The 115343-nt window shown below is 37.6% G+C and carries 86 protein-coding genes and 1 pseudogene (1 of these 87 running past the window's edge); 55 read left to right on the top strand and 32 right to left on the bottom strand.

The genetic code is table 11. The features are described 5' to 3' along the window. Positions 1–869, bottom strand: the 5' portion of a protein-coding gene (locus ACUNWD_RS06680) for a sugar porter family MFS transporter (RefSeq protein WP_445587012.1). It extends 529 nt beyond the left edge of the window; 869 of the gene's 1398 nt are visible here — the first part of the coding sequence; it begins with the start codon at positions 867–869; its stop codon lies off the left edge, out of view. A gap of 203 nt (positions 870–1072) precedes the next feature. Between ACUNWD_RS06680 and ACUNWD_RS06675 the strand changes: the two genes are divergently transcribed. From ACUNWD_RS06675 to ACUNWD_RS06545, 27 genes are all read left to right on the top strand, one after another. Beyond that, positions 1073–1966 (top strand): helix-turn-helix domain-containing protein, encoded by an 894-nt coding sequence (locus ACUNWD_RS06675; RefSeq protein WP_445587011.1) that lies wholly within the window; start codon positions 1073–1075, stop codon positions 1964–1966. Positions 1967–2217: 251 nt separating this feature from the next. Next, positions 2218–3156 carry an ROK family protein gene (locus ACUNWD_RS06670; protein WP_445587010.1) on the top strand — a complete coding sequence of 313 codons (939 nt, stop codon included), beginning with the start codon at positions 2218–2220 and terminating at the stop codon, positions 3154–3156. 29 nt (positions 3157–3185) lie between these two features. After that, positions 3186–5552 carry a glycyl radical protein gene (locus ACUNWD_RS06665; RefSeq protein WP_445587009.1) on the top strand — a complete coding sequence of 789 codons (2367 nt, stop codon included), beginning with the start codon at positions 3186–3188 and terminating at the stop codon, positions 5550–5552. Further along, entirely contained in the window at positions 5539–6393 is an 855-nt protein-coding gene (locus ACUNWD_RS06660; protein WP_445587008.1) for a glycyl-radical enzyme activating protein, read from the top strand. Before ACUNWD_RS06665 ends, ACUNWD_RS06660 begins: the two co-directional genes overlap by 14 nt. A gap of 124 nt (positions 6394–6517) precedes the next feature. Then, complete coding sequence (locus ACUNWD_RS06655; protein WP_445587007.1) at positions 6518–9151, top strand: glycoside hydrolase family 3 C-terminal domain-containing protein; 2634 nt, start codon at positions 6518–6520, stop codon at positions 9149–9151. 135 nt (positions 9152–9286) lie between these two features. Continuing rightward, entirely contained in the window at positions 9287–9865 is a 579-nt protein-coding gene (locus tag ACUNWD_RS06650; RefSeq protein ID WP_445587006.1) for an RNA polymerase sigma factor, read from the top strand. A gap of 177 nt (positions 9866–10042) precedes the next feature. Then, entirely contained in the window at positions 10043–11065 is a 1023-nt protein-coding gene (locus tag ACUNWD_RS06645) for a FecR family protein (RefSeq protein ID WP_445587005.1), read from the top strand. A gap of 93 nt (positions 11066–11158) precedes the next feature. Then, positions 11159–14617 (top strand): TonB-dependent receptor, encoded by a 3459-nt coding sequence (locus ACUNWD_RS06640; RefSeq protein ID WP_445587004.1) that lies wholly within the window; start codon positions 11159–11161, stop codon positions 14615–14617. Positions 14618–14637: 20 nt separating this feature from the next. After that, complete coding sequence (locus tag ACUNWD_RS06635; RefSeq protein WP_445587003.1) at positions 14638–16674, top strand: RagB/SusD family nutrient uptake outer membrane protein; 2037 nt, start codon at positions 14638–14640, stop codon at positions 16672–16674. 25 nt (positions 16675–16699) lie between these two features. After that, entirely contained in the window at positions 16700–17407 is a 708-nt protein-coding gene (locus tag ACUNWD_RS06630; protein WP_445587002.1) for a DUF3823 domain-containing protein, read from the top strand. A gap of 102 nt (positions 17408–17509) precedes the next feature. Then, the gene (locus ACUNWD_RS06625) at positions 17510–19867 is read left to right on the top strand and encodes a heparinase II/III domain-containing protein (RefSeq protein ID WP_445587001.1); all 2358 of its coding nucleotides are present in this window, start codon (positions 17510–17512) and stop codon (positions 19865–19867) included. A 12-nt stretch (positions 19868–19879) separates the two neighbouring features. Further along, positions 19880–20713: a carboxylesterase family protein gene (locus tag ACUNWD_RS06620; RefSeq protein WP_445587000.1), complete on the top strand. Its 834-nt coding sequence runs from the start codon at positions 19880–19882 to the stop codon at positions 20711–20713. Positions 20714–20724: 11 nt separating this feature from the next. Next, the gene (locus ACUNWD_RS06615; RefSeq protein ID WP_445586999.1) at positions 20725–22200 is read left to right on the top strand and encodes a sialate O-acetylesterase; all 1476 of its coding nucleotides are present in this window, start codon (positions 20725–20727) and stop codon (positions 22198–22200) included. Between the two features lie 29 nt (positions 22201–22229). Beyond that, positions 22230–23690, top strand: coding sequence for a hypothetical protein (locus tag ACUNWD_RS06610; RefSeq protein WP_445586998.1), 1461 nt, complete (start codon positions 22230–22232; stop codon positions 23688–23690). A gap of 41 nt (positions 23691–23731) precedes the next feature. Then, a complete protein-coding gene (locus ACUNWD_RS06605; RefSeq protein WP_445586997.1) occupies positions 23732–26038 on the top strand; it encodes a TIM-barrel domain-containing protein in 2307 nt (768 codons plus the stop codon). A gap of 23 nt (positions 26039–26061) precedes the next feature. Beyond that, positions 26062–27837, top strand: coding sequence for a hypothetical protein (locus tag ACUNWD_RS06600; protein WP_445586996.1), 1776 nt, complete (start codon positions 26062–26064; stop codon positions 27835–27837). A 23-nt stretch (positions 27838–27860) separates the two neighbouring features. Beyond that, positions 27861–29768, top strand: coding sequence for an MGH1-like glycoside hydrolase domain-containing protein (locus ACUNWD_RS06595; RefSeq protein ID WP_445586995.1), 1908 nt, complete (start codon positions 27861–27863; stop codon positions 29766–29768). 24 nt (positions 29769–29792) lie between these two features. Further along, positions 29793–32210 carry a hypothetical protein gene (locus ACUNWD_RS06590; protein WP_445586994.1) on the top strand — a complete coding sequence of 806 codons (2418 nt, stop codon included), beginning with the start codon at positions 29793–29795 and terminating at the stop codon, positions 32208–32210. A gap of 128 nt (positions 32211–32338) precedes the next feature. Next, a complete protein-coding gene (locus ACUNWD_RS06585; RefSeq protein ID WP_445586993.1) occupies positions 32339–33775 on the top strand; it encodes a Gfo/Idh/MocA family oxidoreductase in 1437 nt (478 codons plus the stop codon). A 48-nt stretch (positions 33776–33823) separates the two neighbouring features. Continuing rightward, on the top strand, positions 33824–34657 hold the full coding sequence (locus ACUNWD_RS06580) for a sugar phosphate isomerase/epimerase family protein (protein WP_445586992.1): 834 nt from the start codon (positions 33824–33826) through the stop codon (positions 34655–34657). A gap of 214 nt (positions 34658–34871) precedes the next feature. Then, positions 34872–35447: an RNA polymerase sigma-70 factor gene (locus ACUNWD_RS06575; protein ID WP_445586991.1), complete on the top strand. Its 576-nt coding sequence runs from the start codon at positions 34872–34874 to the stop codon at positions 35445–35447. Positions 35448–35542: 95 nt separating this feature from the next. Continuing rightward, positions 35543–36562: a FecR family protein gene (locus ACUNWD_RS06570; RefSeq protein WP_445586990.1), complete on the top strand. Its 1020-nt coding sequence runs from the start codon at positions 35543–35545 to the stop codon at positions 36560–36562. Between the two features lie 233 nt (positions 36563–36795). Beyond that, a complete protein-coding gene (locus ACUNWD_RS06565) occupies positions 36796–40158 on the top strand; it encodes a SusC/RagA family TonB-linked outer membrane protein (protein WP_445586989.1) in 3363 nt (1120 codons plus the stop codon). Between the two features lie 18 nt (positions 40159–40176). Continuing rightward, a complete protein-coding gene (locus ACUNWD_RS06560; RefSeq protein WP_445586988.1) occupies positions 40177–41808 on the top strand; it encodes a RagB/SusD family nutrient uptake outer membrane protein in 1632 nt (543 codons plus the stop codon). Between the two features lie 243 nt (positions 41809–42051). Next, positions 42052–44616 (top strand): sugar-binding domain-containing protein, encoded by a 2565-nt coding sequence (locus ACUNWD_RS06555; protein ID WP_445586987.1) that lies wholly within the window; start codon positions 42052–42054, stop codon positions 44614–44616. Positions 44617–44643: 27 nt separating this feature from the next. After that, positions 44644–46308: a hypothetical protein gene (locus tag ACUNWD_RS06550; protein ID WP_445586986.1), complete on the top strand. Its 1665-nt coding sequence runs from the start codon at positions 44644–44646 to the stop codon at positions 46306–46308. A 539-nt stretch (positions 46309–46847) separates the two neighbouring features. Next, positions 46848–48410: a glycoside hydrolase family 43 protein gene (locus tag ACUNWD_RS06545; RefSeq protein WP_445586985.1), complete on the top strand. Its 1563-nt coding sequence runs from the start codon at positions 46848–46850 to the stop codon at positions 48408–48410. Between the two features lie 128 nt (positions 48411–48538). Here the strand turns inward: ACUNWD_RS06545 and ACUNWD_RS06540 are convergent, their stop codons facing one another. Beyond that, the gene (locus tag ACUNWD_RS06540; protein WP_445586984.1) at positions 48539–49639 is read right to left on the bottom strand and encodes a glycoside hydrolase family 88/105 protein; all 1101 of its coding nucleotides are present in this window, start codon (positions 49637–49639) and stop codon (positions 48539–48541) included. A gap of 315 nt (positions 49640–49954) precedes the next feature. On the opposite strand from ACUNWD_RS06540, the gene hisG reads away from it, so the two are divergent. From hisG to hisIE, 12 genes and pseudogenes are all read left to right on the top strand, one after another. Then, positions 49955–50812: an ATP phosphoribosyltransferase gene (hisG, locus tag ACUNWD_RS06535; protein ID WP_445586983.1), complete on the top strand. Its 858-nt coding sequence runs from the start codon at positions 49955–49957 to the stop codon at positions 50810–50812. Continuing rightward, entirely contained in the window at positions 50812–51711 is a 900-nt protein-coding gene (locus tag ACUNWD_RS06530; RefSeq protein ID WP_445586982.1) for a DMT family transporter, read from the top strand. Before hisG ends, ACUNWD_RS06530 begins: the two co-directional genes overlap by 1 nt. Before the next feature lie 71 nt (positions 51712–51782). Next, on the top strand, positions 51783–53063 hold the full coding sequence (gene hisD, locus ACUNWD_RS06525; RefSeq protein ID WP_445586981.1) for a histidinol dehydrogenase: 1281 nt from the start codon (positions 51783–51785) through the stop codon (positions 53061–53063). Positions 53064–53070: 7 nt separating this feature from the next. Next, positions 53071–54102, top strand: a complete 1032-nt coding sequence (hisC, locus tag ACUNWD_RS06520; RefSeq protein ID WP_445586980.1) for a histidinol-phosphate transaminase — start codon at positions 53071–53073, stop codon at positions 54100–54102. A gap of 87 nt (positions 54103–54189) precedes the next feature. Then, positions 54190–55341: a bifunctional histidinol-phosphatase/imidazoleglycerol-phosphate dehydratase HisB gene (gene hisB / locus ACUNWD_RS06515; protein WP_445586979.1), complete on the top strand. Its 1152-nt coding sequence runs from the start codon at positions 54190–54192 to the stop codon at positions 55339–55341. A gap of 37 nt (positions 55342–55378) precedes the next feature. Beyond that, complete coding sequence (gene purU, locus ACUNWD_RS06510; protein ID WP_445586978.1) at positions 55379–56263, top strand: formyltetrahydrofolate deformylase; 885 nt, start codon at positions 55379–55381, stop codon at positions 56261–56263. A 5-nt stretch (positions 56264–56268) separates the two neighbouring features. Then, on the top strand, positions 56269–56802 hold the full coding sequence (locus tag ACUNWD_RS06505) for a TlpA family protein disulfide reductase (RefSeq protein WP_445586977.1): 534 nt from the start codon (positions 56269–56271) through the stop codon (positions 56800–56802). A 53-nt stretch (positions 56803–56855) separates the two neighbouring features. Beyond that, positions 56856–57212, top strand: a complete 357-nt coding sequence (locus ACUNWD_RS06500; RefSeq protein WP_445586976.1) for a four helix bundle protein — start codon at positions 56856–56858, stop codon at positions 57210–57212. 39 nt (positions 57213–57251) lie between these two features. Beyond that, a complete protein-coding gene (hisH, locus tag ACUNWD_RS06495) occupies positions 57252–57851 on the top strand; it encodes an imidazole glycerol phosphate synthase subunit HisH (RefSeq protein ID WP_445586975.1) in 600 nt (199 codons plus the stop codon). Positions 57852–57931: 80 nt separating this feature from the next. Continuing rightward, the gene (hisA, locus tag ACUNWD_RS06490) at positions 57932–58666 is read left to right on the top strand and encodes a 1-(5-phosphoribosyl)-5-[(5-phosphoribosylamino)methylideneamino]imidazole-4-carboxamide isomerase (RefSeq protein WP_445586974.1); all 735 of its coding nucleotides are present in this window, start codon (positions 57932–57934) and stop codon (positions 58664–58666) included. Between the two features lie 36 nt (positions 58667–58702). Then, positions 58703–59455, top strand: a complete 753-nt coding sequence (gene hisF, locus ACUNWD_RS06485; protein WP_445586973.1) for an imidazole glycerol phosphate synthase subunit HisF — start codon at positions 58703–58705, stop codon at positions 59453–59455. A gap of 22 nt (positions 59456–59477) precedes the next feature. Continuing rightward, a pseudogene (gene hisIE, locus ACUNWD_RS06480) lies at positions 59478–60092 on the top strand (bifunctional phosphoribosyl-AMP cyclohydrolase/phosphoribosyl-ATP diphosphatase HisIE); the annotation flags it as partial. A 71-nt stretch (positions 60093–60163) separates the two neighbouring features. On the opposite strand, the gene ACUNWD_RS06475 reads toward hisIE, so the two are convergent. Both ACUNWD_RS06475 and ACUNWD_RS06470 read right to left on the bottom strand, forming a co-directional pair. After that, positions 60164–60643, bottom strand: coding sequence for an Lrp/AsnC family transcriptional regulator (locus ACUNWD_RS06475; protein WP_445586972.1), 480 nt, complete (start codon positions 60641–60643; stop codon positions 60164–60166). A 243-nt stretch (positions 60644–60886) separates the two neighbouring features. Beyond that, positions 60887–62140 (bottom strand): mechanosensitive ion channel family protein, encoded by a 1254-nt coding sequence (locus ACUNWD_RS06470; RefSeq protein ID WP_445586971.1) that lies wholly within the window; start codon positions 62138–62140, stop codon positions 60887–60889. A 64-nt stretch (positions 62141–62204) separates the two neighbouring features. Between ACUNWD_RS06470 and ACUNWD_RS06465 the strand changes: the two genes are divergently transcribed. Beyond that, the gene (locus tag ACUNWD_RS06465) at positions 62205–63488 is read left to right on the top strand and encodes a M64 family metallopeptidase (protein ID WP_445586970.1); all 1284 of its coding nucleotides are present in this window, start codon (positions 62205–62207) and stop codon (positions 63486–63488) included. 47 nt (positions 63489–63535) lie between these two features. On the opposite strand, the gene ACUNWD_RS06460 is transcribed toward ACUNWD_RS06465, so the two are convergent. Continuing rightward, the gene (locus ACUNWD_RS06460) at positions 63536–63874 is read right to left on the bottom strand and encodes a DUF6249 domain-containing protein (RefSeq protein ID WP_445586969.1); all 339 of its coding nucleotides are present in this window, start codon (positions 63872–63874) and stop codon (positions 63536–63538) included. 390 nt (positions 63875–64264) lie between these two features. Here ACUNWD_RS06460 and ACUNWD_RS06455 point away from each other — a divergent pair, with 390 nt between their 5' ends. The 3 genes from ACUNWD_RS06455 (at position 64265) to ACUNWD_RS06445 (ending at position 66461) form a co-directional block, all read left to right on the top strand. Beyond that, on the top strand, positions 64265–65272 hold the full coding sequence (locus ACUNWD_RS06455) for an AbiH family protein (protein WP_445586968.1): 1008 nt from the start codon (positions 64265–64267) through the stop codon (positions 65270–65272). A 177-nt stretch (positions 65273–65449) separates the two neighbouring features. Continuing rightward, positions 65450–66025, top strand: coding sequence for an RNA polymerase sigma factor (locus ACUNWD_RS06450; RefSeq protein WP_445586967.1), 576 nt, complete (start codon positions 65450–65452; stop codon positions 66023–66025). Between the two features lie 13 nt (positions 66026–66038). Then, positions 66039–66461: a hypothetical protein gene (locus ACUNWD_RS06445; protein WP_445586966.1), complete on the top strand. Its 423-nt coding sequence runs from the start codon at positions 66039–66041 to the stop codon at positions 66459–66461. Positions 66462–66500: 39 nt separating this feature from the next. Here the strand turns inward: ACUNWD_RS06445 and ACUNWD_RS06440 are convergent, their stop codons facing one another. From ACUNWD_RS06440 to mnmD, 4 genes are all read right to left on the bottom strand, one after another. Then, positions 66501–66863: a DUF3127 domain-containing protein gene (locus ACUNWD_RS06440; protein WP_445586965.1), complete on the bottom strand. Its 363-nt coding sequence runs from the start codon at positions 66861–66863 to the stop codon at positions 66501–66503. A 92-nt stretch (positions 66864–66955) separates the two neighbouring features. Beyond that, a complete protein-coding gene (locus ACUNWD_RS06435) occupies positions 66956–67666 on the bottom strand; it encodes an FKBP-type peptidyl-prolyl cis-trans isomerase (protein WP_445586964.1) in 711 nt (236 codons plus the stop codon). Positions 67667–67685: 19 nt separating this feature from the next. Then, positions 67686–68297 (bottom strand): FKBP-type peptidyl-prolyl cis-trans isomerase, encoded by a 612-nt coding sequence (locus ACUNWD_RS06430; RefSeq protein ID WP_445586963.1) that lies wholly within the window; start codon positions 68295–68297, stop codon positions 67686–67688. 59 nt (positions 68298–68356) lie between these two features. After that, positions 68357–69016: a tRNA (5-methylaminomethyl-2-thiouridine)(34)-methyltransferase MnmD gene (mnmD, locus tag ACUNWD_RS06425; RefSeq protein ID WP_445586962.1), complete on the bottom strand. Its 660-nt coding sequence runs from the start codon at positions 69014–69016 to the stop codon at positions 68357–68359. 92 nt (positions 69017–69108) lie between these two features. Here mnmD and ACUNWD_RS06420 point away from each other — a divergent pair, with 92 nt between their 5' ends. Next, entirely contained in the window at positions 69109–69720 is a 612-nt protein-coding gene (locus ACUNWD_RS06420; RefSeq protein ID WP_445586961.1) for an L-threonylcarbamoyladenylate synthase, read from the top strand. 2 nt (positions 69721–69722) lie between these two features. Here the strand turns inward: ACUNWD_RS06420 and ACUNWD_RS06415 are convergent, their stop codons facing one another. The 5 genes from ACUNWD_RS06415 to ruvX all read right to left on the bottom strand — a co-directional run bounded on the left by ACUNWD_RS06415 (position 69723) and on the right by ruvX (position 75655). Then, positions 69723–71108, bottom strand: coding sequence for a TrkH family potassium uptake protein (locus tag ACUNWD_RS06415; protein WP_445586960.1), 1386 nt, complete (start codon positions 71106–71108; stop codon positions 69723–69725). A gap of 80 nt (positions 71109–71188) precedes the next feature. Then, complete coding sequence (trkA, locus tag ACUNWD_RS06410; RefSeq protein ID WP_445586959.1) at positions 71189–72523, bottom strand: Trk system potassium transporter TrkA; 1335 nt, start codon at positions 72521–72523, stop codon at positions 71189–71191. Positions 72524–72648: 125 nt separating this feature from the next. Next, positions 72649–74415 (bottom strand): ComEC/Rec2 family competence protein, encoded by a 1767-nt coding sequence (locus tag ACUNWD_RS06405; protein ID WP_445586958.1) that lies wholly within the window; start codon positions 74413–74415, stop codon positions 72649–72651. Positions 74416–74675: 260 nt separating this feature from the next. After that, complete coding sequence (gene def / locus ACUNWD_RS06400; RefSeq protein WP_445586957.1) at positions 74676–75236, bottom strand: peptide deformylase; 561 nt, start codon at positions 75234–75236, stop codon at positions 74676–74678. After that, positions 75233–75655, bottom strand: a complete 423-nt coding sequence (gene ruvX, locus ACUNWD_RS06395; protein WP_445586956.1) for a Holliday junction resolvase RuvX — start codon at positions 75653–75655, stop codon at positions 75233–75235. The genes def and ruvX overlap by 4 nt, the downstream gene beginning before the upstream one ends. A gap of 201 nt (positions 75656–75856) precedes the next feature. On the opposite strand from ruvX, the gene ACUNWD_RS06390 reads away from it, so the two are divergent. Next, the gene (locus tag ACUNWD_RS06390; protein WP_445586955.1) at positions 75857–76462 is read left to right on the top strand and encodes a hypothetical protein; all 606 of its coding nucleotides are present in this window, start codon (positions 75857–75859) and stop codon (positions 76460–76462) included. A 59-nt stretch (positions 76463–76521) separates the two neighbouring features. Here ACUNWD_RS06390 and ACUNWD_RS06385 read toward each other — a convergent pair whose 3' ends face one another. The 5 genes from ACUNWD_RS06385 to ACUNWD_RS06365 form a co-directional block, all read right to left on the bottom strand. Continuing rightward, positions 76522–77694 (bottom strand): TolC family protein, encoded by a 1173-nt coding sequence (locus ACUNWD_RS06385; RefSeq protein WP_445586954.1) that lies wholly within the window; start codon positions 77692–77694, stop codon positions 76522–76524. A 1-nt stretch (position 77695) separates the two neighbouring features. After that, entirely contained in the window at positions 77696–80779 is a 3084-nt protein-coding gene (locus tag ACUNWD_RS06380) for an efflux RND transporter permease subunit (RefSeq protein WP_445586953.1), read from the bottom strand. Positions 80780–80797: 18 nt separating this feature from the next. Beyond that, on the bottom strand, positions 80798–82012 hold the full coding sequence (locus ACUNWD_RS06375; protein ID WP_445586952.1) for an efflux RND transporter periplasmic adaptor subunit: 1215 nt from the start codon (positions 82010–82012) through the stop codon (positions 80798–80800). Between the two features lie 77 nt (positions 82013–82089). Continuing rightward, positions 82090–82512 carry a hypothetical protein gene (locus ACUNWD_RS06370; RefSeq protein WP_445586951.1) on the bottom strand — a complete coding sequence of 141 codons (423 nt, stop codon included), beginning with the start codon at positions 82510–82512 and terminating at the stop codon, positions 82090–82092. A 97-nt stretch (positions 82513–82609) separates the two neighbouring features. After that, positions 82610–84631, bottom strand: coding sequence for a cache domain-containing protein (locus ACUNWD_RS06365; protein ID WP_445586950.1), 2022 nt, complete (start codon positions 84629–84631; stop codon positions 82610–82612). 270 nt (positions 84632–84901) lie between these two features. Here ACUNWD_RS06365 and ACUNWD_RS06360 point away from each other — a divergent pair, with 270 nt between their 5' ends. Continuing rightward, positions 84902–86347, top strand: a complete 1446-nt coding sequence (locus ACUNWD_RS06360; RefSeq protein ID WP_445586949.1) for a Do family serine endopeptidase — start codon at positions 84902–84904, stop codon at positions 86345–86347. Positions 86348–86458: 111 nt separating this feature from the next. Further along, on the top strand, positions 86459–87319 hold the full coding sequence (locus ACUNWD_RS06355) for a sigma-70 family RNA polymerase sigma factor (protein WP_445586948.1): 861 nt from the start codon (positions 86459–86461) through the stop codon (positions 87317–87319). Positions 87320–87460: 141 nt separating this feature from the next. Here ACUNWD_RS06355 and ACUNWD_RS06350 read toward each other — a convergent pair whose 3' ends face one another. The 5 genes from ACUNWD_RS06350 to htpG form a co-directional block, all read right to left on the bottom strand. Further along, complete coding sequence (locus ACUNWD_RS06350; RefSeq protein WP_445586947.1) at positions 87461–88078, bottom strand: hypothetical protein; 618 nt, start codon at positions 88076–88078, stop codon at positions 87461–87463. A gap of 81 nt (positions 88079–88159) precedes the next feature. Further along, positions 88160–89044 (bottom strand): transglutaminase-like domain-containing protein, encoded by an 885-nt coding sequence (locus ACUNWD_RS06345; RefSeq protein ID WP_445586946.1) that lies wholly within the window; start codon positions 89042–89044, stop codon positions 88160–88162. 111 nt (positions 89045–89155) lie between these two features. Beyond that, positions 89156–89611 carry a hypothetical protein gene (locus ACUNWD_RS06340; RefSeq protein WP_445586945.1) on the bottom strand — a complete coding sequence of 152 codons (456 nt, stop codon included), beginning with the start codon at positions 89609–89611 and terminating at the stop codon, positions 89156–89158. A 17-nt stretch (positions 89612–89628) separates the two neighbouring features. Next, a complete protein-coding gene (locus ACUNWD_RS06335; RefSeq protein WP_445586944.1) occupies positions 89629–90081 on the bottom strand; it encodes a hypothetical protein in 453 nt (150 codons plus the stop codon). Between the two features lie 398 nt (positions 90082–90479). Further along, entirely contained in the window at positions 90480–92531 is a 2052-nt protein-coding gene (gene htpG, locus ACUNWD_RS06330) for a molecular chaperone HtpG (protein WP_445586943.1), read from the bottom strand. 193 nt (positions 92532–92724) lie between these two features. Between htpG and ACUNWD_RS06325 the strand changes: the two genes are divergently transcribed. Continuing rightward, positions 92725–94200: an aminotransferase class V-fold PLP-dependent enzyme gene (locus tag ACUNWD_RS06325; protein WP_445586942.1), complete on the top strand. Its 1476-nt coding sequence runs from the start codon at positions 92725–92727 to the stop codon at positions 94198–94200. Here ACUNWD_RS06325 and ACUNWD_RS06320 read toward each other — a convergent pair. The 8 genes from ACUNWD_RS06320 to pta all read right to left on the bottom strand — a co-directional run bounded on the left by ACUNWD_RS06320 (position 94192) and on the right by pta (position 102104). Beyond that, entirely contained in the window at positions 94192–94872 is a 681-nt protein-coding gene (locus tag ACUNWD_RS06320; protein WP_445586941.1) for a LytR/AlgR family response regulator transcription factor, read from the bottom strand. The genes ACUNWD_RS06325 and ACUNWD_RS06320 overlap by 9 nt on opposite strands. Continuing rightward, entirely contained in the window at positions 94869–95903 is a 1035-nt protein-coding gene (locus ACUNWD_RS06315) for a sensor histidine kinase (RefSeq protein WP_445586940.1), read from the bottom strand. Before ACUNWD_RS06315 ends, ACUNWD_RS06320 begins: the two co-directional genes overlap by 4 nt. Beyond that, positions 95900–96508 (bottom strand): hypothetical protein, encoded by a 609-nt coding sequence (locus tag ACUNWD_RS06310; protein WP_445586939.1) that lies wholly within the window; start codon positions 96506–96508, stop codon positions 95900–95902. Before ACUNWD_RS06310 ends, ACUNWD_RS06315 begins: the two co-directional genes overlap by 4 nt. Positions 96509–96696: 188 nt before the next feature. Further along, a complete protein-coding gene (gene buk, locus ACUNWD_RS06305; RefSeq protein ID WP_445586938.1) occupies positions 96697–97782 on the bottom strand; it encodes a butyrate kinase in 1086 nt (361 codons plus the stop codon). Positions 97783–97786: 4 nt separating this feature from the next. Further along, positions 97787–98692, bottom strand: coding sequence for a phosphate acyltransferase (locus tag ACUNWD_RS06300; RefSeq protein WP_445586937.1), 906 nt, complete (start codon positions 98690–98692; stop codon positions 97787–97789). Positions 98693–98870: 178 nt separating this feature from the next. Then, complete coding sequence (locus ACUNWD_RS06295; protein WP_445586936.1) at positions 98871–100082, bottom strand: acetate/propionate family kinase; 1212 nt, start codon at positions 100080–100082, stop codon at positions 98871–98873. Between the two features lie 34 nt (positions 100083–100116). Next, positions 100117–101088, bottom strand: coding sequence for a 3-hydroxyacyl-CoA dehydrogenase family protein (locus ACUNWD_RS06290; protein WP_445586935.1), 972 nt, complete (start codon positions 101086–101088; stop codon positions 100117–100119). 11 nt (positions 101089–101099) lie between these two features. Further along, positions 101100–102104, bottom strand: coding sequence for a phosphate acetyltransferase (gene pta, locus ACUNWD_RS06285; protein WP_445586934.1), 1005 nt, complete (start codon positions 102102–102104; stop codon positions 101100–101102). Positions 102105–102534: 430 nt separating this feature from the next. On the opposite strand from pta, the gene ACUNWD_RS06280 reads away from it, so the two are divergent. The 7 genes from ACUNWD_RS06280 to ACUNWD_RS06250 all read left to right on the top strand — a co-directional run bounded on the left by ACUNWD_RS06280 (position 102535) and on the right by ACUNWD_RS06250 (position 115249). Continuing rightward, entirely contained in the window at positions 102535–105444 is a 2910-nt protein-coding gene (locus tag ACUNWD_RS06280) for an FAD-binding and (Fe-S)-binding domain-containing protein (RefSeq protein ID WP_445586933.1), read from the top strand. Positions 105445–105524: 80 nt separating this feature from the next. Further along, a complete protein-coding gene (locus ACUNWD_RS06275; RefSeq protein ID WP_445586932.1) occupies positions 105525–106115 on the top strand; it encodes an RNA polymerase sigma-70 factor in 591 nt (196 codons plus the stop codon). 119 nt (positions 106116–106234) lie between these two features. Then, entirely contained in the window at positions 106235–107248 is a 1014-nt protein-coding gene (locus tag ACUNWD_RS06270; protein ID WP_445586931.1) for a FecR family protein, read from the top strand. Between the two features lie 160 nt (positions 107249–107408). Next, on the top strand, positions 107409–110735 hold the full coding sequence (locus ACUNWD_RS06265; protein WP_445586930.1) for a TonB-dependent receptor: 3327 nt from the start codon (positions 107409–107411) through the stop codon (positions 110733–110735). Between the two features lie 26 nt (positions 110736–110761). After that, the gene (locus ACUNWD_RS06260) at positions 110762–112243 is read left to right on the top strand and encodes a RagB/SusD family nutrient uptake outer membrane protein (RefSeq protein ID WP_445586929.1); all 1482 of its coding nucleotides are present in this window, start codon (positions 110762–110764) and stop codon (positions 112241–112243) included. A 47-nt stretch (positions 112244–112290) separates the two neighbouring features. Continuing rightward, positions 112291–113769: a sulfatase gene (locus ACUNWD_RS06255; RefSeq protein ID WP_445586928.1), complete on the top strand. Its 1479-nt coding sequence runs from the start codon at positions 112291–112293 to the stop codon at positions 113767–113769. Between the two features lie 22 nt (positions 113770–113791). Further along, positions 113792–115249, top strand: coding sequence for a sulfatase family protein (locus ACUNWD_RS06250; protein WP_445586927.1), 1458 nt, complete (start codon positions 113792–113794; stop codon positions 115247–115249). Positions 115250–115343 lie beyond the last annotated feature (94 nt).

The following is a 115343-nucleotide window of genomic DNA, read 5'->3' as shown; positions in this document are numbered from 1 at the left end:
TCGGCATAGTTGAAGATGACGTTGATGCCGCACCATTGTTGAAAAGCTGCCAACACAATACCGATAATCAAAACCGGACGAAGTTCTTTTGAAAGAACCTCTTTGATATTTACTTTTTGGGACGAATTTTTTAATGTTCCATCAATGTTTTGTTTCTCATTCAGTGCATATTTATTACCACCAATTTTTCTAAGGATTTGTAAAGCTTTTGCTGATTGTTGCGCTTTAAGTAGATATCGAGGACTTTCAGGTATGAAAAATGCCAGCAAGAAGAACGAAAGTGCAGGCAGGGTTTCAGCCCAAAACATCCATCTCCAGCCAGTTTGACCATTCCACGATTGTAGAATCGTTTCATCTGTTGCATTTGCTGGTACCTTATCGGCAATTAAGTAATTCACAACTTGTGCGGCCAGTATGCCTATTACAATAGTGAGCTGGTTGATTGACACCAGCCTTCCTCTCATCTTTGCAGGGGCAATTTCTGCGATGTACATGGGGGAAATAGCAGATGCTAATCCAATTCCGAGTCCTCCAATTAATCGATAAATAATGAATGGCGTAAAAAGGTTTACCGAGCCGGTTCCGATTGCAGACAGTGTAAAGAGAACAGCTGCGGCAATCAGTGGTTTTTTGCGGCCAAAACGCTCCGAAAAGTAACCGGAAATAATAGCACCAACAAGGCACCCGATTAATGCGGAGCTCATTGCCCATCCTTGTAAGTGAGGGATTGTTTCAATGCTAAAAAATCGTTCGTAAAAAGGTTTGGCGCCACCAATTACCACCCAGTCATATCCGAAAAGCAAACCTCCCATGGCAGACACCAGGGTGATTCCTAATATAAATTTTTTGTTTAAAGTAATTTTCTCCACAGTTGTATCAATTTAGTTGGCTCAAAAATAGACTGTGAGTCACATAATGTACATGAATAATATTTTTATATTATGGATTATATTATCATTTAATTGTGCTCCATGTAAAAATGAAGGTAGAGTGTTTCTCTCTTTTGTCCGTTTAAAAATCAGTACATTTGTCCTTGGTTCTATTTTGAAATAGTATTATTCAATAAAAAGAAATGAACAATACCGAATATATTGGAGCAAAGAAACAAGAAGGATTTCCAGGGCAATTAAGCTATGTTATTCCTGATCGGATACTAAGTTTGGTGAGCAAAAACCCAATTTGTTCGGATCTGTTCATCACTGATATAGGTTATTACCCCAAGGCAAGCCATCATTTCCGTGAACGAAAGGATGGAGTGAAGCAGACTATTTTAATTTATAATGTACATGGAAAAGGAACGATTGAGGTAGGGAAGAATCGCTTTCAGATAATGCCTGATCATTTCTTTATTATACCTGAAGATATTCCGCATTCTTATTTTGCTGATCCCAAAAACCCATGGACAATATACTGGATTCATTTCTCAGGGAATAAGTCTAAAATGATTGCTACTCCGGTTTTGAAGCCCGTTGAAGTAGAGCGAACAAAAACATCCAGAGTGACTGAGCGACTTAATTTATTTCACGAGATTTTCCAAAACATGGAGCGAGGATTTAGCATGGAAACGACGGAATACGTTAACCTTTGTTTGCCACATTTATTGGCTTCATTTACTCATTTGCAACAATATCGGGCGATAAATGAGCAGGTTTCAAAGGATCCTGTTGCTGAGAGTATTAATTTCATGCTTGATAATATTAACCAAAAATTTCGGCTTTCTGAATTGGCGAATGCGGCTCAGTTGTCTACGTCACATTATTCTAGAATTTTTTTATCTCGCACTGGCCATTCTCCAATTGATTACTTCATTCAACTTAAAATACAACGATCCTGTAGATTCCTAGACAATACAAAATTGTCAATAGCGGAAATTTCACGTGAAGTTGGATTTGAAGATCAGTTTTATTTTTCACGTCAATTTCGGAAGATAATGAATATGTCTCCACGTGATTACAGAAACAGATGATTTAGAATGCTTTGGTATTGCTCTTCATTATAAAAGACTTCAAGCAAAATTTGAATTTGAAAGCTGCTCTGTTTTAGGAGATTTAATAATGTAATAAATACAATTATAAAGTCAAAATTACTAAATTTAAAGGTTTACTCTAATGAACTATGAAATTGGAACTGCTACCCGTTTTTTGTTGAATAGCAGAAGATACATGGTGATTTTATTGATCTGGAGTTTAATCTTACCAAAGAAATTGAGTTGAACTTATGAAAAAGAAATATGCAATTGGTGTTGATGTTGGAGGTAGTCATATCAGTGTGCTCTCCATGGACATGGAAAAGGAGACAATACTGAAAAATGGAAAATCCTGTTGTGTAGTCGACAATACGGCTTCAGCGATAGAAATTCTAAATTCTTGGAAAGATGCTCTTGGTAAATCTATTTCTGATATTGGACAAAATGATTTGGTAGGAATCGGCATAGCAATGCCCGGTCCTTTTGATTATACGAATGGTGTTGCCTTGTTTACTAAAGACGTTAATAAATTTGAGAATTTATATGGCGTTAATGTCGCTGTTGAGCTCAAAAAAGTTTTGGATTTGCCTGATAATGTTCCGATACGTTTTGTAAATGATGCAACCGCATTTGCTATTGGTGATGCGTGGAAAGGGAAAAGTTCAAATTCAAAAAGAACAATTGCTATTACATTGGGTACCGGGTTGGGTGTAGCCTTTATAGAATCCGGCATTCCGGTATTAGAAAGAAACGACGTTCCTCCTAAGGGATGTTTGTATCACTTACCTTATAAGGATAGTATTGCGAATGATTATTTCTGTACAGGGTGGTTTGTGAATGAATATGCTAAAAGAACCGGTAAAAGCGCACATGGAGTAAAAGAAATAGCCAGGCAAACAGATGCCAATCCGGAACTTATTGAAATTTTTAACGAATTTGGAGCCTCTTTGGCAGAGTTTCTTTCATTGTGGATTCAAAGATTTAATGCTGATTGTCTGGTGCTTGGTGGAAATATAGCCAGGGCATTTGAACTGTTTGGCCCCGCTTTTTCTTCGGTACTTGAACGTAGGAGTATTGATATAAAAATACAATTGTCGAATCAGATGGAAAGCTCAGCCATGATGGGAAGTGCGCGACTAATGAATGAGGATTTCTGGAAACAGATTCAGCCATTATTACCTTTGATGTAGGAGTTGGATAAGTAATTAATATTCGAAAAATGAGTGCCAATATTCAGGATATAAAACCAACAAAAAGAATTCTTTCTCTTCGGAAAAAGACGTTGGAAGCAACAAGACACCTTTCCACGGAACAGGCTAAATTGATAACGGCTGTTTATCAGGAAAATGAAAATCTTCCAGTTATATTGAAACGTGCAAAAGCTCTCGCAAGCTCATTGAAAGGAATGACTATTTCAGTTGATCCGGAAGAGTTGATTGTTGGAAATAGAACTCCTGATATCCGTGCAGGAATCGTATTTCCTGAGGCTGGAATTTCATGGCTCGAAAATGAAATTGAAACACTTCCTACCCGAACCCAAGATCCTTTTCAGCTTAGGCAAGAAGATATTACCTATTTCAGAGAAATTCTGGAGCCTTACTGGAGGGGAAAAACACTCGAAAATGATATTTATAATACCTATGGCAATGAACTGGAGGCTTTAGGGAAAGTCGTAAAAATCAACCAGAAAGATCATGCACAAGGACATATCTGCCCAAAAGTTGAAGATTGGCTTAAATATGGCCCAAAAGGATTATTGGAAAGTGTAAAAATATATTTGAAAGACTCATCGAGTGAATCCAAAGATTTTTATGAAAGTGTTGGTATAACACTGGAAGCTTCATGTGAATTTATTCGCCGCTATGGCGAATTGGCCATGAAAATAGAAAAAGAACAGTCCGATACTGATTTAAAAGAAAATCTAAAAGGGATAGCAGAAGTTTGTATTTCTCTCTCAGAAAACCCGCCTTCAACTTATCGGGAAGCACTTCAATCTGTTTGGTTTCTGTTTGTCATTCTGCAAATGGAATCAAATGCTTCTTCATTTTCTCCCGGGCGTATCGATCAATATTTATTCCCTTATTTTGATAAGGATTTGAAAGATGGCCGGATTGACATGAGTGAGGCATTAGAATTAATGGACGCCTTGTTTATTAAATTCAATCAAATTGTATATATGCGAAATGCACATAGTGCAGAGTTTTTTGCTGGCTTTCCAATTGGGTTTAATTGTACAATTGGGGGTCAAACAGTTGATGGAGAAGATGCCACCAATGAACTCACCTACTTGATAATTAAAGCGCAAGACCATATTCGGTTGCCGCAACCAAATTTAACCGCCCGAGCTCATAAAAACTCGCCCGAAAAATATTTGTTTGAATGTAGCAGAATAATTGGTTTGGGAACAGGAATGCCTCAGATCGCAAATGATGAAAGTATTATTCCTTCATTAAAGCAAGTCGGAATCAGTCGGGAAGATTGCAATGACTATGTTTTGGTTGGATGTGTTGAACTGAGCACCCAAGGAAATTATCTTGGTTGGAGTGATGCAGCGATGTTTAACCTGGTAAAAGTGCTGGAGCTAACCATTAATGATGGGAAATGCCTGATTTCAGGAAAACAGATGGGATTAAAGACTGGAGATTTAACTCAGTATTCCGCTTATGAAGATTTGGAGAACGCATTTCAGTCGCAAATAGATTATTTTATTGATAAAATGATCGGTGCCTGTGAAGTGGTTGAAAAGGCTCATCAGGATCATTTGCCATCGCCTTTTCTTTCGGCAGTTGTTGATGATTGTATTGAACGTGGAATTGATGTTACTGCAGGAGGAGCAAAATACAATTTGTCGGGAATACAGGCGATTCAGGTAGCAAATATTGCGGATAGTTTGGCAGTGTTGAAACAATTGATATTTGATGAGAAAAAGGTTGATAAAGCGACTCTTCTTAAAGCGTTGAAAGCGAATTTTAGAGACAATGAACCTCTTCGTCAGATGTGTATTAACCATGTTCCTAAATATGGAAATGATGTTGTTTGGGTTGATTTATTAGGAGCCAAATGGGCAGAATATTTCGCAAAAAAAATAAAAACCTATACCAATTACAGGGGAGGTAAATATCACATGGGGTTGTATACAGTTTCAGCACATGTTCCGATGGGAAATAATGTGGGAGCTTCGGCTGATGGTCGACTTGCCCAAACTCCATTGGCTGACGGCGGAATGTCTCCGATGTACGGACGGGATAAGAAAGGGCCAACTGCAGTCTTGAATTCTGTTCTTCGCATGCCTTCTCATCTTGCAAGTAACGGTACTCTATTGAATATGAAATTCCTGCCCTCATTATTTTCTACCAGTGAAGGTACTGGTAAATTCGCATCGATGCTTAAAGCGTTTACTGGCTTACCGGTTCATCATGTTCAATTTAATGTGGTAACCTCGGATGAACTGAAAAAAGCGAAGGAGGATCCTGAATCCTATCGTGGACTAACCATTCGAGTAGCTGGCTATACGGCATATTTTATTGAGTTAGCACCCGATTTGCAAGATGAAATAATTAATCGAACTACTCATGGTGAAGAATAATTCGATGGAGGGGAAAATATTTAAAATAAAACGCTTTTGTGTTCATGATGGACCAGGTATTCGAACATCGGTTTTTTTGAAGGGATGTCCGATGAAATGTGTTTGGTGTCATAGCCCAGAGGGGATAAGTTCCGGAAATTCACTTTGGTACAATAAGAATCTCTGTATCTCATGTGCATTGTGTGTAAATGCATGTCCTACAAATTCATTACTGTTAACAGGAGAGCCAGTTTCTCAAATAGAGATTAATAGAAAAACCTGTAATCTATCAGGGGAATGCATAACGATATGCCCCACGAATGCTTTACAATTCACTGGATATAAAGCTACCGTCAATGAAATTGTCGAAGAAATTGAGAAAGACCTCACGTTTTATCAAAAATCAGGGGGTGGTGTCACACTAACAGGAGGAGAAGCACTGCATCAACCAGAATTTACAACTGCCATACTAAAAGCTTGCAAGGATCTGAATATACACACGACCATCGAAACTTGTTTGTATTGTGATCGGGAAGCTATCGATCAGGTTTTACCTTACGTTGATTTGTTCTTTGTTGATATAAAGATTTTTGATACAAAACAGCACAAGCTTCATACAGGGAGAAACAATGAGAAAATAAAAGATAACTTTCGATATTTAGCAACTACGGGAAAGAAAATTATTGTCAGAATACCTCTGATAAGCGATATTACAGATACCGTTGCAAACAAGACAGCCATCAAGAATTTTGTCTCAGAAATCGATGAAAACATCCCAATTGAATTGATCAATTATAATCCGTTAACTGAAAACAATTACGCTCGACTGGGAATACCGTTTCTTCTACAAAAGAATAAATAATTGGATTATAAGATAAACACCAACTTCGATTGGTTGATTTTTGACAGAAAGTAAAATATTTTGGAACTTGTTCAAAGAATTTTTCATTTTTGCATACCAGAACAGAACAGATAATCTAACCATTATGAAAAACCTATTATTGCTTTTTGCTATTATTATCGGAATGAGCCAACATATTAAGGCTCAACCTACCTTTCCATTTCAGAATACTGATCTTACTATTGAAGAAAGAGTTGAGGATTTGGTATCCAGGCTAACAGTTCAGGAGAAAATTGATCAATTGCTTTACGAGGCACCTGCAATTGAGCGACTTGGTGTCCCTGAGTATAATTGGTGGAACGAATGTTTGCACGGTGTTGGACGCGCTGGCTATGCGACTGTTTTTCCACAGTCTATTTCCATTGCCGCCTCATGGGATAAAAAATTAATTTATGATGTTGCTTCTGTAATCTCCGATGAAGCTAGGGCTAAGCATCATGAATTTGTTCGAAACGGACAACGTGGTATCTATCAGGGACTGACATTTTGGTCTCCAAATATCAATATTTTTAGAGATCCGAGATGGGGTAGAGGACACGAAACATACGGAGAAGATCCTTATTTGACCGGACAAATGGGAAAAGAGTTTGTGCAGGGATTACAAGGAGATGATCCTAAATACTTAAAGCTGGTTGCAACCGCTAAACATTATGCAGTTCATTCAGGACCCGAGCCTGGGAGACACCAATTTGATGCTAATGTAAGTGAACGGGATCTTCGTGAGACTTATTTGCCAGCATTTAAAACATTGATTGTTGATGGCGGAGCATATTCTGTGATGGGAGCGTACAATAGATTCAGAGGAAAAGCTTGTTGTGCTAGCGATGATTTGTTTGGAATATTGCGAAATGAATGGGGATTTGATGGTTATGTCGTTTCCGACTGTGGTGCAATAACAGATATATGGAGGTATCATAGGATTGTGCCTGATGCTGCTTCTGCGTCTGCTCTTGCTGTTAAAAGTGGATGTGATTTAAATTGTGGATCTGCATATAAAGCTCTTGCGGATGCATACAAGCAAGGTTTGCTTACCGAGGAAGATCTGGATGTTGCAGTAAAAAGATTGTTTACCGCACGTTTTAAGCTTGGAATGTTTGATCCGGAAGAATTAGTCGAATATGCACAAATTCCCTATTCAGTAAATGACAATCCAGCACACGATTATTTAGCTTTGGAGGCTGCTCAGAAAAGTATCGTCTTGCTTAGAAATGAAAACAATGCATTGCCTCTTTCAAGGAATATAAAATCAATTGCAGTTATTGGCCCAAATGCAGATGAAGTTCAGTCACTTTGGGGAAACTATAATGGTATTCCTTCTCATCCGGTAACAATTGTTAATGGCTTAAAAAATAAGGTTGAACCTGAAATAAATGTAATCTATGAGCAGGGGTGTGAATTAGCTGAAGGTGTTCCTCTTTTCGAACCTATACCCTCTGTTTACTTTCAAACGGAAGATGGAAGACAAGGTGTTGTTGGAGAATACTACGCAAATAGTGAACTTGAGGGTGATCCTTTGTTTACAAGGGTTGATAATCAAATCAATTTTACTTGGGATAATGGAATTCCAGATCCTCGGATGGAAGATGACAATTATAGCGTTCGGTGGACCGGATATTTGATCCCTCGAAAATCGGGCGAATACATTATTAGTGGAATGGGTAAACCTTATATCAAGATTACTCACAATGGTGAAAGTGTTTCAAGTGTAAGAAATCGTGACAATGCTGCTTTGGCTCCATATAATGTAAAGCTGGAAGCTGGTGAGAAGTATCAATTGACTGCAGAGTACAAAAATTATTTTGGAGATGCTACAGCAAAGTTATTATGGTCGGTTCCTGATCCGAATATGAAAGAAAGAGCTGTTGAAGCTGCAAAAAAATCTGACGTTACAGTTCTTGTTTTAGGATTGAATGAAAGATTGGAAGGAGAAGAAATGAAATTGGAGGTTGATGGTTTTAAAGGTGGAGATAGGACACATTTGAAATTACCAGCCAAACAGGCGGAGCTAATGAAAGAAGTTGTTGCTACCGGAAAACCGGTTGTTTTGGTTCTTATTAATGGAAGTGCCCTTTCAATCAATTGGGCTGCTGAAAATATTCCTGCTATTATTTCGGCCGGATATCCTGGACAACAGGGAGGAACTGCTGTTGCCGATGTATTGTTCGGCGATTACAATCCATCGGGGCGTTTGCCTGTTACCTATTACAAATCGGTAGATCAATTGCCACCATTCGAGGATTATAATATGGAAGGACGTACTTATCGGTATTTCCACGGTGATCCCCTTTTCCCTTTTGGGTATGGATTAAGCTACACAACATTTGACTATTCGAACTTGCAGGTTCCAGAGAAAATAAATGTAAATGAACCCGTAATAATTTCTGTTGATGTTACGAATATGGGAAGTCGGGATGGAGATGAAGTGGTTCAATTGTATCTTACTGATGAAAAAGCATCAACTCCGAGGCCTATCAGACAATTGGAGGGTTTTGAACGAATTAGTCTTAAAATGGGCGAAACAAAAACTATAAGCTTTACCTTAAAACCAGAACAGTTATCACTGATTAATAAAGAAGACATTCGAGTAATTGAACCAGGCTGGTTTACAGTTAGCGTAGGAGGAAAGCAATCCGGATTTTCAGGTGTAGCGGATGCCGAAACAACATCAACCGTAGATGGAAGATTTAGAATCGTAGGAAAAGAGGTTTCTGTAAAATAAGGTCTGTAGAATAAGCAATAGTTCAAATTAAATTGAATGTTAATTTAGAAAGCTAATAAATGGATTCAAGAGTTATCGGATTCATTTATTAGCTTTGTCATTTGTAATTTATGTGAGATCAATTGTTAGCAATAGATGATTCCATTTGAAAAAGAGTTAATAAAGGAATTGAAGAAGGGAGATCATTCTGCTTTTGAACGAATTTTCCAACAGTATAGCAAACAGCTTTTTTTGTTTTCATTAAGTTATCTGAAATCCAGGGAAGCAGCAGAAGATATCGTTCAGGAAGTATTTGTTAAGATATGGAAAAACAGAGCAGACATTCGGACAGACAAATCATTTCAATCTTACCTTTTTACGATTACACTGAATGCAGTGCGGAAATATTTCAACAAGCTTTCACGCATTAATGAGGTAAAGCATGATATCATATTCAACTTATCTGAGCATAAAGAGGAATTTGACAACAGGTCTGATTACCAGTTGTTGCTTGATAAGCTGGAAGAGTTGATAGAGCAGATGCCTGAAAAGAGAAAAGTTGTTTTCACTAAAATGAAAATTGAAGGCAAATCGCAAAAGGAGATTGCAGAAGAACTAGATATTTCTGTTAAAACGGTTGAATACCACATCTCGGAATCGATGAGATATCTAAAAGATGAATTTGAACGATTAAGAATTAATGGAATTCTTTTCTTTCATCTGTTTGTTCAATAAAAGGACTACTCAAAGATTTTATCCTCTCATTAAAAATATTAATATTTTCTTATTTTAATTTGCCCTTTATCAGTGTGTTGTGTTTGTTTTTGGTGTGAGAATTGATTTTTTTTTGATTTTTGCCTAGGGATTTCAAATAAACCAGGATATAACTGGTGTTTTTGAAATAATTATAGAATGAAAGGTAAAATTGATTCCAAGATTCTGGCAAATTTCTCGAAAGGTAATTATTCGTATAACGATTATCTGAAAGTGAAAGATTGGTTTCAGAATGTTTACAATGATAAGGATACTGAAAACTTTCTTTTTGATGGTTGGCAACAATTGTCAGATGTAAAATCTCAAGAAGATCTTCAACCGGTTTTCGAAAAAATTCACTATCAAATATTGCTAGAAGAGAAGAAAGAGAAAAGAAAGTTGAAATTGTGGCAATATTATCGAAACGTTGCAGCAGTATTAATTCCTCTTTTTATAGTCACTTTCTTTAGCTATTTACTATTTAATAAAGATCCATTAGCGACAGACCAATGGGTTGAAATTAATGTCCCGGAAGGAGCCAAAAGTAAGTTTATGTTGCCAGATAGCACTTATGGTTGGCTAAACAGTGGAGCTAAACTTAAGTATTCTCCCAAATTTCTGGATAATCGTGTTGTTGAGTTGGAGGGTGAAGCCTTTTTTGACGTGAAACATTTTAATAACTCAAAGTTCATTGTAAGTACAAGAGATATGGATGTAAAAGTATTGGGAACTCAATTTAATGTTTCAGCCTATTTAAATGATCCATATACCTCTGTTACCTTGGAAAAAGGAAAGGTGGAAGTAATCGGAAAGTCGGCAAAATTCAAAAAGGATTTGGTTCCTGGTGACATAATTTCCTACAATCACAATCGAAAAAGTCTAAATTTTGACAAAGTAGATACGAAGATTTATACCTCATGGAAAGAAGGGTATTTAGTTATTAACAATGAACCCTTAGGACAAGCAGCTCTTAAGATAGAACGTTGGTATAATGCCGAATTGATAATTGAGGATGAAACTTTAAAAAACTTTGTTTTTAAAGCGACATTCAATGATGAGCCATTGGAAGAGGTAATGAGATTGATTGCAATGACGACACCGATTGATTACCAAATAGAAAAAAGAGATGTTGATGGACAGGGAATATTAAAGAAAAAGAAAGTAATAATAAAACTCAAATAATAGAATGCAAAACAGGAAAGTGTTTGCGGCACTTTCCTGTGAATATGCAGAGCAATGCACAATAATTATTTACTCTAACACAAATGTAAATTTATGGAAAAATTTCGAGAACCAAAGGCGCAAAGAACCTTTTCGCCCTATGATGGGTATGCCTTTAAAAAGATTATTAGGATGTTACGATTTACCGTATTTTGTTTTTTTCTGGGACTTATCCAATTGATGGCTGTAGAATCATATTCGCAGCAGACAAAGCTTTCTTTAGATGAGAGCAACCAACGTTTGGAAAATGTTTTGAAATTGATTGAGGATAGGTCGGAATTCTTTTTCATTTACAACAGGGACCTTATCGATGTTAATCAAACTGTTGATATAAAAGTAAATGATCAGACAATTAGCTCTATTCTTGATAAGTTGCTAAAAGGAACAAATATCAATTATTCTGTAGTAAACAGGCAAATTGTATTAGCAAGCTCCAATAGCGATTTTACTGCTAGTGCGCAGCAAAAGTCAATTTCAGGTAAGGTAGTTGATAATACAGGCATGGCGCTTCCGGGTGTTACAGTGGTTATTAAAGGAACAACTACCGGAACGATAACAGACGTTAATGGAGGATTCGTTTTAGGAAGTGTTCCTTCCAATGCCACCTTGGTATTTTCTTTTGTTGGAATGAAAACTTTCGAAGTTGCAGTTGCAGGAAATTCTGTGATCAATGTTACTATGGAAGAAGAATCTATTGGTCTGGAAGAAGTAGTTGCTGTTGGTTATGGAACGCAAACAAAGGCGACTCTTACTGGTTCTGTGGCTTCAATTAAAAGTGAAGATATTGTAGTAACAAAGAACCAAAACCTACAGAACACACTGACTGGTAAAATGCCAGGAGTTCGGGTTGTTCAGAGGACATCTGAACCGGGAACTTTTGATAATCAATTTGATATTCGGGGTTTTGGGTCACCTCTTGTTGTTGTGGACGGAGTTCCAAGAGATAACTTTACAAGATTGGATCCAAATGACATTGAAAGTGTATCCGTACTAAAAGATGCAGCAGCTGCAGTTTATGGGGTTCGTGCCGGTAATGGAGTTGTTCTTATTACAACTAAAAAAGGCGAAAAAGGGAAGGCGAAAATTGAGTATTCATACATGACCGGATTTCAAAATCCTACAGGATTACCTTCCCCTTTAGATGCAATTGATCGGTTTACGATTTTTAACGAGAAATCAATGCATAATATTAACTCTCCAACTTTAACTTATGATGATGATGTTATGCAACCTTTCTTGGATGGTACCAGGGAAAGTACTGATTGGTATGGTGAAGTTATGAGAAGCAATGCTCCCCAGTCTCAGCAAAATTTAAGTGCTAGCGGTGGATCAGAAAAGATTGATTATTACATTAATATGGGATATAGCTATCAGGGAGGATTTTGGAAAAGTAACGACCTGAACTATAAAAAATACAATGTACGGGCAAATCTGAATGCTCAAATTACTGAACAGCTAAAAGCATCACTAAAAGTGAGTGGCATTTTAGATGAGCAGAATCGTCCATATCGGGATTCGTGGGAAATATTTAAAAATCTATGGAGGTCCCATCCTGACGATCCATATTATGCAAATAATAATCCAGACTATATATACAAAAATCAGGCTGACTATAATCCGGGAGCTATTGCTGATGCTGATATTTCCGGGAATCGTGTTAATATCAACAGGATATTCCAAAGTTCTTTTTCATTGGATTATGAAGTGCCATTCATAAAGGGACTTACAGCTAGTGGTCTTTTTAGTTATGATTTTTCAATGAATGACAGGACTGACTATCAGAAAATATTCTATGAATATGAGTATAATGCTACGACAGATGAGTACATGTCAACCAGTTATCAATCTCCAAACAGGGTTACAAGGAATTATAGTAGCAGACCAAGTAAGTTGTTACAACTCTCCTTAAAGTACAAGGCTAATATTAATGAAAAACACTTTTTCGATGCATTAGCACTTTTTGAAGAAAGCAACAATTCCGGTGATGGTTTTTATGCCCAAAGAGAGTTGAGTATTGCAATTCCATATCTGTTTGCAGGTAATGCCGACAATCAGGTTGGTAACGCAAGTAGTGGAGGTGTTTACGAGAATACAAATAAAGGTTTGGTTGGAAGATTGGATTATAACTACTCAGGGAAATACCTTTTTACCTTTAGTTTTCGTTATGATGGTTCATCAAAATTCCCAACCAATAAGCAGTGGGGCTTTTTCCCTTCATATAGGGCAGCATGGCGTGTCTCTGAAGAGGGATTTTTTAAGAACTCATCGTCATTATCATTCATTAACAATCTTAAATTAAGAGCATCTTATGGTGTTATGGGTGATGACGGAGCTTCACGGTTCCAATTTATTACCGGATATGATTATCCGTTTAGCGGAGGTAATTCTCAAAAACTTGCTTCAGGCTATTTGTTTGATTCCTGGACTAGCTCTCTGGGATTCCGAAATGTTGCCAATCCCAATATTACTTGGTATACTTTAAAAACAACCAACTTAGGTTTGGATGCAAACTTATGGGATAATTTGTTAGGTATTAATCTTGACATTTTTAGACGAGACAGAAGTGGATTGCTTGCAAATCGTCTATTATCTCTTCCATTGTCTTTTGGAGCTAACTTGCCACAAGAGAATTTAAATTCTGACAGGACAGAAGGATTTGAACTTGCATTAACACATCGGAATAAGATAACTACAGATTTAAGTATTAATCTTAGTGCCAATATTGCTTATACCCGTACTAAAAATATTTATGTTGAAAGAGCAGAAGACGGAAGTTCATATGCAAAATGGAGGAATGATCCAACAAATCGATACAACGATATTTGGTTCGGATTAGGATATGAAGGTCAATATCAATCTTATGAAGAAATTAAATACTATCCAGTATATACCAGCCGGGGAGTTCTTCCAGGTGATTACATTTATGATGATTGGAATGAAGATGGCATTATTGATAATGCAGACCGTCATCCAATTGCAACAACAACAAATCCATCGAGCAACTTTAATGGTAAAAGAAATTATCCTTTGTTAAACTTTGGTTTTAATATCGGGGTCAACTACAAGAGATTCGATGTAAATGCACTATTCCAGGGAGCAGCAAAATCATATGCAGCTTACGGAGAGATGTACCAAAGTATTGTTTCAAACGCGTTAGATTTCTTTATGGATCGTTGGCATCCGGTTGATTCTCGAAAAGATCCTTATGATCCAACTAATGAATGGATTCAAGGCAGACTTGCTTATACTGGTACAACATATGATATAGATTCCGAAAGAGGAATACAGAATACTTCTTATTTGAGACTTAAAAGTATTGAGCTTGGATATACATTGCCTGAAAGGTTAACCCAGAAAATTGGCATGAGTAATCTTAGGATTTTTGCTAATGGTTATAACCTGTTAACGTTCACAAAAGCAATTGGAGTTGATCCTGAACATCCATCTGATTTATATGGATATCTGTATCCGATGAATAAAGTGGTAAATGTTGGTGCTAGCCTTAGATTTTAATCCTCTTTAAATTAAAAATTATGAAAATAAAATATATTCAAATAACATTATCAGCCTTGCTGATTTTAAGTTTTTTTTCGTGTGAAAAACTTGATATTGCTCCACCAAACGTACTTACCAATGAAGTGATATTGAGTAGTGCTGAAGGAGTGAAGGCCTATATGTCATCACTATATGGAAGGTTGCCAATTGAGGACTTTAAGTATAGTGCAACAAATAATTCAGGATACAGAGGATTTAATACATGGAATAGTATCAATAGTCTATCTGTTAATACTGGTGAAAATGCGAACCGTAACTCTGGTGGATTCCAAAATCCTGCTTTAGGCTGGTGGTCAGATGGATATCTTGAGATAAGATATGCTAATAACTTAATTGAAGAGCTGCCAAAACAATCAACATTGGATCAAGCTAATGTGAAACGATGGGTAGGAGAAGCCTATTTTATCCGTGCTTATACTTATTTTGCTTTGGTAAAGAGATATGGTGGTATCCCATTAGTTTCAGAAGTTCAGTCATATGATGGAACAAATGCTGATGAATTATTTGTGCAAAGAAGCAGCGAAGAAGAATGTTTTGATTTGATCAAAGCAGATTTGGATTCAGCAATCAATAAACTTGGGGAGACAAGTGAAAATCCTGGACGTGCAAATAAATACGTTGCAGCAGCTTTCAAATCAAGAGCTATGTTATATGCAGGCTCGATTGCACGCTATGCCGCACCTAATACTGTAGGTGGGGTAATGATAAATGGAATACCTGAGACAAAAGCAAATGAATACTTCAAAGAAGCATATATATCTGCAAAAATGCTTGAAGGTAAATACAGTCTCTATATGAAGAGTTGGTCTGCTTCTGATAAAAAAGCAACAGCCGATAACTTTGCAAACTTGTTTGTTGATTCTGATAGTCCTGAAAATATTCTTACTAAAGGATATTCATATCCTGATGCAGTGCATAGTTGGGATCATTTATACAATCCTACTCATATGACGAATGGTGGTGGGGATAGATACTGTCCTACACTGGATTTTGTTGAAATGTTTGATGGAATGGATAAAAACGAAAAAGGACAATTAGTAACAACAAATCCAGACGGAACCTACATCGTCTATAATTCTGCAACTGAATTTTTTGAGAATGCTGAGCCAAGACTTAGAGGTCAAGTCCTTTTTAGTGGAGATAAACATAAAGGATTGACGGTGGATATCCGTCGTGGTATTTTTAAAGAAGATGTTGATCCTGCTGCGCCAATTCAGAAATTCTTTCCTGACGAATCAAGGCTGGCTTACTCGAAAAATGATTTCTACAAGGCTAATGTTGTTGAATCTTCTCAAGCAAATGCAACAGGACAAATACCTTATGAGTTATCAAATGGGAAACTGATTTATCCATGTGGATTAGACGGTGTTAGTTCTTCAAGAGGGTATGCAAACATTATGGGATTTGCTGGTAGAAAATATTTATTGCCAGATCTGCCTAAAGCATCAACATTAATTCATCATTCAACCCAACCTTGGATTGAAATCAGGTATGCTGAAATATTACTCAATAGAGCAGAAGCAGCTTTGGAATTATACCAGAACGGAGCTACAGTACCTGGAGCTTCCGATCTTCAACAAGATGCTTTCGAATGTATAAATCTTATTAGAAATCGTGCAGGTGCAGATTTGCTGGTAAGTAAAACCGATCTTTCCACTGATCCTTCAGTTCCATTGGAAGATGGTGGATACATGATTGCTCCAAACCGTGGACTTCAACTAGTTCGCATTGAAAGGAAAAAAGAACTTGCAATGGAGAACAAAATTTACTGGGATATGAAACGATGGAGGACTTTTGATTCAGAAATTAATTCAAGAACCTGGAGAGTTTGTATGCCTTTTATGTTTGCACAAGGTGCAAATCCAATTTCGTCGGATGATGTTGAAGGAAAATGGATTTTAGACTGCAGGTATGATGAGCGTGGATCAAGGTTTACATTCTCTGTAAATAATTATTATGAACCGATTCCTTCCTCTGAGATTACGAAAGGCCTTCATCCAAATCCAAGTAATTAATTAATGTGATTTTAAAAATACTAAGATGAAAAAAATACTATATCTAATATTTATAATAGCGGGAATGTATTCTTGCGAAATAGATAATTTCACTTCGCCGAGTGAAACCTTGAGTGGACAGATAACTGATATGAATGGTGTCCCACTTCAGATGGAACAGGGAAGTGGTAGTGGGAGGATGAAAATAGAGGAGTTGAGATTTGAGAATCCTATTCCGGTCTATTTAAACTTTAAACAAGATGGTACTTATAACAATTCTAAGATATTTGCGGGTGAATATCGGGTATATCCTGTTGAAGGGCCATATTATCCGCTAGATAGTGCAGAGATGAAGATCGTGGACATTCAGGGGAAAGCTACTGCAAACTTTGAGGTAGTCCCATATTTAAATCTTGAGTGGATAGGAGAACCATCTGTTACAGCAGATAATAAAATCGTTGCAACTTTTAGGTTTACCAGAAATCCTGCTCCTGCAGGACAGACAGAACCAGCTTTGTCAGATTATCAGTTATTTATTTCAACGACTCAATATGTAGGGAACAACAATTACGATAATACGATAGTTGGCTCTACAGTTAACCTGACAGACGGCGACGAAAATCAGGAGATTACTATAACATCGACGCAGCCGATGAAATATTCAACTACTTTCTTTATTCGCATAGGAGCTCGAGTCAAGGACAATTATAAAAAGTATAATTATACAACCATAAAACCTGTTACGGTTCCCTAGCAGAGCTAGTAATTATATAGAGGGGACATTGTTCCCCTCTATTTTTTATATACTGTTGCCGGTTCAAATAATGCCTTTAAGTGTAATAAATGCAATCGCAAAATGAAATATCTTATATTAGTACTATTCTTCGCCTTTTTATCAATAAACACAATTGCTCAAACAAAAAAAGATTTTAGGAATGTAGGCGTTAATAAGTTTACTACGGTTGGTAATCATCCCTATTTATTTTATTCCCCTAAACATATTGAACAACTTCAAAATGCAATTTCAAGCAATTCTTCAATTGAAAATGAATGGCTTCAACTTATTGATTTAGTTAGTGATAGTCAGAAAAGTGGATTAGGTGCTGTTGATAATCTTGGGTTGGCATATTTAATGACAGGGGAGATTAATTATGCAAAAAAGCTAAAAGAGATTTTATTTAGCTATTGTAATCGTCAAGTTTGGGAAGAGGATAATTTGATAAACAGAAAACCTTCCTGGAATGCAGGGTTGTTACTGGCAAAGATAACTAGAACAATTGCAGTGGGCTACGATTGTATTTACGACTATTTAACACCTGAAGAACGAAAGTTTATAGTCGATAATCTTGTTAATAAAGGAATTCTCCCAACGCTAAATGATTGGTTAATTGGGTTTAAGAGAATTCATTCGTTTGATTCAATGGGACACAATTGGTGGAGTGTTTGTGTTTACAACGCAGGTATTGCAATACTGGCAATATTGGATGAAGATCCGCGTGCTGGTGATTGGTTAAATGAAATTGTAAAGTCGATTCCTCAATGGGTTGAATATCAGGGAACCGTGTTCGGACACAAACCTGCAAATTTTGATCGGGAGGGTGGTTTTTACGAAGGCGTAAATTATGCAGCCTTTGCAATCAGTGCTTTATTAAAATTTAGATTGGCCTACCTAAACACCTTTCCTGATACCGGGTTTATCGATTTACCAGTATTAGATAAAGTTGACAAATTTTTTATTGATGCCTGTTATCCAAATTCAGGAGGTTTAATGTCGGTAAATTTTGGCGACGGAGAGTTTGGTGCAAATGATGAAAATCCGGTAGCGCTATTACTCGCAAACGGACTTTACAAAGAGAGATATAATTGGTACTTAAATCAGTTTGAAAAGAAGGAAAGGTTCTCTGGGTCTGGATTTCGGAATGATGAATCACCTCTTGCTTTTGATTTAATCTATTCACCCGGTATTGATAAACATCAAATCCCGGACAGCCCCGATTTACCACATTCTGCATTGTATCCCGATATGGGATGGGCAATGTTAAGAAACTCATGGGATAAAAATGCGACACTTCTTGCTATTAAAAGTGGTTTTAATTTTAATCATGCCCATGCAGATGCTGGTTCATTCATTTTATATCATAATGGTAAAAATTTGATTTGTGATTCAGGCAGCGGCAATTATAGTGACCCTAACTACGTCAGGTATTTTTGCCAGAGCGAAGCGCATAATGTAGTCCTGTTTAATGGAGAGGGAGAAAACAAGGAAGATCGATATACCGGATCGAACAATCCCGGGCATCTCTATAGTTTACTTGATGCAGGTGATATGAAATACATTTATGCCAATGCATCGGGCCCCTATGCACAGCACTTAATGCGGAATTTCAGACACTTTCTATGGATCGGAAATACAATTTTGGTTATTGATGATTTAAAATCATACGAGCCAGGTCAGTTCGAGTGGTTACTTCATTATAACGGAGATACTTCGGTTAAAGATGGAGATATTACAATAGCTGATGAGGATGCTGAAGTAGTTGTAAGACCGCTGTTTCCTGAAACTCTCGAAATCCCGGGAAAAGATAACGATGAAAAATTGAAATTAAGAGTTAAGGAAGGACCTGCAACCAGAAGTTCAAGACCTCCGGTTCCCTACTATTCAATATTGAATCCTAAGAAAGAACGGGTTGCAAAATTTGTTACGGCAATTTTCTTAAAAAATAATCAGTCAGGTAGTTTCTTGCCTAAAGTAGAGACTTCTGAAGGAGATAAGTTTTTGAAAATAAAGATTACCGACAATGAAAAAGTAACATACGTTTACTATAACCTGGTGGCTGATGGAAGGATTATGCACGAACCCAGCATTAATACTTTTGACGGTTGGGAAACAGATGCCACCATGGTTGCAATTTCATATAATGCTAACGAAAAAAATATGGGTGTTGATGAGGCTTTAGACTACACCGTGATTGATGGAAGTTACTTGCGTAAAGAAGATAAAATAGTTATGAGTTCTTTATCAAAAGTGTTTATGATCGCGAAGAGAGAAGGAGCGACCGTTGATCTTTATTTAGATGGACAGCCAATAATCGATTTGCAATTAAGAGCCATAGGAAGTCCGACGAAGGTTCTCGTAAACAATAAGCCTGCAACAATAAGTTTCGATGCTTTCTCTAAATTGTTTAGACTTGAAAAAGCTAATAGCACCTATTAAATATATTAACAAATGAAACACCTCAATAGATTTTACTATTTGATAGCTCTGATGCTGGTTGTAAACCTTGCATTCAGCCAAAATCCGTTGGTTCCTAATTACGAGGAAACACCAAAACGTTCGTGGGAAGATAAGTTTGATTCTTTTTCTTTTAAGGTGTTTAAACAGGATGGACATACCTTACCTTATCGCTTGTATGTTCCCGAAAATTTGGAAAAAGGTAAAGATTATCCTCTCGTTATTTTCTTCCATGGTGCAGGGGAGAAAGGCTTTGATAACCGAAGTCAGTTCCAGCGTTTTAATCCGGTTGAATTCTGGAAAAAGTTTCCTTGTTATGTTCTGGCTCCGGAATGCCCTTCCCGAACACCTGAAACAACAAATGCTGAATCAGTATGGGTGGATACTCCTTATGGAAACAGGGAGCATCAGATGAAAGAAGATCCGACCTGGCCCATGCAACTTGCTATTTCACTAATTCAAACTACCATTAATGAGAAGCAGGTTGACACCAACCGTGTGTACGTGACTGGTTTGTCAATGGGCGGGTTTGCAACCTGGGAGATCTTGCAACGTCATGGCGAATGGTTTGCAGCGGCGATTCCGGTTTGTGGCGGAGGCGACCTTGATTATGCCGCAAAGCTAAAGGATATTCCCATGTGGGTTTTTCACGGCGCAGTTGATCAGACGGTGCCCGTGGAGTGCTCTCGCGATATGGTTGCAGCTATTCAAAAAGCAGGAGGTAAACCGGGATTTACAGAGTTCCCGGATGTTGATCATGGTGCCTGGACGCCCACTTACGGTGATCCGCAAGTGTGGGAATGGTTATTTAAACAAGTGAAAAAGTAAAGGAGGGAGAGATGAAAAAGTTGTTTGTTTTATTGGGGGGAATATTGCTGTTGTTATTTGCATCCAATGATGGAGTTGCAGCAGTAAAACTTCCGGCAATTATTAGTGATAATATGGTGCTTCAGGGCGGCATGAAGAGCCCGGTTTGGGGTTGGGCGTCAGCAGGCGAGACGGTGGAGATTGAATTCAACGGGAAACAATATAAGACTGTTGCAGATGCGAAAGGCAACTGGTCGCTTAAGCTGAAAAGTTTGAAAAGTGGTGGTCCTTACGAGATGAAGGTTAAAGGACAGGATAACACGATAATCATCAAAAATATATTAGTGGGAGAGGTTTGGCTGGCCTCGGGGCAATCAAATATGGAGTTTGGCATTCAAACAGAAGCCGAAGGTGAGCAAGCCATAAAAAACGCCACGGACTCTATGATTCGTTTTTTCTGGGTTCCTTTTGCAAAATCTCTTGAGGAACAAAAAGATATTCCTCCTGTTTCAGAAGGTTCTCTTAATGGAAAATGGGTTGTATGCAGCCCGGAAACAATGGCTGCAAACTGGGCTTGGCACGGATTTTCGGCAGTGGGGTATTACTTCGCCCTGGAAATTCGGAAAAGCAGTGGAAAAGCGGTTGGTATGATTGGCTCCTACAAAGGAGGAACTGAAGCCCAACCCTGGATCAGCCAGTCGGGTTTTGATCTTGAGCCGGCATTGCCAGCCTACAAAGAGAAACACAAAGAATTAGTTGAACAAGTAAAAAAGAGTGCAAAAGAGGCAGATTTTCGTGGGCCATCGAATGCTTATAATGCGATGATAGCCCCGATCTGCCCTTTTGGTATCCGTGGAGTAATCTGGTACCAGGGAGAAAGTAATGGTGACAATCTTGATGAGGCTGTTGAATATTTGGATATTTTTCCACGCTTAATCCGCAATTGGCGCAATCTGTGGGACGAAGGAGATTTCCCGTTTTTATATGTGCAACTGCCAAATTTCAAAAAAGTGGCAGAAACACCGAGCGAAGGAAACTGGGCCTGGGTGCGGGAAGCACAGTTAAAAACCCTGGCTTTGCCCAATACAGGAATGGCTGTAACTATTGATTGCGGCGATGCGGAAGACATTCATCCAAAAGCGAAAAAAGAAGTCGGAAGACGATTATCCTTAATTGCTAATCACATGATTTATGAAAAGTCTGTCGATTCTCAAGGGCCTATGCTGAAATCACAGAAAATTGAAGATAACAAGATAGCCCTCATATTTAAATCAACCGGTGGTTTAAAAGAAGGTAAACTTACCGGTTTTGGCATTGCTGGTGAGGATGGCAATTTTGTTTGGGCTGATGCTTTTTCTGACGGAAAACAAGTCATTGTAAGTTCACCACAAGTTGCCAATCCTGTTGCAGTTCGCTACAACTGGGGAGACAATCCACAGGGAAATCTTTACGGAAAGAATGGCCTGCCGCCTTCACCTTTCAGAACAGACACTTTTAATAGTAAATAAATCCGGCTATTTATCTGAAAAATAACAAAATGAATTACCGAAAACTACAAAACAGTCAAGTTCGGCTGGTGCTGATTTGGCTTATATCTCTTGTATCAATAAATGCTTTTGCAATAAAGTCGGGAAGTAAACAAGATACTGAAAAGAAGAAATATACACATTTGATTATGTACGGGCAAAGTTTGTCGGTTGGACATCAGGCTTATCCTGTTATTTCCATTGAAAATATTGCTGGGAATTATATGATTGGTAACCAGATTTGGATTAATTACGATAATGATAAATCCCCGGTATTCAATCCGCTAAAAGGTACCATTGCTGTTGCTTTCCAGAAGCAAAAGAATATTATGAACCGCTCTGCCGGAACAATTGCGGAATGCCCACTTTTGGGCACAGTAAATCATTTGCAATTGAAACAGCCGGGCCAGTTATTTTTAGCAACATCAAGCGGAAATAGTGGAAAGACGATCGAGCAACTTTCTCCTGAATCGCAAACCATGAATCTCTACGACGAATTCAGGGCAACCATAAAGATGGGTTCAGAAATAGCGCATGAGTCAAATTCTACGATCTACTGTCCCGCTGTTTTCTGGATGCAGGGAGAGTGGAATTACCTGGGCTTTCAAGATGGGTTTACTGCAGGAAGTAAACCAACAGCAGACAAAAACGAATATAAATCGCTTTTGATCAAACTGAAGAATAACATGCAAAACGATATTCAGAAGCACTACGACCAAACCGAAAAGCCACTTTTTATTACCTACCAGGTGGGAGCTCAGTATGTAAAAGGCAGGGAACAATCTATCGGTATGGCGCAGTTAGAAGCTGCGAACGAAAACGAGGATGTTGTTATGGCCGGACCAATCTATCCAATGCCGGATCGTGGCGGCCATCTCGATCCGAATGGTTATCGTTGGTATGGTGAAATGCTGGCAAAGGTTTATTACCAGTCGAAAGTTTTAGAAAAAAAATTTAAACCCTTGCAGCCCGAGAAGATTAGCCGCAAGATGTCTGCCAACGAGATTCAAATAAAATTTCATGTTCCGCATGGTCCTTTGGTTTTGGATACCTTGACCACTGAGTTTGTGAACGATTACGGCTTCGAAGTATTCGTTAACGACAAAGAAACTGAAATAGAAAAAGTAACTGTTTCCGGAGATAAGGTGATATTGAAAATGCATGATTCTCTGGAAGGTGAAGTTGAGGTTGCATATGCCGGTAAAAAAACAGCAGGGCATGGTAATTTAAGAGACAGTGATCCATACCAGTCATTCTTTCAATACATTGATTTGGATCAACAAAATCCGGATGGCTCATTTGTTTTCCCGCGGGATTCAACCGAAACGACTTTGCGCCCTAAGTATGAACCGCGTGATAGAACGGGCAAAGTTATTTATAATCAGCATTATCCTCTTTGTAATTTTGGCGTTTCGTTTTATTATAAACTCCAACATGACGAAAAAAGCCTGTTTGTTTCAGGCGCAAAATAGAATATAAAACACCATTAATAATACTCATGAACAAAGCAAGAATGAAAATCCTACTATATATCGCCCTGCTATTGGCGACAATAAACGTAAAAGGAAATGTTTGCTCAAGTGGAGAAGATAAAGTTAGTAAATATAAAACCGAGGGTAGCTCAGTTTGGATAACAACCACAGATGGAGTTCTCAGGGTTGAACCTTTTTTACCTCAGGTATTGCATATCCAATTTGGAACCCGAAGTGCAATTGACAGTGCACATAGCTTTGGAGTTTTACGATCGCCTGAAGATATTAAGTTTAAAGTTAAGGAAACTAAGACAATGATTCGGCTGGAAAGTCAAAACTTCTCAGTATACGTTGACAAGAAAGATGGATGCCTGTCTTTTCATGGAAGCAAAGGAAAAAAGCTGCTTGAAGAGAATTCCAGAGCCACAAAGTTTTCCGGGTCGAAACCAGCCAGTCAGTTTATTCTAACTCCATCGGAAGCAATTTATGGGTTGGGACAGTTTCGCGATCATGAACTGAATTTAAGAGGAAAGCAAAGGGAACTGGTGCAATTTAATACACAGGCTGCAGTCCCGGTACTTTTGTCAACCAATGGATGGGGAATTTTTTGGGATAATCCGTCGCGTACCCTGTTTAATGATGGCAAAGAAGGTATGTCTTTCACCTCTGACGAAGGGAAAATAGTTGATTATTATGTGTTCACCGGAAACAATTTAGATGAGCTTATTCATGCCTATCGCGAACTGACAGGGGAGGCCCCAATGCTTCCTTATTGGTCTTTGGGACTTCACCAAAGTAGAAATAAGTATGCTTCGCAAAAAGAGGTTTTGAGTGTGGCAAAGAAGATGAGGGATTCAAAAATCCCGATGAGTTCAATATTTATCGACTACCACTATTGGGGGAAATACGGTACAGGCTCACATAAATTCGATGAATCTATTTTTCCCGATGTAAAGGGAATGCTTGATACCTTGCACAACCAGTATCATACCAAAGCGGTTATGACAGTTTGGCCAACTTTTAAACCCGGCAGTGAAAATTATGAAGCCATGGAAAAAGGGGGGTATTTGCTTGAAGGCGCAAAGGCATTGGATGGTACTATATACGACGCTTTCAATCCTGACGCCGCTAAGCTATATTGGAGTCAGGTTGAGAAAGGCTTGATGGGGCTTGGTATTGACGGTTGGTTTCTCGACGGACCTGAACCTGATCAGGTTAATTCATTTCTGAAGACAACTACATTTGCAGGACCCGCCTTAGCTGTTCGGAACCTTTATCCATTGGTGCATTCCACAACATTTTATAATGGGCTGTTGAAAGTCCACCCGAACCAACGACCCTATATGCTCACTCGTTGTGCATGGGCAGGACAGCAACGTAACGGAACGGCAATCTGGTCGGGAGACATTGGTACTGATTTTAAGGAACTGAAACAGCAGGTAACTGCCGGATTGAGCTTTGTTACAGCCGGAATTCCTTACTGGACAACCGATATTGGTGGTTACTCGGGCGGTGATGCAACGGATCCTGACTATCGCGAGGTTTACACCCGCTGGTTTCAATACGGAACGTTTTGCCCGGTTTTTCGCACGCACGGAAGACGTCTGCCCGATAACGGCAAAAGCAATGGACCGAATGAACTGTGGGCATTCGGAGACACTGTACAGAAAATATGTACTGAGTATGATGAGCTTCGTTACCGACTGCTCCCATATATTTACTCTTTAACCGCAAAAGTTACTTTTCAGGATTACACGCCGATGCGATTGCTGGCTTTCGATTTTCCGGAAGACGAGAAGGTACTTAACCTGAAAGATGAGTTTATGTACGGACCTGCTTTTCTGGTTTGTGCTGTGGTTGAAAAAGGAGTAACTCATAAAAATGTTTATCTGCCGGAAGGAGCAATCTGGATCGATTTCTGGACCGGAGCATCTTTCAAAGGAGGTCAAGCAATCCTGGCCGAAGCTCCAATCAGCCGAATACCGATGTATGTTCGTGCCGGTTCAATTCTTCCAATGGGGCCGGTTGAACAGTATGCTGGTGAAAAATCAGGTGATCCGATACAGATAAGAATATATCCCGGAGCAAACGGTGAATTTGAACTATATGAGGATGATGGCGAAACGTTCAACTATAAAAAAGGGGAGTATTCGAAAATTCTTTTTCAGTGGGACGATAGCAGCAAAACACTGAACATTAGCCCACAAAAAGGGAAATATGATGGCATGCAAACTGATCGGATTTTCAATATTGTTTTGGTGAATGAAAATCAAGGCACAGGCATTTATGAAGCAGCAAAAAGCATCAGCGTTTACTATTCTGGAGACAAAGTAAAGCTTAAACTTTAATTGTCGTCTTAGACCGAATAAATATGATAAAGCAAATAAGTCTACTTTTTCTAATCTGCGTCGTTGCGGCTTGTCAATCAGTAAAAAATGACAAGATCGAAGTAGATGAGGAATCAATCCCGGCTATTAGAGGCTGGAATATCCTTTCTGATGACACGGTCAAAGGGATGCTAGTCATTTCGAATGCGGAAAATTATCAAATCAATCATTTGCAATTGTCGCACAATCTTATGAAGGATTTGAAGGATGTGAGAAATCCGCAAAAACTTCATCCAACCAGGAAATTGCTGGACGCTGCTCATCATGCAGGAATTGAAGAGGTTTTGGTGTGGGATCATTCTTTGTACAGTTTGAGTTATTATCCTGAGCGGTTTAAAAATAAGGATGGGCGGATTAATCTGGATAACCCACTTTTCTGGAAATGGATAAAAGATGACTACCGATCAATGCTGGATTCTTTGCCGGGATTGGATGGCATTGTTATGACTTTTATCGAAACCGGGGCGCATGTTGAAGACCAGTATTCTGAAAAATGGAAAACAGAATCCGAAAAACTCGCCAACCTTGTTGATTCGCTGGCAAGTGTTATTATTGATGAAAGGGGTTTGGAGCTGTACATCCGGACCTTTATTTACACCCGAAACGAGTTGGAATCGTTGCTCGGCTGTGTGAATTTGGTTCAAAATCCAAAAGTTAAAATCATGTCCAAGGAAGTGCCGCACGACTTCTTCTTAACACATCCGGTATCTTCTTTTATCAACAGGTTCAATAAAGATGTGATTATTGAATTTGACCTAGGGCACGAATATAACGGACAGGGAATCATCGCCAGTATTTTCCCAAAAACGATGGTCGAAAGGTGGAGATACTTTGCGACTCAGAAGAATGTAATCGGATATGTCGCACGAACCGACAGATATGGCGATACCCAAAACGTTAGTCGTGCAACGGAGGTTAACCTTTATGCCCTGAAAAGAATATCGGAAAATCCGGAATTAAGTGCTGATTCGATAGTAGCAGAATTTATTGCTCAAAAGTACGGGAATGCAGCTGTGAAAATACTGAAGCCGGTATTTCTGGAGACAGAGGAAATCTTCAAATCGGTATTATACACACTGGGTTTGCACATGAATTCTCATAGTGCGCTCGAATTAGAAGATCCCAATACCTATGGACGCCATTGCAGTGGCATTTGGCTCGAAAATCCGGTTGTCAATATCGGGCATGGGGTAAACAAAGAATTTCATTACTGGAAAGATATTGTCGAGAATCTTTCGCCGGCACGCTATAAATCAAAAAATCAGGCCAATGGCAAATCCACTGTATTTTACCAGGAATCGCCCTGGATTATTGACAGTGGATGGTTATCTGAAGTGGATAAGATGAATGAAACTTATCTCGGCTACGTCATCACTGAAAAGGAATACGGCGTGCAAAAAGCGAAGTGGGCAATTGACGAGATAAAAAAGGCTAACCCATTAATCTCTTCCAATGAAGATTATGAAGAGCTTTTGCATCTGTATGAACGTACCTGGCTAACCTCGAGGCTTTATCTGGCATCGGCAAAAGCATACTTTGGATACAGAACCTGGTTGAATTATCCGGGTGACGAAAAGGCTAAAAGGATTGCAACCGAAGGTTTAAATGAAATTGACACTGTTTCTTCTGAAATGGAGAAGTACCCTTTTAAAGGACCTGTTGGACAATACAGCTGGATTAGAGATGTTCACCGGGCTAAAAATCTGCACAATAAAATTACGAACGGGTGGGATGTTTACCGCAACAGGAAACTGAACTGATACAACCTTAAAAACTTACTGAAATGAAATACAATATTATTACAGTTATTCTGCTTACATTTTTCAGCTGGAATGCGCGTGCACAAATAACTCCGCAGGAACAATACGATCAATTGCAACGCGGGCTGGCAGCTGGATGGAATACCTGGGATACCCGAAGTGTATTAACGCAGGTGTTAATGCCTTATGGCGCAGCTATAGATTTAAACTTATCAGATGCGGAAGGGGATCGTATTAATACCTTCCGAATTGGCGGAAGCCCGCTGATGCACCCCGGGCATCATTCATACGATGGAAGTTACACTGATGTTTCTTTGGAATGGAAAGGGCAGAGACTTCGGGTACAAAGTGCATCCGACGGCTTGAAAAATTTCATTCTGGTTACACCTCTTGAAGGAAATAAGGATGGTGGGCAACTTCATATTGTGCCAAAATCGCTTTGGATGAGGGCAAATAAAATTGTTTTGGATAATGACCAGTTTTCAATAGCTCCGTACGGATTCGATATTAAACTTCAGGTTACTACGCGAGGGGAATTTCGGAAAGCAGATGATCAGGAAATCGTTATGTCAGTAAATCAGCCGGTGGCAATCTGCTGTGGCGAAGAAAAAACGATAGAAGAAGTTCAGGATTTTATTGAAAAAAAAGCTGAAGCTTTTGTTGTGGGAACCCGCGATAAGTATGGCGAATGCTATGAGGAGTACAATGCGATGCAGAGTGTGCTGGCCTGGGATAACATTTTTGATCCTTCAATTCGAAAAGTTATTACACCGGTAAGCCGTAACTGGAATGTAAGATGGAGTCATCATCCTGAATTTGGCGGTTTTGTATTGTTTTGCTGGGATACCTATTTTGCCGGAATGATGCTGGCTGCCGACAACAAAGAGCTTGCTTATGCCAATGTGGTTGAGATAACCAATTCTGTCACAGAAAAAGGGTTTGTTCCGAATTTTTATACCGGGAATGACCTCAAATCGCGCGACCGGTCTCAGCCGCCAGTTGGTTCTTTGGCAGTGTGGAGTATTTACAAAAAATACCAGGAAAAATGGTTTCTGGAGCTGCTTTACGACAAATTACTTCAATGGAACAGATGGTGGGATAAAAACCGGAACATTGACGGGCTCTTGTGCTGGGGTAGCTCTCCATTTGAGAAAGTAACCTATCATGCACGGGAGAGTGGCGGTATCAACGAACTTTACGCAGCAGGGCTTGAATCGGGATTGGACAATTCGCCGATGTACGACAATATTAAGTTCGACAAGGAAAAGCACATGATGCTTTTAAATGATGTTGGATTGTCGTCGTTATATGTAATGGATTGCGATTATTTGGCGGCCATTGCAGATGAGTTGGGCTATGAAAAAGATGCCAAAGAATTAAGGAGTCGGGGAGAAGTGTACCGTCAAAAAATGAGCATGATGTGGGATGATGAAAAAGGCTTGTACTATAACAGGCACACCGACACCGGATTACTTGATCCCAGAACTTCTCCAACAAATTTTTATCCATTACTGGCGAGAGCTCCTTCGAAAGAACAGGCCTCAAAGATGATTCAGGAACACTTATTAAACCCGGATGAATTTTGGGGCAAATGGGTAATTCCGGCAACACCTCGTAATGATCCGGCATTTAAAGACAATAATTACTGGAGGGGGCGAATTTGGGCACCTTTGAATTTTCTTGTTTATCTCGGGCTAAAGAACTATGATTTTGAGGATGTACGAATCTCGTTGGCCGAAAAATCGAAGAATCTTTTGCTGAAAGGCTGGATGTCTGACGGATTCGTATTCGAGAATTATAATTCAACAAACGGACAGGGTGATGATACGCCAAGAAGCGACAAATTCTACTATTGGGGAGCTTTATTAAGCTACATCGGACTGATGGAACAAGGATATGTTTTGCCTCCGGAATTGCCTCATTCCAAATAAGCTGACTTTCAAAAAAAGGGATTAATGATGACAGAACTAAAACTCTTACTTTTCGGATGCTTAACTTTAGCATTTTGCAACATCGCTAATGCTCAGCAAAAGACTTTTCCGGGAGCTGATGAAAAAACAGCTTCCCGGTCGGAGTATTTTTCGTGGATTAATAATACGAATGAAGGTACTACAGAAGAACAGACATTTATCAATCTTGAATTTTTTAAATGGCTGAATACCCGGTTTGGGATGACGCTGGACATTTATGCTTTTGATGCCGGAGCAATTGACGGGAAAAATTTCTACGGAAGCACTCAATCCGATCGTTTTAAACGACAGTTTCCAAATGGTTTTGCGCCGATCGTTTCCAAAGCGAAAGAAATGAACACGCGTTTGGGAATCTGGGGTGGCCCCGACGGGTTTGGCAATTCGCCGGAAGAAGAAAAGCAGCGGATGGATATGATGGTCAGTCTTTGTAGAGACTACCATTTCGAACTTTTCAAGATGGATGCCGTGTGTGGGCAACTTCGTCCTGAAAAATATGATGCATTTGACAGAATGATGACCGAATGCCGGCAATTTTCGCCCGATTTGATTTTGCTGAATCATCGTCTGAATTTAGGGAAGGGCATGCCTCATTCAACCACATTTTTGCTGGGTGGTGCCGAAACGTATATCGATGTGCACATGCCCAACCAAACAACTGCCCCCCATCATCGGGCAGGAGCGCTTTCGAGGGAGTTGCCTCCAAATCTGACGCGCCTGACCGAAGATCATGGTGTTTGCCTTTCGTCGTGTTTGGATTATTGGGAAGACGATCTCATTTTACAGGCCTTCAACCGCAATCTGATTCTGGCTCCCGAGATATACGGAAATCCTTGGTTTTTGAGAGATGATGAATATCCTTTGCTGGCGCGCATTTTTAATCTGCATCGGCAATACCGTGATATTTTGGTTTCAGGCATGGTGTTGCCCGAAAAGGAATGCGGAGTGAACGCAGTTTCGCGCGGCGATGAATATACTCGTTTTATTACGCTCCGAAATTTGAGTTGGGAGCCTGTTCAATACTCCGTCAAACTTGATTCAACGGTTGGGTTGAAAGACGCAGGAAAAGTGATGGTGCGCACCTATCATCCGACAGAAAGGATTATCGGTGAATACAAATACGGTTCTTCCGTTGAGGTTGAGGTTTTGCCTTTTCGTTCTTGTCTTGTAAAATTGTCTGATTCCTCGGAAGAGAGCGAATTTGGCATAGTGGGTATTGACTATCAAATTATCCCGAATGCAGGAAATGATAGCTTGATAGTTCAGTTATTGGCTTTGCCGGGAATGGAAAAAGAAATTAAACTTACCGGAGACTTGTCCGCTTATAAATCAGTGACAATTGATGGAGAAAATGCATCGTCTTTGCTAAAGGGGAAATCGGTTAAAGTTCAGTTCGATGGTGAAAAATATAAATCTCCCTATCACCGGAAATTAGGCGATATGCAGGAATGCCCGGTTCCGGCTGGAGCGGAATCAATTTACGAAGCAACCTGTTTTGCGGCGGACAATAATTCCTTGGAAGTACGTGAATTAAAAAGATCGGGAAGTAGCAATATTCTGCAGGTGAATGCTGCACGGCAAGCATTCTTGAATCAACCTACTTTTAAGGGATGCGAAACCTGGGATCAATACCTGTTTGGCGGAGATCCCTCTACCGCCTTTTCTGTGATGACAAATTTGAATAGCGTCAATCTTCAATCCACAACGTTTCGCTTGGACTTTGGCATGCCGCTGGATTTGGATTCTTTGGTGATTCAGACAAAAGATGATTTTTCACTTTACCCTTTGAAAGCGGAAGAAGGCCACAATGCACTTGTGTCGAAAGACCTGGTTTCGTGGCAAGAAGCTTTTTTTATCTCGGGCAAATCAATGAAAATCGACTTTTCGTCGTTTGGGGAAATTCGATATGTAAAGTTACATCCTGCACCGATGAGGATTTCTGAAATCGTTGGTTATAAGAATGGAGTTGTAGTTGATCGTTCGAACTGGAGAGCGTCAAATCTTTTCAACTCGTACTCTAAAAATCAAAATAATTCGGGCTTTTCTACTGAAAAAGCGTGGTCGCTTCCGGTAACTCTCGGGGAAATACCTGAAGGTAGTTACCTGTGTGTTGCTTTGGAAGGAGTACACGGAAAGGAAGGGGCTTTTGCCGGACTCAAAATTGATGGAGAATATTATGGCTGCCCCGATCGTGCTCCATCGTTTAGAAGTAATGTTTGGGAAGGAAAAGTGAGGGAAACAGACCGGAATTATACTTACTATTTCCCATTAAGCAAAGAGATGCTTGGTAAAAAGCTTGAAGTTTTTGTTCTCGGGTTTGATAGCGACAATCTCGATTTTAAGCCATCGGTTTATATTACCTCCTATCCAATCCCTTTTCAGAAGAAAACAATGAAAATATACTAGTGATAGTGAACTTTTGTTGCGAGTCGATTCGATGAGAATTTGAGTGGCTAAAGGCTTCTAAACTTAATTAGGTTGAAGCTAGTATTAGATGTTTTAAACCAACTATATAACTTAAAAAAATAATAACAATGAAACAAGATGAATCAAGGCGCAAGTTTTTAAAGAAAACCTTGGCAATTAGCGCTGCTGCTGCATTTCCATCAATGATGGTAAAATCTGTATCTGGATCAGTATTGCCAATTTCAAAACTTGCAAGCGCGAATGAACGGGTAAATGTAGCCTGTTGCGGAATCGGTAATAGAGGTGGCCAAATCATAATGGATATCTACAATACAGGATTAGCAAATATTGTTGCTTTGTGTGATGTGGATATGGGGGCTAAGCATACCCAGAATGTACTTGGTAAATTTCCTAAAGTTCCAAGATTTCAGGATTTCAGAAAAATGTTTGATAAGATGGGAAGTCAAATTGATGCCGTCTTAGTTGGTGTTCCCGATCATTCTCATTTTCCTATCACAATGTTGGCTATGAGTTTAGGGAAGAATGTTTATGTGGAGAAGCCAATGGCCCGTACTTTTAACGAGGTTGAATTAATGATGAAAGGAGCTGAAAAGTACAAAGTGGCAACGCAGATGGGGAACCAGGGGCACTCAGATGCAAATTATTTTCAGTTTAAAGCATGGACAGAAGCTGGAATTATTAAAGATGTGACCGCCATAACTGCCCACATGAATGGTGCACGTCGTTGGCACGGATGGGATACCGGAATTACTAATTTCCCTTCAGGAATGCCAATACCGGAAACTTTAGCTTGGGATACCTGGTTGTCTGCTGCCAAATATCATGATTACGACAAAGATTATATCAATGGACAATGGCGCTGCTGGTACGACTTTGGCATGGGGGCATTAGGAGACTGGGGAGCCCATATCATGGACACTGCTCATCAGTTTTTAGATCTGGGATTACCTTACGAAGTTGACCCTGTGAAAATTGAAGGACATAATAAATTCTTTTTTCCACAGGCATCAACATTGGCATTTAAATTTCCAAAGCGGGGAAAAATGCCAAAGTGTGTAATTACCTGGTATGATGGTGTAAATAATGTTCCTTCGGTACCTGAAGGATATGGAGTTTCCGAACTTGATCCAAATATTCCGGCGGCCAGTAATGGTAAAATTCAACCTGCTAAATTGAATCCCGGAAAAATAATCTACGGTAAGGATCTCACCTTTAAAGGCGGATCACATGGAAGTACTTTATCTATTATTCCAGCTGAAAAGGCTAAAGAGATGGAATCTAAATTGCCAGCTGTTCCAGCTAGTCCATCAAATCACTTTAAAAACTTTTTGTTAGCTTGTAAAGGACAAGAAAAGTGTCGTTCATCATTTGATATTGCCGGGCCATTAAGTCAGGTATTTAATTTAGGGGTACTGGCGCAACAGCTAAATATGAAGATTAAATTTGACCGCAAAACAAAAACAATTACCAATAGTAAACTTGCAAATGATATGCTGGTAGGAACGGCACCACGTAAGGAATGGGAAGAGTTTTACAAACTTTAATTTGTTGAACAACTAACAAATAATCAAAATCTGATAATGATAACTAAGATGAGAAAGATAATAACTTTTATACTAGTCACCATTTTTATTGGTGCTACTACAATTGCTCAAAACAGGCCTGATCCACAACTTGCTCCTGACACCAAGGAAGTTTTCAAAATTGGTATGGCAGGTTTTACTTTTGTGCGTTTTGATCTGGATAAGACACTTGAGACAATGAAGCGTGCGGATGTTCATTACTTGTGTATAAAGGATTTTCATTTACCAATGAATAGTACTGATGAAGAAATCGCTGCCTTTCATTCCAAACTCAAAGAAAATGGAGTAACAGGATATGCTGTAGGTCCTTTGTATATGAAAACCGAAGCTGAAGTTGACAGGTGTTTTGAGTATGCCGATAGAGTTGGTGTTAAGACAATTGTTGGTGTGCCCGAATACGAATTATTGCCTTATGTTGATAAGAAGGTGAAGGAATATGGATTTAACCTAGCCATTCATTTACATGGGCCAGATATTGACAAATACCAGGATGCTGAAGATGTATGGGAGCATGTAAAAGATCTTGATCCAAGAATCGGTATGTGTTTGGATATTGGTCATGATACACGAAATGGAAAAGATCCGGTTAAAGATTTAAAGAAATACCAAAGCCGCGTATTTGATATTCACCTAAAAGATGTAACTGGCGACACCAAATTAGGTTACTCAGTTGAAGTTGGCCGGGGGATTATTGATTTTCCTGCATTTGTCAAGATGTTGAGAAAAGTAAATTATACCGGGGTTGTAAGTTTGGAGCATGAAAGAAACATGGACAATCCTTTTATGGGGATTGCTGAATCAATTGGATATTTTCGTGGAGTAATTGCAGTAACACAGAAATAGCAGATCGAAAGTTAGATATGAAAGGCAGAATTCATTGTGAGTTCTGCCTTTATTGAAAAATTTTAACCACTTATGAAAGAAGATTATTTTAATATTGTGATATGCTGGGCTAACTAATTTTACTAAATTGGCTTCCAATTTTGGGTATATACTATATAAGAGTAATTGTTATTTACCCAAATACATATTAGAATTGGGTACGAAAAGGATTTCAATGAATGATCTTTATGAAAATACGGAATTGAGGTTTGTCGATGGGAGTCGTATTGATTTGAAGGAATTCTTTTTTTCTTATTTTTCTGAGTTATCTTTATTTGCCAACAAATATATTTCTGATTTATCAGTTTGCGAAGATATTGTTCAGGATGTTTTCATTGCTTTATGGCAAAAACAAAAAAAAATTCAAAACCTGCTTGCAGCAAAAAGCTTTATATATAAATCTGTTCGAAATTCATGCCTTGATTATCTAAAACATATTAAGGTTGAAGAAAGATATCTTGAATATAAAAGAAATGATGATGAGGTTTCCGATTCATTTATTGAAGAAATTATAAAAGCTGAGGCATATAGTCAAGTGCATCGTGAGATTGACAAACTTCCAAATATGGGAAAGAAAGTTTTGTTATTGGCGATGAAAGATATTCCAAATGAAGAAATTGCTCGTATGCTGGATATCAGTATTAATACCATTAGAACTCATAAGGCCCGCGCCTATAGGGTGTTGAGGAATAATCTTAAAGATATATTCTTATATTATATTATATCTAAAATCACTCCTTCCTTAAAATAAACTCAAAAATATCTTTTTCTGTGTAGTCCTATTAATGAGCGTTGTCGTTTTAATACCAAACGCGAGTTTAATTTTTTAATATTAGAATTGGCTACATGAAAATATCTGATGCGATTAAGTATGGTTCTTTGATTGGCAAATATCTACTTGGTAAAGAAAAATCAAGGGAGTTAGAAGAACTAAAAAAGATTGTAGAGAGAGAGGAGAGCAATCGGTTAATTTTTAGTCAATTAAAGAATGAAAAGCATATCTCAGAGAAAATTGACGAGTACGAAAAAATCGACAGGCAAAAAGCTTGGCAAAAATATTCTGGTAAATTGGCATTCGTCAAACTTGAACAAACTATTAGGAAATGGAAAATTGCGGCAGTAATTTTTATGATTATTGGTATAGGAAGTTTATCTGGAATTTTGAGATATGAATTCTCTTCCACAGATTCAGGAAAATTACTTTACACAACTTTTACTACCCCTCTTGGTCAAAACTCCAAGATAGTGCTACCTGATCAATCTGTTGTTTGGTTAAATTCAGGTACGACCATCACTTATAACAATCATTTTTCTATTGATAACAGAGACGTTGAAATTGAAGGGCAAGCCTTTTTTCAAGTAGAACATAATGAAGAGCTTCCATTGATAGTAAATTGTAGAGACCTGAATGTGACAGTTCTTGGAACAAAATTCGACGTTAATGCATATCCTGATCATACTAATATAGAGATCGTATTGCAGGAAGGAAAGGTTGAACTTACTCATGATAATTATAAGTCATTCAGACAAATATTAAATCCAGGTGAAAAGCTTGAGTTTGACACTGAAAATGTTGGGTTGAATGTTAGTCAAGTTGATATTTATAAGTATACCTCTTGGAAAGATGGAATCCTGATCTTTAAAAATGATCCAATGAATGAAGTCCTTGAAAAATTGGAAAGGTGGTATAACATTAAAATTGATGTGAGAAACAAAGAAATTTATAATCTGGTGTTTAATGCTACTATTGTAAATCAAAGTGTTGAGGAAATATTTGAGTTGATCAGATATACTTGCTCGGTTGAATATCAGATTATTCATAGTAAAGATCCGGAAATCCCTGAAAAAGTAATACTATCAAACTAAAATTAAGAATTTAAAAAAGCTTGCCTATGAGAATTATTTCCTGACTAAAGAAAATTGAAAAAAGGAGATGCGACAACACCTCCTTTAGATTTTAATGCCTTCGAATTTCACATTATCAGCTGGCATTTACAATTTGAATTGAGAATCCAAATTTTAACAAATTTATGAAAAAAAAATGTTTTTTATTGATTCCTGGCTTGTATAAGCTTTGGGGATCTAAATTATCAAGAGTGATGAGACTAATAGTACTAATGCTCATAACATTTATTGGGCAAATTTATGCAACTGAGAGCTATTCGCAAAGCAATAGATTTGATCTTAATATGGCTGATGTCACAGTGGAGAGGATATTGGATATTATTGAAAATCAGTCTGAGTATTATTTTATTTATGAGGCTCACAAGATAGATGTAACCCGAAAAGTTTCAATAAGCGCAGAAAAACAATCAGTTGAACAAATTTTAGATAAGATTTTTGAAAGTACTAATGTTACATATAGAATCGATAACAGGTTAATTGCGCTAACGTCAATCACTAACGATTTTCTGCAGCAGCAGGAAAAAACAATACAAGGAACAATCACAGATGAGAATGGTTTGCCACTTCCTGGAGTAACAATTGTAATTAAAGGTTCTACAACTGGCGTAATCACTGATATGGATGGTAACTATAGCTTGTCCAAAGTACAAAGCGGAGCAACAATAGTCGTCTCTTTTGTTGGAATGAAAACCCAGGAAATTTTTGTGGGTAATGATACAATTATTGATGTTACGCTGGAAGAAGAGTCAATAGGTATTGAAGAAGTTATCGCTGTAGGCTATGGTACCACATCTAAAAAAAACCTAACAACTTCAATTTCGAAGGTTAAAACTGATGAAATTACAAAGGCAGCAAGTAGCAACATGACTCAATTAATGATGGGGCGTGCTGGTGGCTTACAGGCAACTGTTGCCAGTGCGCAACCTGGTGGAAATGTTGATATATCAATTCGCGGAGCAGGCGAACCTATCTATATTGTTGATGGGGTTATGATGCCAAGTAGTTCGCTTGAAGGTGGATCGGGTGGTTCAATGACAGTGACTCCAGCAGCAGTTAATCGTTCCGGACTGGCTGGGTTAAATCCTGAGGATATTGAGTCCGTCGAGATTTTAAAAGATGCATCTGCTTCAATTTATGGTATTGGTGCTGCTAATGGGGTAATTCTCATTACAACTAAAAAGGGAAAAGAAGGTCCGCTTAAGGTTTCTTACGATGGCAGCCAGTCAGTTGTCATGAACTATAAATATCTTGATATTCTGAATGCACAGCAATACATGGGGCTAGTCAATGTTTTTAACAAGGAACAATACCTGTATAACAACAACATGGCACCATATGGGCCAAATGTTTACAATAGTGGATGGACCGCTCCATATAGTGACAGTGAGATTGCCAGCGCACAAACCACAGATTGGAAAAATGAAGTGTTGAGAAACGGAAGTATTGCCAACCATAACATTATAATCAATGGTGGATCTAAATTGGTGAACTACTATATTTCGGGTAACTATTTCAACCAGAGTGGTTCAGTGTCAAATTCAAACATGGAACGTTACGCGCTGAGAAGTAATGTTTCATACCAGTTGAACTCCTTTGTCAAGCTAAGTTCAGCTATCAATGTGAACCGGAATAGTTACAACAACTCAACTGTTGGAGGAACAACTAATGGGCGTGGAGAACAGGCTATGGGTGCATTAGCTGCAGCTCTGACCTATCCTTCGAATCTACCGCTAAAAGATGAAAATGGTAATTATACTCTTTTTATGAATGTACCAAATCCGGTTGCCATGGAAGACATTCTCGACAAAACAACAACAAACGGTACATACCTGAATTTTTCGGCTGATATTGATTTAATCAAAAATATGCTGGCAGCCAAATTCCTTTACGGTAACAATCTCGAAAATTCACGTCGAACAACTTTTATTCCCTCATATGTTTATTTCGACAATATGTACAAATCGCGTGGTAATCTGGGAACAGACAACCGCTTGAATCAAACAATGGAAGCGACTTTATCATTCAGGAAACGTTTTAATGATTTTTTGAATATGGATGCCGTAGTGGGAATGGGAAAATATAAGAACAATTACGATGGGATGAATGTGGCCTATGATGGACAGCACGATGCCATTCAGAATGATAACCTTAGTTCGGTAACCGGAGTTGTTTCCCCCGGATCGTATCGTAGTGCCAACGAAAAACGTTCTCAGTTCATTCGTGCTAATTTTGATTTTATTGATCGCTATGTTATTGCATTTACGCTTCGTCGCGATGGTACAGATAAATTTTTTCCAGATAAAAAATATGCATTTTTTCCTTCATTTTCAGCTGCTTGGAAAGTTTCAAACGAATCGTTCATGAACGGTGTTTCCTGGATAAACCTTTTAAAAGTCAGAGCTAGTTATGGTGAGACCGGCAGCGATAATCTGGGAACATCGTTATACGGTACTTTTGGACCCTTTGGAAATCAAGTCATGTTTGAGAACAATACTATTAAATATATTCCCATTGTTACAAACGGTATTGATTACCCAAATGTGAGCTGGCAAAAAACTACCATGAAAAATATTGGGATCGACTTCTCCATTTTAAGAGATAAAGTTTGGGGTAGTTTAGATGTTTTCCAAAATGATATCACCGATATGCTAGGATATGCCAATACCGCAGGTTTGTCTATGTTTGGAACTTATCCGATTAACGGGGCCCATTTGCAGCGAAAAGGTTGGGATGCTACCGTGAACTCTAAGAATTTGCAGACTGAGGATTTTCTGTGGACCACTGTCTTGACGCTTTCCAGGTACAACTCATTATGGATTGAACGAATGCCAAATTATGACTATAACGCTTACGAAATTCAGGGTGAAGTAGCTTCAAACGCCCGTTATTATTACGAAACAAGTGGAATAATCAATGCCGATATGAGTAATATGCCTGATTCTCAGCCAGAAGCTGCACAAAGTCCTGGTTATCCGATCATTGTTGATCAAAATAACGATGGTGAAATAACTACTGATGATATCAAGATGTCAAACGAGGTTCCCAAACTTTATTTTGGTTTTGGTAATACATTTAATTATAAAAAGTTCGATCTGGATATCTTTTTATATTCGCAACTTGGTGTGAATAAATACAATTATGCACGTGATTGGGCTTCTGCAATTAAACTGGCCAACTCAATAAGTAATTCAAATTCTTTCGCTTTTGATATGTGGAATTCGCAAACCAATCCGAATGGAACGCAACCTGGAATTGCATGGGATCTGGCTTCCGTGACACTTCCCGGTAGTGCCGGAACTGATGTCGGATATCAAAATGCTTCGTTCGTTCGGGTAAGAAATATTACCCTTGGATATAATATCTCCGGGAAAGTATTAGGTGAAATTGGCCAGTATGTAAGTAACGTCCGGATTTATATTGATGCACAGAACCCGTTAACCTTTACCAATTTCGAAGGATTCGATCCGGAAGTATACACAGGTGGAAACTACAAAGGAGGGAAAGCCGAATATCCACAGACCAGGACCTTCTCTGCAGGGGTTAAAATCACATTATAATTAAAAGACAGTATAATTATGAAAAATAATATCATATTTTCAATTTTAGTTTCAATTACATTGCTTTTAAGTAGTTGCGAAGAGAACTTTGAACCTCAAATGTATGGTAAGCTTTTTACGTCGAATTTCCCGAAAACGGAATCAGATTATGAAGCTTACCTGATGACTTGTTATATACCTTTTTCAGTGAACTGGAGTTATAACTTAACCGGAGGATCATGGCAGCATGGTTTCTATGTTGCGGGAGATGGTCACATATGTCAATTTGATGCTACCTCAGATTACTGTGCTCCATGGGAGGTGAATAACGGAGGTAGTTCGAGGCGGAAATATTCAGAAGTCAATTTTGCCGATTTTGTTTACTTCAAACGTTCAGATAACGGCAATCCTCCGTATTTCGAGAAGCTGAGGGATATTACTCGTTTTACTGAAATAATTGGTGTTCTGGAGGATGCAACAGTGCTATCGGATACAAAAAAGAAAAATTTCATTGGAGAAGCACGATTTCTGCGCGGCATGATGATGTATTATTTGATGCATATTTACGGCCCCGTTCCAGTTATTCTTGATCCCTCAATGGTTGGTAATTTGGAAGACGAACAAAATCTTGAACGCCCAACGCTGACTCAGATGACAGAATGGATCACTGCAGATATGGAATACGGTCTAGCCAATATGGCTGCTACTGCTCCAAAGGGAAGGTACACTGCTGATTATGCCCGATTTTGTTTAATGCGCCATTATTTAAATGAAGGTTCGTATATGAATGGCTATTACGACAAAGCAATACAAATGTACAATGAGTTGAAAGATTCAGGATATGGCCTGTATACCAATGGTGACGATGCAGCTTATGCTGACCAGTTTAAACAGGCAAATAAATTCAATAATGAAGTTATTATGGCCGTTTCTACAAGTGAATCAGGGGATGGATCGGGTACTAATGGAAATTTTAATCCATTATCGTGGTATGTTGTACCTAATAATGCATCGAAATATGCCGATGCAGAAAATACAATACCTACTCCGTTTGTATATCAGGGAGGAGGCTGGAGCCAATCTTATAATGTTGCTCCTGCTTATTACGATACTTATGAACCGGGAGATTTGCGTAAAAATGTGATTCTGACATCGTATGTTCAAAATGATGCTGCCAGAACAAATATAACTGTTGATGATATTGGTGTTAAGTGGTCAGGTTTTATTATCAATAAATATCCGATTGAAATACCTAACCAGTTCCAGCCAACTGATATTCCACTTGCACGTTGGGCAGATGTGTTGCTGATGTATGCAGAAGCTATAGCCCGAAAAACGAATGCGGTTCCGACTGGTGAAGCTATGCAAGGGGTGAATGATGTGAGGGCAAGGGCTGGCCTTGCACCATTGAGTGGAGATGCAATTGCGAGCTACGATGGTTTTATGGATGCCCTTTTGGCTGAACGAGGTCATGAATTACTTTATGAAGGTGGTAGGAAGATTGATTTGATTCGCTTTAATAAATATCGCCACAATTGTATGGCTATTAAAGGAGTTGCTCCAACCAGCCAATATATTCCGATTCCTGATTACGCGGTTCAACAGGCCGAATCATACGGAAAAACGCTTACACAGTTTTTTGAGCGATCTAATTACGAGCAGGATAATTAATTTGTAATTTGATAATGCTACTTCACCCGAAATGGTTAGGTAGCATTTTTTTATTAACTGTAATTTAAAATTTTAATTGCAAGTTGGATTTATTGTTAAAATTGAATCCAGTTTTCTATCTTTTATGTAAAATATGTTTATAGAGAATTGACTTTATAATTAGTCAAAATAGAAATTCAATTTCATAGCTAACTTGACTCTATATGCTTAATTATAACCTGATTAACTAATCACATGTTGTTTATGATGAAAAAGTTACTGTTTACTCTTATTTGTGGTTTTGCCGGATTTTCAATTTGGGCACAAGAGCGATTTATGAAAAATAAAAACAAAATCAACAAAACGATAATCTTTGGAATAAGTTGTTTTGTATTGGTTTCGTTAAATATTAATGCACATTCTTCCAATATCAAATTCGATAAAAATTCGCGGCAACGGATATTATTTGACGAAAGCTGGAAATTCAACCAGGGAGATATTTCCGGTGCAGAAAATATTGATTTTAATGATGAGTCATGGCGCTTATTAACACTTCCTCATGACTGGAGTATTGAAGGAGAATACGATGAACATGCCAGTACAGGCGGTAGCGGCGGATATTTACCGACTGGGATCGGTTGGTATCGCAAGCATTTTAATATTTCCAAAGGTTCACAAAATTGTTGGATTGAGTTTGATGGAGTTTACATGAACAGCGAGGTTTGGATCAACGGAAATTATCTAGGGAAGCATGCGAACGGTTATATTAGTTTTTACTATGATATAACCCCCTATTTGAAAGACGGGGAAAATGTGATAGCTGTAAAAGTTGATAACTCAATACAAACCAACAGCCGTTGGTACTCCGGTTCCGGAATATACCGCCATGTATGGCTAAATGTTGCCAATCCGTTACATATTTCACAATGGGGAACCTATGTTACGACGCCATTCGTGGATAGTTTATCGGCGACTGTCTGCATAAAAACAATAGTTGAGAATAATTATTCCGAAGTGAAAAATGCGGTCTTGAGTTCCCGGATCGTTGACAGCCAGGGAAAAGTTGTGGTAGAGACCAAAAATTCTATAATAGTCAACACAGGTGAAAAGAAAGAATTTACTCAGTTTGTAAATGTAAACAATCCGTCTTTGTGGTCCGTTGATTTTCCTTCGATGTATACCTTGAATTCATCAATTACTGTAAACGGAAAGATCGTTGACAATTTTGAAACCCCTTTCGGAATTCGTTCAATTGAATTTGATGCGATGAAAGGATTTTTGCTAAATGGAGAGCAAGTTAAAATGAACGGGGTTTGCCTACATCATGATGCTGGTTGTTTTGGGGCTGCTGTTCCGGTGCAGGTTTGGGAAAGACGATTTAAAATATTGAAGGAGATGGGATGCAACGCCATACGCACCTCGCACAATGCAATGGCTCCCGAATTTATGGATTTATGTGACAGGATGGGCTTCCTGGTGATGGACGAACCTTTTGATGAATGGGAAGAGGCAAAAGGCAATACGACTTCAGCATATCATTTATACTTTAAAGAGAATTGGGAAAATGACTTAATATCCTTTATTCATCGTGATAGAAACCACCCTTCAGTTGTGATCTGGAGCGCTGGTAATGAGATTCCAGAACAGTCAACAACGCGTGGACAGGAAGTTCTGAAGCAATTGCTCGATGTATTTCATCGCGAAGGACCAACCAGGCCAGTGACTACTGCAAATGATCGGATTGAGGATGATGGCCGTGCTGCCTTGCTTCCTTTTCTTGAAATGGAAGATGTTGTTGGATACAATTATGTGGATCGCTGGCACGAAAGACGAGAGCAGTACTACAGCATCGATAAAATCAATCATCCGGATTGGATTATGATTGGAACAGAAAATGTGAGTGTGCGTGGTGATCGGGGAGCTTATTCGCTGGATGGGAAAAATAATAATAAACATGGGCTTGCATATAACAATGGCATGATACGAGCTGAGCAATTATGGAAATTTACGGCAACACGTGACTATGTCTGTGGTGACTTTATGTGGACAGGTATTGATTATTTAGGAGAGTCGCGTTGGCCACGTAAAGGTTCTGATGCAGGAGTGATTGATATGGCTGGTTTTCCAAAAGACGGGTATTATTTTTATCAAAGCCAATGGACCGATAATCCAATGATCCACATCTTACCTCATTGGAATTGGGCAGGTATAGAAGGAGAAATAATACCTGTAATTGCCTATTCAAATTGCGATGCTGTAGAGTTGTTTGTAAATGGAAAATCATATGGCGAACAAAAGCTGGAATTCCCCAGACCGGGCAATTCTGGCGGTTGGAATACTTATGATAAACCTCCGATAAATGGTAACACAGCAGATTTGCATCTTACATGGAATATCCCATACGAACCCGGAACATTAAAAGCTGTAGGGAAAAGGGACGGCGAAATAGTTTATACTTCAACTGTAACTACTGCAGGGGCTCCGGCCGCACTTCGTCTATCAGTTGATAAAAACAGTATTACCGCAAATGGTTATGATATCGTTCATTCCAAAGTAGAAATAGTTGATGCATATGGAGTAGTTGTTCCTGAAGCCGACAATGAAATACAATTTGAAGTTAGGGGGGAAGGGAAACTAATTGGAATAGAAAATGGTAACCAAAGTGACCTTACTTCTCCAACCTCAAAAATAAAGAAAGCTTTTAACGGACTAATTCTCGGCTATATCCAATCAAATGAAAAGCCTGGAAACATCAACATTAAAGCTTCTTCCACTGGATTAAAAGATTCTGAAATAACTATCACCGTTGTTGAATCTAACAAAAAATAATATTGTAAAATCTAATATTTATATATCATGAAAAAATTCATTTGTTTATTTTCAATGCTGTTTCTTTTGCTCTTTTTCAGAAGCGCTTCTGTTTGTTATGCACAATTAAGTGATCCATTGCCTTTTATGACACCGTTTGTGCCAAAATCGACCCAAATTGTGGAATACAAAGATATTGATAGTAAAAATGTTCCGAGTGCATTGGTGAGATTACCGAACAGGAAACTTGCATATATGGTCCGCGAGAACAATGAATTAAAGCCTTATTACATTAATGCATTAGAAACCGGATGGTGGGATGGTCTATACAACGAGGATACGGACTTGGACGCAGTTTTCAAAGATATGAAAAGTATGGGGGCTAATACGGCTCTTGTAATGATTCATTGGGAAAATATTGAACCAAGCGATAATCATTTTGATTTTTCTTTTACAGATTCACTTGTTGCAGCAGCTGCCCGTCAAAACATGAAAATCTGGTGGGTATTATTCCTGCATACTCAGAAAGATATTCCTAATTATCCTGCGGAAGGTGGATGGACTTTTCATTTGGACGACAGAGATGGTTCTAACTATACGATGCAATGGCCAAAACGTGATGGTGTAACTTATACAACTATAGAAGGAGTAATGAAAAATGCAATAAAACCTCTACATGCTTTTGGCCATCCTGAAATATTCTACCGTATCAGACGAATGCTTTATAATCTTGCTGTTCAATACAAAAAGAGCGAAACAGTAATCGGGGTGCAAGTGGGTAATGAAGAATGTTTTAGTTATTGGGATGAAAGTGATTTAAATCCGGAAACCGCAAAACTTTTTGAAGAATGGAAATTGAAAACGAATAAGCAAGATTATGCGCAGTTCAAAAAAGATGCTTTTAATTGGTGGTGGAGTCAGTTTACCAGTGCATTTCATGAAGGTGATCCATATAAATTATTGTCTACAAACTTACATGCAGGTCAAGCAGAGGAGGGTGTTTTAGGAGATTTAAAAGTCATGTCAGAATCCGGGACAAGTGCCAGTACTTATGGAGATGGTAATTTAGATGCTATTGGTACCATGTTTTATCAGCCTTGGGGATACAATGCCCTTCTAGGATTGGACAGGAGATACGGAAATAATGCATATAATTATGAATTGCCTATTTTGATCCCTTCAGAAATAGGGCTTGGAGCACGTAATGGTGGTGTCGTTTATAAACACTTTGTTGTAAATACATTAGAACGGGGAGCACAAGGCTTGGGGGTTTATAGTTATGGTAAAGTAAGAAAAGAAAAATCGGATAAAGAATTTAGGGATGTGTATGTAAATCTGAACAAAATGATAAACTCCAGTCAAAAGATTATTTATGGAGGATTACCAGGACCAGGAATGGTGACCATTTCGACCGATAATGATGAAGCTAAAGTAAGCCATCTGAATACAAATAAGAAGGAAACATTGGCAATGATTTATTTCCCGGATGCCACATCAAATCCTGAAAGTAGTATCAATAAGGAGGATTTTCCATTAAAAATCGATGTCGAGGGTGCTTCAAATAACTATCAGGTTCTTATTCAACAGGATGGTAAGGAACTTTTCAATAAACTTTTTACATTAAAAAAAGATGTTAAAGCGGAAATACTTCTTGTGAAGGAAGTCAGTAGGGAAGACGTACTTTTTGTAAGTGTTATTCCATTGTACTATTAATTAGGAAGAATAAATCAGATTGGGATTAATCGTCGTAAGTTTTCTTTTCTTTTCTTTTCTTTTCTTTTCCTGTATGTCAGGAAAAGGGAGATTGGGACTGGGATTTTAGAAACTACAGGAAACAGTGAAGTAGTAAATTCTTTTTTATGATTCATTGGAGCGCCATTAAACCTGAGACTGGTGAGTGTGATTTCAGTCTTGCTGACATGATTCTCGAAGAAGCAGAAAAGCAAGGGATTAATATCTAGGGCTTCAGAGGCAATCAGATATTTTAGTGGGATTGTAGCCACAACACAGAAATAGCAGATTGAAAGTTAGGTATGAAAGGCAGAATTCATTGTGAGTTCTGCCTTTTTTATTATGGGTAAATACTGTAGCTAAATTGTATTATAATGAAAGAGGGGAATCAGTGGTTGATAACAGAGGATTCGTTTTAATCATAAATTTGAAAGCCATCGAAAAGAATTATTATTTTAGTGACTTTGTTTTAATTTCAAACCTTTAAATAGCATTAAACAACTACCTAAATTATACACCTTATGAAAGTTATTTTCACTGCACTATTTTTATCATTCCTATTTATGGGATGTGATCAAGCTCCTAAGAAGGAATTGACAACCTATTATCAAAATCCAGTTATTCCCGGCGATTATCCTGACCCGACAATAATTAGAGTTGGCGATATGTATTATTCTGCAGGGACTGGTTCTAATTTTGCACCATTTTATCCATTATTTGAATCAAAAGATTTAGTGAATTGGAAACAAATTGGACACATATTTGAGGAAAAGCCATCGTGGACTTCTCAAAATTTCTGGGCACCGGAACTGTATTACAAAGATGGAACTTACTTTGCGTATTATACTGCCAAGCGCAAGGGAGACAACGTTTCCTGTATTGGAGTTGCAACTACAGACGATATTCATAAAGGTTTTACTGATCATGGTATTATCATTGAATGGGGTGAAGAGGCAATTGATGCTTACATTTTTCAGGATGATGATGGGAAATTATACATTTCGTGGAAGGCTTATGGTTTAACTAAAGGACGGCCAATTGAATTGCTGTGTAGTGAATTAAGTGATGACGGAATGAGTCTGGTTGGTGAACACTTTACATTAACTGATTTTGAAAAAGGATGGAATGGTGCAGGTGACGAAGGTCAGTGCATGGTTAAGCACGGAGATTATTATTATTTACTTTACTCAGCAGGTGGTTGCTGTGGAAACAGATGTACCTACCAGGTAATGGTTTCAAGATCGAAAGATATTCGTAGCGGTTGGGAACAAAATCCTGATCCTATTATTAAAGGTGGTGATGAATGGCAATGTACCGGGCATGGAACCTTGGTCGATACGCCGGACGGAAGATTTTTCTACATGTATCATTCTTATAATGCAACAGATTTTGAATATGTGGGGCGCCAAGGTATGTTGAATGAATTGGTTTGGGATGAAGAAACTTTATGGCCGCGACTTAAAGAGGGGAATACTCCTTCAAGAAAAGCTGAAACTCCCTTTAAAAATACTGTTCAGGTAAGAGATACTGTCTTTATTGATGATTTTATAAATAATGATAAAGCATATATGTGGCAATGGGATGTGACATTGGGAAAACCTGATTTTACAATTGCAGATGGCGAATTGAATTTGGTGTCATCTGAAGCAGGTTTTGCATGTATTGGTTTACGCCCTCTTTTTGGAACGTATTCTTTATCAACTGAAATATTGAATGAAGGTGAAGCAAATGAAGGAATTGCCATTTATGGAAATCAACAAAAAAGGCTGGCATTAATAAGTTCTTCTAACGGGTTGAGTTTATATCAATTGAAAGATGGGGCAAAAACTGAGTTAGCTAATGTGGCAATTAACGGAAAGAAACCCCTTCAGCTAAAGGTGGATGTTAAAAACGGACGTTATTTCCAATTCTTCTGGGCTGAAGAAGAAGATAATTGGCAGCCAATAGAAATTGATGGTGAATATACCGTAGATGGGAATTTCTTACCTGCATGGGACACCGCTATGCGTGTCGGATTTATTGTTGAGGGAGCGTTAGGCATTACTGGTAAATTTTCAAATGTTTGTATGAAATATGATTACTAATCTAATTGCTTAATTTGAATGTCGATGATCTAAAAAGTCAGACGCTGCGATATTAAAAATTTGAAAAAAGATAATGAGGGTTTAGCTAATTAAGGCAGAACCCTTTTCTATTTTATTTGAGAACGGATTTATCGATCTAGTTTGATAACCTCGCTGCCAGCCAAAAGAAATGCGCCCGTACCATAAACTTCCCAACTTGCTGAAGTGAAGTTTGAGCGAGGATCTGCGCCAATTGGTTGCACCCATCCAACTTTCCCGTTTTTATATACTAAACCATTTAAGGCAATCCATGCTTTTTCTACTACTGGCAGATAGGTTTCTTTGTCCAGCAAGCCATTATTTATTCCCCAGGCTAGCGCATACGTATAGAATCCAGATCCGCTGGTTTCACCACCTGGGTATGAATTAGGATCTAAAAGGCTCGCTCTCCAAAGACCATCTTCCTGTTGGATTTTTGAAATTTTGGATGCCATTTCTTTAAAAATAATTTCATAGAAACTTCGGTTGGAATAATCTGCTGGAAGTTCTTTTAGCAAACGAACCAATCCTCCCATAACCCAGCCATTTCCTCTTGACCAAAATATTTTTTCACCATTAGATTCTTTTAAAATTTCATCCTGATTCCATTTGTAGCGAATATCGCGTGCAAATAAGTGTTCGGTTTTATCGTACAATAAATCATAGGTTTCTTTAAAAAGCTTATCACTAAGTTGAAGGTACTTGTCATCACCAAGAGTAACGCCAAGCTTTACAAAAGCGGGAGGTCCCATGAACAGCGCATCGCACCACCACCAGGTAATCGGTTCGAGCGGCTCCTTGACAGGAAATGGAGTAGCCATAAACTCATCCATTGTTTCAATAAATGGCTGAATCATTCTTTGATCTATTTTTATTCGATACAAGTCAATATAGGTTTGACAGATGGCATGGTCGTCAGCATGATGAAGTCTTGGACCGGCTTTCCATTGGTTTGCATCTCCCATTTTTATCATTGCTTTCATCATTTTATTGGAACCGGTTGTTTCATAGGCCGCAAAAACTCCTGCAAAAAAGGCACCATTGGTCCAATCCCATAACTCGTGTTTGGGATTTTTAAATTGCCAGAATGTCGCCTTTTTCATGATTTTTTTTATGTATTTCTCAGAAAATTGTTTTTCCTGTTTTGTCGACTTGGCAAGTACCGAGAATGTCATTAGTACGAGTAAAAACAGAAGCTTAAACTTATTCATGATTGCCCTCTTTTTAATTGTTTCCTTAAATATATGAAATATTGCAATCGATTGTGGTGTTTATTGTTTGTTTACAAATGAATAAATATTCATGAGTAAATTATAAATTAACACCTATTAATTTTGTATACTTTCAATTTATCGCTATAATTGCAGCATAAATAACAAGACATGATTAACAGAACTCTACATTGCGGCCATCATTGGAAAAACCTATTTATCGGTAGGCCGTGATTCTTTTGTTTTGTTTTAAAAAATATTAACCCAAAGAAGGCTTACCATAAGGTAGGCCTTTTTTTATTTACTTGTTAAAAAATGACACAATTAAGAATCGCAGTTCAAACCAAAGGAAGATTAAATGAGGATTCAATGCAACTCATTGAAGAAGCGGGTATTAAGCTAAACATTGGCAAGCGGAAACTACTTGCTGCATCTAAGAATTTCCCATTAGAGGCGCTGTTTTTGCGTGACGATGACATCCCTCAGGCAGTAGCAGATCAGGTCGCTGATATTGGTATTGTTGGTGAAAATGAAATGTTGGAGAAAAAGGAAAATGTTCAGGTTATTAAGCGCCTGGGATTTAGTAAATGCCGTTTAAGTCTAGCAATTCCAAAATCCGAAGATTATCCTGGAGTTGAATGGTTTAATGGTAAAAAGATTGCCACTTCGTATCCCGTTATTCTAAAAGATTTTTTGGATAAGAATAATGTAACTGCTGATATTCATGTTATTTCAGGCTCTGTAGAGATTGCTCCTGGAATTGGCTTGGCTGATGCAATTTTTGACATTGTGAGTTCTGGCTCAACATTGGTTTCAAACCGGTTGAAAGAGGTAGAAGTTGCTCTTTATTCTGAAGCAGTTTTGATTGCTCCTGAAAATCTGGCAGCGGATAAAAAAGCAATCCTTGACGAATTGATTTTTAGAATGGAGTCGGTTGAGAGAGCTAAAGGGAAAAAATACATTTTGCTGAATGCTCCAAATGACAAGATCGATGAAATTGCCCAAATTCTTCCAGGGATGAAAAGTCCTACAATCACTCCATTAGCAGAAGAAGGTTGGAGTTCAATGCATTCCGTAATTGCTGAAAATGATTTCTGGGAGATCATCGGGAAATTGAAAAATGCAGGTGCACAAGGTATTCTTGTTATACCAATTGAGAAGATGATATTTTAATGAATATACGAACATTCATATTGTTCATAATCCCAACCCTGATTTGGGGATCAACCTGGTTTGCTATTAAGTTTCAATTAGGGCAGGTTGATCCTTTATTATCAGTTAGCTGGCGATTTTTACTTGCAGGATTTGTCTTGCTTGCGTATTGCAAGATCAAGAAGTTAAACCTCAGGTTTAAAGCACGTGAGCATGGCTTGATGGCACTATTGGGTTTAACTCTTTTTGGAGTTAATTATTGGATGGTTTACGAGGCGGAGACAAGGCTGGCCAGTGGTTTAGTCGCGATCTTATTTTCACTAATCATATTTGCCAATATATTCTTTAATGCCTTGTTATTGAAAGGGCAAATCCGAAAAGAAGTTGTATTTGGCGCCATTTTGGGAATCTTGGGAACAGTATTAATGTTTTTCGATGAATTGCTATCGTTCTATCCAGGAAATCAAAACTTCATCGCATTATTATTATGCATTTTTGGTGTTGTTTTGGCTTCGCTCGGAAATATAACTTCAGCATATAATCAAAAAAAGAAGTTGCCCGTATTGCAGACCAATGCGTTTGCAATGATTTATGGGGGAAGCGCAATGTTTATAACAGTTTTAGCGATTGGGAAGCCGATTAGTTTCGATTTTTCAGCTCCTTATATTATTTCGTTAAGCTATCTCTCTGTTTTCGGTTCAATTGTTGCATTTTCGGTATATTTGAAGCTGCTTGGCGAGATTGGACCAGATCGTTCTGCTTATATTGCGCTAATAACACCAGTAATAGCATTGTTTATTTCTACATTTTTTGAAGGATATCAGTGGAAAGTGGCTGGAGTCTTGGGAGTTATTCTCTTGTTAGCTGGGAATGTATTTGCTCTCAAAAGCAAACTTGTTAAAAAACGAATAAAGGCTTGATATAGATTTAGTGATTGTCTTACTGTTAATCATGGATAAATATTGAGTGCACCATCAAAAATAAATGACGAATGAAGAAGTATTTTAACCCTGAAAAAGAACAATGGCCCTCTATATTGAAAAGGCCGCTTTTTGATGCCAGTGAATTGGAAGATCAGGTAAAATTGATTTTGAAGGATATTCAATCCAGCGGAGGACATGCTCTTAGAAAATATACTGAAAAATTTGATGGTACATTTCTTCGTAAGTTTTCAGTAACCAAAGAAGAATTGGCAGAGGCAGAAAATTTAGTTTCTGAAGACTTGAAAGAAGCTATACAAATAGCTGCTGCAAATATTGAGAAGTTTCATTCGGCTCAGTTGCCTGAGATTAAGAAGATTGAAACAACCCCTGGTGTTGTTTGTTGGCAAAAACCGGTTGCAATTGAGAAAGTTGGATTATATATTCCGGGAGGATCAGCTCCTTTGTTTTCCAGTGTTTTGATGTTAGCACTTCCTGCAAAAATTGCCGGATGTAAAGAAATTATACTTTGTACTCCTCCAAATAAGGAAGGTAATATTAATCCTGCGATTTTATATGCAGCCAAACTCGTTGGTGTGACCAAGGTGTTTAAATTAGGTGGTGTGCAGGCTATTGGAGCAATGGCTTATGGTGCTGACTGTATTCCAAAAGTAAATAAGATATTTGGTCCTGGAAATCAATATGTCATGGCGGCGAAGCAATTGGTTAGTATTAGTGATGTGGCGATTGATATGCCAGCAGGCCCCTCGGAAGTTGCAATCATGGCTGATGAAACTGCTAATCCCGAATTTATTGCTGCAGACCTTTTATCACAGGCTGAGCACGGACCTGATAGCCAAGTGTTGCTGGTTTGTAAAAGTGCTGTCTTTATTGAGGAAGTTGAAAGAGCACTTATTGGTCAGTTGAAAAATCTGTCTAGAAGTGCCATTGCTGAAAAAGCATTGCTGAATAGTGAATCTGTAGTGTTAGAAAATGAAGAGGAAATGATTGAATTAGTCAATGATTATGCTCCGGAACATTTGATTATTGCAATGAAAAATTATGATGAAATTGCAGAAAAGATAATAAATGCTGGATCTGTTTTCCTTGGAAATTATACACCCGAGAGTGCTGGTGATTATGCTTCAGGAACAAATCATACCTTGCCCACAAACGGGTGGGCTAATTCTTATAGTGGTGTAAATATTGATAGTTTCATTAAAAAAATCACTTTTCAGGAAATCTCAAAAGAAGGAATTAGAAATCTGGGACCAAGCATTGAAATCATGGCTGCTGCCGAAGAATTGGATGCACACAAAAATGCAGTGACTTTGAGGCTGAAAAATTTATAGAATCCCCATGAATTTAGAGGAAATTTTACGTCGAAATATTCAATCGTTAAAACCTTATTCATCAGCTCGTGATGAATATACTGGAGAGGCGATGGTGTTTTTGGATGCCAACGAAAATCCATTTAACCAACCTTACAATCGTTATCCAGACCCACTTCAGCGTGAATTGAAAGAGAAAATTGCTGTTATGAAAGGCTGCAATTCTTCACAGATTTTTTTGGGAAATGGAAGCGATGAACCGATTGATTTACTTTTTCGAGCTTTTTGTGAGCCGGGAATAGACAATATCGTGACCATCGATCCAACTTATGGGATGTACCAGGTTGCTGCCGATATCAATAACGTTGAAGTAAAAAAGGTAAAATTAAAAGAGGATTATAGCTTTTCGGCCGATGAATTGTTGGCTGAGGTTAATGAGAAAACGAAGCTTATTTTTGTTTGTTCTCCAAATAACCCAACTGCAAATCTCCTTGATAAAAAGCAGATGATTCAACTTATCAAAGGATTCAGCGGTTTGGTTGTTGTCGATGAAGCGTATATCGACTTTGCTCCCGGAGCAAGTTTACTTCCTGAAATAGAAAAATACAATAACCTGGTTATTCTTCAAACATTTTCGAAAGCTTGGGGAATGGCAGGAATAAGATTGGGAATGGCATTTGCAACTCCCGAGATTATTCGCATTTTAAATAAGATCAAGTATCCATATAATATTAATATCCTAACTCAACAAAAAGCGTTAGAGTTAATTGGGCAGGAAAAGCAAAAAGATGAATGGGTTGAAATTCTGATTCAAGAGCGAGATAAGCTTGTTGGCAAGTTTCAAGATTTTCCATTTGTTGTTAAAGTTTTCCCATCGGATGCAAATTTTCTGCTTGTAAAGATGTATGATGCGAGAGGTATTTATGATTTTCTGGTTGAACAGGGAATTATAGTGCGCGATCGTTCTAAGGTTGTTCTGTGTGAACATAGTTTGCGAATAACTGTCGGATCACCTGAGGAGAACGAGATATTGATTGAGAAATTGAATGATTTAATTTAGGAAATAAAAGCGTTGACGATAGGTAGTCATTCCGAACTTGTTTCGGAATCTGAATTCGTCAAAAGGAGAGCCTGAAATTAATTAAGGATGAAGCAAAACTATTTAAAGTACAATATGAAAAAGGCTTTATTTATTGACAGAGATGGAACCTTGGTTGTTGAACCACCCGAGGATTATCAACTTGATTCGCTGGAGAAACTGGAATTTGTTCCTGGAGTTTTCCGCAATCTATATTTCATTGCTAAAAATCTCGATTACGAATTAGTGATGGTTACCAATCAGGATGGATTGGGAACCAGTTCATTCCCTGAAGATACGTTTTGGCCCGCTCATAATAAGATGCTGAGATCTTTTGAAAATGAGGGAGTGAAATTTGACAATATATTGATTGATCGAAGTTTTCCTGCAGATAATGCACCAACCCGAAAACCTAGAACAGGGATGATGGCTAAATATATGGATGGAAGTTACGATTTAGCAAACAGTTTTGTTATTGGAGACCGAATGACTGATATCGAATTGGCAAAAAACCTTGGAGCAAAAGGAATTCTATTAAACGATGGTTCTTTGGTTGACGAAATGAAGAAACAGTCAATGGACGAAACATGTGTTTTGGTAACAACAAGTTGGGATGATATTTATGCTCAGGTGGCCTCACCTGAACGAACAGCAAAAGTTCAAAGAGATACCAAAGAAACTCAGATTAATATTGAACTGAATCTGGATGGAACCGGGAAAGGCGATATTAAAACAGGGTTAGGATTTTTTGATCATATGTTGGATCAAATTGCACGCCATTCAGGCGTTGATTTAACAGTTAAGGTTTCAGGTGATTTGGAAGTGGATGAGCACCATACCATTGAAGATACTGGCTTGGCTTTGGGAGAAGCATTTAAAAAAGCATTGGGAGATAAGCGAGGTGTTGAACGCTATGGTTATTGCCTTCCAATGGATGATTGTTTAGCCCAGGTAGCCATCGATTTTGGAGGTCGTCCTTGGATTGTCTGGGATGCGGAATTCAAACGTGAAAAAGTTGGAGACATGCCAACCGAAATGTTCTTTCACTTTTTCAAATCGTTTTCTGATACATCTCTGTCGAATTTAAATATTAAGGCAGAAGGTGATAATGAACATCATAAAATCGAAGGTATTTTTAAAGCTCTAGCTCGAGCTATAAAAATGGCAATAAAGAAAGATGTGTTTAATTTTGAACTTCCTTCAACCAAGGGAGCTTTATAAATGGATTGCCAGCTAATCTGGAATTAATATTTTCAATATGAAAAGCATCAAACAACTCAGGGAAAAAAAGAATACAGCAATTTTATTGATTCATTGTCCTGACAAACAGGGTATATTGGCAACAGTTACTGAATTTCTGAATAAAAATAATGGGAATATCATCTACCTTGATCAGTATGTAGATCGATTGGAAAAAATATTTTACATGCGGGTTGAGTGGGAACTGGAAGGGTTTAATATTCCTGCCAATAAAATTGGTGAATATTTTGAAACGCTTATCGCATCAGAATTGAAAATGAATTACAAATTGTATTTCTCGGAAGATGTTCCCCGAATGGCGATTTTCGTTTCAAAAATGTCTCATTGTCTTTTTGATATTCTCTCGAGATATACTGCTGGTGAATGGGATGTTGAAATTCCTTTGATTATCAGTAACCATGAAGCATTGAAGCCGGTTGCTGATCGCTTTGATATAGATTTTCATTACATTCCAATTAATACAAAAAACAAGGATGAGCAGGAAGCAAAAGAAATTGCATTGTTGGAAGAATACAAGGTTGATTTCATTGTCCTTGCTCGTTATATGCAAATACTTTCTGGTGGGTTTGTTGATCATTTTCCTAATAAAGTAATCAATATACATCATTCGTTTTTGCCTGCTTTTGCGGGGGCTAAACCTTACCATGCAGCACACGAGCGTGGTGTGAAAATTATTGGTGCAACAAGTCATTATGTAACCAGCGAGTTAGATGGTGGGCCAATTATTGAGCAAGATGTAACTCGTTGTAGTCATGTTGATACCGTTAAAAGCCTGATAAGAAAAGGGCGAGACATGGAGAAGATTGTTTTGTCAAATGCTGTCTTTAAACACTTGCAGCGAAAAGTTTTAGTGTATAAAAATCGTACGGTCGTTTTTAATTAGTTGAGATGAGAAAGGTTGTTCTAGTAGTCGGATTGGCATTCGTAATGAATGTGGGAAGCAGTCAGGAAGTAAAGGAGATTCCTGCAGAATATGGGTTTAAAGTTGAAATTGGACAAACAGTACCAAATTTTGAAATTGTCTTACCGTCCGGAGAGAAAACATCCATGGCGGCACTTCGGGGCAAAGTTGTAATGCTGCAATTTACAGCGAGCTGGTGTGGAGTTTGTCGCCAGGAAATGCCCCATATTGAGAAGGAAATTTGGCAGAAACACAAAGAAAATCCAGATTTTGAGTTGTTTGGAATTGATTTAGATGAACCTGCAGATAAAGTAAAAGACTTTGCCAAACAAATACCTGTCAGTTATCCGATTGCACTGGATCCGGCAGGAGACATATTCTATAAATTTACTAAGAAAGGTTCGGGAGTCACCCGGAATGTGATTGTAGACAAAGATGGTAAAATTGCTTTTATGACTCGCTTGTTTAAGGAAGACGAGTTTCAAGAAATGAAAGAAGTAATTGAAGAATTGTTGGAGTAGTGCAAGTGTTTAGAGTACATGAGTTCATAAGTTAACTCGTAAATAGAACACAGATGAAAACCTTTAGAGAATATATTGCCTGGCAGAAAGCCATGACTTTTGTAACTGATGTTTACAAAGTCACGAAGAGTTTTCCATCTGAAGAACTTTATGAAATTACTTCTCAAATACGAAGAGCTGCTGTTTCTGTTCCCAGTAATATTGCTGAAGGATTTGGCAGAAAAGGAAATAATGAATTTATAAGATATATAAGGATTTCAATAGCGTCACTTTATGAATGTCAAACTCAATTAGAGATCTCAAAAAATATTGGTTATTTAAGTAGTGAGGAATTTAAAGCACTATTAGGGCAAAGTAAGGAAATTGAGGCCCTCATGAGAGGATTGGAAAAGAAATTAGAAATTAAATAGGAGTACTCATGAACGTAGTACTTATGAACATATGCATTTATGAACATTGTTATAATAAAATACAACGCTGGAAATATTGAGTCGGTTAATAATGCCCTTTTAAGATTGGGCGTTTCAGCTGAGATCACCGGAGATCATGAGAAGATAAAGGCAGCTGATAAAGTTATTTTCCCGGGAGTTGGAGAAGCCAGTACAACAATGGCTTATTTGAAGAAAGAAGGTTTAGATCAGCTGATACCATCTTTGACGCAACCGGTTTTAGGCATTTGCTTGGGTTTACAATTGATGTGCAGCCATTCCGAAGAAGGGGATACTCCTTGCTTGGGAATCTTTGAAGAAAAGGTAAAGCTTTTCGTTCCGGAACCGGGTATGGAATATGTGACCAAAGTTCCTCATATGGGCTGGAATAATATTACCAATTTGACAAGTGAATTGTTTGATGAATCGCTTGAAAATCAGTTTGTATATTTTGTGCATTCGTATTATGCAACCGTAGGGGAACATACTGCAGCAGTAGGTGATTACATAAATCCATTCAGCGCAGCTTTGCAAAAGGACAATTTTTATGCGACCCAATTTCACCCGGAAAAAAGTGGACCGGTTGGAGCAAAAATATTGGAGAATTTTTTAAAAATATAGTTCATAAGCACATGAGTCCATAAGTACAATATCTGTTTACTTATGAACCTTGAACTTATGTACACTTGAACTTTTAACACATGAACTCGAAAATAACAATTATACCAGCTATTGACCTTATTGACGCCAAATGTGTGCGTCTTTCACAAGGCGACTACAACCAAAAAACGGTTTATAATGAGAACCCGCTGGAGGTCGCTAAAATGTTTGAAGACGCTGGAATAACCCGCTTACACCTTGTTGATCTGGATGGTGCTAAGGCCAAACATATTGTGAACTACAAAGTATTGGAAACCATTGCTGGAAAAACAAATTTGGTTATTGATTTTGGAGGGGGATTGAAATCGGACGATGATTTGAAGATTGCCTTTGAAAGTGGAGCAGAGATGGTTACTGGTGGAAGTATTGCAGTAAAGGATCGAGAAACTTTCTTGAAATGGATTGAAACTTATGGTGCCGAAAAAATTATTCTCGGAGCAGATGCTAAAGACAAAAAAATTGCAGTGAGTGGTTGGCAGGAAGTTTCAGAATTGTCTATACTTGAGTTTATTGAAAGCTATACCAGTAAAGGAATTCAACAGGTAATTTCAACTGATATTGCGCGTGATGGCATGTTGACAGGACCAAGCATCGAATTATACAAAGAAATCATGGAAAAATTTGAAGGTCTTGGCTTAATTGCCAGCGGAGGAATCGCTACGATGAAAGATATTCATGAGCTCGATGAAATGGGGGTTCCTGGAGTGATTACAGGAAAAGCCATCTATGAGAACAAAATAAGCTTAGGAGAAATCAGCAAGTTTATCTTGTCATGATTTGAAATTTGGAATCTGAAACCTGAAATTTGAACGATGTTAGCAAAACGAATAATACCATGCCTGGATATTAAAGATGGTCAGACCGTTAAAGGCGTGAACTTTGTCAATATACAAACTGTAGGTGATCCTGTCGAGCTTGGTGCTTTGTATGCAGAGCAGGGAGCCGATGAGTTGGTTTTCCTTGATATTACCGCGACCCATGAGGGACGAAAAACTTTTGTGGAATTGGTAAAACGGATTGCTCGTGAATTAAATATTCCGTTTACTGTTGGCGGTGGAATTAGTGAATTGAAAGATGCGGAAGCTTTGCTAAGTGCAGGTGCTGACAAAATAAGTATTAATTCTTCCGCTGTTCGCAATCCAAAGTTGATTGATGATTTAGCTAAAAATTTTGGAACACAATTCGTGGTGGTCGCAATCGACGCTAAAAATTATGATGGGAACTGGACTGTGACCGTGAATGGAGGTCGAATTCCAACAGAAAAAGAATTGTTTAGCTGGGCAAAAGAAGCGGAAGATCGAGGAGCCGGTGAAATCCTTTTTACATCGATGGATCATGATGGAACCAAAGCTGGTTTCGCGAATGAAGAATTAGCGAGAATGGCCGACATGTTAAAAATCCCTATCATTGCATCGGGAGGAGCAGGAACCATGGATCATTTTGTTGACGTATTCATAAAAGGAAAAGCTGATGCAGGATTGGCTGCCAGTATTTTTCACTATAAAGAAATTGGGATTCCCGATTTGAAAAGTTATTTGCGAACCCAAGGTATAGCCGTCAGGTAAAAAATCAGAAAATAAAAAAAGAAAAATATATAAGATGGATATCAAACTAGATTTCGAAAAGTCAAATGGACTTATTCCTGCCATTATTCAAGATGATAAAACCAACAAAGTATTGATGTTGGGTTTTATGAACGAAGAAGCACTGGCAAAAACAGAAGAAACCAAGCAAGTAACTTTTTTTAGTCGCACAAAAAATCGTTTGTGGACGAAAGGCGAAGAAAGTGGTAATTTTTTAAATGTGGTCTCGATAGCTTCTGACTGCGATAACGATACTTTGTTAATTAAAGTGAATCCTATTGGACCTGTTTGCCATACTGGAAGTGATACATGTTGGAATGAAACCAATGAGCAGGATGATATGGCATTTATTAAGCACTTGCAGGATTTTATTGACAAGCGCAAAGAAGAAATGCCGGAAGGTTCTTACACTACTTCACTATTTGAGAAAGGAACTCGTAAAATCACACAAAAAGTGGGAGAGGAAGCTGTTGAAACTATTATTGGCGCCATGGCAAATGATGATGAAAACTTTTTGTACGAAGGAGCTGATTTGCTTTATCACTTGATTGTTCTATTGACACACAAGGGATATCGTATTGAAGACTTAGCAAAAGAATTGAAGAAGAGACACAAGTAACAAAAATATATCTCAATGAAAAAAGCATCTCGAATTCGAGATGCTTTTCTTTTATCTGGTAACTTATTTGATTAATTGACAGGTACTTGTCTTTTGAATTCCATTTCAAGTGATATGAACGTTTCTGTTCGCGCAATTCCCTCAATTTCCTGAAGCCCCTCGTCAATAATTTTTTTCAAATGCTTATTCGTTTTGGTTTGAATTTTAATGAAAATAGCATATTGACCGGTAGTGTAATGACACTCAACAATTTCAGGGATCTTTTTCAACTCTTCCACTACAGTCCTGTGAAATTTTGCCTTATCGAGAAAAACTCCCATGTAGGCGCAAGTATTATATCCTAATTTTGATGGATTTACAATAAATTCACTACCGGAAACCACTCCTAAATTTAAAAGACGCTGAACGCGTTGGTGAATTGCTGCACCTGAAACTCCACACTCTCTGGCAACTTCCAAAAATGGAATTCGTGCATTCCTCGTAATAAGTCTGAGTATCTTCTCATCTAACTCATCAATTTGAGGAAGTGTTTCAATATAATCTTGGTTCATTTCTAGTTGTATTAAATTTCTTACTTATAAATCATATACTAAAAGTAGATAAAAATGACAATTTATTATAAATTTTGCTAAAGAACATGCTGTTTGTGATAAATCGTAAGTAGAAGCTGTCAATCCCCCAATTGATACAGCTTTTCTGAAGCGCCCCAAAAGTAGAATATTTTTTTAATTTTTCTAATGATATATTGCACTCACTAGTAAATATTTATCGGAAGTCAATATTTGAATAGATAACTACCTGGATTGCAAGAAATCTGTCAGATCATTTCCACTTGGAGTCTGGAATATCCGCAAATCAAATTCAGGTAATATGGCCAATACATGATCCATGATGTCAGCTTGAATTGCTTCATAATTAGCCCATTCCTGATCCTTGCTAAACACATAAATTTCTACAGGAAGTCCTTTTTCTGACGGCTGTAAATGCCTGACAAGAAAAGTCATTTCATCATGTATTAATGGGTGCTGTTTTAGATAAGCTTCTAAATACTTCCGAAAAATTCCCAGGTTAGTCTGTCTTCTTCCATTAAAAACATCACCCTCTTCAATATTGAGTTTCTTGTTGTAGTTTAAGATTTCCTGTTCTTTTTTGCTGATATAGTCTTTAAGAAGATAGAAATGGCTTAGTTTTTCAATTAGCTTTTTATCGCAAAATCGTACACTTTTCATGTCAATATTGATATGCCTTTTAATACGGCGGCCTCCTGATTCTTCCATCCCAATCCAGTTATTGAACGACTCAGCTACTAACGCATAAGTTGGAATGGTTGTAATTGTTTTGTCCCAATTCTGAACTTTAACCGTGTTTAGAGTGATATCAATAACAGTTCCATCTGCATTGTGTTTCGGCATGCTAATCCAATCTCCGGGTTTTAGCATTTTGTTTGCTGATAACTGAATACTCGCAACAAAACCAAGGATTGTATCTTTGAAAACCAATAATAAAATAGCAGCAATAGCTCCTAATCCGGTAAGTAATACTTTGGGTGATTCACCAATAATAATCGAAATAATGAAGATGATTCCTAGGAAAATGATAAATATTTGAAGTAGCTGGATGTAGCCTTTTATCGGACGATTTTGTGCGAATGGTGTGGTTTGATACATGTCATTGACCGCATTGGCCATGCGAACACCAAAAAGAACCAGGATATAGACAAAATAAATTCTTAATACTCCATACAGAAGATCAGTCACCCAATCTATACCGGAAAAATCATAAACAGTGTAAATAATAATTGCTGAAGATAGATGCGCGATTGCTCCAAAAACTTTCCGTTTTACCAGGAAATCGTCCCAATCAGTTTTGGTCTTTTCAACAAATTGATGAACGATCTTTCTTAAAATAAGTCGGGTTATTAATTGGGCAATGAATGCAACCAATATCAGAGCAATTATGCAGACGATAACTGATAATGTTGTTGAATGTTTGACATTCAACTCCAATTGCTGAAAAATATCAATGAATAATTCCATTAAATATTTCATATTGCGGGATATATTGATTTGTGAATACTTCTTAACTTTAAAAGTTAAAATTAACTATTTTGCTATGATTAAAAAATCTGAATTCCTTTTATTGATGATGATTTTGAGTTACTCCTTTGCGAATGCACAGGTCAAATTCAATGATTATTTTTCAAATAAAAGCTTGAGGGTTGATTATTTGTTGATTGGGACAGATACTTCAGAAAATGTGATTGTTAAGCAGTTGAAAAAGGAACCGAATTTTGCCGGGCCACATAACAATTTGATTGAAGAATATGATTTTGGAACGTATCGATACAGGGCATTTGATTTGAAGTCAAGGATGCTCATTTATTCACGTGGATTCTGCCCATTGTTTCAGGAATGGCAAACAACAACGGAAGCAAAGGAAAAGATGGGAAGTTATTATCAGGTAGCCATTTTGCCTTTCCCAAAGAATGATATCCGATTTGTTATAGAAAAAAGGGACGATAATGGTTTATTTACAGAGATCTATTCACAGGAAATATCGCCCAATGATTACTTTATAATTGACGAAATATCGTCTGCTTATAAAGTTGAAATAATACAAAAAAAAGGAATTCCGGAAGAAAAGGTTGATTTAGTGCTGTTGCCAGAAGGATATACAAAAGAAGAAATGGGTAAGTTTCACGAAGATGCCCAAAGAATGATTAAAGCTCTGTTTAAAAGTTCGGCTTTTAAAAAGTTTGAAAATGCATTTAATGTTTACACAATAGATGTTCCATCAATACAATCAGGAACAGACGTCCCGGGAGAACATGTATTCAAGAATACTGCTTTCAATTCAAGCTTCTATACTTTTGATACACCTCGATATTTGACCACAAGCGATTTAAAGTCAATTCATGATGCAGCTGCAGTAGTACCTTATGATCACATTTATATTTTGGTAAATACAGATCGGTATGGTGGTGGCGGTTTTTACAATTTTATTAGTGTCACCTCAGTCGATCATGAAGAATCTGAGAAAGTTTTCATTCACGAGTTTGGGCATGGTTTTGCAGGACTGGCAGATGAGTATTATTCATCATCAGTTGCGTACGATGGGTATTATAATTTGGAAATTGAGCCATGGGAGCCAAACATAACAACCATGATTGATTTTGATAGCAAATGGGAAAATATGATTTCGAAGGATACTCCTGTACCAACTTTACGAGAGAATGCGAATAAGAAAACGTTGGGTGCATTTGAAGGAGGAGGTTATTCTTCAAATGGGATATATAGTCCAATGATGGATTGCCGGATGAAAAGCAATGAAGCGAAGAATTTTTGCCCGGTTTGTGAAAGGGCAATTGAAATGGTAATTCAGTGGCATTGTAAATAAAAAAAAAGCTCCTAAAGAAGGAGCTTTTCAGTTTTTTGCACTTTTTCTTATTCTTTCTTTTCAATATTTGATTGAAATAGATAACCAGCGACCAACCCAAGTCCACCAAAAAGGAAGATCATTGAAAGATAACTTGCGCCGTCATTAAGTCCGGTGTAGACTTCTAGAATGTTGCCCATCAATACACCAATAGCAATACCCATAAAGAACAGACCAAATTTGAGTGTAAGGAAATTGCTTACTTTTGGCCTACTTTTAAACAGTTCAGGATCAGCTCCTTTTTCAATCATTGCCATGCGTTCCTTGTTTCGTACGGTTAGGAATACATAAAGTGATGCAAATATAAATGCAAACACGATTAATGGGATCATAATTGCTTCGTTCATAGCTTCTGTATTTTGTGATTAATATTTTTCTTTCGCCCTTATGACGCAGATAAATTTCATCGGTTACAACATTTGATGTTTTTTTGAATTTCCTGATCAGGAAAAAAGAGCAGCGTTGGCCAGTCAAAGTAGTCCGGGCCGGGGATGGCGGGAATGATTTTTTGCGGGGATTCAGCGAAGTGCTTGGGAAAGGAAAAATCATGACGAGGGGAGAAGGATGACTTTGATAAGATTTTTCTTTGTTTCGGTTTCTTTTCATCAGAAAAGAAATGAAAAACTAATATAGATTTAGCTTACATGCGTAACAAATGATTTTATTGAGTTTATAAATTTACCTGTTTTTTGTTCGCTTAATTTTTGCATACTTTTAGTTAACCAAAAAGAATAGCAATGAATTACATTTATCTTGTTGGAAACGGCTTTGACCTAGCTCATGGATTAGAAACCTCTTACCACCACTTTCTTTTAGATCTTCATAAAAAAGCAGTTTTTACATATCATTCTCATTATCCTTATGATTACGGTCCATTTTCTATTGAAAAGGATCAGCCTTTGGAAAATATTCCAGAAATCGACACATTGCCAGAATTGTTTAACTATTGCGAAAGTCAAGGTGTTAGATTTAACTATTCAAATAAATTTCTAGAATATTTAATAGGAATGTTCAATTCGCAGAGATGGGTGGATATTGAATACTTATATTATAAGAAACTTACGGCAATATTGAAAAATCGAAGTCTCAACGGAAAAGAATCATTGGTTGAAAAATTAAATTCGGACTTATGTAAAATAAAAATACTCCTTGTTAAGTATCTAGGGGATATAAAAATTAAGGAAAGGGCACCAATGAGATATATAAGAAACCATATACATAAACCTATTAATATATTAGAGAAAAATCTTTTCTTAAATTTTAACTATACAACATTAATCAATAAATATATTGATGAAAAACGTGGAGATAAAGTACTAAATATGCATGGTATCTTAAGCGATGAAATCAACGATATAATATTTGGGTATGGTGATGAAATGGATGATGATTATCCTTTGATTGAGAATTATAACAAAAATAGCTATCTGGATAATTTTAAATCATTTGGCTATTTTAAAAATAGAAGTTATTCAGAATTGTTAGATTTTGTAAAATCAGATTTCAGGATAAGAATTTTAGGGCATTCATGCGGAATATCTGATAGAGTTCTTCTGAATTTTTTATTTGAACATAGACATTGTAAAAAAATTGAAATTTGTTACTATCAGAAGTCAAAAACTGTGAATGATTATTTTGAGAAAACTCAGGAGATATCACGGCATTTTAGAAGTTCAAATAAGGAAACTATGCGGGAACGAATAATGAATTTGAATGATTCTAAACCATTAGTGCCTATAGAGTGAAATAGGATATGACCATTCCGCTTTATATCAAACATTATATTTATTCATTTAATGCAAAAATAGGAGAGGTATGTTTTTACTTTTTCTTTAACAAAGTCGTAATATTTATATGAATGTTATCAGATATTTCATAAAATATTTGTAACCCATCCTGATCAATAGCGTCAAACGAATAGCATGAGTAATACAAATGACCATTATTATATTGAGCAAGTGTTAAAAGGCAACACTGACGCTTATGCTTACCTGGTGCAGAAGTATCAGGATATGGTCTATGGACTTGCTTTAAAAATGCTGCGAAACGAGCAGGATGCAGAGGAGTTGGCACAGGATACGTTTGTTAAAGCATATCGCTCCTTGAGTAACTACGAAGGCAAATCGAAATTTTCGACTTGGCTATATAGAATAACTTACAATTCTTGTGTAACTTTCCTTCGCAAAAGAAAACTGCAAATAAACTCTCTGGATGATTCTAAGTTGAGTGATCAGGATGAAGCAAAAATTCAGTCGCAACTTGAATCTGTAAATAAGGAAGAACTTACTAAATACCTGCAAAAAGCAATGGATAAACTGCCAGGGGATGATCAGGTTTTAATAACGTTCTACTATTATGAGGAACAAAGTATGGATGATATTGCAGGCATCACCAACTTGTCAGTTAGTAACGTGAAAGTGAAAATTCACCGGGCAAGAAAGAAAATGTATGTTGTTCTGAAAGAAATGCTTCAAGAGGAAGTGTATAGTTTTTTATAAAAGAAGAAGAAACATGAAAAATAATGACCAGCAATTTAAAGAACTGATGAAATCTTACCAGTCCGCAAAGGCTCCGGTTGATTTTACCAAATCAGTGATGGATCAGATACAGGTTGAGAAGACTGTTACTTCTGCTTATCAGCCAATATTTGGAAAGTGGTTTTTGAAAAGTATGATGGCAGCTCTCGCTGGTCTGTTTATATATGTCTTGTTTAGTGCTTCTGTCAATTCAGCAGCAGATTCAACATATATTAATGCTTTTTCTGAAAGATTGCCGAAAGTTGATTTTAGCGGTATGGCGTTGTTAAAACAACAGGTAGCTGATTTGTTTAGTAGTGTTCCTTCTGTCGTTTTATTTACACTAATTGCCGCAACTTTATTATTGATTCTTGATCTGTTGATTTTGAAACGAAGAAAACATACAATAGCTTCTTAATAAAAAGAGCGGGGTTTATTATAAATCCCGCTCTTTCTATTAAAATGGTAAATCATTGTTATCTGCCGATTCTGGCGGAATATCATCTGCTGAAAATTCAGGAGGGAAACCCGATGGAGCTTCAGCTGAGACAGTATCAATTCGCCAAGCATTAATATTGTGATACCAACGTCCATTGAATTCTCTGGACTCAACTGAAAAAGAAACATTTACTTCTGTTTCGGTTGCAAGTCCGTCAATCAAATTTACCTTGTCATTAAACAAAGTAAAACAAACCTGTTTTGGATATTGATCATCAGTTTCAATTACAAACTCTTGTTTTTGCCATTCTTTACCAGCTTTGCTTACGCCAGTACTAACTGGTAAAATGTGTGTGATTTTTCCTTTTACTTCCAAACTCATTATTCTGTAATTTTCTTTCAAACAAAAGTAGCTAAAAAAAGACCCCCGCCCATTATACATGAGAGGGGGTTATAAAAAGTTTTCAAGAATTTTTATTCTTTGTCAATAATCTCTAGAAGCTCAACTTCGAAGATTAGAGCCATTCCTGGTTTGATAGCACCACCTGGACGAGGATTGTCACCGTATGCCAAGTCAGCAGGAATATATAATTTCCATTTTGATCCAACAGGCATTAATTGAAGAGCTTCTGTCCAACCTGGAATTACTTGGCTTACACCAAAAGTAGATGGTTCACCACGCTCAACTGAACTATCGAAAACAGTTCCATCAATTAATGTACCGTGGTAATGACATTTTACAGATTGATCTGCAGTAGGTTTTAGACCTGTTCCTTCAGTAAGTACTTCATATTGAAGTCCACTTTCAAGCTCAATAACTCCTTCTTTTGTTTTGTTTTGTGCAAGGAATTCAGCACCGGCAGCTTTATTTGCTTCACCTTCTTTAGCAGCTACCTGCTGAAAATATGTCTGAATAAATGCTCTTGCATCTTCACTTGTCATCTGAGTTTCTTCACCTTTGATACTTTTTACAAAAGCTGAAATGATAATGTCAGTGTTGAAATCTTCTGCACCCGGGGAAGCATCCAGATTTTGTTTGTTTTGTTCACCAACTAAAACACCAATTGCGTAACTGGCAGAGTCAGCATCAGTTGCTAAATTTGCTTCTTTGATTGATCCTCCTGGTTGACAGGCTGCGAATACAACTGCTGAAATAAGCGCGATTAATAAAGGATTAAATTTCATTTTTGTTTTACGTATTTAATTAGACAATTTCTAAAAGTTCAACATCAAAAATCAAGGTGGTATTTGGGCCAATAGCACCACCTGCGCCACGGTCACCATATGCTAAGTCTGAAGGAACAAAAAGTCTCCATTTTGAACCAATTGACATCATTTGTAAAGCTTCTACCCATCCTTGAATTACTCCATTTACAGGAAAAACTGCTGGCTCGCCACGCTGAACAGAACTGTCAAACACAGTACCATCGATTAATGTTCCATGGTAGTGACATTTTACCTGATCAGTTGCAGATGGAGACTCTCCATCACCATCAAGAATAATTTTGTATTGAAGACCACTGGCCGTTTCAACAACTCCTTCTTTTTCTCTGTTCTCTGCAAGGAATGTCAGGCCTGCTTCCAAATTAGCATTACCATCTGTACTTTGCTGTTCTTCCATGAATTCTTGAAGTATTTTGTTAGCTTCTTCAGCTGTAAGTTTTGGCTCTTTTCCCGTGAATACATCACTAAGCGCGTTCATAAAATTCGCAGGATCAATACTTTTCACACCAGACTGGATTAGGTTGCTTGAGATGCTCAAGCCAAGTGCATAACTAAACTTTTCCAACTGGGATTTCATTTCGTTTTGTGACATAACTATTTTTTTTAAGAGCTACGAAGATATAGTAATTTTTGTGATATTCATTGTGATAATCAGGCTTTCTCGCCGAAAAGAATCTCTTTTTTACCTGGAGGTCCTGGGACACGTTTCATATTAAAACCATTACTAATTAAGGTACGTCTCACTTCCCCTTTGGCTGTATATGTAGCGAAAACTCCTCCTTTTTTTGTGTGATTGGAAACCTTATCTAAAATATCGTGTGTCCACATTTCGGGTTGCTTGCCAGGGGCAAAGGCATCAAAATAGATTAGGTCAAACTCAGGAAAATCTGTTAATTGTATATGTTGAAGATCTCCTTGAATTTTATGTAAGTGGAAATTGGGTGTTATTCCACAAAGCTGATTCCAGGGACATCGGTGCATTTTCAAAAAGACATCGACATCATTCTTTGAAATCATTTTCGGATAATTCAGCATTAAATATTCCTCTTCTGAGAGAGGATACTTTTCGATGCTGTAATAACGAACCTCCCTGTTTCCTTGTTGAATAAGTGTTAAGAAAGCATTTAATCCGGTTCCAAATCCAACTTCAAAAATAGTTAGTGGATTTTGCTCCGTTTTCATCAATCCATTATTAATGAAAACATGCATTGATTCTTGCACTGCCCCGTGTGTCGAGTGGAAATGTTCCTCCATTTGGGGCAGATAAAGTGTGTGTGAACCATCCTCTGTAAGTTGTATCTTTCTTTCCATTGCCAATGTTATAGGCTGCGAATTTCGCTATTTTATTTCAGGCATCCAGCATTTTATCCTATTTTTAGCACAACTAAAAAAATGGATTAACCATGTTGGTAAAGATTTACGAAGAAAATCCAAACTTCAGAGAAGTTGCTAAAGTTGTGGAGATTTTGAAGAATGGCGGTATAATTATTTACCCAACGGATACCGTTTATGGGATAGGCTGTGATATTACCAACAGTAAGGCCGTAGAGAAAATTGCTCGCTATAAAAACATACAGGTTGAAAAATCAAATATGTCATTTATTTGTAGTGATCTCAGTCATTTGGCTGATTTTACCAGACCAATTCCTAATAATATTTTCAAGCTTATCAAGAGTTATCTTCCGGGACCATTTACATTTATTCTGAATGCGAGCAGTAATGTGCCCAAGTATTTTAAAGGAAAGAAGAAAACTGTTGGGATTAGAATTCCAGATAATGAAATTATTCTTGAGATCGTTCGGCAATTAGGGAATCCGATCTTGTCAACTTCCGTTCACGATGAAGATGAAATTTTGGAATATACAACTGATCCTGAGTTAATCCATGAAAAGTTTGGTGACTGGGTTGATGTTGTAATTGACGGTGGATTTGGAGGAAATATCCCATCCACAGTTATTGACTGCACTGATAATGAGCCTGTACTTATTCGACAGGGAAAAGGAGAATTGAAATAATTTTACTGTTTCCAGAACGCTGGTGAGAATAGAACTAAAACGGTAAATAGTTCAAGGCGGCCCAGCAACATTAAAAAAGATAGAAACCACTTTCCAAATGGATGTACATGGGCAAAATTTTCTGCCGGACCTACATTCCCTAAGCCAGGACCAATATTCCCTAAACAGGTAGCTACTGCTCCCATCGACGATTCAAGACTTGGCTCAATCAATGTGAGTATGATCGTACTTAAAAAGAAAATTATAAAATAGAACATGAAGAAAGCCAGTACATTGGTGATCACCTGTTCATTTACAGCACGTTTATTGAATCTCACCGGAATGACTGCATTGGGGTGAAGTAGTCTGCGTAACTCGTAATAGCTATTTTTCATGAGCAGCACGATACGCATAATTTTTATACCTCCACCAGTAGAACCAGCGCTTCCTCCAAAAAAGAAAAGAGCAAATATCAGGATGGTTAAAAATGGAGTCCATGTTAAATAATCAGCAGTTGCATATCCGGTTGTAGTAATAATGGAAACTACTTGAAAAAGCGTGTCTCTGAATGCCTGTTCAAATCCCAAGCTGGTAGTTATCAATAGTCCACTGAAAATGATGGCGGTAAAACCAATAATAAACAGGATGTAATATTTAAATTCTTCGTTTTTATAAACTTTATCAAACTTACCGGTTAATGCACAATATGAAAGACTGAAATTTGTCCCTGCAATAAACATGAAAAATACGATAACATATTGGATATAAGGAGATGACCAGTAAGCGACAGATGCCTGTTTTGTGGAATATCCACCCGTTGCCATGGTGGTAAATGAATGGTTTATTGCATCAAAAAAACTCATTCCACCGATCCAAAGTAAAATGGTTTCAATGATGGTGAATAACAAATAAATAGCCCAAAGATTTTTGGCAGTCTGCTTAATTTTAGGATTGAGTTTGTCAGGTGTTGGCCCTGGTACCTCTGCTGCAAATAACTGCATTCCTCCAATTCCAAAAACTGGTAAAATTGCCAAAGACAAAACAATGATTCCCATTCCACCTAACCATTGTGTCATGCTTCGCCAGAACAAGATTCCATGTGGAAGTGATTCAATATCATTTAAAATTGAAGAACCAGTCGTAGTAAATCCAGACATAGTTTCAAAGAAAGCATCTGTCATAGACGGAATCGCTTCACTCATCAAATATGGAATGCTGCCAAAAAATGAGAATACAACCCAGACTAAACTTACAATGATAAATCCTTCGTGCTTACCGATATTTTTTTCGGCGTTGCGCATTAAAAAAACTGTTGAGGCGCCAACCCCCACGCTTATTAATGACGAATACAATAGCGCTAATAAATCACTTTCCTGGTAGATTGCAGATACTCCCGTTGCAAGAAGCATAAATACTCCTTCAACTATTAAAAGAAACCCAAGAATCTTAAATATTATGCGGAAGTTTATCATGGAATAGTGAAAACTATCTATTTAAAAAACTTATCTAATTTTTTTATAGCAGAAGGTAAGGCAAAAACCACAACTTTGTCACCAGGTTGAATTTCAGTATCACCTTTTGCAACAAATGCTTTTGATCCTCTAATTAAACCACCAATTTTTGCATCTTGAGGAAAATCAAGATCCTTAACAGCGTGCTGCGTAATTCTGGTTCCTTCTCTGGCTATCAATTCAAAAACTTCTGCTTCTGAAGCCGTTAAACATTTCGCTTGTGCAACTTCAGCACCGAGCGTATATTTATAAATATAACTTGCTGCAATTAATTTCTTATTTACCAAGCTGCCGATGTCCATGCTTTCGGCAATTCCCATGAAATCAATGTTTTCAACTTCAGCGACCGTTCGTTTAACTCCGAGGTTTTTAGCTAAATGGCAGGATAAAATATTCGTTTCAGCATTACCTGTTACTGCAATAAAAGCGTCCATTCGCTCAATACGTTCCTCTTTTAGCAAATCCAGGTTTCTTCCGTCACCTTGAATCACTAAAATATTTTCGAATCGGTCTGCAACTTTTTGGCTTCGCTCCTTGCTCGCTTCTATAACTTTAATATTGTATTGGTCACCTAGTCTTTCAACCGTTTTTTGAGCGATACGACTACCACCAAGAATCATAATGTTTCTTACCGGGAAAATTTCTTTGCCAGATAATTCAAATACTTTGTTTTGATGGGCTCTTGTTGTGGTGAAGAATACGATATCTCCATTTTTTATATAGTCTTTTCCGGAAGGTATGATCGTGGTGTTTTCACGATTAATTGCAACAGCAGTAATTTCCGGTTCAAGGAATGATAATTCTTCTAATGATTTATTGAGTAGAGGTGCATTTTCACGAATCTTTATCCCCATTAACTGAAGTTTTCCACTCGAAAACTCAATTAATTGCCGTGTTCCAACTTGTTTAACAGAAGAGGCAATTTCTTTTGCAGCCAGGCTTTCAGGATAAATTAACTCATCAACTCCCAGATTGCGCAGTTTCTCTTTGTTCTTTTCAAAAAGGTATTCTCCATTATTAATCCTGGCAACTGTTCTTTCAGCTCCCATGTCTTTGGCAAGAATACATGCAACAATGTTTCGTTCCTCATAAGGAGTTACTGCAATAAATAAGTCAGCTTTAGATATTCCGGTCTCTTTCAAATCCTTGAATGAATTTGCATATCCGGTAACAGTCAGCAAATCGACTTGGGCGGATAACTTGAGAAGTTTCTCATTATCATCGTCCATAAGTACGATGTCGTGGTCTTCCCTGCTGAGCATTTTTGCAAGGTGGGTTCCAACTTCTCCAGCACCAACAATAACAACCTTCATTTCTGTCCTTTTTCAGTAAAATTAGCCAAGCAAAGTAAAGTATAAAAATATGAACTTCCATAGCTTAAATGCTCTTTTTTTAGCATTATTCATGATAAGTTAAACGCAGTTAAAGTCATATTTTATTATAGATCAATTATAAATGCACCTTCCGCATCTATATTGTGCAAGGTTGGATTGGTAGAAATGTTTGTTTCTTCTTTAAGGAAAACAACTTGTGGTTGAGCTTGTTCAGCTGTCGAGAGTTTTAATTGATTGTCTGATATTATTTGAATAGTTGTATTTGAAAATTGGATAAAGTCATTTTTGATTAGTAAATGTGGGATTTTTAATTGGTTGAAGTGATTGTTTTCAATTGGTATTGGCTCATTTAATTCAAGTTTAGTAATCACGTTGTGATAAGTATAACTAGAAGGTTGATTTTTCGCATCATAAATTAAATAATTTTCTCTTCCATTGATAAGATGAATCGTCCACGAATCAGCTTTGTAAACGATGATCTTGTGCTGGTTAAAATGCTGTGATTTATTGATTATGCCATTCATTTGAAATATGAATAAAAGCAATAAAGCCGCGAATAAATAAGATTTCCGTTTCCACTTAATAAAGAACATCAGCAAAAATGAACAGGAGATTAAACAAATCAATTGTAATGTTGAAATAGAAATACCTTCGATAAGAGAATAGGGGAGTTGTTCAATTTGTTTTAGAATAGATATCGTTGAATTTGTGACTAACTCTAACAGAAACCCTATAATTGAGGCTAGAGTTGGAAGCCAGATGAATAGCAATAAAATAATAGTTAACCCAAGGATTAAGTAGGCCGCAGGGATAACGATAAAATTACTGAGCCAAAAATAAACGGGAAACTGATGAAAGTAAAAGATGCTTAATGCAAATGTACCGATTTGTGCTGCAACTGAAACACAAAATAACTGCCATATTTTATTTATCAACCATGATTTAGGCGAAAGTATTTTTTCGAATCTGGGATAGAAGAAGACAATAGAAATTACTGCCATATATGATAATTGAAATCCAACTTCAAAAAAGAGGTTTGGATTGAAGTGCAATAGAATAAAAGCAGATGCGGCTAGCGAGTTATAAATGGATGCCGGGCGTTTTAAGCTACTCCCAATCAGCAGAAAGCTAAACATTACAGTGGCCCGTTGTACCGATGGTGAAAAACCTGTCAGCAGAGCATAAAACCAAAGTATTGTGCCAATGCTCAATACATAAGCAAAACGTCCGCTCTTTGATCTTTTTAGGAAGAATAAAATCCGACTTAATAACAGGAAAATCATGCCTACGTGTAGACCGGAAACTGCCAGAACATGCATCGCACCTGTTGATGCAAAATATGTTTTGATTTCCTTTGAAAGTTCCTTCCGGTAGCCTAAAGTAAGGGCTGAGATAACTTGAAATGAGTCATTGTTTTTTATATGCGATCTAAGTCTGTCAAGTAGCTTGGATCTGATTTTTTCAGCGAGTATGGTTGGTGTTAGGTTTGATTTTCCTGTAAGCCTAAAATCCTCGTCGCTTAGGAATGCTGAAAAGTAATATCCTTGTTTTGCCATGTATCCCGCATAATCAAATTCGAATGGATTTCCATTGTTTTCAATTCGATTTAATGTGCCACGACCTACGATCTTATCACCCACCTCGATGTTTTTGTTGCGATTGTTTTTCCGAACATATAATAGCGCATTTGAATTATTACAGGATGAAGAATCAGCGATACAAATTTTTACTGATAGCTGGTATGTTTTATTCTTTTCAAGAGGGGGCTGCAATAGTATTGCAGAAATATTGCCCTGATAGTTTTCATGAACTGTTGTTATTCTATTTTGATCTGTAAAATAGCAGGCCAAAAGTATTATCAATGAACTCAAAAAGAGTGAAAAAGTTTAGTCAAAAGGATAGCTTCTTTTACGAGATAAGAAAATGCAGTAAGTTCCAATAACCAAACAAAAAATGGATATTACATAGATGGCTATTGGCAAAAATGTGGAAACCAAAATGCCTGTTATCCACAGGCATACGATTCGTAAAAATGGATTGTTTTTATATACATTCACAGCCAGGGGTTTTGGCTATGTACGTAACAAATAAAATAAAGTTCTACTGTTAAGTAAAGTTTGACTTTAAAGTGTTATTTTTTCCCCGGAATACGAATCCGATACGAAGTGTTAACTTTCCCTTTTGTAATTGCAGACAGTTTCCCTTTAAGTAATCTCTTTTTCAGCGGGTTCAAGTGATCCGTTAACAGAATGCCTTCAAGATGGTCATATTCGTGCTGGATAACTCGCGCAGCAAAACCACCATATTCTTCAATATATTCGTTGAAGTTTTCATCAACGTATTTGATTTTTATTTTTTCAGGTCGAGAAACATCTTCTCGTATTTCAGGCAAACTTAAACAGCCCTCGTTCATAATCCATGGATCTCCGGAGCGTTCCAGAATTTCGGGATTGATAAATGCTTTTTTGAAATTTTCCAATTCGGGTTCTTCTTCTGCAGCACTAGAGGCATCAATTACGAAAATACGAATTGCTTTGCCGATTTGAGGGGCTGCCAAACCAACACCATCGGAATGATACATGGTTTCGAACATGTTTTCAACGAGTACCTCAAGTTCTTTATAGTCTTTTTCAATTGGTTCTGATATTTTTCTTAGAACAGGATCGCCATATACCGTAATTGGATAAATCATTGTTTAAATCTTTGTTGTTGCATGTATGTCTGCAAAATTATTGTTGCACTAACCGCGTCAATAGTTGCTTTATTTTGACGGTCTTTTTTCTTTAATCCAGCATCAATCATGGTTTGAAATGCCATTTTTGATGTGAACCGCTCATCTACCAGTTCAATCTCCATATCAGGATATAACTTCTGAAATCGCTTCAGGAACGGGTTGATATACAAAACGGACTGGGAAGGTTCATTGTTCATTTGTCGAGGATAGCCAATAACAACTTTTTCAACATCTTCTTTCTGAAAATAATCTTTCAAAAAATCCCAGATCAAATGACTTGAAACAGTTGTAAGTTTGTTGGCAATAATTTGCATGGGGTCGGTAACCGCTATTCCAACTCTTTTTTTTCCAAAATCAATCGCTAATATTCTTCCCACTGAATAATTTTTCTGCAAAAATAATATTCTTCACCATTTTTCTGCCTGAATTTTAAAAAATATTATTCTGAACCATCTTGTAAGATGTTGATTGATAAAAATTTGTGATTTTGGCATGCGCTTTGCAATGTGTTGAGTAACTGATTACCGGTAAATGCAGGCACCAGAAAAATACATTTTTAAACTTAAAAACTGGAAGCCATGAAAACAAAAAGAATTAAGCTGATTGCATTGATGATTACACTTGCAGCAGTACTAACAGGATTTAACGCAGAGGCACAAAAAAGAGAATATCGTTCAAACAAAAATGATAACAATAAAGGGAAACGATATCAGACTGAGAACAGACAAAAGAGAGAGTATAAAAAATCGGAAAGAAACTATAAAGGTTGGGGAGATGTTAAGAAAAGCAAGAAATACGATAAAAAGAACCGTGATTTCGCATACAAGCACAATGATCGTCATTTTGACTATAAATATTATGACCGCCATCACGATTACAGATATCACCATCCAAAATACGGGACCGTTTACAGGAAATTCCACAAAGCGCCCTTAAAGTTGAGACACGCTCGTGGTGATTATTACTTTTATGGAGGACATTACTATCGCTACTACAGCAGGATAGGTTATGTAAGAGTTGAACTACCCAGACACTTGGTATTTGATAGATTGCCTTTCAATTGCGAAGCGTACAGAGTTGGACATCACACATACTATCGTCATGGAGATTTAATGTTCGAAAGGTGTGATCATGGTTACCGACTAGCTCCTTCTATAGGAATACAAATTTCAGCCCATTTCTAAACCCGATAAATTTCATTTACTTAAAAAGTGGCTTCCCATCTGGGAGCCACTTTTGTTTTTTATAATTTGTATGCCTGAAGTTGATTCAGTGTTTTGTAATATTCCAATTCAATTTCCATTTGCTTGTCCATGGATTGATAATAAAACGCCAGCTCATTAAAATATTCAATAACCGACAATTGGCCTAATTCCAATGCTTTATTGAGAAAATTAATATTTGCTGCCTGTTTGAGAGTTTGATCAAACTCATCAAGAATTTTAGCATATTCTTTGACTTTGTTGTACTTTTTCACAAAGTCAGTCCATATAATTTCCTGACGGCTTTGAAATTGATTCTCCTTAAAATCCGCATATGCCAAAGCATACTTTACTTTATTTTTGTCTTTCCAAAGCGGTATGGAAACGCCTCCTACAAATCCCCGGAAAGTTCCTTCCTGTTCTACTTCGCCCTGGTAGCCTAATTCAATATCCGGAATCCAACTTTGCCTGGCGAGTTTTACTTGCATTTCAGCCAGATTTATGTTTTGTTTTAATAATTGAAGTTCTGGATGCAAATTTTGTAACTCGGATATAATTGAATCTTGTGTTGCAAATGAAACAAGTGGAAATTCAGTTTTGATGGCTTCCGGAATTTCTGTTCCACACAATAGCGCTAATTCTTTTCGAATGGAGTTTAAATCTTGTTGCAAAAGTTCATAGCTGCTTTTTATATTTAAGAACTGAATTTTCGATTTATTCAAATCCAGGATAGAGGCATTTCCATTATCAAATTGCTTTTGATAGGACTCTATTAAATTAGTAGCATGACCAAGTCGCTTTTTATATTCATGTTCCTTTTTTAGCAGGAAAATGAAATCATAAAATCGATTTTTGGCCTCCAATAGTTTCTCCATGCGATAGATTTCAAACTCGAGATTTGATAATTCTCCTTGTTGATTGGCAACTTTTTTACGGGTACCGAGAATCGTTGAAAATTCAAACGACTGTTTAATGCTATAAATGGTTTTGTGATCTATTGCTGAATTATTTCCGGGTAAATATCCATACTCAACTGTCGGGTTGTCAAGAGTGACTCCAGTTTGCTGATTTAGTTTTTCTGCTTTAGTGAGTTTCTTTGCAGCAAGCATTTCGCTATTATTGGTTTCAACCAATTCTAAAAACTCATCAACTCCCATTTGGGCATGTGAAATTGCTGAAATAAACACCAGAGCAAGCGTAATTATGTATTTCATCTTAATTTTTCTTTTTGTTGAGCAAATAATAAATTACAGGGACAACATAAATATTCAATAAGGTTGAACTTAGCAGACCACCTAAAATTACGATGGCCATTGGACTTTGGATTTCATTTCCTGGTTTGTCGCCTGCAAATGCAAGTGGAATTAAAGCTAATGCTGCTGTTAGAGCAGTCATTAATATCGGATTTAGCCGATCCGTTGAGCCGTTAATGATTCGTTCTTTTAGAGATTCCCCATTTGCTGCAAGGGCTTCGTAGTTTGTAATTAGAAGAATTCCGTTGCGTGTTGCAATTCCAAACAAAGTTATGAACCCAATAATTGCAGGAATACTTATTACTCCGGAATCGAACCAAACAGCAACTACACCACCAATTAAAGCCAGTGGCAGATTGACCAGTACAATTAATGCTAACTTTGTCTTTTTAAATTCAATAAACAGTAAAATGAAAATTACCAGCAGAGCTCCTAGAAAGGCAAACATTAATGTTTGCGATGCCTGTGCTTCACTTTCAAACTGTCCTCCATATTCAATTCTGTAATTTTCCGGTAACTCAATATTGGTATTGATTTGTTGCTGAATGTCAGAAACCACATTGCGTACATCGCGATCAGCAACATTCACAGCAACGACAATTTTACGCATCACATTCTCGCGTCCAATGGTGTTTGGGCCAAAGTCTGACTTTATATCAGCCACATAATAAAGAGGCACCTTTTGACCATCATGGGTGTCGATTAGAGAATTTTTTATTGCTTCCAGATTGTCACGATATTTATCATCCAAACGAAGAACCATGTCGAAAGCTTTTTCATTTTCGAAGACATCCGATATTTTTTCGCCACCCAAGGCTATTTCAACAAATTCCAAAAACTCATTAACCGGAATCCCATATCGGGCAAGCATTTCTCGGTTTGGTTTAATTTGTATTTGGGGAATCTCTATTTGCTGTTCAACTGACAAATCTCCAATTCCATCAACTCTTTGTATGACATCCCGAATTTGATTTGCAATTCGAAACATTTCATTCAAATCACTTCCAAAAAGTTTAATGGCAATGTTTGTTTTTGAGCCGGATAACATGGCATCTATGCGATGGCTAATTGGCTGGCCAACTTCAACAATCACTCCTTCGATACTGTTAAGTTTTTCCCGTACTTCTTTTAAAAACTCACTACGCGAACGATCCTCCAATTGGAACGGTGCATCAATTTCTGATACATTTACTCCAAATGCATGTTCTGCTAATTCAGCCCTTCCTGTTCGCCGTGCCACTGCCTTAATCTCTGGTATTGAAAGCAATGCTTTTTCTGCTTTGATTCCAATTTTATTCGATTCTTTGAGGTTGATGCCGGGCATCGTCGCAGTATTGATCGTAAGTGAGCCTTCGTTAAAAGGAGGTAGAAAACTTCGGCCGAAACTGCTAATAAGGATGACTGACAGGATAACAAGTACGCCTGAAATTCCAATTACCCAGTTTTTATGGTTAATCGTTTTACTTAAACTTTGGCTGTAATGCTTTCTTAGGAATTGTTCCGTGCGACTACCTGATTCCTGCTTCCTTAGTTGTTTTTCCTTGGATAACAGAAGGCTGGATAGTACAGGAATAACTGTTACAGCAACAAACAATGACGCAAAAAGTGATACGATGTAAGCAATTCCCAGAGGTTTCAACATCCTTCCTTCCATGCCGGTAAGAAAGAAAAGTGGGAGAAAGGCAACAATAATAATTAGAGTTGCATTCAGTATTGAGGCTCTGATTTCAACTGAAGCCTCATAAACCACCTGAAAATTTGATTTCCGTTCTTCTAAGGGGCGTTGTATATTTTGCCGAAGCCGTTTATAAACATTTTCCACATCAATAATCGCATCATCAACCAGCGAGCCAATGGCAATCGTCATTCCTCCAAGAGTCATCGTATTGATCGAGATGTCCAGAAATTTCATGACAAGTATTGCAACAAGCAGCGAAAGTGGAATTGCTATAACTGAAATGATCGTGGTCCTGTAGTTCATCAGAAAGATGAAAAGTATGATGATGACAAAAAGTCCGCCTTCTAAAAGTGCTTTTTTCACATTATTAACGGCTGTTTGAATAAAGTTAGCCTGTTCAAAAATGTCGGTGTGAATTTCAACATCCTCCGGAAGTGTTTTTTTTAGGTCATTTAGGGAAGATTTAATTTTTTCTGTTAGATCGAGCGTGTTGATATTGGGCTGTTTGGTGATCGTAAGAATTACAGCTTGTTCTCCACGGTAGGAGGCATCTCCAATTTTAGGGGCAGGACCAATTTTTATCGTAGCAATGTCACTTACTTTTACCGGATGACCATCAATCATTTTAACAAGGGTGTTTCCAATTTCATCAACCTTGCTGCTTCTTCCTGTTCCGCGAATTAGGTATTCCTGACCGTGCTCATTGATAAAGCCTCCCGACACATTTTCATTTGAGAATGTGCACGCTTGTATTAATTGATCAAATGAAACTTCAAAGAATTTCATCTTCAGTGGATCGGCAAGTACCTGGTATTCTTTAAACTCACCTCCAATGATTGCCACCTGGGCAACACCTCCAACCGAAAGTAAATTAGGACGTAGGTTCCATTCAGCAATTGTTCGTACATCCATTGGAGAAGTCTCATCAGCTGTTAAAGCTATCATCATGATTTCTCCCATAATGGATGATTGTGGAGCCAAGGTGGGAGCACCAACTCCAACAGGCATTTGTCCGGAGATTGCTGATAATTTTTCACTAACAATCTGACGGGCATCGTAAATATCCATTCCCCAGTCAAATTCAACCCAGACAATGGAAAACCCCATTGCGGATGACGAACGAACCCTGCGAATATTGGTTGCTCCGTTGACGGCCGTTTCAATAGGAAACGTAACTAAACGTTCAACTTCTTCGGGAGCCATACCATGGGCTTCTGTGAGAACTACAACTGTGGGAGCATTTAGGTCAGGGAAAACATCAATTTCCATTTTGGAGGCAACCCACGAGCCGGCTCCAATAATCAGGAAAGCGATTAAAAGAACCACCACCTTATGCTTTAGCGCATATTCAATAATTTTATTTAGCATGTGATTAAAGGCGTTTGGTTAATGTTGATGTGTATGGGCAGGCAGCGATGATGAAAGAGAGGCCAACTTAATTTGGTAAACATTTTTCGTGGCAATATGATCTCCTTGTTTTAATCCGCTGCTAATGTGAAAACTTTCACCATCATGGCAATCAATAGATACCATTCGTTTTTCAAATCCGTCATGACCTTCAGCGTAAACGTAATAATTTCCAGCTTCTTCAAGTATGGCTGTTTTAGGTATCACAATGCTATTGGGAACCGATGCTGTTTTTAGAAATATCTCAACAAATGATCCGGAAAGCAGACTTCCAACATTATCAATTTCAAAATAAATTGGGGTGAATAACGAGTTGGATAGCGTGCTTTTCCCATAAGAGATAAATTTCCCGTTAAGTTCACTGGTTTTGTAAAGACGTTGATCATAGGGAGTGATGAAATTAGCAGTATTAATTTCCTTGAGTTTGCTGAAGAACCGTTGAGGAACATCTGCTTTTACAACAAGTCGCTTATTCTGAGTTATTCTCAAAAGTGGCTGGCCGGTAGTAACGTATTGTCCTTCAGTGATAATTATGTCTTTAATATAACCACTTGAGAGTGCTGCCACTTTTTGCCCCCCCGATGAGTAGTTTTGTTTGACTATTTCATAGTTGTTCTTAGCCTTTAGAAAAGTCATTTCAATATCAGCCAGATCTTTGTCGGAAGTAATCTTATCCTCATTCAAAATTTTCGCTCGCTCATAATTGGACTGAGCAGTTTCAAATTCAGATTTTGAATCGCGGAAAGTATTTTCAATGTTGTCGTGAATCAGTCCTTTACCTGAAATTGTAAGAAGAATTTCTCCTTTTTTTACTTCTTTCCCGGCTAGCAATGATTTTGTCCCAAAAACTACGATTCCATCGTGAATGGCTGTTAGGGTCTGCTCATCACTTTGGGCTGGTATAATCACACCACTTGTATGGATGACTTCCTGAAAACCGACTGGATCTACTTCAATGACACCGTATTTTAGATCATGTTCGTGTTCGCTTAATTCCTCATGCAGATGATCTTCACCTTCATGCTCCTTTTCTTCAAGAATATGTGCACTTTGCTCGTGTTCATGATCGTGGTTCTCGTTATGCTCATGAATTTCGATCTGATGTTCATTGTTTTCATTGTGTTTGTGTTCGCCACAAGAAATTGCAGCAAAGATATATGTTGACAAAACGGTCAATAATAAAACTCGTTTCATTGTTATCAATTTTTAAAATGGAAAATTCTGATCACTTTAGACGCTATCAAATAAATGTTGAATTTGTACAGACGGATTTATCCAAGTGCCGGGGGCCCACGCAGGGCACCAATTTCAGAAAGTAGGGGAGATGAATGATCTATTTGTAACGGACAAATAGTTGTTGATTTTGCTGAAAAAATGATTGGTTTTGAATTTTGCTCCGAAAAATTGAGAATATCCAGACTAAGTTTGCTAAGCGGTGAAGTTGTTTTTGCATTAAACTCACATCCATTACATGCATCGTGCTCATGCTGGTTCCCCGCAGCAAGTAGTTCGATGATATTGATTTTTACATTCTCAAGTTTTTGATCGTGTGAAGAGCAGCATTCCTGGTGGCATGCTTCTTTTGTTTGTTCGAATCCTATATGGTGATGATGAGGTATAAAGCTATGAGCCGTCAGGATTATTCCTGCCAACCAAAGCATAACAGTTCCAATTATTTTTTTTATTTGCCTCATTCTGAATAGCTACGAATGCAAAAATACATTTTTCAATTACAAATCAATTTAAAATGGGTTTTTATTTTAATAGGTTCTGGTTTCCTCGGCAAATTTGTTAAATCGGAATGTAAAAGTAAAATTCGGAACCTTTGCCAGGTTTTGAAGTCACTCCAATTTCACCTCCCAGAATGTTGACAATATTTTTAGAAATAGCTAATCCCAATCCAGTACCACCGTAATTGTTTTTAGTGTTTATTTTTGCTTGCACAAAGCGTTGAAAGATTGTCTCTTGATCCTCTTTTGATATGCCAATCCCAGTATCTGAAATCTCAAATCGAATTTTATTTTCAGTTTTAGTTACGTTTAGTTTGATCGATCCACGGTGGGTGAATTTAATCGCATTCCCAATTAAGTTTACCAAAACCTGCTTAATACGAAATTCATCAGAGTTTAAGAGATAGTTAACTGGGATTTTTGTTTTCACATCAAACTTTATGGCTGAATTACCATCTTTGTTTAATTGTTCCTGAAATTGCTTCTCAATTGTTTCAATTAATGAATCAAGCCTGAATTTTCGTTTTGAGATATTTAGTTGGTCAGACTCGATTTTTGAAATGTCGATAATATCATTAATGAGTCCGAGCAAATGTTGTCCATTGTCAATAATGATTTGTGTAAAATCTTTTTTCGAATCGCAATTCAGGGATGGATCATTAATCAACTCGGAGAAACCCAGTATTGCATTCATCGGTGTTCGAATCTCGTGTGACATGTTTGCCAAAAATGCAGTTTTTAGTCGGTCGGATTCCTGAGCTTTCTTTTGTTCTTTTAATAGTTTCTTATGAGTTTTCTCCTGCTCATTAATCATTTCATTGGCAATAGTCCCCATCTGTTTAAACTCATTGAAGTTTAAATCATTGGTTTCGATCGTTTTATATTTCCCTTTCCCAATTGTAAAGAAGTGGTTGAAGTGCGAAAAATCTGCAGTATACTTTTTATTGAATCGCAGAATAACGTAAAATTGGATTGATAAAATCAGAATAAGAATTAGGATTATTTGTAGAAGGTCTTCAATTAGTGCTTTTTTTAGATTTTTCTGTTGAATGGCTAAAACACTGTCGATTTCATCCAGATAGTATCCGGCTCCAACAAACCAATTACAAGGTTTAAATAATTTGACATATGAAATTTTTGGACTTGGGGCAGATCCATCAATCTTTTTCCATTCATAAGTGAAATAGCCACCGTCAGGGTAATTCGATTTTGCCGTATTTGTTTGTAATTCGAAAATTTCCTTTTTCTTTAAATCGCTGCCATCATAAAAATTAAAACTTCCGGAGAATATCTGTCCATTCATCGCAATGGGATCTCCATCAGTTTCATTTAGAAATATATACCCGCCATGTCTAAATCGCATCGAACTCGTTTTTGATGCAATTTGTAACTTGAAGTCATTGTAATAATCTTCAAGGTATCCTTTCGAGCCTATGTACCAGTTAAAATGTCCGAATTTTTTCACAAAGGTGACTTTCTGTTGAGGGATGCTGTCAAAATTCGCATTTGGTGAATACGCTAAAAATCCTTCATCATTCGATTTTAAGAAATCAACTTCAGCTTGCACAACGCGGTTCCCATTTATATCCTCCAGATCTGTCAAATTAATTCCGCTATATTCCGGCCTTCCGGCATAGTAAACGCCGTATCCGGAGGTTGTATTTATAAAAATTTTTGAAAATTTATTTTGAGGTTCAAGTGATGACAGGGCGTTGATAATCAGTTTCTTTAATTCGGGTGTTGTGAGCTTGTCATTGTATTCGGTATATAAGTTTTCGGCCAGTTTGCAGGCATTCAATACGTTTTGCCGGAATCTCTCTCTTGTTTTAATGTCAAAGTGACTTTTCTGCTCTTGAATATATTGAACTTCTCCGTCAATGAGATCTTTTATAAATTCTTTTTGTTCACTTAAATAAGATTGTTTTAGGTCTTCGTTGATTCGTTTAAATGTAGTAATCTCATGCGCAGAATAAGCGACAGCAATTACAATAGTCGTAAGCACTGTAGAAACAATAACCAATAACTTAATGTATGAAGATATGCTGTTGACTTTATATGCTTTCTGCAGATGACTATTCTTCATCAACGAATGGTTTTTTTTGATGCCTCTAATTTATATACAAAGAATGAAAATGTGTCAGGTTGGACTGCTTTAATTTGAAAATATTACAGATTGAAATGTAAAAAAGAGGACGATATATTGAACAATATGGCTTGGATGTTGAATTTTTGTCAGTGGGCTGTTAAAACTTGTTAAACAAATTAAATGAATGAAAAATTGAAAAACACTGGCATTTTTTATGCGTTACCTTTACGTCATAATTGTTGATGAAACTTTTAAAATACGAATATCATGAAAGATTTAAGGAAAATTAGCTTTACAATTTTGGTTGCATTATTCAGTGCATTTGTAGCGATTTGGGCTTATACACAATTTGTTCAGGAACCACAAATTGTGACCGTTGAACAGAGCCAGGCGATGAAATATGCTAACCTTCCTTCTGCCCCGCAGGGTGAAGCGCCAGACCTGACCTATGCCGCTGGAAGTTCTGTACATGCTGTTGTCCACGTAAAAGTAGTGTCAAAGGCTCAGGTAGACTCATACAATAGTCCATTTTTTGAATGGTTTTACGGAGACCGCTATCGCAACCAGGAACCACAAATACGAGAAGGTGCAGGTTCGGGAGTAATTTTAACCGAAGACGGATATATTGTAACGAATAACCACGTTATTGATGGTGCGGATAATATTAAAGTTGTTTTGAACGATAAGCGTGAGTTTGAAGCGAAGTTAGTTGGAACAGATCCAACAACAGATATTGCGCTTCTAAAAATTGAAGAAAAGAAGTTGCCTCATTTGAATTTTGGAAATTCTGATGCACTGAAATTGGGAGAATGGGTTTTAGCCGTTGGTAATCCTTTTAATCTAACATCAACTGTAACAGCAGGGATTGTTAGTGCAAAGAGCCGGAATATTGGTATTAACCGTGCAGACATGAGTATTGAAGCCTTTATTCAGACAGATGCAGCTGTAAATCCTGGAAATAGTGGAGGTGCCTTGGTGAATATGAATGGTGATTTGGTGGGCATCAATACTGCAATTGCATCCAGAACCGGATCCTACACTGGTTACTCATTTGCCGTTCCATCCAATATTGTCGAAAAAGTTGTTGGCGATTTAAAAGAATTTGGACAGGTACAACGTGCATTGTTAGGTGTTCGAATTGGTGATGTAAATGCAAAAGTTGCAGAAGAATTTGGACTTGATAAAATTGAAGGTGTATTCATTGGTGGCGTCACTGAGAATAGTGCGGCAGAAGAGGCAGGTATTGAAGCTGAAGATGTTGTAATAAATATTGATGGTATTCCAGTAAACTCATCTGCAGAGCTTCAGGAACAGATTGGAAAGCACCGTCCAGGCGATGTTGTAAAAATTTTGATAAAAAGAGATAATAAACCGAAACAATTTAACGTAACACTCCGTAACATGCACGGAGATACAGAAATCCTCACTGCAAGCGACGCTGAGTTTCTTGGAGCTGAGTTTAAGGAAATAACAGATAACCAGAAATATCGTCTACAAATAAGCCATGGAATTCAAATTTCCAATTTAAATAAAGGTAAATTAAAGGACGCTGGTCTAAAAGAAGGATTTATCATTACCCATGTGAACAAGGAAGAGGTTAGTGGGGTTAATGATTTGAGGGGCATTGTAAAAAATGCCAAAGGAGGAATATTAATTGAAGGAATGTATCCCAATGGAGAGCTAGCTTACTACGTTTTTGGTGTAAATAACTAACGATATGTATCGTTATAATTAACAATTAAGTTACACTGGAATAAAGCTGGCGTTGGGTTTGAATTATTGACTATAAAAGTCTATATTTGCACGATTTTTTTAGAAGGGTGTATGAGACAATTAAAGATTACAAAATCGATTACCAACCGTGAGAGCGCTTCTCTTGACAAGTACCTGCAGGAAATTGGAAAAGAAGAACTTATTACCGTTGAAGAAGAAGTTGAATTAGCACAGCGTATCAAAAAAGGTGACCAGGCAGCTTTAGAAAAGTTGACACGGGCAAACCTCCGTTTTGTGGTTTCTGTGGCTAAGCAATATCAAAATCAGGGATTGAGCCTTCCCGACCTTATTAATGAAGGCAACCTTGGTTTGATTAAAGCCGCCGAGAAATTTGACGAAACGCGTGGTTTCAAGTTCATCTCTTATGCCGTTTGGTGGATACGCCAGTCTATTCTTCAGGCTTTGGCTGAGCAGTCTCGTATTGTTCGTTTGCCTTTGAACCAAGTTGGTTCGTTGAATAAAATCAACAAGGCATTCTCAAAATTCGAACAAGAAAACGAGCGCAAGCCTTCGCCAGAAGAACTTGCTGATTCGCTGGAGTTGCCTCCTGAAAAGGTTGCCGATACTTTGAGAGTATCTGGCCGTCATATTTCAGTAGACGCACCTTTTGTTGAAGGTGAGGACAACAGTCTTCTTGATGTTCTTATAAACAATGACTCCCCAAATGCTGACCGCAGCTTAATGATGGAGTCCCTTGCACGGGAAATCGAACGTGCTCTTGCTACCCTTACGGAACGAGAAAGTGACATCATCAGGATGTTCTTTGGTATTGGCTGCCAGGAGATGACCCTGGAAGAAATTGGAGAAAGATTTGGGCTGACCCGCGAAAGGGTTCGGCAAATTAAAGAAAAAGCTATCCGCAGATTGCGGCACACATCCAGAAGTAAGTTGTTAAAAACATATCTTGGATAGATGAAAGACTTTTAACCGCCCCTCGAGGCGGTTTTTTTTGTCTTAAATTCTCACCCAAATTTATAAAACTTAAAATTTAACGATTGAACTCATGAATAAATGGCCATTCGTTTCTATTTGATCCTGCCAAATTTCTTTTTACTAGTAGTCTGAATTTATAAAGATTCGATCGGATTGAAGTTCTTTTAGATGATTCTTATTGTCGGTATCAAATACAAATATCAAAGGATGTTGTGAGGTGATGCTATCGTTATGAAGGTGATAGTGTTTGAGTTTTATTGAGTCATTGAGGATAGAATATTCGCCAACAAAATCATGAATGTTAACTCCTTGTTCAGCAAACTCTTTATATTTAAAAATTCCATTGATCAGGTGCATCTCAATATAGCCTGAATCCTTGTTGGAATAGTATTTTTCACCATCGGAATTTTTGTAATTGTTTAACAGTTTTGTGACTTTATTCCATTTCGGATTATTAATTGAATATACAATTTCAATATCATTGCCAATTGCTTGAGGCTCTGCACTGGTTCCCAGCTTCTTAAAGTCGCAGTAATAGCTGTTATCAACTGCGTATACATATTTTATTTTACGGCTATAATTCTGAACCTCTTTAGATGGAAATACCTCAATTATTTTACCTTTTACTTTTTGGGTATCGCCCATTAGGAAAATTGGATTCTTGAAACCATTCCATCCTGTAAATGCCAGTATGGAGCCAAATAATATTCCAAATATCCAGGTTTTTCCTTTGTTCATTATTGATGGATTTGGGCTTGAGATTGGTAAACTTTTTGTTTTACCTCAAAATTCAGACCAACTACCTATTCATCTATTTTTTTAGTTCATGGGATTTCTGTAAAAGTCGCTTATTGAGTTTGTATAGATGCAATAGTTTATTTTGTTATTTCGTTGAAAAACCGTTGGATTTTCAGCTTCTGCAGGTACCAACATCAGTTTCGTTTTTCCATCGAAGTCTTTATAATCTAATTCATAACCAATTCTTTGGTCAAATAGAACATCGAAATAATACAAGTATTTCCCAATCCATTGGAGATAGTTTTCCGAAAAATCTGCATCAACCGCACCGTTGATATTTACAAGTTCTATATCCTCCTTACCACTTAATATTGCTTTTTGAAATTCAACAGCGTTTAATGGAGTTCCATTCTTTGTTGGGAGTATGTTAAATTGAGGATCGATAAAAATCCATTTATTGTACTTTTTGGAATAAACTTCTGTTACAACGTGGGCGGCACCTTTTTTAACTTTTTCTACATCTCTTGTTTTGAGCCCCAGTACTCGTGATCGCAATCCAACCGAATTCAAACAGGCAGAGGCCAGAATTCCATATTCAACACAGCGGAATTGACTTCCGTTTTTTGCCTCTTTCAATATTGTTAAGGCGTCGGCATTTGAGGGCGAATTACTTCCATTGTGACTCCATTGCGAACTCGACCAATTTAAAATAGCTTTGATTTTCTCCATTTCGCTACTCGCTGTTGCTGCGAGATTGTCTAGCTTATATTTCTGGCGCAACTCCCTTAAATAAGAATGATTTAAAGTGTCCGAATAATAAAAGTGATAGGCTGTATTTGGCGACTCTTCTGTAAATGTAATTTCTTTCATTTTGTTGGAAGGACTGTAATTAATCGCTCTAAAAAAAGTGGCGCAACTAGTCAGTAATAGAGTAATGGCAATTAATGTAAAAATGTGAATCTTCATCGTATTCGTTTGTTGTTGAGGATATGCTTATGTGCTGTAAGGTTTGGGGTAGTCCTCTTTTTTTTAATATACTTTAATCAAATAAGAATTAATCCAGATTCTCAATATATTTTAGTTATTTCTAAAAATTGCAAAACCTTCTAATCTATATTTTTCGAAACGAGAATATTTTACCCCCTTGTGGAAGCTAACAATAAAATCTTCATATGCCTTAAAATTTACGATTCCATTTGCACCCATGTTTTTTGCTTGTTTAACAAGGATATCCAATAACTCATCCGTTCTTATTTCTTCGTCTACATAAAACGTAGAATTTTTAGAGATATATGGTGTGTCCAATTTGTTTTCTGATTCATTATTTAATTCTTTTACTTGCCCTGGGAATACTTCAATCTTAATCAGTCCAAGAGGTTTATATTCTCCAATGTATGGATTTGGGGAGATGAAAAAACCTTGTTCCGAATATTCTCTAAAATCATAATTGAAATGTAGTACTTCTCTTGGTCTTGGCATTACAGCGCATCCTACAAGTAGACTTAGGATGATTACGTAAAATATTTTTTTCATATTGTTTTACTGAGGTGTTATTCGTTTTCAAGATCTAAATAATACAATTTTGCGGCCTCTTCAATTTCATCATCAAAAGTGTCATCGAACTTAAAGCTGAAAAGCCTCCAGTCATTTTCTGGTTTATAAAACTGAAAAGTCAACCTCAAAAATTGTCTATCAAATTTTAAGAAGTATGATTTTAGCATAAAAGAATCTCCTAGCTTTTTAGATACTATTTCTTCGTATCCGTAATACTTACCAACCAATTCCTCATCAAATCTGCCAAGTTGGTTTTTCACATTGTTTATAGCATCTTGGATTCGAGATGTCCAAGGATTTGTAGCATAAAGATCATCTAAAGCTTTTGAGGAGCCTTCTACTTTGTAGGTTTTAAAAAAATTTGCTATTATTAAGTCTGGTGTTTCTTGTGCATTTCCATGCAAAACCAGTAATAATAGAACGAATCCAAAGGTCAATTTTTTAGCCATAATGTATCTTTTTAGTTGTTTCACTGTTTGTTGCCTTAGCATCTACGTACCTTTTATACCTTATATTTTAATTTTGACATTTTGATTTGGGGCATTTGTCTTGTTCTGAAATTAAGTTCACAAGGTAATAAATAAAACTTAATCAATAATTATGTAAGTATGGTTTTGTGTGAGGATTTCTTAGTTACAAAAAGGGAAATATTTGAATTTCAAGTGAAGGCTAAAAAAATATAAGCATGAAAATAATTTTTATGCTTATGTTTTTCTCAACCGATGCTTATGAAATTTATTTTCATAAGCATGTTTTTTTGAAAGGTTGTCAGCGGTTAAATAAACACATAAAAAAAGCACCCTTTAAATAAGGATGCTTTCTGGTGTAAATAGGTATATGATAGTGCTTATTTGATAAGCTCAACACTGCGGTTTACAAACTGGTCAAGCGCTTCACCTTTTAGCATGCCGTTTGCAAGTAAAGCAAGGTCAACCATTTGTTTAGCAAGCTTATTTTTCTTACCGAAATCTTCCAGTTTAGCACGCTTGTCTTGCTCGAGTGTTGCAATTGATTTTTGCAAATCTTCCAGCTTTTCTTTATCAGCCGAAGGAATTTCTTCTTCTTTCTTTCCTTCTTTCGCTTTTTCAAGCTGTTCTCTTTCCGATTTTTGAGCATCAAGATCGGCTTTCAAAGTAGAAAATTTTTCACCCAGCTTTTTATCTTTTGCTTCCAATACTTTTTTAACCAATGGGTGAGCTGTGTTAACTACCAGGTTTAGGCTATCTGGCAGGTCACCATACATGCTCATTCCACCTTGCAATTGCCCCATGTCCTTCATGCGGCGCATAAACTCGTTACGGGTAATTACAATTGGTTTTCCGCTTTCACCCAAATCTTTAAAATCAACAATGTAGTTGATGCCTTGAGTATCCGGGCAAACTGCCTGGAAAACCGGGCTCAATTCATCTTTTTCATCCCAACTCAATTCATCTTTTTCGTCTTCTTTTTGAATCAGGTTTTCAACAACGTCCGAGTCTACTCGAACAAATCGTTTGTCTGTATATTTTTGCTCAAATTTGTTCAGCAATGGAGTGGTAAGAACATCGTTCATTTCCAAAACATCGTAGCCTTTATTTGTAGCAGTTTGTACAAATGAATATTGTTCTTCCTTATCTGTTGTATAAAGGTAAACCAGGTTATTCTCTTTGTTCGTCTGGTTTTCCTTAATCAACGTTTCGTATTCTTCAAAGGTGAAATATTTACCATCGGTATTTTTAAACAAGAAGAAGTTCATTGCTTTTTCAGCAAACTTCTCATCAGTCAGCATTCCATATTCGATGAATATTTTCAGGTCGTCCCATTTTTTCTCAAAGTCTTCGCGGTTGTCTTTGAATATCTGGTGAAGTCGATCAGCCACTTTTTTGGTGATGTGGTTGCTGATTTTCTTCACATTCGAATCACTTTGCAAATAGGAGCGTGATACGTTCAATGGTATATCCGGTGAATCGATCACCCCATGAAGCAGGGTCAAAAATTCAGGCACAATTCCTTCAACTGAATCAGTTACAAATACCTGGTTGCTGTATAGTTGAATCTTGTTTTTCTGAACTTCAACAGTATTCTTCAATTTTGGGAAATATAAAATACCAGTCAGGTTGAAAGGATAATCTACATTCAAATGAATATTGAAAAGTGGCTCTTCTCCATATGGATATAATTCGCGGTAGAAAGAAGTATAATCTTCGTCTTTCAAATCAACTGGTTTTTTGGTCCATGCCGGAGCAACATTATTGATTTGATTTTCTTCTTCTGTTTCAACTTCCTTTCCATCTTTCCATTCTGTTTTCTTTCCGAATACAACAGGAACCGGTAAGAATTTACAGTATTTTGTTAGGATTTCAGACAAACGCGCTTTTTCGAGGAATTCTTCAGACTCTTCATTTACATGCATGATGATATCCGTTCCAACAACTTCGCGTTCGGTGTCTTCAATGGTGTAATCAGGACTTCCGTCGCATGACCATTTTACCGCTTGTGATCCTTCTTTGTGAGACTTAGTTACAATTTCTACCTGGTGAGAAACCATAAATGAAGAATAGAATCCCAGACCAAAATGACCAATAATTGCATTGGCATCATTTTTATATTTTTCAAGGAATTCGTTCGCTCCTGAGAATGCAATCTGATTGATATACTTTTCGATTTCCTCAGCAGTCATTCCAATACCATTATCCGAAACGGTGATGGTTTTGTTTTCCTTATCCAGGCTCACTCTAACTTTAGCTTCTTCTACCGAAACTGTTGTTTCGCCCCTGTTGGCTAATGTTCTCAACTTTTGGGTGGCATCTACTGCATTCGATACAATTTCACGAAGGAAAATATCGTGATCTGAATACAAGAACTTTTTGATGATTGGGAATAAATTGTCACTTGAAACGCCAATTTTACCTTTTTGCATCGCTATATAAATTTTAGTTTGACATCATTTTTACGAGACTCTTTTTTTCAAAGGGCATGCCATTCCGTAAAAATGACGAATTGTCACCGTTCAAAAATTGAATGGTTTTATATCGTCCGGAAAGCTGACTTTTTTCTGTTTTTATGTCAGTTCGATGCGCTTACTTTGTAGAAATGAATGAGAAAACCACGTTGTGAAAAAGCTGGAATCCTATTTTAAACCGTTTCGTGATGCCATTGTTGGGATTGATCAAACTTTTGATAGTCCGTTTGGTACTCAGCCAATTGTTTACGGTGATTGGATCGCCAGTGGACGATTGTATCAACCTATTGAAGAAAAGCTACAATCAGAGTTCGGCGCTTTTGTGGGGAATACACATACCGAGACGAGTGAAACCGGTGCACTAATGACCAATGCCTATCAGTTGTCTCATCAAATCATTAAAAAGCATGTAAATGCCGGCCCCAACGATGTGATAATTACTGCAGGTTTTGGAATGACGACCGTCATCAACAAGTTTCAGCGCATTCTTGGGTTAAAATTATGTGGTAAGGTATCAGGAACGAAGTGTATTAAGGAACAGGATAAAGAGAAGCCAGTCGTTTTTATTTCGCACATGGAGCATCATTCGAACCATACCAGTTGGTACGAAACCAATGCCGATGTGGTTATTATTGAACCCGATGAAAACCTGTTAATCGATCCGGATAATTTGCGTAAGAAGTTAGAAGAATATAAAGATCGACCTTTCAAGATTGGATCATTCACTGCATGTTCCAATGTTACAGGAATCCGAACACCTTATACCGAGTTGGCGAAAATTATGCACGAGCATGGCGGCGTAGTTTTTATTGATTTTGCTGCTTCTGCTCCCTATGATGAAATTGATATGCACCCGGAAGATCTGATGAAAAAGCTGGATGCAGTAATGTTTTCACCTCATAAGTTTTTGGGTGGGCCGGGTTCCAGTGGTGTGTTGGTTTTCGATAAATCGATGTATCACAACTTGGTTCCCGATCATCCGGGAGGTGGAACGGTTGACTGGACAAATCCTTGGGGAAAATACAAGTATGTGGATAATATTGAAGCTCGCGAAGATGGTGGCACTCCCGGATTTTTGCAATCGATAAAAACAGCCTTGTGTTTTCAGTTAAAGGATCAAATGGGAATTGATAATATTCGCAAGCGAGAAGAAGAATTACTGAAGATTGCTTTTGATGGATTGGACACCATTCCTGAAGTCAATATACTGGCGAATAATCAGCGTGACCGCCTGGGAGTTATTTCGTTTTATATTTTGCAAATTCACTATAACCTGGTGGTTCGTTTATTGAATGACAAGTACGGAGTTCAGGTAAGAGGGGGATGTGCCTGTGCCGGAACTTATGGGCACTTTTTATTGCAAGTAGACGCCGATCGATCACAGGAAATCACGGAAAAGATTAATCATGGAGATCTCTCTGAAAAGCCCGGCTGGATTCGCTGGTCACTTCATCCAACCATGACGAATGAAGAGGTTGAGTTGTTTATTAAAGCGCTAAAAGATATCATCCACAATATTGAAACCTACCGAAAGGATTATGAAAAAGTTCCCAGAACGAATACTTTCAGGCATAAACAGGAAAAAGACTACATGGAGCAAGTGAAAGATTGGTTCGAGCTATCTTGATAACCGTTTGGATAGCTGTTCCCTGTAAGTAGCGCTAACTGGTAGTTTTACTTCTCCAATTTTAACTTGGTTTGCTTCAATATATTCAATTTTTGAAAGTGATACCAAATACGATTTATGGATTCTGCAGAATTGATCAGCGGGAAGTTTCTCTGCAAAATTTGACAGCCGTTCATAAACTGTGAGGTTTTTATCGGTTGTAATTAGTCGGATATAATCGCCCATTGCTTCCACATATAATAAATGATCCAGCTCTATTCGGTGTAGCTTTTTATCAGCTTTTACCATGAGATAGTCTATGGAATTGGTTGCCTGTTGCTTTTCCAAAAAGCGGTTAACAGCTTTCATAAAACGTTCCTGGGAAACTGGTTTTAAGAGGTAATCTACCGCTTCTAAATCAAAGCCTTCCACTGCATACTCCGGATAGGCGGTAATAAAAATAACGGCTGGTGGTTGATTCAAACTTTTCAGAAAACTGACACCAGACATTCGGGGCATATTAATATCCAGAAAAATGAGTTCAACGGATTCCTTTTGAAGAAATTCCCGGGCCTCAAAAGCATTTGGAAATTGTCCTGTTAAATTAAGCTCCGGACAATCCGAGACATAATCAGCAATTATCTCTCGTGAAAGAGGCTCGTCATCAACTATTATGCACGAATAGGTTTTCATTTCAATTGAATAGTCAAATCTACAACAAATTGATTTTCCTGTTTATTAATTTTCAAATTGTATTGATTTGGATACAGTAATTCCAGGCGCTTCATTACATTTTGAATTCCCAGGCCTTTATATTTTTCATTTTCCGTTAGCATGGAGTCACCCAGTGAGTTTGCAATTTTGAAATGGATTTCAGAATTAGAAATGTTCCATTCAATATTGATGAATGTTGTTTTCAGTTGGCTTTGAGGTGCATATTTAAAGGCATTCTCAACAAAAGGTAAAAACAGGAGGGGGGCAATGCGGTGATCATGTATTTCACCCGTTTGATTAACCGAAACTCTTAGCGATTTTTCCAAACGTAATTCTTGTAATTTGATGTATTTATTTAAAAAATCAAGCTCGTCTCGCAGCGATATGTATTCTGTTTCGGCATCATAAATAACATAGCGCAGAACGTCCGAAAGCTCCAAAACTGCTATGGGAGTTAAATCTGATTTTTTACGGGAAAGACTGTAAATACTGTTTAAACTATTAAAAAGAAAATGTGGATTTAGCTGAGAGCGCAAAGCTTTTAATTCTGTCGATGTTTTTTCTTGTTCCATTTGATTCAACTTGAACCAACCCCGGGCAAGTTTAATTAAAGTAGTAAGCACCAGGTAAACACTCAGAAATAATAAAATGTCCCAAAAGGTATAGTAGGCGATAAAATAGTAACCCGGAAATATTAGATCAATCCAATGTTCAAACAGGTATAAATAAAAAAAAGCTCCACTAGTTAATAGAATAATTACAGAAATGACATACTGTAGATACCTTTGTTTGACCAGAAAGCGGGAGAACAAAAATGCTTCATTTAAGTATACCACCAGGATAATTGGCAGGTGAAAGATAAGCGTGTAAATGACATCGATTAATTTGATTTCGGCTGAAACCCGTAAGATATTGACAAGTACGAGAAACGATAACGCCCAAAACATAAGGTGTTGCAAAACCCTACGGGTTGCCAGCCAAACAATTATATTTTTAAGTTGATCAATCATTCATTTACTTTCTTCAGAATGGCATCGATACCATCAAGAGCTTCCTCTGAATGTACATATTTTGTTGCAAATTTCTGCAATTCCTGCGGTTTGGCAGTCAATAGAATTTGCTCACCATTGTTCTCGTGGTGAATGCGGATGCGATTTTCTTTGATCAAATCTTCCAGCCATTCCGGATCAAACCAGTGAATTTGAGCTTCTCCATTTATAAATTCCAGCTTAGCAAAACTGTGCACAGGCATCACATGAAAATCAAATAGCGTAAGGTCATCGCTTTCGAAATACTCGTCTAAATAGAAATCAAGGAAATATGTTTCATCTAACTGAATCAAATGGACAATAAATGAGGAATTGCCAAAATCAGTATCATCTTTTTCTTTGATTCTGAGTATGTAAGCGGTGCTGTCAATATTTTCTGGAATTTCTTTTCCTTTGTAATTGAAATCAAATTTCCAAATGGAAGAATCATCATCAACCCATTCACCCAGCAAGAGGTCGTTTGCAAATAAATCATCCTCCGTGTAAAGTGGGTAAAATGAAAAAACAATACAGCTTGAAAGTAAAAGTGTAATTCCAAAAACGAATAAAAAATTTCGTGCTTTCATAACATTGAGTTTTTGATTTTAATCCAAATCAACAATTTCTTAGAGAGTTGACGAAATTTTTTCGCTGACTTGAATGGTTTTCTCGTTGAGTTGGATACCCTTGTGAAAAAGGATACGACATTCTGAACTTGGTTCTGTATTTATGCTTTATGAAGAGTTTTCAAAGCAAGTCTGAAATGACTTCTGTTTTACATTTTGGGCTGATAGACTTTGGCTTCTGCTTCGCCACGAGCTACTCTCAACGCATTTCGCGCAAGGGCCTCCAGTTCGTCTTCCCCGGGATAGATGAACACTTTAGCCAGAAACTCTGTTCGTTGGCGGATGTAGTTGGTGAGGTATTCGCTGTATGCCATCCCTCCGGTTAAAAGAATGCCATCAATTTTTCCATCCAGAACCACAGCCATCTCTCCAATTGACTTAGCAACCTGATAGGCGAGGGCATCCTGAATTAATTTGGCTTTTTCGTCATTTCGTTGAACCATCTTTTCAACGTCCAGCGCACTGTTTGTCCCCAGATAAGCGACATAGCCACCTTCTCCGACAACCATTCGTCTGATTTCTTCTTTTGAAAGGCCACTGTCGAAACATAAATCAATGACCTGTCCAACCGGTAGTCCACCACTTCTTTCAGGGCTAAAAGGGCCATCTCCGTCCAGTGCATTGTTTACATCGATGACTCGTCCTTTTTTATGTGCTCCTACGGATACCCCACCTCCCAGATGGACAACAATCAGGTTTAATTCAGGGTACTTTCTCCCGATCTTTTTTGCATGAACCCTTGCTGTTGCTTTCTGATTCAGTGCGTGAAAAATGGATCGTTTAATGAATTTGGGGTGTCCGGTGATTCGCGCAATTTCGTCTAATTCATCGGTAACAACTGGGTCTGCTATAAATGCTTTTGCACCAGGGATTTGCAATGCTATAAAATCGGCAATCATTGGGCCAAGATTACTTGCATGCTGACCAAATACACCTTCACGGGCATGAGCGATCATATTGTTATCAACTCGATAGACCCCTGATTCTAAAGGATAGGTCAACCCACCACGACCAATGATATATTTGATGCTGTCCACCTCGAAACCTTCTTCAACCAGTGCATCAATGATCATCCCCTTACGGTAGTCAAATTGCTGATTGACATTTTGGTATCGCGACAATTCCTGCAATGAATGACGCAATGTCTTTGATAGCTTGCATTCTTCATTAAAATAAACTGCAAACTTGGTTGAAGTTGAGCCCGGGTTGATCGCTAATATTCGATATTCGGTCATATTCCTATTTGCTTAACAAAGCAGCTAACGCTATTGAGTTTAGTTTTGTTTGCGAACTGTCACCACGGGATGATAATACCACAGGAACTTTGGCTCCTACAACAACCGCAGCTTGTTTGGCATGACACAATTTTGTGTTCATTTTATAAAAAACATTTCCAGCATCAATATTTGGAAAAAGCAGGCAATCCGCATCACCAGCAACTGGTGAATCTATTTTTTTTATCTCAGCCGATTCTTTATCAATTGCGACATCCAGCGCCATTGGACCGGCAAGTACTCCCCCTTTAATTTTATCGGCCTCCGCCATCTTTACTAATTGTTCAGCATCAACACAAGCGGGTATCGCGGGCAGTACCTGTTCGGTTGGAGCAATTAAAGCCACTTTGGGAGTTTCAATGCCCAATAATTTTGCTGTTTGAATCAAATATTTGCAAAGCAGAACTTTTTGATCAAGTGTGGGATAGGGGATGACTGCCACATCGCTAACTATGAGTAGTTTGTGATAATTTTCGTTTTCAATAACCGTAACATGACTTAATACATTTCCTTTTGGGGTAAGTCCAGATTCTTTGTTTAAAACGGCACGCATGTATTTGTCGGTATTAATCAATCCTTTCATCAGAAAGTCAGCTTTGCCCTCTTTTATCATTTTCACTGCTATTAGTGCAGCATGATCCTCAGAGGTGGAATCAACCAAATCAAAAATCGTATCATCTACATTAAGCTTGGAGCAGATTTTTTTAATTAATTCTGTATTTCCAGTAAGAATGACTTTGACTAATCCCATGTCTGATGCCATTTTTGCTGCTTCAATGCTGTGGTTGTCAATGGCATTGACAATGACCATTCTTTTCGCTGGTTGTTTTTTTATGAGATCGAAAAGTTGGGAAAGTCGTTCTATTCTCATTTTAAATTTTTAGTTGAAAATATGATTTGATCAATTTAAATTACATAACAAAAGTCAAACTAAAAAATGTTTTTAAACCTTTGAAAAACAAAACATCCGATGCTAAATAACATCGGATGTTTCAATGTAGAAATATGTTTTTTCAATTTCTTATAAATTGAAATTATTGGATTTAAAATTATAATAAACCAACTCGATCTCTTACAATTTTTTCAGTGTCCAAGGCGATCATTAATTCCTCGTCCGTTGGAATCACCATTATTTTTACTGGCGAATCTTTGGTGTTAATTTCACCTTCACTTCTGAATCCTTTATTTATTGACTCATCTAAATGAATTCCAAAATATTCAAGACCACTGGCCACTCCAGTTCGGGTAGTGTCTGCATTTTCGCCAATTCCACCGGTAAGGATTAAGATATCCAATCCTCCCATGGCTGCAATGTAAGAGCCAATGTACTTTTTTACTCGATAATTATAGATGTCTAAAGCCATTTTTGCGCGTTCATTTCCGCTTGCTTTAGCTTCCTCTATTTCACGCATGTCAGATGAAACACCAGATAATCCTAGCATTCCACTGTGCTTGTTGAACAAGGTATTAGTTGTGCGCAAACCAAGCTCTTCTTTTTCCATGATATAAGTCACTACACCAATATCAAGATCACCAGAACGGGTTCCCATAACTAGCCCTTCCAATGGAGTCAATCCCATGCTGGTGTCAATAGATTTTCCGTCTTTAATTGCTGCCAAAGAGGCGCCATTTCCTAGGTGGCAAGATATAATTTTTTGACTTTCATAATCGCGCCCTAATAATTCGCAAGCTCTTTTACTAACGTATCTGTGGCTTGTGCCATGGAAACCATATCGACGGATTCCGTATTTCTTATATAATGCATAAGGAATACCGTACATATATGCATATGGTTCCATTGTTTGGTGGAAAGCTGTGTCAAAAACCCCAACCTGTGGAATGCCCGGGATTAACTCTTCCATAGCATAAATACCTTTCAGGTTCGGTGGATTGTGTAAGGGTGCCAAGTCAATGCATTTAGCGACTTCGTCAATAACTTCATTGGTGATAAATTCACTACCGCTGAAGTGCTCTCCTCCGTGAACAACACGGTGTCCTACGGCATCAATTTCCTCCATATTTTTCAGACACCCATATTTTTCACTGGTAAGGATACCTAATATGTATTCTATTCCACTTTTATGATCCAGAATTTCGCCTTCAAAAACAATTTGTCGACCATCCTCGTGTTTGTGCTTCAGGAATGAACCTTTCATTCCAAGCTTTTCTACTCCACCTTTGGCAATTACCCGGTGGTCTTTCATTTCGAAAAGCTGATATTTGATTGAACTACTTCCGCAGTTGAGTACAAGAACTTTCATTTCCTGTATATTTCGTATGTATAATAAATTCTAATTAACACTTTTCACCATGAGATAACAATTTGTTACCGTTTTCATCATAGCGATAAAATCCTTTTCCTGTTTCCAGTCCAAGTTGCTTGGCGCGAACCAATCTTTTAATGTATTGAGACGGTTTGTATCGAATATCCCCAAATTCGCTATGGATGTTCTCCATCCAACGAACGATCTTATCAAGGCCCATTTTATCAGCTATTTCAAAAGGTCCCAAACGCATTCCATATCCAATTCGAAGTGTTTGGTCCACATCTTCAATGGTTGAAACGCCCTCCATCAAAATACCGCATGCCTCATTTAATAAGACAACAAAAAGCCGGACACTAACAAGGCCGGCAGACTCCTCAACGGGGACAATTTTTCGGTTTATGAGTTTGACGAACTTACAGACTTTGTCGTAGGATTCTTCCGAAGTATAAAGGCCTTTAACAACCTCAATAATTCGTGCTTCAGGTGATGAGACAAAGAAGTGGATGCTAATACAACGATCTTTGTGCTCAAGTTCTGACGAAAGCTCGGTCACGACAATGGTTGTAGAATTGGTTGCAATAATACATTCAGGGTCAACTACTTTTTCAATATCGTGGAAGATGCGCTTGCGCTCTTTGATTTTTCCACCACGATCAACTGCTCGGATAGCTTCAATAACAAAGTCACATCCTGCAAGGTCTTTGTAATCTAAAGTACCTTTAATACGCGCAAGTATCGCGCGCTTCTCACTTTCTGTGAGTCCCCAATGTTCAATCCGGTCATCAAGAATTTTACCAATATTACGGTAAGCTTCCCTGATCTTCTCTTCACTAACTTCAATAAATACGACTTCAATGCCGTAAAAACTGGCAACGCGGGCAATGTTTTGTCCTACCAAACCACATCCCACTATACCTATTTTAGAGAAAAGAGTCCGCTTTACATCTTTTTTGCTTAAGCCGAACTCTTCAATGGGTTCATAAATTAATTCACTGGACATATTGATTTATTTTAATCGAAAAGGGCAGCTGCCTGGTTACAGGTGATTGCTACCATATTTACTATGTCGCTTACCGAACATCCCCTTGATAAATCATTAATTGGTGCTGCCATCCCTTGTAATACGGGGCCAATTGCTTCTGCCTGTGAAAGACGTTGAACCAATTTGTACCCAATATTTGCAGCTTCAAGCCCCGGAAAGACCAATACATTTGCTCTACCCGCTACTTCACTTTCAGGAGCTTTTAATTTACCTACTTCAGGGATGAGAGCTGCATCTAATTGCAACTCACCATCAATAATTAAATCAGGATCAAGTTGTCGAGCGATATTTGTTGCATTAACTACTTTATCTACAAGCGGGTGTTGCGCACTGCCTTTTGTTGAGAAACTCAACATCGCAACGCGGGGATCCAAACCAACAATTGCTTTTGCTGTTTTTGCAGTGCTTACTGCAATTTCTGCTAGTTGTTGATCGGTAGGATCTGGCATCACTGCGCAATCCGCAAACACTAAAATACCGTCGTGTCCAAAATGTGGATCATTTACAAACATCAAAAACGCTCCGGAAACAACACTTACACCTGGCATAGTTTTAACAAACTGGAAAGCAGGTCGTAAAACATCTCCTGTCGCATTGATTGCTCCTGCAATTTCACCATCAGCATCACCACACTTAATCATCATTGGGGCAAAAACTAACGGATCGTTAAGCATTTCAAGTGCCTCTTCTTTTGTCAGGCCTTTTGATTTGCGAATTTCAACCATTACATCAGCATAAGCGTCGCGACGACTGTCTGTTTTTGGATCAACCAAAACTGCACCTTTAATATTTACACCACACTCTTCTGCAGCCTGAACAATTTCAACTGGATTTCCCAGCAAGAATATCCTTGCTATGTTTTCGTTCAAAATGATCTCTGTGGCTCGCAGTGTTCTTGGTTCAATTCCTTCAGGGAGAACAATACGTTTTTGATAGCTTTGTGCATTTAAAATGACACGTTCAAGTAGTTTCATGTGTATACACCTATTTTTTCATTTACCAAATGAAATATTCAAGATTGCAACCGACCGTTTTTAGTTTAAATTTGGTCTTGTTTTATACAATATCAGTAATAACTGCAACCAGATAATCTCATTGTCAAAGTTTAAGCTTTTAAACTTTTTGGTTAAAAGATTCTAAATGCAAAAGTACAGAAAATATGGGGTTGTTCTACTCGAAAACAGATAATATTTGATGTTGCAACTTATTTTTAGGCGTTATAAGTAATTTTTGACAGGGGGATAAAAAGGTGTAGGCAATCGATTGTATCTAATTATCTCTATTTGTAGAGACTTTGAGTCAGAAAGTTAAATTTTTATAATATTTCAATTTACCGCCTAATCAAATTTCAATCATTCAAACAGATTTATTTAATACTTTTACATTAAAAGTAATCAGGAAGGAATGCAAGATATCTTTCAAACACTCAAAGAAAAGCTGGAGGGAGACATTTTTACAGACAATGTACAACGGATTTTGTATGCCACAGATGCATCTTCCTACCGGGAAATTCCACAAGCAGTTTGTCGACCTAAAACAAAAAATGACATTATTGACATTATTCGATTTGCTAGGGAGAATGATACTTCTGTTATTCCGAGGGCAGCAGGAACTTCACTTGCAGGGCAGGTTGTAGGACCGGGTATCGTAGTCGATATTTCGAAGTATATGAATCACGCGCTTGATTTTTCCCTTGATGAAAAATGGATTTGGGTGGAGCCTGGAGTAAATTTGAGTGAGCTAAATAAATTTCTTGCTCCTCATGGATTGATGTACGGGCCGGAAACATCAACTGCGAATCGATGCTGCATTGGAGGAATGGTCGGGAATAATTCGTGCGGATTACATTCACTGGTTTATGGAAGTGCCAGAGATCATATTTTAGAGGCAGAATGTATTTTGTCCGATGGCTCTGAAATAACTTTTAAGGAACTGACAACTGAAGAGTTTAATGCAAAGTGTGAAGGGAATCCGGATTCTCTCGAAACAAAAATATATCGAAACCTAAAAGAGATACTTTCTGATCCAAGAAATCAGGAGTCAATTCGTGCTGAGTTTCCTGATCCAAAAGTGGAACGTCGAAATAACGGATATGCCATTGATATTTTGTTGGAAACAGATCCATTTACCGGAAACAGTGAGAAAATAAATGTATGTAAATTATTAGCTGGGAGTGAGGGAACATTGGCATTTACAACCAAGATCAAATTAAACCTGATATCACTCCCTCCCAAATATAAGGGGTTGGTTTGTGCGCATTTTTCAAGTCTTCAGGATTCATATCTCGGAAATTTGGTTGCGCTGAAACACAAACCCGATGCCATCGAACTAATGGATGACATCATCATGAATTGCACTAAGGAGAATATTGAACAGCGTAAAAATCGCTTTTTTATTGATGGTGATCCGAAAGCAATGTTGATGATTGAGTTTAGCCGAAATTCTGAAGAAGAGCTGAAAGAGATCGCAGGCAAACTGGAAGGAGATTTTAGAGAAGCTGGCTTGGGCTATCATTTCCCACTGGTTTTGGGTGACGATAGCATAAAAAAGGTTTGGACCTTGCGAACAGCCGGATTGGGATTACTTTCCAATATTCCGGGAGATAAACGCAGCACAACTGTCATCGAAGATACTGCTGTTGCTCCAGAGTATTTACCTGATTATATGGCGGAGTTTGATCAGGTATTGGAAAAATATGGATTGAGTTGCGTGAAATACGCGCACATTGCAACCGGGGAAATTCATCTTCGTCCTCTGTTGAATTTGAAAGATGAAAATGATGTCGGGTTATATCATACCATTGCTAAAGAAATCGCTTCATTGGTGAAAAAATACAGAGGATCGCTTAGTGGTGAGCATGGTGATGGCAGGCTGCGGGGAGAGTTTATACCTTTTATGTTGGGCGATCACAATTATCAACTTATTAGGGAATTAAAAAATACCTGGGACCCAAACCATATCTTAAATCCAGGTAAAATTATCGATACACCACCCATAACAGAAAACCTTCGGTTAATGGTGGGTGAAACTCAGGAATATGAAACAACTTTTGATTTTTCAGATCAGGCAGGTTTTTTAAGAGCAATAGAAAAATGCAATGGTTCGGGTGATTGCCGTAAAAGCGTATTGATTGGAGGAACAATGTGTCCAACGTTTATGGCAACCCGTGATGAGGATAAAACCACCAGGGGACGTGCAAATATTTTGCGTGAGTTTTTGACCCGTTCAGAAAAGGAAAATCCATTCAATCATGAGGAAATTTACCAGGTATTGGATTTATGTATTTCCTGTAAAGCCTGTAAAGCAGAGTGTCCGTCTAACGTGGATATAGCCAAGTTTAAAGTTGAATTTCTGCAACATTATTACGAGTTGCATGGAATTCCTTTTCGAGCTCAATTGATAGCATATCTACCCCGATTAAATAAAATTGGAAGAATAACCCGGCCATTCACGAATCAAATCACTAATTCATACTTGTTTAAAAAGGTGATTGGCTTTGCGAGAGAAAGAAAGGTGCCTGCTCTTTCGAAGTTAAGTTTGCGTAAATGGTATAAAAAGACAATCACTTTACAAGGAGCTCCCAAAGGAAAGGTATACTTATTTGCTGATGAGTTTACCGATCAAAATGAAAGTGAGATTGGAATACAAGCCATTTTATTGCTGAATAAGTTGGGCTATGAAGTTGCTATTCCAAAGCACAAGGAAAGTGGAAGAACATACCTTTCAAAAGGATTGGCAAAAACAGCAAAAAAAATAGCGGAGGAAAACGTACTACTTCTTGAAAAATTGATTTGTGAAAAAACACCATTGATTGGAATTGAACCCTCAGCAATACTTACATTTAGGGATGAATATCCGGACTTGGTAAGTAAACAATTTCAGGAAAAGGCTAGAGTTTTGGCACAAAATACATTCATGTTTGATGAATTTATTACAGCGGAATTTGAAAAGGGAAATATTGTAAAAGATGATTTTACAGATAAGCACAAAGAGATTAGGCTTCACGGACATTGTCAACAAAAAGCAATTGCATCAACTGCATCAACAAAAACAATGCTTGAGATACCAGCGAATTATCACGTGTCGGAAATACCAAGTGGTTGTTGTGGGATGGCAGGTTCTTTCGGATATGAAAAAGAGCATTATGACTTAAGTCAGAAGATTGGAGAGATGGTTTTATTTCCAGCTGTGCGTGAGGCAACAGAAGAGGAAATCATTTCTGCTCCGGGAACATCGTGTCGTCATCATATTGAGGAGGGAACAGGTCGAAAGGTATTGCACCCCGTTGAGATATTATATCAAGCTTTAGCATAAAAAAAAAGCTAATTAAAAACGTTTTTTTTGACTGTCTGTAAAATAAATTACTTTTATCCAGCCAATTTTTGCAAATCGATATGAAGCTAAAAGAACATACTCAGGAACTGTTTTTATTTGAAGAAATGAAAAAAGGGAAAGAGTACTCTTTTGATTTCTTTTTCAATTATTATTATCCGGGTCTTTGTGTATATGCTCAAAATTTGATTTCTCTTTCAGAAGATGATGCGAAGAATGTCGTGCAGGATGTATTCTTGAAATTCTGGAATGATCGTATGAAAATTTCTATTGAAACATCTGTGCGGGCGTATTTATTTGTATCAGTAAAAAATAAGTGTCTTGATTTCTTGAAAAAGAATAAGATGCATTTTAAGCTTAACGAAGAAATTGCAGGACTTGAAATTGCGGATAATAGTTTAGATACTTTTGTTTTGTCAGAATTGGAAGAATTATTTTCTCATAGCCTGAATAAATTACCCGAACGATGCCGTAAAGTTTTTGAGCTTAGTCGATTTAAAGGACTTAAAAACAGGGAGATTGCAGTTGAATTGAATATCTCAGAAAAAACGGTTGAAAACCAAATGACCAAAGCACTTCGTTTTTTAAAAACAGAATTAAAAGAATATCTTCCTCTTCTTATTTTATTCGAAAGTTTCCATTTCTTCAAATAAAAAGATCATTTTTTTCAATTTAGCGTATTTAGGCATAGGGGGAAATTGAAAAATTATCGTCTTGATGGTAAATACACCAGAAATTGAAAGAAAATAATAATATATACCAATTGATAGAGATGGAGAATCAAAACTCTTTGAGTGATTCACAGCGAGAGACCCTACGTAAATGGGTGGATGAATCTTCTGACAATGTTGAGGAGTATAACGAGATACATAAAGTTCTGACATATTCGCAACGGTTGCAGGCGATGCGAAAAGTAGATACTTTGAAGGATCTGCAAACCATGAAATCGAAAATTAGCTCCAGTGGAGTAGTTCGAAAAATCTATTCTAATTTCCAAAAAGTTGCGGCTGTCATAGTTGTTCCCTTAATTATTTATACTGCCTTTTCAATAATAGGACATTCAATATTGAATGATGGAAATGGCATTGTAAAATCAACCGAAACCGCATTTGGAGTGCGTTCTCAAATTCAATTGAGCGATGGAACCAAAGTATGGTTGAACTCTGGCAGTAAATTATTTTATCCGGAAAACTTTAAAGGAAATAAAAGGCAGGTAAAGCTGCTCGGGGAAGCTTATTTTCAAGTTCAATCTGATAAAAGACATCCATTTTATGTTGATCTGGGAGATTTTATGATAAAAGCAACCGGTACAAAATTCAATATCAGCAATTATAAAGATGATTGTAAAACAACTACTTACCTTGAATCCGGTGTCGTCTCTTTAGTTGAAATGCGAAATGATAAGGAGACGCGGTGCGCTAAACTGAATAGTGGAGAGAAGGTTGTTGTGCATAAAGCTGAAAAAAGAATTAACATCCAAAAAGTTGATGGTACAAAATATCTTAGTTGGATTGAAGGGAAGCTAATTTTTAATAATGATAATATGCTGGATGTAGCTAATAAACTGGGACATTGGTTTAATGCTGAATTTGTTATTGAAGATGCTGCGTTGAATGAATACGTTTTCACTGCAACATTTGAAAATGAATCATTAGAAGAAGTTCTTCGTTTACTCTCGTATACATCCCCTATAGAATATAAGATAATAAACAATTATCAATTGGATGATTCAACTTATACTAAACGAAAAGTAATTATTGAAAAAACAGAAAAGAATATGAATTAAACTAACAAAAAAGGGAAGCTGGACACTTCCCTTTCGAAAAATCCTGGTTGCACAGGATTAATCAATTTATTAATCTAATACGTACAAATTTATGAAAAAAAATCATTCCCACGATTGGGGGGAGAGAACATGTATTTCTCCTAAAAAAATTTTTCTTAAAATGAAGATCACACTATTAGTTGTTTTGTTTTCTGCAGTTCAGATTTTTGCAAATGGAGTGTATTCTCAAACAACGCGATTTACTCTGACGGAGGAAAATACCACAATCGAAGATGTATTGAAAACCATTGAAGACCAGTCAAATTACTATTTTTTGTACAATGGTAAATTGATTGATGTTACTCAAAAAGTGAATATTAAGGTTGAAAATCAAGATCTCGAAAATACCTTAAAGGAACTATTTAAAGAAACGGATGTAGCCTATAAAATTTATAATCGACAGATTGTTTTGTCATCATCCGTGAGTAATAATCAAAATCAACAAGAAAAAGAAGTTTCGGGTAAAGTGACAGATTCAGAAGGGCAATCGCTCCCAGGTGTTACAGTACTAATAAAGGGGACTACTAAAGGAACAATCACTGATTTTGAGGGTAACTATAAATTACAGAATGTTCCAGCTGATGCAACAATTGTTTTCTCATTTGTTGGAATGAAAACTCAAGAAACACTGATTGATGGAAGATCATCCATAAATATTGTGATGGATGAAGATGCCATTGGATTGGAAGAAGTGGTTGCTATTGGATACGGTACGATAAAGAAAAGTGATATTACCGGATCTGTTTCGTCGGTAAAAATAGACGAATTGCAGGAAGGTGTGACAAATTCGGTCGACCAGATGCTGATTGGTAAGAGTGCTGGTGTAAATGTTGTTCAGAATAGTGGCGAGCCAGGTGGCGGTATTTCCATTAATATCAGGGGAGCAAGTTCAATAAATGCTGGGAACAGTCCACTTTACGTTATCGATGGATTACCAATTGACAATTCAAGGGCTGTAAGCAACGGATCGATAAATGCTTTTGGTAATAACAGAAGCCCTAGAAGCCCACTCGCTTCGATAAACCCTTCTGATATTGAATCAATTGAAATATTGAAAGATGCATCTGCTACTGCTATCTATGGTTCCAGGGGGGCGAACGGTGTAATTTTGATTACTACCAAGTCTGGAAAAAATGAAAATATGAAAGTGACCTATCAAGGTTACCTTGGGGTGCAAAACAGAGCAAGGAAACTAGATCTTTTAAGTGCTGAAGATTATAAAAAAGTTATTAATGAAATTATTGCAGCAGGTGGAGAAAGCGAAGAATCTTTGGTAGGTGAAATAGCAAACGGAGGAAAAGGAACGGATTGGCAGGAAGAACTGAATAACGCAAATGCTTTAGTTCACGACCACCAACTGGCATTTTCAGGCGGTACTAAAAAGACTTCCTACTATATTTCTTTAAATTATATGGATCAGGAAGGGATTATGAAGAATACTGACTTTAGCAGGTATGGAGCAAGAATAAACCTAAAATCAGACCTTTCAGATAAATTCAATATTGGCTTTAATGCTACCGGTACTTACACGAAAGATAATTTCATTGCAAACGGTTTTGGAATTAACGAATGGGCAGGACCATTGTATTCCGCATATAATTTTGATCCTACGTTGCCTGTATTTGACGATAATGGTGATTATGCATTATCCCCATTGTTGACGGTAGACAATCCTGTTGCTATTTCAGAAGGCATGAGCTCAGTATCAAATACGAATCGAATCATGGCTTCGATGTATGGTGAATATCATTTCACTTCTAACGTATTTGCAAAACTGAATGTTGGTGGTGATTTTGTAAACGAAAGTCGTAAAAGTTTTATTTCCAGCCTGACTAAAGCCGGTAGGAACAATGCAGGAATCGCTGCAAATCAAAATGTAGAGAAAAGCAACTACCTGGTTGAAGGGACAGTTCATTACAGTAAAACTTTCGATATTCATTCAATCAGTGCTATGGCTGGGGCAACTTACCAACGGTTTGTTGCCAATGGCCTTAGTAATCAGGCAAGTGGCTTTCCGAATGAATCACTTGGAGCGAACAGCCTTGGAATCGGGGATCAATCCACTTTTGACATTAGTAATTACCTAACTGGTAATAGGCTGGCTTCCTATATTGGTCGTGTAAATTACTCATTGAATGACAAATACCTTCTTACTGCGACGATAAGAGCAGATGGTTCTTCTCGTTTTGGTAAAAACAACAAATTTGGTTTTTTCCCTTCTACTGCTCTTGCCTGGAAAGTATCTAATGAAGAATTCATTAAAAGTGCAGACTATATAAGCAACTTGAAAGTTCGGGCAAGCTGGGGACAAACGGGTAACCAGGAAATTGGCAATTTTCCTTCATTAAGTACTTTTGGTTCAGGAGGTACGGCAATTTGGAATGAAAGTCCGGTTACAGGAACTGCACCGTTGAGAATTCCAAATCCAGATCTGAAATGGGAGACCACTGAACAAATTAATGTGGGCGTAGATTATGGATTTTTGAATAGTAGAATAAGTGGAAGCATCGATTATTTTACCAAAAAAACAACTGATATGCTTCTGAACCTACCCGTTCCACAATCAACAGGTTTTAGTAGTATCTTATCAAATGTTGGACGTATAGATAATAGTGGATTTGAATTATCGTTGAACACAGTAAATATTACTAACCAAGATTTTAGTTGGAGAACTGACATTACTTTTACTACAATGAAAAATGAAGTAAAAGATTTGGGTGATATTTCGGAGATTATTGTTGGTGCAGGATACACTCACGTTACACAGGTAGCAATCATTAAACCTGGATTACCACTAAATTCATACTATGGATGGGAAGTTGACGGAATTTGGCAGCAAGGAGACGATTTTAGCCAGTTTACAGAAGACTATCAGCCCGGTGATTTAAAGTATGTAGATCAGGACGGAGATAAAGTAATTACGGACAAAGACAGAGTCGTTTTAGGAAATTCATTCCCAGACTATCAATGGTCAATGGCAAATACATTCTCCTATAAAGATTTTAGTTTATTCGTATTTATTGAGGGGGTTCAAGGTGTTGACATGTTAAACGGGAACCTGATTGACAATTATTTCCCAATTAACTTTAGGAGAAACAAATTTGCAGAGCCTTATTTGAACCGTTGGACACCTGACAATCCAACCAACGAATATCCCTCATTTGTTGACCCGCTGAAATTTGGACGTAGAGTTGCCAATACTCAAACCTTACTTGATGCTTCATACATAAGGCTTAAAACGGTAAGATTAAGTTACAATTTACCTCGATTAAATAGATTTGTTAAGTCTGCCCAAGTTTATGTTACTGGAGAGAACCTTTATACACTAACTGATTATATTGGATTAGATCCGGCAGTGAACCCCAACGATAATCCTAATTTCCGGATAGATTTCAATGCCTATCCAACGGCGAAAACTTTAATATTTGGGATAAAGGTTGATTTTTAATCGTATTAACTTAAAAGTAATTTAAAATGAAATCATTATATAAATTTAAAATATCAATTTTAGCCCTGATCGCAATTTTTGTATTGCATGGATGCGAGGATATCTTGGAAGAGCCCGTTCAATCGCAATTTGCCTCAGGAAATCTATTGAGTACAAAAAAAGGCTTGGAGTCTGTACTTGCAGATGCATATGCCAGGAATGGAGGCATTGCCAGAACCAGAAATATTGTCAAGAGAGAAGAAATGACCACCGATGAATTGTGGCAAACCGGAGGTGGTGAAAACGGAACGGCAGCTCCATTAATCGGTTTTAGATGGGATCCTTCAAGTACGCTGGAAGCTTTTTGTTGGATGGAATATTGGCAGATGATTCGGGATGCAAACATTATAATGGAGAGTGTCGAGAATGTATCTGACTTTAGCAGTGATCAGGATAAAAGTCAGATATTTGCTGAAGCCAGATTCTTGAGGGTCTGGGCATATTATCAGTTATGGAACCAATACGGGCCATTACCATTAAGAACAAGCCAAAATGATCCACTTGAAATTGCAAGACCAACAAAAGAAGAATTTTACACCTTTGTTGAGACTGAGCTGCTGGCTGTGATTCCAGATCTTCCCGATCCGGGAAATGAACCAGCCTATGGCCGTGTGCACTCCGGTGGAGCCCAAGCATTATTATGCAAATGGTATCTTAATACATTGCAATGGCAAAAATGTGCAAATGTTGCCCAGGATATTATTACTAGCAATGAATTTGAATTATTCGCTAATTATTATGACTTGTTCGCGCTTGAAAATGAACACAACAGCGAGTTTATTTTGGTTAAAGCAAAATTGGCCAATCAGGGAAATAAAAATAACCTTTTAGCTACGACTTTACCTTGGGGCTACAAGGAAGGCCTAGATGGAGGTTTGGAAGGAATTGTAAATGAGAAATGGGCAAATTACGCATCTCAGTATCGTTTGTATGATGAATTCTATTACAGTTTTGATGAAAATGATGACAGAAGAAAGCGGATTCTTACCAAGTATATTAACACTTCAGGAAATATCGTCAATCTATTAACGGACTATACGGATGCTACACGTGCGTTAAAATATCCACCGGATCCTGAGGCTTCGGGTGATGCGCACGGTAATGATTTTCCAATGATTCGTTATGCTGATATTTTGCTATCAAAAGCAGAGGCATTAAATCAATTGAGCGGTCCGAATTCAGAATCAATCAATTTGATTAACCAAATCAGAAACAGGGCTGGTCTGGAAGATATTCAGTTAGCTGATTTTAGTACCAAAGATGCACTAATTGAGCAAATTTTAAAGGAAAGACGATGGGAATTCTGGTACGAAGGTAAAAGAAGAAGAGATTTGATAAGAAATGGAAAGTTCATTGAATATGCCCACGATAGAGGAATATCCAATGCTACAGACAATCATCTTTGGTTTCCAATTCCTTCATCGGCAACTGATGCCAATCCGTTATTGGAACAAAACGCTGGTTATTAATAATAAGCAATAGGTGGATTCTAAATCCACCTATTTTTTACACTAATATGAAAAGTAAGAGTATATATGTTTTATTGGCAATCTTTGCAGTAACATTTTATTTTGCAGGATGCAGAAATAAAACACAAAACACAAAACAGAATATCAAACAGGAAGATAACAGGCCCAATATTGTCTTTATTTTAGCAGATGATATGGGATGGAATGGGCCTGGTTGCTATGGGAATGTGCATATCCCAACTCCAAGCATTGATCGATTAGCAGAGAATGGCGTAAGGTTTACAGAAGCATATACTTCTTTGGAGTGTATGCCAACAAGGGCGGAGTTTTTATCTGGGCAATACAGTGCAAGGACAGGCATAACGCAAGTCCACACCACCCGTGTTTACCCTAATGCCCCCTTGCTAACCCCTAATCCAGTAAAAAAGCTGCCTGTAAACAATTACACGGTGGCTAATATGCTCAAAGATGCTGGCTACGCTACTGCTATCAGTGGGAAATGGCATGTGGGAAATTCTACTGATATTGAGAAGAAAGAATTTTATGGGTTTGATTTTGTAGGTGTTGCCAAAGAAAAACCATGGGATCAGGTTGATAAGGGAAAAGCAACAGTCGAACAAACAGATGAAATAATCAAGTTTATAAAAAACAACAAAGATCATCGCTTTTTCGCATTTTTATCTTATTTCAATATTCATACGCCATTGCAAGCACCGGATAGTTTAGTTGAAAAATATGCTAGCATGGGGTATAAAAAATCAACAAACCGGTTTGGTGATGTAACCGAAGTTCCCACTGCAGAATATTTGGCAATGACAGACTTACTTGATAGTCAGGTTGGGAAATTGCAAGATAGCTTACAATCAATGGGATTAGATAAGAATACCGTTGTAATATTTACCTCTGATAATGGTGCCCTCAACAGAGCTTGGGATAATGCACCTTTAAGAGGGGCAAAAGGATTGTTATATGAAGGTGGAATACGTGTGCCTCTAATAGTCTCTTATCCGGGATTGAAATCTAATAAAAAACAGTGCAGTGAACCTATTCATATTGTTGACATGTTTCCAACTTTTATGGAATTAGCTGGTGGAACAACTCCAGAGAATAAAATAGTAGATGGTGAAAGTATATTACCTTCAATTACTGGAAATTCAAGCTTAAAACGTGAGAATATTTATTGGCATCATCCACATTATATCCATGATTACGGCAAAACCCCATCCAGTGCTATAAGAAAAGGAGACTATAAACTAATCTACTATTATGGAGATTACCTGGAAACGGATAGTTTTTCACCCGTGCAGGACAAACCTTATGGTAAGCTCATATTAGGGGAACGAATCGAATTATTTAATATTAAGTCTGACGCCGGAGAGTTAAATGATTTGTCAACTGCTAAATCTCAACTGGCAGACAGCCTTCTTAGTGAGTTGAAAACCTGGCTAAACTCTGTAAATGCAAAGCTCCCAACAAAAAATGAAAACATGGATGTTGATACCTGGTTTAAGTACAAGGCTCGATAATTATCATTAAATACCTATATAAATGAAGCAGATACTAATAATAAGTTTTATATTCTTTTTGGCTTATGGCTGCAATCAAAAAGAAAAAAACACAACAGAAGTTACTACTCCCAATGTCGCCATCATATTCATTGATGATATGGGTTATGGCGATTTAAGCTGTTATGGAGATACAATTGTGAAGACTCCAAATATTGATGCCTTGGCAGATAAGGGAGTTCGGTTTACAAATTTCTATGTAAACTCACCCATTTGTTCACCTTCACGGGTTGCGTTGAATACCGGTACCTATCCGATGCGGCATAAGATCCATTCGTACATTGCCAGCTCAAAACAAAACAGCGAGCGGGCAATGGCTAACTATCTTGACCCATCAGTTACAACTTTAGCTCGCACCTTGCACAGCAACGGATACGCAACCGGTCATTTTGGGAAATGGCACATGGGTGGAGGTCGTGACCTTGGAAATGTTCCTTATCCTACAGAATATGGATTCGACAAGTCTGTGGTTGCGTTTGAAGGAATTGGTGATCGGGTTTTATTCCCCAATGATGGCTTGTGTGAGCAAAGTGCCAAACTGGGAAAGGGAAAAATCATTTGGGCTGAAAAGTGTGTCTCATCTTCAATTTATGTGGATAGCGCACTTGCTTTTATTGAAAAATGCACAGACAAACCTTTCTATGTAAACCTGTGTACCAATGATGTGCATGACGAACACCTTCCCGATCCGGAAAAAGTAAAGAAGTGGAAGAGTGTGACCAAGAACCCCTATGAACAGAAATTTTTTGCTGTTCTTGAAGAACTGGATGTTCAAATTGGACGCTTCCTGAGCAAACTTGACGAAATGGGCAAGCTCGAAAATACGATTGTATTATTGGCAAGTGACAATGGTCCGACAGACTGGCCGCACTATTACAATGCAGCGAGGTATCCGGAGAACTATGATGGAGAACTATATGCTCCTGGTTTTACCGGAGGTTTATCAGGACGTAAGTGGAGTTTGTATGAGGGTGGAATCAGAGAGCCTTTCATTGTTTACTGGAAAGGCCATTTCCCTGAAGGAAAAACGGACAATGAAACCATCATTTCAGCAATCGATTTGTTTCCGTCTGTGTGTACCTTGTTGGGAATCGATTATCCGGATAATTTGGATGGAACTGATAAAAGTATGGCTTTCGGCGGTAATGAAATGGAGCAGGTTCCACCGGTTATGTGGGAATATGCAAGTAACCCGGGTGGTTCTATATTGCCGGGAAATAGAAATAATATTTCCCCGAACCTGGCAATCCGTGATGGAAACTGGAAATTGCTGATTAATACCGACGGCAGCACTGGACAGCTATACAATTTGAAGAATGATCCTGTTGAGAAGATAAATTTGATTGAACAGGAACCAAAGATAGCTCAGAAGCTAAAGGAGAAAGTATTTGAATGGCGAGAGTCAATGCCTGTTGAAATGAATACAAAAGTTTCCGAGTGATACAGAGGTTAAGTTTGAAGAGGCTGTCTCAAAAGAGATGGCCTCTTTTTATTTTCAGCGAAGAGTGGGAAAAAGATTGAAAGTTATCAATCTT

Source organism: Sunxiuqinia sp. A32, assembly GCF_052690465.1.
The sequence above is the reverse complement of the archived record's forward strand: the minus strand, read 5'-3'. Positions and strand labels throughout refer to the sequence as shown.

Coding starts and splice junctions, on each gene's coding strand:
- ACUNWD_RS06675 (WP_445587011.1), top strand. CDS start 1,073: ATGAACAATACCGAATATATTGGAGCAAAGAAACAAGAAGGATTTCCA.
- ACUNWD_RS06670 (WP_445587010.1), top strand. CDS start 2,218: ATGAAAAAGAAATATGCAATTGGTGTTGATGTTGGAGGTAGTCATATC.
- ACUNWD_RS06665 (WP_445587009.1), top strand. CDS start 3,186: ATGAGTGCCAATATTCAGGATATAAAACCAACAAAAAGAATTCTTTCT.
- ACUNWD_RS06660 (WP_445587008.1), top strand. CDS start 5,539: ATGGTGAAGAATAATTCGATGGAGGGGAAAATATTTAAAATAAAACGC.
- ACUNWD_RS06655 (WP_445587007.1), top strand. CDS start 6,518: ATGAAAAACCTATTATTGCTTTTTGCTATTATTATCGGAATGAGCCAA.
- ACUNWD_RS06650 (WP_445587006.1), top strand. CDS start 9,287: ATGATTCCATTTGAAAAAGAGTTAATAAAGGAATTGAAGAAGGGAGAT.
- ACUNWD_RS06645 (WP_445587005.1), top strand. CDS start 10,043: ATGAAAGGTAAAATTGATTCCAAGATTCTGGCAAATTTCTCGAAAGGT.
- ACUNWD_RS06640 (WP_445587004.1), top strand. CDS start 11,159: ATGGAAAAATTTCGAGAACCAAAGGCGCAAAGAACCTTTTCGCCCTAT.
- ACUNWD_RS06635 (WP_445587003.1), top strand. CDS start 14,638: ATGAAAATAAAATATATTCAAATAACATTATCAGCCTTGCTGATTTTA.
- ACUNWD_RS06630 (WP_445587002.1), top strand. CDS start 16,700: ATGAAAAAAATACTATATCTAATATTTATAATAGCGGGAATGTATTCT.
- ACUNWD_RS06625 (WP_445587001.1), top strand. CDS start 17,510: ATGAAATATCTTATATTAGTACTATTCTTCGCCTTTTTATCAATAAAC.
- ACUNWD_RS06620 (WP_445587000.1), top strand. CDS start 19,880: ATGAAACACCTCAATAGATTTTACTATTTGATAGCTCTGATGCTGGTT.
- ACUNWD_RS06615 (WP_445586999.1), top strand. CDS start 20,725: ATGAAAAAGTTGTTTGTTTTATTGGGGGGAATATTGCTGTTGTTATTT.
- ACUNWD_RS06610 (WP_445586998.1), top strand. CDS start 22,230: ATGAATTACCGAAAACTACAAAACAGTCAAGTTCGGCTGGTGCTGATT.
- ACUNWD_RS06605 (WP_445586997.1), top strand. CDS start 23,732: ATGAAAATCCTACTATATATCGCCCTGCTATTGGCGACAATAAACGTA.
- ACUNWD_RS06600 (WP_445586996.1), top strand. CDS start 26,062: ATGATAAAGCAAATAAGTCTACTTTTTCTAATCTGCGTCGTTGCGGCT.
- ACUNWD_RS06595 (WP_445586995.1), top strand. CDS start 27,861: ATGAAATACAATATTATTACAGTTATTCTGCTTACATTTTTCAGCTGG.
- ACUNWD_RS06590 (WP_445586994.1), top strand. CDS start 29,793: ATGATGACAGAACTAAAACTCTTACTTTTCGGATGCTTAACTTTAGCA.
- ACUNWD_RS06585 (WP_445586993.1), top strand. CDS start 32,339: ATGAAACAAGATGAATCAAGGCGCAAGTTTTTAAAGAAAACCTTGGCA.
- ACUNWD_RS06580 (WP_445586992.1), top strand. CDS start 33,824: ATGAGAAAGATAATAACTTTTATACTAGTCACCATTTTTATTGGTGCT.
- ACUNWD_RS06575 (WP_445586991.1), top strand. CDS start 34,872: ATGAATGATCTTTATGAAAATACGGAATTGAGGTTTGTCGATGGGAGT.
- ACUNWD_RS06570 (WP_445586990.1), top strand. CDS start 35,543: ATGAAAATATCTGATGCGATTAAGTATGGTTCTTTGATTGGCAAATAT.
- ACUNWD_RS06565 (WP_445586989.1), top strand. CDS start 36,796: ATGAGACTAATAGTACTAATGCTCATAACATTTATTGGGCAAATTTAT.
- ACUNWD_RS06560 (WP_445586988.1), top strand. CDS start 40,177: ATGAAAAATAATATCATATTTTCAATTTTAGTTTCAATTACATTGCTT.
- ACUNWD_RS06555 (WP_445586987.1), top strand. CDS start 42,052: ATGATGAAAAAGTTACTGTTTACTCTTATTTGTGGTTTTGCCGGATTT.
- ACUNWD_RS06550 (WP_445586986.1), top strand. CDS start 44,644: ATGAAAAAATTCATTTGTTTATTTTCAATGCTGTTTCTTTTGCTCTTT.
- ACUNWD_RS06545 (WP_445586985.1), top strand. CDS start 46,848: ATGAAAGTTATTTTCACTGCACTATTTTTATCATTCCTATTTATGGGA.
- ACUNWD_RS06540 (WP_445586984.1), bottom strand. CDS start 49,639: ATGAATAAGTTTAAGCTTCTGTTTTTACTCGTACTAATGACATTCTCG.
- hisG (WP_445586983.1), top strand. CDS start 49,955: ATGACACAATTAAGAATCGCAGTTCAAACCAAAGGAAGATTAAATGAG.
- ACUNWD_RS06530 (WP_445586982.1), top strand. CDS start 50,812: ATGAATATACGAACATTCATATTGTTCATAATCCCAACCCTGATTTGG.
- hisD (WP_445586981.1), top strand. CDS start 51,783: ATGAAGAAGTATTTTAACCCTGAAAAAGAACAATGGCCCTCTATATTG.
- hisC (WP_445586980.1), top strand. CDS start 53,071: ATGAATTTAGAGGAAATTTTACGTCGAAATATTCAATCGTTAAAACCT.
- hisB (WP_445586979.1), top strand. CDS start 54,190: ATGAAGCAAAACTATTTAAAGTACAATATGAAAAAGGCTTTATTTATT.
- purU (WP_445586978.1), top strand. CDS start 55,379: ATGAAAAGCATCAAACAACTCAGGGAAAAAAAGAATACAGCAATTTTA.
- ACUNWD_RS06505 (WP_445586977.1), top strand. CDS start 56,269: ATGAGAAAGGTTGTTCTAGTAGTCGGATTGGCATTCGTAATGAATGTG.
- ACUNWD_RS06500 (WP_445586976.1), top strand. CDS start 56,856: ATGAAAACCTTTAGAGAATATATTGCCTGGCAGAAAGCCATGACTTTT.
- hisH (WP_445586975.1), top strand. CDS start 57,252: ATGAACATTGTTATAATAAAATACAACGCTGGAAATATTGAGTCGGTT.
- hisA (WP_445586974.1), top strand. CDS start 57,932: ATGAACTCGAAAATAACAATTATACCAGCTATTGACCTTATTGACGCC.
- hisF (WP_445586973.1), top strand. CDS start 58,703: ATGTTAGCAAAACGAATAATACCATGCCTGGATATTAAAGATGGTCAG.
- ACUNWD_RS06475 (WP_445586972.1), bottom strand. CDS start 60,643: ATGAACCAAGATTATATTGAAACACTTCCTCAAATTGATGAGTTAGAT.
- ACUNWD_RS06470 (WP_445586971.1), bottom strand. CDS start 62,140: ATGAAATATTTAATGGAATTATTCATTGATATTTTTCAGCAATTGGAG.
- ACUNWD_RS06465 (WP_445586970.1), top strand. CDS start 62,205: ATGATTAAAAAATCTGAATTCCTTTTATTGATGATGATTTTGAGTTAC.
- ACUNWD_RS06460 (WP_445586969.1), bottom strand. CDS start 63,874: ATGAACGAAGCAATTATGATCCCATTAATCGTGTTTGCATTTATATTT.
- ACUNWD_RS06455 (WP_445586968.1), top strand. CDS start 64,265: ATGAATTACATTTATCTTGTTGGAAACGGCTTTGACCTAGCTCATGGA.
- ACUNWD_RS06450 (WP_445586967.1), top strand. CDS start 65,450: ATGAGTAATACAAATGACCATTATTATATTGAGCAAGTGTTAAAAGGC.
- ACUNWD_RS06445 (WP_445586966.1), top strand. CDS start 66,039: ATGAAAAATAATGACCAGCAATTTAAAGAACTGATGAAATCTTACCAG.
- ACUNWD_RS06440 (WP_445586965.1), bottom strand. CDS start 66,863: ATGAGTTTGGAAGTAAAAGGAAAAATCACACACATTTTACCAGTTAGT.
- ACUNWD_RS06435 (WP_445586964.1), bottom strand. CDS start 67,666: ATGAAATTTAATCCTTTATTAATCGCGCTTATTTCAGCAGTTGTATTC.
- ACUNWD_RS06430 (WP_445586963.1), bottom strand. CDS start 68,297: ATGTCACAAAACGAAATGAAATCCCAGTTGGAAAAGTTTAGTTATGCA.
- mnmD (WP_445586962.1), bottom strand. CDS start 69,016: ATGGAAAGAAAGATACAACTTACAGAGGATGGTTCACACACACTTTAT.
- ACUNWD_RS06420 (WP_445586961.1), top strand. CDS start 69,109: ATGTTGGTAAAGATTTACGAAGAAAATCCAAACTTCAGAGAAGTTGCT.
- ACUNWD_RS06415 (WP_445586960.1), bottom strand. CDS start 71,108: ATGCTTCTTGCAACGGGAGTATCTGCAATCTACCAGGAAAGTGATTTA.
- trkA (WP_445586959.1), bottom strand. CDS start 72,523: ATGAAGGTTGTTATTGTTGGTGCTGGAGAAGTTGGAACCCACCTTGCA.
- def (WP_445586957.1), bottom strand. CDS start 75,236: ATGATTTATCCAATTACGGTATATGGCGATCCTGTTCTAAGAAAAATA.
- ACUNWD_RS06390 (WP_445586955.1), top strand. CDS start 75,857: ATGAAAACAAAAAGAATTAAGCTGATTGCATTGATGATTACACTTGCA.
- ACUNWD_RS06385 (WP_445586954.1), bottom strand. CDS start 77,694: ATGAAATACATAATTACGCTTGCTCTGGTGTTTATTTCAGCAATTTCA.
- ACUNWD_RS06380 (WP_445586953.1), bottom strand. CDS start 80,779: ATGCTAAATAAAATTATTGAATATGCGCTAAAGCATAAGGTGGTGGTT.
- ACUNWD_RS06375 (WP_445586952.1), bottom strand. CDS start 82,012: ATGAAACGAGTTTTATTATTGACCGTTTTGTCAACATATATCTTTGCT.
- ACUNWD_RS06370 (WP_445586951.1), bottom strand. CDS start 82,512: ATGAGGCAAATAAAAAAAATAATTGGAACTGTTATGCTTTGGTTGGCA.
- ACUNWD_RS06365 (WP_445586950.1), bottom strand. CDS start 84,631: ATGAAGAATAGTCATCTGCAGAAAGCATATAAAGTCAACAGCATATCT.
- ACUNWD_RS06360 (WP_445586949.1), top strand. CDS start 84,902: ATGAAAGATTTAAGGAAAATTAGCTTTACAATTTTGGTTGCATTATTC.
- ACUNWD_RS06355 (WP_445586948.1), top strand. CDS start 86,459: ATGAGACAATTAAAGATTACAAAATCGATTACCAACCGTGAGAGCGCT.
- ACUNWD_RS06350 (WP_445586947.1), bottom strand. CDS start 88,078: ATGAACAAAGGAAAAACCTGGATATTTGGAATATTATTTGGCTCCATA.
- ACUNWD_RS06345 (WP_445586946.1), bottom strand. CDS start 89,044: ATGAAGATTCACATTTTTACATTAATTGCCATTACTCTATTACTGACT.
- ACUNWD_RS06340 (WP_445586945.1), bottom strand. CDS start 89,611: ATGAAAAAAATATTTTACGTAATCATCCTAAGTCTACTTGTAGGATGC.
- ACUNWD_RS06335 (WP_445586944.1), bottom strand. CDS start 90,081: ATGGCTAAAAAATTGACCTTTGGATTCGTTCTATTATTACTGGTTTTG.
- htpG (WP_445586943.1), bottom strand. CDS start 92,531: ATGCAAAAAGGTAAAATTGGCGTTTCAAGTGACAATTTATTCCCAATC.
- ACUNWD_RS06320 (WP_445586941.1), bottom strand. CDS start 94,872: ATGAAAACCTATTCGTGCATAATAGTTGATGACGAGCCTCTTTCACGA.
- ACUNWD_RS06315 (WP_445586940.1), bottom strand. CDS start 95,903: ATGATTGATCAACTTAAAAATATAATTGTTTGGCTGGCAACCCGTAGG.
- ACUNWD_RS06310 (WP_445586939.1), bottom strand. CDS start 96,508: ATGAAAGCACGAAATTTTTTATTCGTTTTTGGAATTACACTTTTACTT.
- buk (WP_445586938.1), bottom strand. CDS start 97,782: ATGACCGAATATCGAATATTAGCGATCAACCCGGGCTCAACTTCAACC.
- ACUNWD_RS06300 (WP_445586937.1), bottom strand. CDS start 98,692: ATGAGAATAGAACGACTTTCCCAACTTTTCGATCTCATAAAAAAACAA.
- ACUNWD_RS06295 (WP_445586936.1), bottom strand. CDS start 100,082: ATGAAAGTTCTTGTACTCAACTGCGGAAGTAGTTCAATCAAATATCAG.
- ACUNWD_RS06290 (WP_445586935.1), bottom strand. CDS start 101,088: ATGTCCAGTGAATTAATTTATGAACCCATTGAAGAGTTCGGCTTAAGC.
- pta (WP_445586934.1), bottom strand. CDS start 102,104: ATGAAACTACTTGAACGTGTCATTTTAAATGCACAAAGCTATCAAAAA.
- ACUNWD_RS06280 (WP_445586933.1), top strand. CDS start 102,535: ATGCAAGATATCTTTCAAACACTCAAAGAAAAGCTGGAGGGAGACATT.
- ACUNWD_RS06275 (WP_445586932.1), top strand. CDS start 105,525: ATGAAGCTAAAAGAACATACTCAGGAACTGTTTTTATTTGAAGAAATG.
- ACUNWD_RS06270 (WP_445586931.1), top strand. CDS start 106,235: ATGGAGAATCAAAACTCTTTGAGTGATTCACAGCGAGAGACCCTACGT.
- ACUNWD_RS06265 (WP_445586930.1), top strand. CDS start 107,409: ATGAAGATCACACTATTAGTTGTTTTGTTTTCTGCAGTTCAGATTTTT.
- ACUNWD_RS06260 (WP_445586929.1), top strand. CDS start 110,762: ATGAAATCATTATATAAATTTAAAATATCAATTTTAGCCCTGATCGCA.
- ACUNWD_RS06255 (WP_445586928.1), top strand. CDS start 112,291: ATGAAAAGTAAGAGTATATATGTTTTATTGGCAATCTTTGCAGTAACA.
- ACUNWD_RS06250 (WP_445586927.1), top strand. CDS start 113,792: ATGAAGCAGATACTAATAATAAGTTTTATATTCTTTTTGGCTTATGGC.